110 protein-coding genes and 1 tRNA gene (2 of these 111 only partly in view) are annotated in these 115,343 nt (G+C 50.1%); 77 read left to right on the top strand and 34 right to left on the bottom strand.

Annotation, left to right across the window (positions count from 1 at the left end; genetic code table 11):
- On the bottom strand, nt 1-605 hold the 5' portion of the coding sequence (locus OHJ21_RS17655) for an HTH domain-containing protein (protein WP_394054244.1). It extends 88 nt beyond the left edge of the window; only the first 605 of its 693 coding nucleotides appear in the window; its start codon is at nt 603-605; its stop codon lies beyond the left edge, outside the window.
- Nucleotides 606-699: 94 nt separating this feature from the next.
- Between OHJ21_RS17655 and OHJ21_RS17650 the strand changes: the two genes are divergently transcribed.
- Nucleotides 700-1,191: a GyrI-like domain-containing protein gene (locus OHJ21_RS17650; protein ID WP_394054245.1), complete on the top strand. Its 492-nt coding sequence runs from the start codon at nt 700-702 to the stop codon at nt 1,189-1,191.
- A 116-nt stretch (nt 1,192-1,307) separates the two neighbouring features.
- Here OHJ21_RS17650 and OHJ21_RS17645 read toward each other — a convergent pair whose 3' ends face one another.
- On the bottom strand, nt 1,308-2,162 hold the full coding sequence (locus OHJ21_RS17645) for an AraC family transcriptional regulator (RefSeq protein WP_486020709.1): 855 nt from the start codon (nt 2,160-2,162) through the stop codon (nt 1,308-1,310).
- 130 nt (nt 2,163-2,292) lie between these two features.
- A complete protein-coding gene (locus OHJ21_RS17640) occupies nt 2,293-3,408 on the bottom strand; it encodes a DUF3626 domain-containing protein (RefSeq protein ID WP_486020708.1) in 1,116 nt (371 codons plus the stop codon).
- A gap of 222 nt (nt 3,409-3,630) precedes the next feature.
- On the opposite strand from OHJ21_RS17640, the gene OHJ21_RS17635 reads away from it, so the two are divergent.
- Both OHJ21_RS17635 and OHJ21_RS17630 read left to right on the top strand, forming a co-directional pair.
- Nucleotides 3,631-4,392, top strand: a complete 762-nt coding sequence (locus tag OHJ21_RS17635; protein WP_100538862.1) for an SDR family NAD(P)-dependent oxidoreductase — start codon at nt 3,631-3,633, stop codon at nt 4,390-4,392.
- A gap of 29 nt (nt 4,393-4,421) precedes the next feature.
- The gene (locus OHJ21_RS17630; RefSeq protein WP_411829525.1) at nt 4,422-4,502 is read left to right on the top strand and encodes a YdeI/OmpD-associated family protein; all 81 of its coding nucleotides are present in this window, start codon (nt 4,422-4,424) and stop codon (nt 4,500-4,502) included.
- A 154-nt stretch (nt 4,503-4,656) separates the two neighbouring features.
- Here OHJ21_RS17630 and OHJ21_RS17625 read toward each other — a convergent pair whose 3' ends face one another.
- Nucleotides 4,657-5,388 (bottom strand): MORN repeat-containing protein, encoded by a 732-nt coding sequence (locus tag OHJ21_RS17625; RefSeq protein WP_486020706.1) that lies wholly within the window; start codon nt 5,386-5,388, stop codon nt 4,657-4,659.
- A 169-nt stretch (nt 5,389-5,557) separates the two neighbouring features.
- On the opposite strand from OHJ21_RS17625, the gene OHJ21_RS17620 reads away from it, so the two are divergent.
- Entirely contained in the window at nt 5,558-6,619 is a 1,062-nt protein-coding gene (locus OHJ21_RS17620) for a suppressor of fused domain protein (protein ID WP_326119337.1), read from the top strand.
- 151 nt (nt 6,620-6,770) lie between these two features.
- On the top strand, nt 6,771-7,754 hold the full coding sequence (locus OHJ21_RS17615; protein ID WP_486020704.1) for a diaminopimelate dehydrogenase: 984 nt from the start codon (nt 6,771-6,773) through the stop codon (nt 7,752-7,754).
- Nucleotides 7,755-7,803: 49 nt separating this feature from the next.
- Here OHJ21_RS17615 and gdhA read toward each other — a convergent pair whose 3' ends face one another.
- Both gdhA and OHJ21_RS17605 read right to left on the bottom strand, forming a co-directional pair.
- Nucleotides 7,804-9,183, bottom strand: a complete 1,380-nt coding sequence (gdhA, locus tag OHJ21_RS17610; protein ID WP_486020703.1) for an NADP-specific glutamate dehydrogenase — start codon at nt 9,181-9,183, stop codon at nt 7,804-7,806.
- A gap of 480 nt (nt 9,184-9,663) precedes the next feature.
- Nucleotides 9,664-10,500: a YitT family protein gene (locus OHJ21_RS17605; protein WP_100538857.1), complete on the bottom strand. Its 837-nt coding sequence runs from the start codon at nt 10,498-10,500 to the stop codon at nt 9,664-9,666.
- Nucleotides 10,501-10,746: 246 nt separating this feature from the next.
- Here OHJ21_RS17605 and OHJ21_RS17600 point away from each other — a divergent pair, with 246 nt between their 5' ends.
- Both OHJ21_RS17600 and OHJ21_RS17595 read left to right on the top strand, forming a co-directional pair.
- Nucleotides 10,747-11,511, top strand: coding sequence for an SDR family oxidoreductase (locus OHJ21_RS17600; protein ID WP_100538856.1), 765 nt, complete (start codon nt 10,747-10,749; stop codon nt 11,509-11,511).
- Between the two features lie 217 nt (nt 11,512-11,728).
- Nucleotides 11,729-12,265 (top strand): SMI1/KNR4 family protein, encoded by a 537-nt coding sequence (locus OHJ21_RS17595; protein ID WP_486020702.1) that lies wholly within the window; start codon nt 11,729-11,731, stop codon nt 12,263-12,265.
- A 92-nt stretch (nt 12,266-12,357) separates the two neighbouring features.
- On the opposite strand, the gene OHJ21_RS17590 is transcribed toward OHJ21_RS17595, so the two are convergent.
- Nucleotides 12,358-12,696 carry a VOC family protein gene (locus OHJ21_RS17590; protein ID WP_326119334.1) on the bottom strand — a complete coding sequence of 113 codons (339 nt, stop codon included), beginning with the start codon at nt 12,694-12,696 and terminating at the stop codon, nt 12,358-12,360.
- 581 nt (nt 12,697-13,277) lie between these two features.
- Between OHJ21_RS17590 and OHJ21_RS17585 the strand changes: the two genes are divergently transcribed.
- The 3 genes from OHJ21_RS17585 to OHJ21_RS17575 all read left to right on the top strand — a co-directional run bounded on the left by OHJ21_RS17585 (nt 13,278) and on the right by OHJ21_RS17575 (nt 17,297).
- Nucleotides 13,278-14,465 carry a multidrug effflux MFS transporter gene (locus tag OHJ21_RS17585; RefSeq protein ID WP_486020700.1) on the top strand — a complete coding sequence of 396 codons (1,188 nt, stop codon included), beginning with the start codon at nt 13,278-13,280 and terminating at the stop codon, nt 14,463-14,465.
- Between the two features lie 405 nt (nt 14,466-14,870).
- Nucleotides 14,871-16,865, top strand: coding sequence for a serine hydrolase domain-containing protein (locus OHJ21_RS17580; RefSeq protein ID WP_486020698.1), 1,995 nt, complete (start codon nt 14,871-14,873; stop codon nt 16,863-16,865).
- A 198-nt stretch (nt 16,866-17,063) separates the two neighbouring features.
- Entirely contained in the window at nt 17,064-17,297 is a 234-nt protein-coding gene (locus OHJ21_RS17575) for a hypothetical protein (protein WP_394054256.1), read from the top strand.
- Between the two features lie 66 nt (nt 17,298-17,363).
- Here the strand turns inward: OHJ21_RS17575 and OHJ21_RS17570 are convergent, their stop codons facing one another.
- The 5 genes from OHJ21_RS17570 to OHJ21_RS17550 form a co-directional block, all read right to left on the bottom strand.
- Nucleotides 17,364-18,200, bottom strand: coding sequence for a sulfurtransferase (locus OHJ21_RS17570; protein WP_486020696.1), 837 nt, complete (start codon nt 18,198-18,200; stop codon nt 17,364-17,366).
- Nucleotides 18,201-18,369: 169 nt separating this feature from the next.
- Nucleotides 18,370-20,571, bottom strand: a complete 2,202-nt coding sequence (locus tag OHJ21_RS17565) for an acyltransferase family protein (RefSeq protein WP_486020695.1) — start codon at nt 20,569-20,571, stop codon at nt 18,370-18,372.
- The gene (locus OHJ21_RS17560; RefSeq protein WP_279300459.1) at nt 20,555-20,683 is read right to left on the bottom strand and encodes a hypothetical protein; all 129 of its coding nucleotides are present in this window, start codon (nt 20,681-20,683) and stop codon (nt 20,555-20,557) included. Before OHJ21_RS17560 ends, OHJ21_RS17565 begins: the two co-directional genes overlap by 17 nt.
- A 345-nt stretch (nt 20,684-21,028) precedes the next feature.
- On the bottom strand, nt 21,029-22,189 hold the full coding sequence (yhbH, locus tag OHJ21_RS17555) for a sporulation protein YhbH (protein ID WP_100538845.1): 1,161 nt from the start codon (nt 22,187-22,189) through the stop codon (nt 21,029-21,031).
- A gap of 167 nt (nt 22,190-22,356) precedes the next feature.
- Entirely contained in the window at nt 22,357-22,779 is a 423-nt protein-coding gene (locus tag OHJ21_RS17550) for a hypothetical protein (protein ID WP_127593340.1), read from the bottom strand.
- Nucleotides 22,780-22,990: 211 nt separating this feature from the next.
- On the opposite strand from OHJ21_RS17550, the gene OHJ21_RS17545 reads away from it, so the two are divergent.
- Entirely contained in the window at nt 22,991-23,371 is a 381-nt protein-coding gene (locus OHJ21_RS17545; protein ID WP_326098127.1) for a DUF423 domain-containing protein, read from the top strand.
- Between the two features lie 88 nt (nt 23,372-23,459).
- Here the strand turns inward: OHJ21_RS17545 and OHJ21_RS17540 are convergent, their stop codons facing one another.
- Nucleotides 23,460-24,011, bottom strand: a complete 552-nt coding sequence (locus OHJ21_RS17540; RefSeq protein WP_486020694.1) for a hypothetical protein — start codon at nt 24,009-24,011, stop codon at nt 23,460-23,462.
- Nucleotides 24,012-24,231: 220 nt separating this feature from the next.
- On the opposite strand from OHJ21_RS17540, the gene OHJ21_RS17535 reads away from it, so the two are divergent.
- Complete coding sequence (locus tag OHJ21_RS17535) at nt 24,232-24,534, top strand: YunC family protein (RefSeq protein ID WP_100538841.1); 303 nt, start codon at nt 24,232-24,234, stop codon at nt 24,532-24,534.
- A 173-nt stretch (nt 24,535-24,707) separates the two neighbouring features.
- On the opposite strand, the gene mtnA is transcribed toward OHJ21_RS17535, so the two are convergent.
- Entirely contained in the window at nt 24,708-25,787 is a 1,080-nt protein-coding gene (gene mtnA, locus OHJ21_RS17530; RefSeq protein WP_486020692.1) for an S-methyl-5-thioribose-1-phosphate isomerase, read from the bottom strand.
- On the bottom strand, nt 25,784-27,007 hold the full coding sequence (mtnK, locus tag OHJ21_RS17525) for an S-methyl-5-thioribose kinase (protein WP_486020690.1): 1,224 nt from the start codon (nt 27,005-27,007) through the stop codon (nt 25,784-25,786). The genes mtnA and mtnK overlap by 4 nt, the downstream gene beginning before the upstream one ends.
- A 308-nt stretch (nt 27,008-27,315) precedes the next feature.
- Between mtnK and OHJ21_RS17520 the strand changes: the two genes are divergently transcribed.
- From OHJ21_RS17520 to sufB, 6 genes are all read left to right on the top strand, one after another.
- The gene (locus OHJ21_RS17520; RefSeq protein ID WP_076324372.1) at nt 27,316-27,792 is read left to right on the top strand and encodes a Dps family protein; all 477 of its coding nucleotides are present in this window, start codon (nt 27,316-27,318) and stop codon (nt 27,790-27,792) included.
- 447 nt (nt 27,793-28,239) lie between these two features.
- The gene (gene sufC / locus OHJ21_RS17515; RefSeq protein ID WP_100538838.1) at nt 28,240-29,022 is read left to right on the top strand and encodes a Fe-S cluster assembly ATPase SufC; all 783 of its coding nucleotides are present in this window, start codon (nt 28,240-28,242) and stop codon (nt 29,020-29,022) included.
- 22 nt (nt 29,023-29,044) lie between these two features.
- Complete coding sequence (sufD, locus tag OHJ21_RS17510) at nt 29,045-30,349, top strand: Fe-S cluster assembly protein SufD (protein ID WP_100538837.1); 1,305 nt, start codon at nt 29,045-29,047, stop codon at nt 30,347-30,349.
- Entirely contained in the window at nt 30,346-31,566 is a 1,221-nt protein-coding gene (locus tag OHJ21_RS17505) for a cysteine desulfurase (RefSeq protein WP_100538836.1), read from the top strand. The genes sufD and OHJ21_RS17505 overlap by 4 nt, the downstream gene beginning before the upstream one ends.
- Entirely contained in the window at nt 31,556-31,975 is a 420-nt protein-coding gene (gene sufU, locus OHJ21_RS17500) for a Fe-S cluster assembly sulfur transfer protein SufU (RefSeq protein ID WP_100538835.1), read from the top strand. Before OHJ21_RS17505 ends, sufU begins: the two co-directional genes overlap by 11 nt.
- A gap of 33 nt (nt 31,976-32,008) precedes the next feature.
- Entirely contained in the window at nt 32,009-33,406 is a 1,398-nt protein-coding gene (sufB, locus tag OHJ21_RS17495; RefSeq protein WP_100538834.1) for a Fe-S cluster assembly protein SufB, read from the top strand.
- Between the two features lie 269 nt (nt 33,407-33,675).
- Here sufB and OHJ21_RS17490 read toward each other — a convergent pair whose 3' ends face one another.
- Both OHJ21_RS17490 and moaD read right to left on the bottom strand, forming a co-directional pair.
- Entirely contained in the window at nt 33,676-34,722 is a 1,047-nt protein-coding gene (locus tag OHJ21_RS17490) for an HD-GYP domain-containing protein (protein WP_100538833.1), read from the bottom strand.
- 87 nt (nt 34,723-34,809) lie between these two features.
- The gene (gene moaD / locus OHJ21_RS17485; protein WP_486020687.1) at nt 34,810-35,547 is read right to left on the bottom strand and encodes a molybdopterin converting factor subunit 1; all 738 of its coding nucleotides are present in this window, start codon (nt 35,545-35,547) and stop codon (nt 34,810-34,812) included.
- Nucleotides 35,548-35,660: 113 nt separating this feature from the next.
- Between moaD and OHJ21_RS17480 the strand changes: the two genes are divergently transcribed.
- The 10 genes from OHJ21_RS17480 (at nt 35,661) to OHJ21_RS17435 (ending at nt 46,492) form a co-directional block, all read left to right on the top strand.
- Nucleotides 35,661-37,094, top strand: a complete 1,434-nt coding sequence (locus OHJ21_RS17480; protein ID WP_486020685.1) for a bifunctional metallophosphatase/5'-nucleotidase — start codon at nt 35,661-35,663, stop codon at nt 37,092-37,094.
- A gap of 70 nt (nt 37,095-37,164) precedes the next feature.
- Nucleotides 37,165-37,989, top strand: a complete 825-nt coding sequence (locus OHJ21_RS17475) for an undecaprenyl-diphosphate phosphatase (RefSeq protein ID WP_127593329.1) — start codon at nt 37,165-37,167, stop codon at nt 37,987-37,989.
- A 107-nt stretch (nt 37,990-38,096) separates the two neighbouring features.
- Nucleotides 38,097-39,182, top strand: coding sequence for an HD-GYP domain-containing protein (locus tag OHJ21_RS17470; RefSeq protein WP_486020684.1), 1,086 nt, complete (start codon nt 38,097-38,099; stop codon nt 39,180-39,182).
- 29 nt (nt 39,183-39,211) lie between these two features.
- Nucleotides 39,212-41,473, top strand: coding sequence for an MMPL family transporter (locus OHJ21_RS17465; protein ID WP_486020683.1), 2,262 nt, complete (start codon nt 39,212-39,214; stop codon nt 41,471-41,473).
- Between the two features lie 139 nt (nt 41,474-41,612).
- Nucleotides 41,613-42,752 carry a radical SAM/CxCxxxxC motif protein YfkAB gene (yfkAB, locus tag OHJ21_RS17460; RefSeq protein ID WP_486020681.1) on the top strand — a complete coding sequence of 380 codons (1,140 nt, stop codon included), beginning with the start codon at nt 41,613-41,615 and terminating at the stop codon, nt 42,750-42,752.
- 25 nt (nt 42,753-42,777) lie between these two features.
- Nucleotides 42,778-44,103, top strand: a complete 1,326-nt coding sequence (locus OHJ21_RS17455; RefSeq protein ID WP_326114452.1) for a hemolysin family protein — start codon at nt 42,778-42,780, stop codon at nt 44,101-44,103.
- Nucleotides 44,104-44,137: 34 nt separating this feature from the next.
- A complete protein-coding gene (gene ytvI, locus OHJ21_RS17450) occupies nt 44,138-45,169 on the top strand; it encodes a sporulation integral membrane protein YtvI (RefSeq protein WP_100538825.1) in 1,032 nt (343 codons plus the stop codon).
- Nucleotides 45,170-45,322: 153 nt separating this feature from the next.
- Nucleotides 45,323-45,544 (top strand): spore coat associated protein CotJA, encoded by a 222-nt coding sequence (locus tag OHJ21_RS17445; RefSeq protein ID WP_100538824.1) that lies wholly within the window; start codon nt 45,323-45,325, stop codon nt 45,542-45,544.
- Nucleotides 45,545-45,550: 6 nt separating this feature from the next.
- Complete coding sequence (locus tag OHJ21_RS17440) at nt 45,551-45,826, top strand: spore coat protein CotJB (RefSeq protein WP_100538823.1); 276 nt, start codon at nt 45,551-45,553, stop codon at nt 45,824-45,826.
- A gap of 96 nt (nt 45,827-45,922) precedes the next feature.
- A complete protein-coding gene (locus OHJ21_RS17435; RefSeq protein WP_100539505.1) occupies nt 45,923-46,492 on the top strand; it encodes a manganese catalase family protein in 570 nt (189 codons plus the stop codon).
- A 107-nt stretch (nt 46,493-46,599) separates the two neighbouring features.
- On the opposite strand, the gene OHJ21_RS17430 is transcribed toward OHJ21_RS17435, so the two are convergent.
- Together OHJ21_RS17430 and OHJ21_RS17425 are read right to left on the bottom strand one after the other, a co-directional pair.
- Entirely contained in the window at nt 46,600-47,970 is a 1,371-nt protein-coding gene (locus OHJ21_RS17430) for a sensor histidine kinase (protein ID WP_486020680.1), read from the bottom strand.
- Nucleotides 47,967-48,653, bottom strand: coding sequence for a response regulator (locus OHJ21_RS17425; protein WP_486020678.1), 687 nt, complete (start codon nt 48,651-48,653; stop codon nt 47,967-47,969). Before OHJ21_RS17425 ends, OHJ21_RS17430 begins: the two co-directional genes overlap by 4 nt.
- Before the next feature lie 184 nt (nt 48,654-48,837).
- Between OHJ21_RS17425 and OHJ21_RS17420 the strand changes: the two genes are divergently transcribed.
- Both OHJ21_RS17420 and OHJ21_RS17415 read left to right on the top strand, forming a co-directional pair.
- On the top strand, nt 48,838-49,236 hold the full coding sequence (locus OHJ21_RS17420; protein WP_486020677.1) for a DUF6220 domain-containing protein: 399 nt from the start codon (nt 48,838-48,840) through the stop codon (nt 49,234-49,236).
- A gap of 6 nt (nt 49,237-49,242) precedes the next feature.
- Entirely contained in the window at nt 49,243-49,452 is a 210-nt protein-coding gene (locus tag OHJ21_RS17415; protein WP_100538819.1) for a DUF5957 family protein, read from the top strand.
- Between the two features lie 31 nt (nt 49,453-49,483).
- Here the strand turns inward: OHJ21_RS17415 and OHJ21_RS17410 are convergent, their stop codons facing one another.
- Complete coding sequence (locus tag OHJ21_RS17410) at nt 49,484-49,762, bottom strand: hypothetical protein (RefSeq protein WP_486020675.1); 279 nt, start codon at nt 49,760-49,762, stop codon at nt 49,484-49,486.
- 193 nt (nt 49,763-49,955) lie between these two features.
- Between OHJ21_RS17410 and OHJ21_RS17405 the strand changes: the two genes are divergently transcribed.
- Nucleotides 49,956-50,642 carry an HAD family hydrolase gene (locus OHJ21_RS17405; protein WP_326119315.1) on the top strand — a complete coding sequence of 229 codons (687 nt, stop codon included), beginning with the start codon at nt 49,956-49,958 and terminating at the stop codon, nt 50,640-50,642.
- An 80-nt stretch (nt 50,643-50,722) separates the two neighbouring features.
- On the opposite strand, the gene OHJ21_RS17400 is transcribed toward OHJ21_RS17405, so the two are convergent.
- The 6 genes from OHJ21_RS17400 to OHJ21_RS17375 are packed head-to-tail and all read right to left on the bottom strand — an operon-like array spanning nt 50,723 to nt 57,437.
- Nucleotides 50,723-51,838 carry a YheC/YheD family endospore coat-associated protein gene (locus tag OHJ21_RS17400; protein WP_326114460.1) on the bottom strand — a complete coding sequence of 372 codons (1,116 nt, stop codon included), beginning with the start codon at nt 51,836-51,838 and terminating at the stop codon, nt 50,723-50,725.
- Nucleotides 51,820-52,359 carry a GNAT family N-acetyltransferase gene (locus OHJ21_RS17395; RefSeq protein ID WP_326114461.1) on the bottom strand — a complete coding sequence of 180 codons (540 nt, stop codon included), beginning with the start codon at nt 52,357-52,359 and terminating at the stop codon, nt 51,820-51,822. The genes OHJ21_RS17400 and OHJ21_RS17395 overlap by 19 nt, the downstream gene beginning before the upstream one ends.
- 59 nt (nt 52,360-52,418) lie before the next feature.
- Entirely contained in the window at nt 52,419-53,525 is a 1,107-nt protein-coding gene (locus OHJ21_RS17390) for a YheC/YheD family endospore coat-associated protein (RefSeq protein ID WP_486020672.1), read from the bottom strand.
- Nucleotides 53,522-54,895, bottom strand: a complete 1,374-nt coding sequence (locus tag OHJ21_RS17385; RefSeq protein WP_326114464.1) for a YheC/YheD family endospore coat-associated protein — start codon at nt 54,893-54,895, stop codon at nt 53,522-53,524. The genes OHJ21_RS17390 and OHJ21_RS17385 overlap by 4 nt, the downstream gene beginning before the upstream one ends.
- Entirely contained in the window at nt 54,892-56,028 is a 1,137-nt protein-coding gene (locus OHJ21_RS17380; RefSeq protein WP_100538812.1) for a YheC/YheD family endospore coat-associated protein, read from the bottom strand. Before OHJ21_RS17380 ends, OHJ21_RS17385 begins: the two co-directional genes overlap by 4 nt.
- A 14-nt stretch (nt 56,029-56,042) precedes the next feature.
- Nucleotides 56,043-57,437 (bottom strand): YheC/YheD family endospore coat-associated protein, encoded by a 1,395-nt coding sequence (locus tag OHJ21_RS17375; protein WP_326119313.1) that lies wholly within the window; start codon nt 57,435-57,437, stop codon nt 56,043-56,045.
- Between the two features lie 136 nt (nt 57,438-57,573).
- On the opposite strand from OHJ21_RS17375, the gene OHJ21_RS17370 reads away from it, so the two are divergent.
- The 4 genes from OHJ21_RS17370 to OHJ21_RS17355 all read left to right on the top strand — a co-directional run bounded on the left by OHJ21_RS17370 (nt 57,574) and on the right by OHJ21_RS17355 (nt 61,101).
- Nucleotides 57,574-58,740, top strand: a complete 1,167-nt coding sequence (locus OHJ21_RS17370; RefSeq protein WP_100538810.1) for a DUF445 domain-containing protein — start codon at nt 57,574-57,576, stop codon at nt 58,738-58,740.
- A gap of 73 nt (nt 58,741-58,813) precedes the next feature.
- Nucleotides 58,814-59,161 (top strand): YlbF/YmcA family competence regulator, encoded by a 348-nt coding sequence (locus OHJ21_RS17365; protein WP_071218055.1) that lies wholly within the window; start codon nt 58,814-58,816, stop codon nt 59,159-59,161.
- Between the two features lie 139 nt (nt 59,162-59,300).
- Nucleotides 59,301-59,588, top strand: a complete 288-nt coding sequence (locus OHJ21_RS17360) for a hypothetical protein (RefSeq protein ID WP_100538809.1) — start codon at nt 59,301-59,303, stop codon at nt 59,586-59,588.
- 178 nt (nt 59,589-59,766) lie between these two features.
- On the top strand, nt 59,767-61,101 hold the full coding sequence (locus tag OHJ21_RS17355) for a DRTGG domain-containing protein (RefSeq protein WP_100538808.1): 1,335 nt from the start codon (nt 59,767-59,769) through the stop codon (nt 61,099-61,101).
- A 79-nt stretch (nt 61,102-61,180) separates the two neighbouring features.
- On the opposite strand, the gene OHJ21_RS17350 is transcribed toward OHJ21_RS17355, so the two are convergent.
- The 3 genes from OHJ21_RS17350 to OHJ21_RS17340 all read right to left on the bottom strand — a co-directional run bounded on the left by OHJ21_RS17350 (nt 61,181) and on the right by OHJ21_RS17340 (nt 62,417).
- The gene (locus tag OHJ21_RS17350) at nt 61,181-61,492 is read right to left on the bottom strand and encodes a YtpI family protein (protein WP_326114471.1); all 312 of its coding nucleotides are present in this window, start codon (nt 61,490-61,492) and stop codon (nt 61,181-61,183) included.
- Between the two features lie 91 nt (nt 61,493-61,583).
- Nucleotides 61,584-62,087: a sporulation membrane protein YtrI gene (locus OHJ21_RS17345; RefSeq protein ID WP_100538806.1), complete on the bottom strand. Its 504-nt coding sequence runs from the start codon at nt 62,085-62,087 to the stop codon at nt 61,584-61,586.
- Between the two features lie 3 nt (nt 62,088-62,090).
- Nucleotides 62,091-62,417: a YtrH family sporulation protein gene (locus OHJ21_RS17340; RefSeq protein ID WP_100538805.1), complete on the bottom strand. Its 327-nt coding sequence runs from the start codon at nt 62,415-62,417 to the stop codon at nt 62,091-62,093.
- A 178-nt stretch (nt 62,418-62,595) separates the two neighbouring features.
- On the opposite strand from OHJ21_RS17340, the gene OHJ21_RS17335 reads away from it, so the two are divergent.
- The 8 genes from OHJ21_RS17335 (at nt 62,596) to OHJ21_RS17300 (ending at nt 71,837) form a co-directional block, all read left to right on the top strand.
- Nucleotides 62,596-66,324: a DNA polymerase III subunit alpha gene (locus OHJ21_RS17335; RefSeq protein WP_486020668.1), complete on the top strand. Its 3,729-nt coding sequence runs from the start codon at nt 62,596-62,598 to the stop codon at nt 66,322-66,324.
- A 145-nt stretch (nt 66,325-66,469) separates the two neighbouring features.
- Nucleotides 66,470-66,964, top strand: a complete 495-nt coding sequence (locus OHJ21_RS17330; RefSeq protein WP_076324336.1) for a phosphatidylglycerophosphatase A family protein — start codon at nt 66,470-66,472, stop codon at nt 66,962-66,964.
- 156 nt (nt 66,965-67,120) lie between these two features.
- A complete protein-coding gene (locus tag OHJ21_RS17325; RefSeq protein ID WP_006212044.1) occupies nt 67,121-67,309 on the top strand; it encodes a hypothetical protein in 189 nt (62 codons plus the stop codon).
- Between the two features lie 92 nt (nt 67,310-67,401).
- Complete coding sequence (gene accD, locus OHJ21_RS17320) at nt 67,402-68,295, top strand: acetyl-CoA carboxylase, carboxyltransferase subunit beta (protein WP_071218063.1); 894 nt, start codon at nt 67,402-67,404, stop codon at nt 68,293-68,295.
- The gene (locus OHJ21_RS17315; RefSeq protein WP_100538803.1) at nt 68,295-69,278 is read left to right on the top strand and encodes an acetyl-CoA carboxylase carboxyltransferase subunit alpha; all 984 of its coding nucleotides are present in this window, start codon (nt 68,295-68,297) and stop codon (nt 69,276-69,278) included. The genes accD and OHJ21_RS17315 overlap by 1 nt, the downstream gene beginning before the upstream one ends.
- Before the next feature lie 119 nt (nt 69,279-69,397).
- A complete protein-coding gene (pyk, locus tag OHJ21_RS17310) occupies nt 69,398-70,825 on the top strand; it encodes a pyruvate kinase (protein ID WP_100538802.1) in 1,428 nt (475 codons plus the stop codon).
- A 105-nt stretch (nt 70,826-70,930) separates the two neighbouring features.
- Entirely contained in the window at nt 70,931-71,440 is a 510-nt protein-coding gene (locus tag OHJ21_RS17305; RefSeq protein WP_100538801.1) for an acyl-CoA thioesterase, read from the top strand.
- A 4-nt stretch (nt 71,441-71,444) separates the two neighbouring features.
- Complete coding sequence (locus tag OHJ21_RS17300) at nt 71,445-71,837, top strand: FxsA family protein (RefSeq protein ID WP_098748409.1); 393 nt, start codon at nt 71,445-71,447, stop codon at nt 71,835-71,837.
- A 170-nt stretch (nt 71,838-72,007) separates the two neighbouring features.
- Here OHJ21_RS17300 and ytvI (OHJ21_RS17295) read toward each other — a convergent pair whose 3' ends face one another.
- On the bottom strand, nt 72,008-73,126 hold the full coding sequence (gene ytvI / locus OHJ21_RS17295; RefSeq protein WP_100538800.1) for a sporulation integral membrane protein YtvI: 1,119 nt from the start codon (nt 73,124-73,126) through the stop codon (nt 72,008-72,010).
- A 377-nt stretch (nt 73,127-73,503) separates the two neighbouring features.
- Here ytvI (OHJ21_RS17295) and citZ point away from each other — a divergent pair, with 377 nt between their 5' ends.
- The 5 genes from citZ to OHJ21_RS17270 all read left to right on the top strand — a co-directional run bounded on the left by citZ (nt 73,504) and on the right by OHJ21_RS17270 (nt 78,742).
- Nucleotides 73,504-74,616, top strand: a complete 1,113-nt coding sequence (gene citZ, locus OHJ21_RS17290) for a citrate synthase (protein ID WP_100538799.1) — start codon at nt 73,504-73,506, stop codon at nt 74,614-74,616.
- A gap of 144 nt (nt 74,617-74,760) precedes the next feature.
- Nucleotides 74,761-76,053: an NADP-dependent isocitrate dehydrogenase gene (icd, locus tag OHJ21_RS17285; RefSeq protein WP_100538798.1), complete on the top strand. Its 1,293-nt coding sequence runs from the start codon at nt 74,761-74,763 to the stop codon at nt 76,051-76,053.
- Nucleotides 76,054-76,067: 14 nt separating this feature from the next.
- Complete coding sequence (gene mdh / locus OHJ21_RS17280) at nt 76,068-77,009, top strand: malate dehydrogenase (RefSeq protein ID WP_486020665.1); 942 nt, start codon at nt 76,068-76,070, stop codon at nt 77,007-77,009.
- Nucleotides 77,010-77,161: 152 nt separating this feature from the next.
- Entirely contained in the window at nt 77,162-77,587 is a 426-nt protein-coding gene (locus OHJ21_RS17275; RefSeq protein WP_100538796.1) for a hypothetical protein, read from the top strand.
- A 288-nt stretch (nt 77,588-77,875) separates the two neighbouring features.
- On the top strand, nt 77,876-78,742 hold the full coding sequence (locus OHJ21_RS17270) for an SDR family oxidoreductase (protein ID WP_127593303.1): 867 nt from the start codon (nt 77,876-77,878) through the stop codon (nt 78,740-78,742).
- A gap of 132 nt (nt 78,743-78,874) precedes the next feature.
- On the opposite strand, the gene OHJ21_RS17265 is transcribed toward OHJ21_RS17270, so the two are convergent.
- Complete coding sequence (locus tag OHJ21_RS17265; RefSeq protein WP_394054277.1) at nt 78,875-79,246, bottom strand: hypothetical protein; 372 nt, start codon at nt 79,244-79,246, stop codon at nt 78,875-78,877.
- Nucleotides 79,247-79,464: 218 nt separating this feature from the next.
- Between OHJ21_RS17265 and OHJ21_RS17260 the strand changes: the two genes are divergently transcribed.
- From OHJ21_RS17260 to OHJ21_RS17190, 15 genes are all read left to right on the top strand, one after another.
- Entirely contained in the window at nt 79,465-81,018 is a 1,554-nt protein-coding gene (locus OHJ21_RS17260; RefSeq protein ID WP_486020663.1) for a fumarate hydratase, read from the top strand.
- A 163-nt stretch (nt 81,019-81,181) separates the two neighbouring features.
- Nucleotides 81,182-82,153 carry a bile acid:sodium symporter family protein gene (locus OHJ21_RS17255; protein ID WP_326114482.1) on the top strand — a complete coding sequence of 324 codons (972 nt, stop codon included), beginning with the start codon at nt 81,182-81,184 and terminating at the stop codon, nt 82,151-82,153.
- 25 nt (nt 82,154-82,178) lie between these two features.
- A complete protein-coding gene (pnpS, locus tag OHJ21_RS17250; protein ID WP_394054280.1) occupies nt 82,179-83,993 on the top strand; it encodes a two-component system histidine kinase PnpS in 1,815 nt (604 codons plus the stop codon).
- A gap of 70 nt (nt 83,994-84,063) precedes the next feature.
- A complete protein-coding gene (locus OHJ21_RS17245; RefSeq protein ID WP_100538791.1) occupies nt 84,064-84,795 on the top strand; it encodes a response regulator transcription factor in 732 nt (243 codons plus the stop codon).
- A 175-nt stretch (nt 84,796-84,970) separates the two neighbouring features.
- On the top strand, nt 84,971-86,161 hold the full coding sequence (locus tag OHJ21_RS17240; protein WP_486020661.1) for a methyl-accepting chemotaxis protein: 1,191 nt from the start codon (nt 84,971-84,973) through the stop codon (nt 86,159-86,161).
- Nucleotides 86,162-86,288: 127 nt separating this feature from the next.
- Nucleotides 86,289-87,293 (top strand): PstS family phosphate ABC transporter substrate-binding protein, encoded by a 1,005-nt coding sequence (locus OHJ21_RS17235; protein ID WP_100538789.1) that lies wholly within the window; start codon nt 86,289-86,291, stop codon nt 87,291-87,293.
- A 99-nt stretch (nt 87,294-87,392) separates the two neighbouring features.
- Entirely contained in the window at nt 87,393-88,286 is an 894-nt protein-coding gene (gene pstC / locus OHJ21_RS17230) for a phosphate ABC transporter permease subunit PstC (protein WP_243390879.1), read from the top strand.
- A complete protein-coding gene (gene pstA, locus OHJ21_RS17225; protein ID WP_100538787.1) occupies nt 88,287-89,162 on the top strand; it encodes a phosphate ABC transporter permease PstA in 876 nt (291 codons plus the stop codon). It begins immediately after the preceding gene.
- Nucleotides 89,163-89,210: 48 nt separating this feature from the next.
- On the top strand, nt 89,211-89,966 hold the full coding sequence (gene pstB / locus OHJ21_RS17220; protein WP_113057485.1) for a phosphate ABC transporter ATP-binding protein PstB: 756 nt from the start codon (nt 89,211-89,213) through the stop codon (nt 89,964-89,966).
- A gap of 53 nt (nt 89,967-90,019) precedes the next feature.
- Nucleotides 90,020-90,679 carry a phosphate signaling complex protein PhoU gene (gene phoU / locus OHJ21_RS17215; protein ID WP_100538785.1) on the top strand — a complete coding sequence of 220 codons (660 nt, stop codon included), beginning with the start codon at nt 90,020-90,022 and terminating at the stop codon, nt 90,677-90,679.
- Between the two features lie 269 nt (nt 90,680-90,948).
- Nucleotides 90,949-93,609, top strand: coding sequence for a DNA polymerase I (polA, locus tag OHJ21_RS17210; RefSeq protein ID WP_326119303.1), 2,661 nt, complete (start codon nt 90,949-90,951; stop codon nt 93,607-93,609).
- A 145-nt stretch (nt 93,610-93,754) separates the two neighbouring features.
- On the top strand, nt 93,755-94,588 hold the full coding sequence (gene mutM, locus OHJ21_RS17205; RefSeq protein WP_100538783.1) for a DNA-formamidopyrimidine glycosylase: 834 nt from the start codon (nt 93,755-93,757) through the stop codon (nt 94,586-94,588).
- 122 nt (nt 94,589-94,710) lie between these two features.
- On the top strand, nt 94,711-95,451 hold the full coding sequence (locus tag OHJ21_RS17200) for an MntP/YtaF family protein (RefSeq protein ID WP_100538782.1): 741 nt from the start codon (nt 94,711-94,713) through the stop codon (nt 95,449-95,451).
- Nucleotides 95,452-95,460: 9 nt separating this feature from the next.
- A complete protein-coding gene (gene coaE / locus OHJ21_RS17195) occupies nt 95,461-96,060 on the top strand; it encodes a dephospho-CoA kinase (RefSeq protein ID WP_100538781.1) in 600 nt (199 codons plus the stop codon).
- Complete coding sequence (locus OHJ21_RS17190) at nt 96,057-96,623, top strand: lytic transglycosylase domain-containing protein (protein WP_100539503.1); 567 nt, start codon at nt 96,057-96,059, stop codon at nt 96,621-96,623. The genes coaE and OHJ21_RS17190 overlap by 4 nt, the downstream gene beginning before the upstream one ends.
- Before the next feature lie 68 nt (nt 96,624-96,691).
- Here the strand turns inward: OHJ21_RS17190 and OHJ21_RS17185 are convergent, their stop codons facing one another.
- On the bottom strand, nt 96,692-96,919 hold the full coding sequence (locus tag OHJ21_RS17185; protein WP_053492022.1) for an alpha/beta-type small acid-soluble spore protein: 228 nt from the start codon (nt 96,917-96,919) through the stop codon (nt 96,692-96,694).
- Nucleotides 96,920-97,067: 148 nt separating this feature from the next.
- On the opposite strand from OHJ21_RS17185, the gene nrdR reads away from it, so the two are divergent.
- Nucleotides 97,068-97,541, top strand: coding sequence for a transcriptional regulator NrdR (nrdR, locus tag OHJ21_RS17180; RefSeq protein WP_071218088.1), 474 nt, complete (start codon nt 97,068-97,070; stop codon nt 97,539-97,541).
- A gap of 167 nt (nt 97,542-97,708) precedes the next feature.
- Nucleotides 97,709-97,781, top strand: a tRNA-Ala gene (locus OHJ21_RS17175).
- A 301-nt stretch (nt 97,782-98,082) separates the two neighbouring features.
- Here OHJ21_RS17175 and OHJ21_RS17170 read toward each other — a convergent pair.
- A complete protein-coding gene (locus OHJ21_RS17170) occupies nt 98,083-98,934 on the bottom strand; it encodes an aldo/keto reductase (RefSeq protein WP_486020657.1) in 852 nt (283 codons plus the stop codon).
- Between the two features lie 174 nt (nt 98,935-99,108).
- Here OHJ21_RS17170 and OHJ21_RS17165 point away from each other — a divergent pair, with 174 nt between their 5' ends.
- Nucleotides 99,109-99,558, top strand: coding sequence for a MerR family transcriptional regulator (locus OHJ21_RS17165; protein ID WP_100538779.1), 450 nt, complete (start codon nt 99,109-99,111; stop codon nt 99,556-99,558).
- Nucleotides 99,559-100,096: 538 nt separating this feature from the next.
- Entirely contained in the window at nt 100,097-101,038 is a 942-nt protein-coding gene (locus OHJ21_RS17160; protein ID WP_326114495.1) for an alpha/beta hydrolase, read from the top strand.
- 515 nt (nt 101,039-101,553) lie between these two features.
- Here the strand turns inward: OHJ21_RS17160 and OHJ21_RS17155 are convergent.
- Entirely contained in the window at nt 101,554-101,865 is a 312-nt protein-coding gene (locus tag OHJ21_RS17155; RefSeq protein WP_076323519.1) for a YbjQ family protein, read from the bottom strand.
- 642 nt (nt 101,866-102,507) lie between these two features.
- Between OHJ21_RS17155 and OHJ21_RS17150 the strand changes: the two genes are divergently transcribed.
- The 10 genes from OHJ21_RS17150 to OHJ21_RS17105 form a co-directional block, all read left to right on the top strand.
- A complete protein-coding gene (locus tag OHJ21_RS17150; protein WP_100538777.1) occupies nt 102,508-103,659 on the top strand; it encodes a GntR family transcriptional regulator in 1,152 nt (383 codons plus the stop codon).
- A gap of 40 nt (nt 103,660-103,699) precedes the next feature.
- Nucleotides 103,700-104,518: an MBL fold metallo-hydrolase gene (locus OHJ21_RS17145; protein WP_100538776.1), complete on the top strand. Its 819-nt coding sequence runs from the start codon at nt 103,700-103,702 to the stop codon at nt 104,516-104,518.
- Nucleotides 104,519-104,559: 41 nt separating this feature from the next.
- Entirely contained in the window at nt 104,560-105,666 is a 1,107-nt protein-coding gene (locus OHJ21_RS17140; protein WP_202619000.1) for an extracellular solute-binding protein, read from the top strand.
- 87 nt (nt 105,667-105,753) lie between these two features.
- Nucleotides 105,754-106,782 (top strand): ABC transporter ATP-binding protein, encoded by a 1,029-nt coding sequence (locus tag OHJ21_RS17135; protein ID WP_486020655.1) that lies wholly within the window; start codon nt 105,754-105,756, stop codon nt 106,780-106,782.
- Entirely contained in the window at nt 106,779-108,488 is a 1,710-nt protein-coding gene (locus OHJ21_RS17130) for an ABC transporter permease (RefSeq protein WP_100538773.1), read from the top strand. Before OHJ21_RS17135 ends, OHJ21_RS17130 begins: the two co-directional genes overlap by 4 nt.
- Nucleotides 108,489-108,753: 265 nt before the next feature.
- Nucleotides 108,754-110,517, top strand: a complete 1,764-nt coding sequence (locus tag OHJ21_RS17125) for a sensor histidine kinase (RefSeq protein ID WP_486020653.1) — start codon at nt 108,754-108,756, stop codon at nt 110,515-110,517.
- A gap of 16 nt (nt 110,518-110,533) precedes the next feature.
- Nucleotides 110,534-112,153: a helix-turn-helix domain-containing protein gene (locus tag OHJ21_RS17120; protein WP_486020651.1), complete on the top strand. Its 1,620-nt coding sequence runs from the start codon at nt 110,534-110,536 to the stop codon at nt 112,151-112,153.
- Between the two features lie 108 nt (nt 112,154-112,261).
- Nucleotides 112,262-113,788: an ABC transporter substrate-binding protein gene (locus OHJ21_RS17115; protein WP_486020649.1), complete on the top strand. Its 1,527-nt coding sequence runs from the start codon at nt 112,262-112,264 to the stop codon at nt 113,786-113,788.
- 84 nt (nt 113,789-113,872) lie between these two features.
- Nucleotides 113,873-114,796: an ABC transporter permease gene (locus OHJ21_RS17110; protein WP_009593292.1), complete on the top strand. Its 924-nt coding sequence runs from the start codon at nt 113,873-113,875 to the stop codon at nt 114,794-114,796.
- Between the two features lie 25 nt (nt 114,797-114,821).
- Nucleotides 114,822-115,343: the 5' portion of a carbohydrate ABC transporter permease gene (locus OHJ21_RS17105; protein ID WP_100538770.1), read on the top strand. Its footprint extends 369 nt past the window's final position; 522 of the gene's 891 nt are visible here — the first part of the coding sequence; the start codon lies at nt 114,822-114,824; its stop codon lies beyond the right edge, outside the window.

Raw genomic sequence — 115,343 nt, 5'->3', positions numbered from 1 at the left:
CCCCGTTGCTTCAACTGCTGGATAACATAGGCATGAGACTGGTCGGTATCCTCCCGATCGGAATGTCCTTCATGGGTGTACATGGCATATTCCTGTGTCGGCAAGGTTAAACCCACCATCCGCTCCGGCGTATCACCGATCGTCATCACCTCGATTCCGGCTACATAGTGGTAGATCTGCTGCCGGTTCAAAACAGCTGCAATATATAAGGGATTCGACGTTTTCTTGCGAATATAAGGAATTTCCTCCATGCGATCCTGGAGTTCCTGCCAGAGCTTTGGCTTGAGGGCTTGGGACATATAGTAGGCCGTAAAAGGAAGCTTCATCTCCAGGCCGACGATCAGGGTCTGCGGTTTGATGATCCGCTGAATGGATTCATTCGTCTGCGCGGACCGTTCTCTCTTTTGCCGCGATGTCAGAATGGAGTACCCGCCGTTTTTTCCCTCATTGGCATACAAAGGAACACCTAGACGAGACAGCTCATGAAGATAGCGGAGCATCGTACGGTACGAAACCGAGAATTCTTCGGCTAACTCGCCGACGGTGAAGTTTTGCCGTTCATACACCCGCTGCATGACCTTAAGGATCCGTTCGGTTTTGGGCATGATTTCGCTCCTATGATTTTTTTATACTGTGACAGTTTCTGGCATAGTTCAAGTATATAATGAAACCAAATATATGATAAAGGAGCATTTACTAATGACAACCGATCAACGAAACGAAGCAGCGGTTACGAGTAAGGAAGCTTTTCAGGCGATGGGATTGAAATGGGAAGGCACATTTGCCGAGGCGGGTGCAGGCGGGATACGTGCGGTGCATCGGACCCTGCAAGAGCGGCTGGCGGAGATACCCCATGCCTTACATACCGACACGTTGCTGGGGCTATCTTACCATGCTGTTCCCGGCGGTGACGGATTTATCCATTACGCGGTTGTGGAAGTGGAACGGATCGACGCAGTTCCGGACGGGATGGTTACGATATCCGTTCCTGCTCTAACCTATGCCGCTTGTACTCATCGGAAAGAGCAGAGCATCGATCAGTCCTATAACAATATCTATGCCTGGATTAAAGAACAAGGTTACTCGGAATATAACCCGGATCATTTAACGCATTTCGAAAAATATCCGATGAGTCAGGATCCTTATGCGGATGACCCCGAATTTATCATCATGATTCCCGTTCAGGTTTGAGAACATTTTGAAAGAAAATGGATAGGGGGTGCTCACCGCGCGGTGTCGATATGAAGCTCATGTTCATGGTCTTTGTAGCGGTGAGCGAAAAAAATCATCGTTTCAGCGGAAATGTACTATGCCTTTCTAATCACAGGAATCCACAATTCGTTCTTATACTCGTCCGGAGGAAGATAGCATTCGATGGCAGGAAGCGGCGCGAGATCATAAGCATGGGATGGTATCCACTCCGTATAGAGACGTTTCCACATCTCCGCAATGCCGCTCGGATCTCCTTCCAACTCGAAGACGGCCCAAGTGGCGGCAGGGAAATGTCGCTGCACCATCGGTTCCTGAGGCGTATCCTTGGATACGACGGACATGATGTAGTCAAAATGCTCATTCTTCCCATAGTCACCGTCTGCACAAACACCCAGTATTCCCCGGATCGGATGGTCCTGCACACGATAGTTCCATAGCCTCTCGAAAATGCCCTTCTCCTGGGCCTCCTTCCAGAGGCGGGGAACGTCTTCATAGGCACACTGCGTGCTTACCTGCTCCTTGAAACCGATAACGGAGAACTCCTTCATTTCTTCGATTCTGTAATTCATTTCGGCAGCTCCTCGCATTGAGAATTGAAAGGAGATGCGGGGATAGGCTTTCAGTTTGGTACCCGCCTGGCGTGCGGCCGTCGGCGTGGTGCCATGCATGTTCTGGAATGCACGCGCGAACGCCTCCGGGGAATCATAACCATATTTAAGCGCAAGGTCGATTACTTTGATTTCGCTGTTTTGCAGCTCGTAGGCGGCCAGTGTCAGCCGGCGTCTTCGTATGTATTCGGACAGCGAAACATCCGTAATGAACGGAAACATGCGCTGAAAATGATAGACGGAGCAGCAAGCGATCTGAGCAGCTTCAGCGTAATCGATCTCCTCGGTTATGTGCGCTTCTATATAGCCAATGGCCTCATTCATCCGCTTTACCCAATCCATCCGGTCATCATCCTTTCTAAGATCAATATATAAGAAGCTGCATCCAAAAGGCCTAGCCGTTGCTGCACGGATATCGCTAGCCCGGTTATTTTTAGCCAGACCATCATTCCAATTAGGCAAAAAATACAGCTTAGCGGTTTGGTGTATACGGATAGGAATGTCCATACTTTACGAGCACATGCCACAGCTGTTTGAGATGCTGGAAGGTTTCATCCAATGCTCCCCAGTCGCTCCACTCGATCGGATCATGGTGCAGTTGAGCAGCCGCTTTACCGATAATGGCTGCATCCAGTTTGCCCAGTGAGCCTCCAAACCGTTGATCGATCCGCTTGGCGAGCGGCGGCATGGCAGGTCCCCGAAAATCATCCGGAACATCCTGTACGGCAAGGCAGAAGCCTGGATGCCAGGACAAGGTGAGGTTATACCGTTCACATAACGCATGGAGCAAATGCCCGATCGGGGTGTCCCTATAGGACGGATCGGCCACCAGGGCCTCCACATCGCTGGACAAGTCGATGACACCATGGATCTGCGCTTCAATATAATCATCCAAGGAACGACCGAGAGGCCCGGAGAAACCGGTATGCGAAAAAGGCAGATGAAGAATGCGTTCCAGCATGGATGGAATGTCCACATTCGGGAAGCCCAGGGCCGCGCCAGTGGACTCGACTTGATGCAAGAGTGCAGCGAGGATCGAATCCCATTGACGGATGGTGCCCACAAATTCAGGACCTGCATGACTGTCTCCGAATGTAAAGGTGCAGCGGTTCAATATATTAGGGGAAAGCACCAAAAAACAGGAACCGAATCGGGGCGACGCACCATCGGCATAATGCATGAGATTGAGTGCCCCGTATTTGGGCCGCTCGTCATTTTGTACGCCGGGCTGCTGGTAGGCACCGCCAAACAGGAGCCGTTCCCATTGGTCGCGGTCGCCGCCCGGGTAGGCGGTTTTGCTTCCATTCGTCACGCTCGTGATGAACTGGTTATGATATATGCCTTCTGCCAAGAGGGATTCGATGACAGCGTGCCCGGTGGGCCGTATCCGATCCGGATGGAAATTCAACGTGACGCGGGCAGACTTTCCGATACTGGTTAACAGCGAGCCGACCGCCACGGAATCTTTTCCATGTTTCCGCAAGATTTGCTCCGTCATGTCCAAGGCGGTCATTCGTTGGCACGCCGCTGTGGATTCGACATGAAGAATCGCTTGTTGCTGCGCTTTAGATAACCGTTCGTTCATCATTGGATTTCCTCCATACTCTCCATACTAGACAACGATCGCTATAATCCTCATCATTTCTAGCCCACGAGTAGAATTCCTCTATGGCTGCCGCAAATTAACGTACTTTAGGCCTTAATTGGATGGATTTACTGGGAGGGGAGAACTCGCAATGATTGCCGCTGACCAGCCATCATGCTTTAATGAAACTAACATAAACGTATATGAGGGATGGAGGTATTATATATGCAGCCTAATTTCAGCATTCAGGATAAAATCGCAATCGTGACAGGGGCCAGCAAAGGCATCGGTTATGGACTAGCCCAAGCGCTGGCAGCGGCAGGGGCCAAGGTTGCCGTCATGGCACGAAGCAAAGACTTGCTGGGTCCATTGGTTGAGAAAATCTCACAGGCAGGAGGTCAGGCCAAGGCCTATGAGCTGGACGTCCGGAATGTGGAGCAGATCCGAACCGTGTTCGGTCAGGTAGCCGAGGATTTCGGCCGGCTCGATATCGTGGTCAATAACGCGGGTCTGGGAGAGGGAATGCTCGCGGAAGACATCACGGAGGATTACTGGGATGAGATGATGGACGTGAATTTGAAGGGCGTATTTTTCTGCTGTCAGGCCGCCGGCCGCATCATGCTGGAACAGGGGGGCGGAAAAATCATTAACGTCAGCTCCCAGGTGAGTGTCGTTGGGATTACGGAAGGGGCTGCCTACTGTGCCTCCAAAGGCGGCGTGAATCAGCTGACGAAGGTGCTGGCGCTGGAGTGGTCCAGCCGTGGCGTGAACATCAATGCCGTCGGTCCTACGTTCATCCATACGCCGGGAACAGCCGAGCGATTGGACTCCCCCGATTTCCGCGACGGCGTACTGGCACGGATCCCGGCAGGGCGGATCGGCACCATTGGCGATGTGGCTGGAGCCGTTATTTATCTCGCCTCCCCGGCATCCGATCTCGTGACAGGCACTTTGCTGCTTGTGGATGGCGGCTGGACGGCACAATAAGGCTGTGTTCGTAGAGATACAATCCGTCGATCGAGGCCAAGACGATGGAAACCCGTCAGCGGCGAATCAATAAAACAATCACGATGCTGAACGAGGGACGCTCACAGTAGAGATGGTCTGGATAATGGAAAAAAGAGCAGGGTAACACGGGGCGCTTAAAAAGCGGCCTCTTTTTTTATGTAAAGGATCAATTAGCTGACAAAAAAAGAACCCGGTCTTGCTATAGGCAAGTTACCGGGTTCTTTGACGATGGTATGGGCTGGGTCATTTTAACGGAACTTGCTTGGACAATGCTTCGAATTGCTGCAGATGTGGAGCAACCTTGGCTTGAATGTTCTTGAAATATCGGAGCGCGGCGTCGTTTTGACGCTGTTCAGTCGCCGAATTGGCCGGGAAGATCGAATAATTATGGTTGACGGAACCGTTCTTGTATTGAGCGCTGAACATTGTTCCGTTGGCCCAGTTTTTTTTCATGTTTTGATTGGTGCCCATAACCACGAGCAGTTCCTTGCCTTTCTTGTAGGTAAAGCTGTAGTCGGGATCCGCGACGGCATGAATGACATCGTATCCGCTGTGGAAGACGCCTGCCTGGAATGTCCCTTTCTGGATCTGATTCCACCGGACGGACCCGTCGGGCAATGTTACCTTATGCGTCAGGGTGCCTTCGCCATCCATTTTGTCGTTGTTCCAGCGGCCGGTGTATACCACCTTATGTGCTTCGCCGTCGACTTGGTATTCGTTGATGTATTTACCGTTTCCGGTGCGCTTCCCGTTAACGAAATCGCCGGAATATTGCTTGCCATTTCCCCACTTGATCGTGCCGCGTCCATTGGGCTGGCCGTTAGCCGTTTCACCGTAATAGGACGTCCGCTCGGAGATCTGTATCCATTCCTTGGCGGAGGCCGCATCGACGGAAACCGGCAGCGAGGCAAAAGAAGAGGCCATAAGCGAAGCTGAAAGTGTTAAGGTTACTGATAATGCCGTTATTTTTTTCATGAACATGTAGGCTCCTTTGTTGATATGGTTCTATTATACACTTCGCGGGTTACTTCAACATTCCTCTCTATGTCCTATATAATGAAGCGGAAGAGAATGGTGATTTGGGCACGGCCTACACGGATACGGTTTTATTTTTGAATGCAAATGATAACGGAGGGAACAGGATATGACACATGAAGAAAACGCCACAGGCTGGGACGCGATTGACGAGCAACTGCTGAAGCTGTACGGGGAGCAGGAGCCGAAACATTACGGGGCTCTAATTCCCTATGCTCTGGGAGGACCCGATCCGCTGAATGGAATCAGCGCTTATACGTCGAATGCCCCGAGTCCGCATTGGCATATGGTCACTTATGGTTTTAGCGAGCTGTATGACAAGGAATCGGACAATCTGGAGGAGAGCGGTTACGGATTCGAATTGACGTTCAGGCTGGCTAAGCAGGAGGATGAGGAAGATCCGCCGGCGTGGGCGCTAAATCTGCTTCAGAACATGGGGAGATACGTGTTTAACAGCGGGAATGTTTTTCGCTCGGGGGATTATTTGGATGCCAATGGGCCGATCTGCCTGGGTGCCGATACGCAATTGACCGCACTCTCCTTTACCCTGGATCCCGAGCTGCCGGAGATGGATACACCGAATGGTCGGGTCGAATTCCTGCAGATGGTTGGCATCACACGTGAAGAACTCGAGGCGATGCAGACATGGAATACGCTGGGCGTATTACAAGCTTGTGCGGAGTATATGCCACAATACATAACGGATCTGGATCGGGAATCGCTGCTGAAGGTACCTTCGATTTCGGAAGCCGTTGACCGAGGGACAAAACAAGAGGGCTCGAACACCGGATTTCTCTACGTGAGCCAGCTGGCTTTTGAACCGGGGAAGAAGGGGTGGTTAAGTAAAACCCCGGCTACATTACAAATAGGCGCCAAGCAGGCCGAAATTATCGGGAAGCTGCTGCAGGGCCGAATTCTGAAGGATAAGAAACTGAGCCTTGTCGGTTCGGACGTTCGGGTCGTATTTGAGCCGGGGGAGGAGAGTCGCTGGACTGCGGAGGATGGAGATGTTACCCTGGTTTTGGACGATCGGACCGCGGGTGAATTTTCAAGTCGATTGCTGCCAAAGGTCAGCACCTTCGAGCTTTCGGGCCTGCAAGGAATCCGGATTGAAGTTCTGAAGACGGAAATCAAGGATCAAGAAGGAAATGTTGTTCAAGTTATCGGATAGACAGGTATAAAAATGGAACAAAAACAAATAGAAAGAATTTCCTGTCCATATAAAATAGTTTACAATTTGAGTGATGTCTATATACTTATACTTTAAAGCGGTACATAAACATCATGCCACAGGAAATGGTTCTGACAAAGGGAGGATTACATTGAAAGCATCTATTAAAGTAGGGATCGTAGGTTATGGAAATTTGGGCAAAGGCGTACAGAAAGCAATCGGGCAAAATCCGGATCTGGAGCTGGTAGCCATCTTCACGCGCAGAGACCCGCAGCAAATGCCAGCCAATTCCGGTGCTCGCTTCGAGCATATATCAGCGGCAGAGCAATATATCGGTAAGATTGACGTTATGATTCTGTGCGGCGGTTCGGCTACGGATTTGCCTGAGCAAACGCCACAGCTTGCCAGCATGTTCAATACAGTAGACAGCTTTGACACACACGCGAAAATCCCTGAGTTTTTCGAGGAAGTCAACAAAGCGGCGTTGGGCGGAGGCCATGTCAGTGTCATTTCGACAGGTTGGGATCCGGGCTTGTTCTCCATGAATCGTCTGCTTGCCGAAGCAATTTTGCCTGAAGGAAAGGATTATACCTTCTGGGGCAAAGGCGTGAGCCAGGGCCACTCGGATGCCATCCGTCGTGTTCCCGGGGTGAAGGCAGGCGTTCAATACACGGTTCCAGTAGAAGAGGTTATCAACCAAATCCGTTCTGGTGAAACACCGGAGCTTGCCACACGCGAGAAGCACCGGAGAGATTGCTTCGTTGTAGCGGAAGAAGGCGCGGACCAAGAGCAAATCCGTCAAACGATTGTGTCGATGCCTAACTATTTTTCCGATTACGATACAACCGTAACTTTCATTACGCAAGAAGAGCTTGAGGCTGAACATGCAGGTATGCCTCACGGCGGATTTGTCATTCGCAGCGGCGTAACCGGAAGCGGAAATAAACAAATTGTTGAATTTGGCCTGAAGCTCGACAGCAACCCGGAATTTACGGCTAGTGTGCTGGTATCTTATGCAAGAGCTGCCCATCGTTTGAGCAGAGAGGGACAGCAAGGCGCCAAGACGGTGTTTGATATCCCATTGGGATACTTATCTCCAAAATCGGCTGAAGAGCTCCGCAGCGAGCTTCTATAAGCTGTAAGAAGCCCTGCCGCATATGCGGCAGGGCTTCTTTTTTTCTTATTTATACGATACCTTGTGCGATCATGGCATCAGCTACTTTAATAAAACCTGCGATGTTGGCACCAGCCACAAGATTGCCGGCTACGCCATATTCTTCCGCAGCATCCACGGCACTGCAGTAGATGTTTTTCATAATCTGATGCAGCTTTGCATCCACCTCTTCAAAGGTCCATGACATTCTCATGCTGTTCTGGCTCATCTCCAGCGCGGATACGGCAACCCCGCCCGCATTGGCAGCTTTAGCCGGTCCGAACAGCACGCCGCTGCTGATGAACTGCTCAATCGCTTCCAGCGTGGAAGGCATATTGGCTCCCTCACCGATGGCTTTTACACCATTCAAGATGAGTGTTTTCGCTGCTTCTTCATCCAGCTCATTCTGCGTGGCACAAGGCAGTGCGATATCGCATGGAATATTCCAGATGCCCGTGCAGCCTTCGGTATATTCGGCATGCGGGTGAATCTTAACGTATTCGCTGATCCGCAGGCGATCCCGTTCCTTCAGCAGCTTGACGGTTTCGAGGTTAATTCCGTCCGGATCATACAGATATCCGTTGGAATCACTGCAGGCGATGACGTGTGCACCGAGCTGCTGTGCTTTTTCAATCGCGTAGATGGAGACGTTGCCCGAGCCGGACACAACAACGCGGCTGTCTTTGAAGCTAAGGCCTTGCGAAGCCAGCATCTCCTGTACGAAGTAAACGCAGCCGTAGCCGGTTGCTTCCGTACGTGCCAAGCTTCCGCCATAGATGACGCCTTTGCCTGTCAGCACGCCAGCCTCATGTCCTCCGCGGATCCGCTTGTATTGGCCGAACATATAACCGATCTCGCGAGCGCCAACGCCGATATCGCCGGCAGGCACATCGGAATCAGGTCCGATATGGCGGTACAGCTCGGTCATAAAGCTCTGGGTAAAACGCATGACTTCCTGATCGGATTTGCCTTTCGGATCGAAATCCGAACCGCCCTTGCCGCCGCCGATGGGCTGGCCCGTGAGCGCATTTTTGAAGATTTGTTCAAAGCCGAGGAATTTGACGATGCCGGCATAAACCGAAGGATGGAACCGGATCCCGCCTTTGTATGGACCCAGTGCGCTGTTAAACTGGACGCGGAACCCGCGGTTTACTTGGGTTTTGCCTTGATCATCCACCCATGGTATACGGAAGGTGATCATTCGTTCAGGCTCGACAAGGCGCTCCAGAATACCATGTTCCCGATATTTCGGATGCTGGGCTAAAACAGGGACGAGGGAATCTACAAATTCCCGGACGGCTTGATGAAATTCTTGCTCGTGCGGATCTCGGGCCACCACTTGGTTATAGATGGATTCCACATAATCTTTCGCGGCAGTAAGGGGTGAAGAAACAGAAATATTCGTAGTCACTTTTGCGATGCACTCCTTCAAATCGTTAAAGTAGAATTGCGTGATAAATCGTCGGTTTTGCTGAAAAGAAAGCCTGTCTCGGACAATTTGTACTAAAACATTAAAAGTTTGCACTCAGCATTTTTAAGTTAAAAAGAATTGTATAGAATCTTGCCTCGTATTACCAATAAAATGTTTTTTGCGAACTCATTAAATATTTCTATAAAGTTGTCATTTGGTGTAAGTTAATAAGCTATAACCCTGTGTTTCGTGTAGCGAAAATGCAAAAAATAATCCGAATTTGTCATGGAAAAATACAAATAAAAGGAACTTTGGCTTCAACCTTTTCGGCATATTTAGCGTCTGAGGTCATGGAAAAATTGGAATATTATTACAGGTTCTAAAGGCGTGAAAAAGTTATCGGCAGGGATGCTGAAAAAAGATCGAAACCTGCCCGAAGGCTGTTTCGATCTTTTTTTCATACTAAGGATAAGTCCGGTCTTATTTCGAAATATCAATAAATCCTTCGCCAAACACGTCGCGTACGTCATGGATCGTGACAAACGCATTTTTGTCCTCGGCCCGGACGATTTTCTTGAGCATGGAGACTTCCTGTTTACTGATGACGATGTAAAGAACATCTTTGGTCTGGCCGGTGTAGTATCCATAACCCCGGAGCACGGTCACCCCGCGGTCCATAATCTCCGTAACCCGAATCGCAATGCGGTCATGATGAGTCGAGATGATGGTAACGGCCTTTTTCGGATTCAAGCCTTCAATAATGAACTCCATCGCCTTGGTACCGATATAGAGGATGACCACGGTGAACATCACCTTCTCGATCCCGATCACAAAAACGGACAGTCCCGCCACGATCAGGTCAAAGAACAGCAGGGCATAACTGATATTCCAATCCCAATATTTATTCGCCAGGCGGGCCAATATCACCGTACCTGCCGTTGTCCCGCCCACCCGGACGATGAGTCCAATCCCGACGCCGGCAAACAGTCCGGCAAATATGGCATTAATCACCGGCTCATCCGAAGCGATGCGCCAGTTCTCCGTCAAATGAAGGAACAGAGAGTGAAAGGCAACAACGATAATGGTATAGACCGTCGTTTTTTTATCGAGAAGCTTGTAGCCGACAATTAGCAAAATCCCGTTAATCACGATGCCGACCAACGCCGGGGACCATTTCAGCACATAATACAGAATGATGGATATCCCGGTAACGCCGCCTTCGCCAAAATCGTTGGGAATGACGAATAAATTGACGGCCAGCGCAAAAATAAATGCCCCGATGAGCAGCATGATCATATCAAACGCTCTTTTTTTCATACGATATACCTCCATGACTTTCAACAAGCTCACAAAAAAAGCGACTAAAGGAAAAAATCATCCTTTAATCGCTTTATGCAAACACAGGTTGCGCAGCTCTTTTGATATTCTCATTATAATAATCATTACATGGAATGTAAATGATTTTTAATTCACTGTGAGTAGTCGAATAGGAGCGCAATATTTCGAAATGGGGCCTGTGATAAAACTAAAAGTGAAAGAAGAAGAGGAGGAGATGATGAGACCATGAATACATTGAATGGGAAGGTTGCCTTGGTTACGGGCTCCAGCCGAGGCATTGGACGTGCCATCGCGATACGATTGGCGAAGGAAGGAGCGTTGGTAGCCGTTCACTATGGCAAGAACCATGAGGCCGCGGAAGAGGTCGTCAGCGAGATAACACAGGCCGGAGGAGCAGCTTTCTTGGTAGGGGCGGATCTGGCCTCCTCGGATGGAATAAGTGCCCTGTACGGGTCGCTGGATGAGATGTTGAGAGCACGAACCGGTGACACATATTTGGATATTCTGGTCAACAACGCAGGGATCGGTTTAGTGGAAACCATCGAGGAGACCACGGAGGGAAGCTTTGATGAAGTGATGCGAATGAACGTGAAGTCGCCATTCTTCATGATTCAGCAGGCTCTCCCGCGCCTTCGAGACGATGGGCGCATTATCAATCTATCTTCTGCGGTAACCCGAATCTCCTTGCCCAATATTCCAGCGTATACAATGACGAAGGGGGCCATCAATTCGCTGACCCTCTCCCTGTCGAGCCAACTGGGTTCACGTGGGATCACGATCAATGCGATACAGCCCGGCTTCGTTGCTACCGACATGAATGCCGCCATGCTTCAGGACCCAGCCTCTTTCCAGTTCGGAGCAGGCTATTCGATCTTCGGCAGATGGGGTGAGCCTGGGGATATCGCTGATATTGCAGCATTTCTGGCTTCTCCGGACAGCCGCTGGATCACCGGTCAATGCATCGATGCCAGTGGAGGATCCCATCTGTAATGACTACTTTTATCGAGGCGGTCCGGTTCACGCATGGCTGCTTCGATATCTTCAAAGACGTGCGCTTGTGCACGGTCTTTGTTGTTTAGTACAAGTCATAGATCGAAGGACCTAAGGAATTCCTTACATCGATGGTACGATCCCTTTTTTCCAATTTTTCTTTTATAATGTTGGAGAAGTTCCAAGGCAGGAAGTACCAGGATGGAGGAAGGCCAAGATGTGGAATATCGATTTTGAGCATCAGTATGACAAACGTTCCGGTGCGACCGGTGAACAAATGGCACGTTTTGTTAAGGAGTGGAATACGGAGCTTTCTGCGCAAGAATTGGAGGATATCAAGGGAAGACAAATGAATCCTTTTCACAAATCGTCGACCTTTTACGATCAATATACGCCGCTCGATCCTGCAGGCTGGAAGCTGCCTCAGAGGGATCTCCCTGCAAGCTACGTGGATTTAATGAAGTACTCCAACGGCGGGGAATTTCAACAGGGAGAACGTTATTTCCAGTTCTTTAACACGGAGGATCTGAGGGAGATGAACCTGGCTTATGAGCTGCCGGAGTATATGCCGAATGCGGTATCGTTTGCCATGGATGGAAGAGGAAATCATTATATGTTCGATATGAGGGAAGAGCCGGTAAACGGTGAATATCCGATTCTGTTCGCGCATTCCGGCAGCTTGGGCTATGAGGACTGCGAGCGGGTTGCCGATTCTTTTCTTGCGTTATGTACGGAGACATGGGAGCTTTATTAAGCCTGACATAACAGAAGAGCCCACGCGCCATGCGTGGGCTTTTGCGTTTAGCGGAAGAGGAATGGCGCTGTTCCATGTAACGATAACGATGATTAAGCCAGTACTTCAACAGTAAAACCGCCCGGAGCTTTAACGTAGAAGGTCCATCCGTGGGCTCTCCGGGGCTCTGTGACATCGAAGCCGTCAACGCTTAGGCGCTGATGAATCTCATTTACTTTCGCTTCGCTTTCCTGAATAAAGCCAATATGAAACGTCTTGGGATAGTTAACCTCGGTACCCCGCATTAAGGTCAGCACCATCCCTTGATCGTCAAACAGCGCTGCAAATGACTGACCACGCTCGCCTCCGATTTTGAGTCCGAAATAGGTTTGCAAAAATTCCTTGGCGGCGGTTACATCGGTTACGGTGAGATTAAGATGGTTCATTATCATATCGTAAACACTTCCTTCCTATGGAATGTGATTCTTCATTCAAGCGTAGCACATTGAAGCAAGAGGAGATCTTATGCAGGTTTAGGGCAGGAATGGGCGGCAAAACCCGTCAGGTAAGTCGAATGTTTTAGATAAGGCTTTGTTTTTATATGATCGAAAAAAAGCTTCCGCAACGGATTATCATCACAGATGTGCGGAGCATCTGGTATAATAACATCACATTAATTGATAATGATTATCATAATCAAGTGGGTGGAATGGCTCTCCAAGAAGAATTGATACATAACAAAGGTGCTCTCCTGAGTCTTGTCATACAAGATGAAGGTAGAGCGCCTTGTTTTTTAATGTGATCCTATTCTTGAACCTCCTGGCCCAAAGTATAAAGCCCCCTGTGGGAGACGAATTAAGAACGATTTTGCCAAATAATCTGCTATACTACTCAATAGACTTACCCCCTTATTCAGAAAAAAAGGTGAACTTTCATGCTTTCATTTACTAGACTAACCAAATGCAAACCCCCGATTCCGTAATTTCTTTGCCAGCCAACTTGAGATTTTTGAATGATAAGGGGGATGTTAGCTGTGCAAAGAAAAATCTCAAATCCATCCATCTGGTTATTAATTATCCTTGTGGGTTTCCCGCAAATTAGTGAAACGATATATACACCCTCATTACCGGACATTGCCCATCAATTGGGAGAAAGCAACAATGCCATCCAACTGACGCTCAGCATTTACTTCCTGGGTTTTGCCTTCGGGGTGTTTTGCTGGGGAAGGCTCTCGGATTCCATCGGATGTCGTCCTGCCATGCTGTGGGGCATCCTGGTTTATGGAATAGGCAGCTTGGGCTGTTACCTATCCGGTTCGGCCGAATGGTTATTGGTGAGCCGATTCATTCAGGCTTTCGGTGCCAGCACCGGCTCGGTTGTCACCCAAACCATTTTGCGTGAGAGCATCGATGGAGCCAAGCGTCATGCGGTGTTTGCCCAGATTTCGGCAGCGCTTGCGTTTACGCCCGCTATTGGGCCGCTCATTGGCGGATGGGTGGATCAATCTCTTGGTTTCAGGGCGGTGTTCTTGACGCTGGTTTTGATGAGCGCCGCTATTTTGGCGTGTACCTGGACTTCTCTGCCTGAAACCAGGGTCAAGGCTGTCTCGAAGATGAACACCCTCTCCGTGGCCAAGCGCCTGGTCTTCGACCGCAGAATATGGGGATTCGGTTTTCTCATTGGAGCCACCAACGGCATATTGTTCAGTTACTATGCGGAGGCTCCGTTTATTTTTATTGAATTTTTTCAGATGAGTCCCGGCGGGTTTGGTTTCTTCGGTATCTTTGTTGCGATGTCATCCATCCTGGGTGCGATGCTGTCGAAGAAACTGCTGACCCGGCTCCAGGCTGAGCGCATTATCGTGATCGGCACGATCATTACGATGCTGGGTGCCCTTTGCCTTACCGTTCTTGCTGTAAGCGGAATGAGCACCACTATAATAGACATGGTGTTCATGGTAGCGTGTATTTTTATTCTTCTGCTCGGCATCGGAATGGCGATTCCGAATTGCCTTAGTTTGGCGCTGAACCAATATGGAGATGTGCTCGGAACGGCAGGAGCGATCTTCGGATTGGGTTATTACGTTGTCGTCAGCCTGATTACCAGCGGCATGAGTCTCCTTCACAATGGCTCGTTAATCGTGATGCCCTTGTATTTTCTTGGTCTTGCGGTAGTCATGGTCTGCGTGAGCAAGAAGCTTGCTGGATATGCGCGGAGGTAGTCCGGCATTTTGTTTAAGTTTCATATAGGATTGAAAAGAAGCTGTCCCCTTTCTAGCAGGAGGGGCAGCTTCTTCTTGTTCCACTGGATTAAGTCTCCCTTTCGATTCGGAGGTTCCAAAAATACTGTGTGAAAATTCGAGTCCAATGGTTTATTTTAACACCTGTGAGCTCTCCCCAGTTTTAGGAATGCATCTTTCACTTGAACGACCATTTCATCCAAATTCTTGATACTTGTTGAGCATTCTTTTATGGTCATCAATCCTAGTGCCTCATTGTCATATGACATTTTGAAGTGTCTTGGCATTGTGGGTGACGAAATGACACTTGTTGATATGACAAGCCTTTTGCCATACTCGGTTCAGCCAGTTGTTATGAGGCAAATACATTTTGAGGAGAAACCATGTATGAAAAAAAAGACTCGCACCATCGCGGTTCTGCTATTATCCGCTATGGCAACGACCGCATGTATCCCAGATAGCAGCTCGACAGCTAGCGCAACAATGGCCACACCCATTGCATCTGTAAGTTCTAGCTTGGAGGGGCCCCGCGATGCCAAGGAGGTAGAAACATTTGCAGATAGCGTTATTACGGACGTGATGAAGAAGTATAACACAGTCGGTACTAATTTTACGGTCGTGGCCGATGGGAAAGTGTTACTAAGCAAAGGTTACGGTTATGCCGACAAAGAAAAGAAGATTCCCGTTGATAAAGACACCGTTTTCCAGATCGGCTCTGTTACCAAGACATTCACGGCCTTGGCGGCAATGCAGTTGGTCGATAAGGGAAAAATCGATTTACGAGGCGACATTCAAAAGTACTTAGGAGGAGTGAAGATTCCGAATAAAACGGGGAAAAACCTGACCATGTATGATCTGCTTACCTATTCAACCGGATTTGATTCACCCGATATCGCTTCGTATTATTCACCGGAATATGTTAACAAAAACTTTCCAATAAAGGATTTTGTCAGATCACATATGTCAGCGGTTGTAAGGCCTCCGGGGGAAATATACACTTATGACAATTTTGGGTTTCTGCTAGCGGGGTATGCGGTAGAGAACGTCTCGGGAATGCCCTATTCGAAGTATATGGAGAAAAACATTTTCAAACCGTTAGGCATGACCTCAACGAATGTGCGAATTACGCCTGAGCTATTAGGCAGAATGGCTGCTCACTATGGACCGAAGGGTGAAAAAATCCCTATGGATGGAACTATTCCTACAGAAAAACCTGAAGGTGGTATCGTCTCAACAGCAGATGACATGGCAAAGTATCTCTTAATGCATCTGAACAAAGGAAAGTATGATGGCAAAGAAATTGTGAGTCAAAAAAGCATAGAGCAAATGCAAACATACCAGCTTTTTGCTGATAAAACGATTCCTATTGCAACAATCGGGTTTGAAGGCTACTTCCATGAGAAGATGAATGGTCAACATGTGGTTCTAAAAGGAGGGAATGTTACAGGGCATTCATCCCTGATTGTTATTCTGCCTGAGAAAAATACAGCCTTGTATATGTCCAACAATGACGACAACCCCTATGTGAGCATTGACGTGTATGAAGCATTTATGAATCACTATTATCCAAGAAAGACAGAAGTTCCAAAGCCAACCTATTCGGCAATCAGTGAGCAGCAAGCCAAAGCGTATGTCGGACTATATAAAAACACGCGTATTGATGCCATGAGGACTAAGGTTTCTTATTCGAACGGGAACTTAGTTTTGGAAGCAGGAGCTGCAGGCAAACAGATGCTGAAAATGATCCATCCTTTATTGTTCGAAGATGAATCAGGTACTAAAATTACGTTTAAGAAAAACGCAGCTGGCCATATCGCATATATGTATTCTACGAGGCTACCAGACTTAGTTGCATTTTCAGAAAAAATTAACGTTGATTCACCTTTCTCTGATGTACCTGCGAATAGTAAGTATAAATCATATATTAACAATCTTAACGCTTTGAAAGTCATGATCGGGAAGTCTTCCCATATCTTTGATCCAAAAGGAACGATGACTCAGGGAGAATTCTCAGAAGTGCTGCTTCGCGCCCATGGGATGCATAAACAGCCTTACATGATTGAGCCCAATAAGAAACAGATGAAAGCCGGACTGCCTAATTATCAGCCTAATTCTCCGATCACTAGACAAATGGCGGCGGTAATGATCCAAAACCTGAAACAGGTAGAGCCTAGAACGAAGGTTAAACTGAGTGGAAAAACGGATGCCTGGGCAGTGGAAGCGATCAAGGCGCTTGTTTCCCAAGGTATCATAGACCCAGATACCAAGGTTAAATCTGATGGCTCCGTGAACTTCCGTTCAAAAGAACTTTTGAAACGTCAAGAGGCTAGTGCCTTATTGGATCAAGCATTTAATTACTATATTTTACCGATTAGTCATTAATTTACCCGACTCATGAACCCCCAGTCAAGTATATGCCTCAGGGGGAGAGGCGCTTTATGGACGAACTGCTCGCTCTGCTCCCGCAGGAGCTGAATGAGGAGGCATTCCGACTCTGCAGTCAGCTTCTGTACGAGGCCGGGGTGGAGCCGCTACCGCTGCTCATTCCTTTTTTTTAGGCACCCTAACCTGGAGGTTCTGATGCTAAAAGAGATTCATAAAGGAATCAAGGCGGAAGCCTTGGATGGCTTGGCGGATATGGATTGCTTGCGGCAGGTAGACTTCCGTTTTATCGATTCCGGCAAAGGCCGTATTGCCGCCATGCGCAAGCGAATGGCGGAAGCGGGCAAAGAGCATCTTCTCTACGAGAATATCCCCGAGGAGAAGCGGATACGATCGATGGCTCTTGAGCATCTGTCCGGAATCCTGATGTAAAAGTCAGACGGTACAAAATTATGAAAAGCCCGCTAGGATAGCGGGCTTTTTGCCGATTTCAATCTTTTATTCCTCTCCAGTTGCCACTGGATTCTCCTCATAGCTGATCCAATCGCTCCAGCTGCCGGCGTACAGCTTCACATTGCCGTAACCGGCTTCCTCCAGGGCAAGCACGTTGGGGCAAGCGGTGACGCCGGAGCCGCAGTATACGATGATCTCGGCATCTTGCGGAATGTCGGAGAAATGCTCGCGGATCGTTTCGGTTTCCTTCCAATGCCCGGAGTCGTCCAGAACACCCTTCCAGAAGTAGTTCACCGCCCCCGGAATATGTCCGGCCTTGGTGTCCAAAGGCTCCTCGACTCCAGCATACCTGCGGGGCTCACGGGAATCGATAATCGTTTGGGTACCCTGCACCAACGCCTCGCGCACCTCATCTACGAGGACCAGTTTATCGGGCTTAAGCTTGATTTCATATGGTACCGGAATGACGATCGGTTGTTCATCCGTTACCGGGTACGAGGCATTCTTCCAAGCTGTAAAGCCTTCATCCATCACATAAGCCTGTTCATGCCCGGTGTATTTCAGCAGCCACCATAGTCGGCTGGCCATGGCTCCGCCCTGGTCGTCATAGATGACGACACGGCTGTTCCCCTGAATGCCGGACTGGCCGAGACGCTTTGCAAGCTGATCCAGCTCCGGCAGAGGATGGCGTCCGCCATGTTGGGTGATAGGGGAGGAGAGGTCCTTCTCCAGGTCGAGATAAACGGCACGCGGAATATGCGATTCCTCATAAGCGGCTCGTCCGCTTTCCGGCTTGCCGAGGGCAAAACGGCAGTCGACGATGACCAAATCCGGTTCATAGAGTCTCGCCAGCAGCCATTTCATTGTCACGATATTATTCATATACCAGGACACCGCCTTCTATTAAGAAATAATGAGATTAGGTAACCGAATTATATCATATTGCTGCATTTCATTACGTATATAACTAAAAAGTCGACCTGTCTCATAGAAGGATGAGATCAGGTCGACGATACCAGAATGAATGATGGCAAGAATCAGGAGAAACGCTTTATTTCTTGATCGCTTGAAGCAGCATGGAGGTGTAAGCCTCGGCACCTTCCGGCTCCAGATGGACGCCGTCAGACCGGAAGTATTCCGGATGATCCTTACTGGCTGAATACCAATCCACCAGCGTAACTTTGGGGTTCTGGGCAGCCGCTTTTCCCAGCATGCCGTTGACGTTCTGTTCCCAATCACGTGGAACCCGTGTGTTGATAAGCAGAATTTGCTTAGCTGTATCCAGCGGACGCAGAAGAGAATCCAGATCCTTTTTCGAGAAAGCACCGTTGGTTCCCAGCCCGATGATGATAATGCCCCCATCTATCCGATTTTGGGTCTTCATGGCGGGAATCAGGTCATCGGCCTGACGCATTTGGCGGCCTATCACCGCATCGATGTGAATGCCGGGCAGCGATTTCTCCAGATAAGGGGATACCCCGAGCATGACCGAATCCCCAATGGCCGTGATGGCGGACTTGGATACCGGAGGATTTTGAGGCTTATTCGTTGGCTTCGTAGGATTGCTCTCTTTGCCGGTCGTTTCGGTTGCCGCGTCCTTGGAGGGATCCGGCATATCCGCCTTATCCTCACTAGGCTTACCCGCTTTATCTTCATTCGGTTGATCCGGGATTGTTTTCTCGGAATCCGCGTTATCGGGGATTTTGCTCCCTGCGTTGGTTTGCTCGTCTTCGTTGTCTGTTTCATTACCAGCAGGATGGTCCGGCTCTTTGTTTCTGCCAGCATCGTCATCGCCAGAACCTGTCGCTCCATCCGGAAACGGCATCTGATCCGGTGTATCCTCGGAGTCCGGCTTCTTAACTACACCAGGCTGCTTCGTGTCGGTAGGCGGAGGGGTGATGTTCCCATTCGTGCCTACAGGAGGCGGCGTTTGTCCTTGCGGTGGCTCCATCGTTCCGGGCTCTGTGCCTTGAGTCTGATCCGGTTCTTCCAGGGCAGGATCAAGGTTCAGCATGGCAGCGATATCGCCTACCGTTCTCGCAGAGGATACGCTGCTCATCATCCCCGAGCAAAAGATGCCGATTAGCATTAGCGAGCTTAGCGATACGACCCAGCCTCTTAACGAAATCGAACGGCGCCGAATGGATCGGGCCTTAAACCATAATTTTTTCAGTCCGCCATGCCGTATCGGTTCTTCAACATACTTCCAGGATAGGGCGGCCAGCAGTACGCTTGCCGCAATTTGCAGGGCAACCTGAGGCAAACTCAAATCGCCTGTACCGGATGCAGGTGAGGTCAGGATCATTACCGGGTAATGCCATAAGTAAATCCCGTAGGATCGAACGCCGATCCATAACAGGGGCTTCCAGCTTAACAAGCGGCTGATTGAAGCGCCCGGGTGCGCCAACACCGCAACGAGAACGGCGGCAGCAAGAGAGAAGAGGAACATGCCTCCTTGATAGAGGAACGAATCGTAACGGTCCACCTGCCACATCATGGAGAGTATGATAAGCATTGCCGCGGCGCCGGTCACGTTGAGTCTGCGCCGGGAAGCCCTTGAAACATGGGTGGACAGCTTCCAGCTGGGCCATACGACAGCCAGCCCCGCTCCGATGAGCAGACCAAACGCTCGGGTATCCGTTCCATAGTAGACCCGGCTAGGATCATCTCCCGGCTGATAGATCACTGCCATAGTCAGAGCTGAAATCGCGGCTCCGGCAGCAATGAAAGTGAACAGCTGTCCCCTTCGGGGGAAGAGCTTGAGAACCGCTAACATGATCAGCGGCCACAGCAAGTAGAACTGCTCTTCCACGGCAAGCGACCAGAAATGCCCCAGTGGAGACGGTGGGCCAAATGATTCGAAATAAGATTGCTGCTGAAAAATAAACTGCCAGTTGCTTATGTATGTAACCGCGCCGAGCACCTCACTCCGAAGCGTAGCCAGTCGCGATCGGTCAAACAGCGTAACCCATACCACAAGGAAGAACAGCATGAGCAGCATGGCCGGGAGGAGACGCCGGAACCTTCGTATCCAGAAATCTTTCAGATCGATCCGGTGCTGATGATGCCATTGCGATGCGAGAATATCTGTAATGAGATACCCGGACAGAACGAAGAATAAACTTACTCCGAGAAAACCACCGCCGGCAAAACCAAAATTCCAGTGGTATCCCATTACTCCGATCAAGGCGAGGGCCCTAAGTCCGTCGAGACCGGGCATGTAGCGTGAATGTGGCTTATCTGATACCGGCACGGGAGATCGCTCCTTTCGAAGGATCTGCGCTTATGCCGCCCTGGAACAGCCGCTGCGATAATATGTAGGACATATTCTCAAACGTCTGGGTGCTGAATAGTGAATGTGTCATTTGGAACATGGTAAACCTTCCCTTTCCTTTATAGGAGGATATCTTAAATTAAGGAGACGCATATCGAATCCTGTAATATCCTGCAACAAGATGTCATAGCTAATACTACCATCCTTGGAAAAACAGAAGGTGACAAAAAAATGAACCTACGGCTACATTGTGATGTCAATAATAAGACAGATTTTTCATTTGAAATGACAAGCCTTCATGTTTGGTATATCCATGCTTCGGTAACGTTCTGTTAACTGTATCGCCGCAGGCCATAAGAAAGAGGAGGCCCTGCCTCCTCCAATATCCTGGATGATTCGACATCCATGATTTTCCTTTTGTTCTTATATATATGGATTAGAGCGCGGCTCCTTGCCGTTTGCGAAAAAAGGTTTTGAGTGCCTCGTACACTTCCCCTTTGTCTTTGATGACATGGTACATGAATTGGTCCAGCTTGATATTCTTATAGGCCGACATCAGCGTGCTGCTGCGATTGTATTGGTTGACCTCACCGTAACCGAACATGTTGCTAACCTTCAGCAGTTCGCCAATGAGTTTGACGCAGCGTTCATTATCGGACGTGAGATTATCGCCGTCGGAGAAATGAAAGGGATAAATGTTGTATTTGGTAGGGGGATAACGGTGATGGATAATATCCAGCGCCTTCTGATAAGCGGATGAACATATGGTTCCGCCGCTTTCACCTCGTGTGAAGAACTCTTCTTCGGTCACTTCTTTGGCTTCGGTATGGTGGGCGATAAACACGATTTCCACTTTCTCGTACTGCTTGCGGAGGAAACGGGTCATCCAGAAGAAAAAGCTGCGTGCGCAGTATTTCTCAAAGGAGCCCATGGATCCGGATGTATCCATCATAGCGATAATGACCGCATTGGACTCCGGAATGACGGTATCGTCCCAGGTCTTGTAGCGCAGGTCGTCCGGACTGATGCCGTGGATGCCGGGTTTGCCGTCTCTGGCATTGCGGCGCAAATTCTCCAGGATGGTGCGCTTCTTGTCAATGTTGGACATGATGCCCTTTTTGCGGATGTCGTTGAACACGATGGATTCCGTCTCGATCTGCTCTTTATCCTTGGGCTGCAGCAGCGGGAGCTCCAGTTCCTCAAACAGCATATTCTCCAGTTCTTCCAGGCTGACCTCGGTTTCCACGATGTCCTGCCCTGCCTGATCGCCGGCTGATTCACCTTTACCGGGCTGGGCTGATGAAGGGTCGCGTCCAAGGACGTCTCCAACCTGACTGTCACCGTCGCCCTGACCGACATGCTTTTGCTTTTGGTAGTTATAGATGAAACGGTATTCGTCAAGGCTTCGGATCGGAACTTTAATGATCTGCTTTCCGTCAGACAGAATAATGTTTTCCTCGGTAATAAGATCGGGCAGGTTGCGTTTGATGACTTCACGGATTTTATGCTGATGACGTACCTGATCCTGGTAGCCTTTGCGGTGCAGCGACCAGTCTTCACGGGATACGACAAACGACAGAGCGTCTTCATTTTGCATGGACAGTCACCTCCCAAGTATGGCCTTGACACGGTTGCCGTCTTTTCGGCTGTAGTATTTCATTATATTCGGGAGAAAGAGCGATATGTGAGTATGAATCCGGCTTTGTCGTGAAAAAGACACTTAACCTGGGATGAATCAGGCAAGTGTCTCGAAGGGGGTACTCCTTAAGCATTTAATACGAATAGGAAAAGGGCTCCGATGGTGATGATGACTACGGCGTTTACGATGGTGGCAATGACGGCGACGGCACGCTTGCGCGTTTTGGAGAAGCAGCCTACAATGCCAAGCACCAAGCCGACGATATTGATGACCATGACGATGATGAACACGGCCGCCAGCGTGGTCATCGCTTCCAGCGTTTCCTGAGTCGGCTCAAGGATCGGTCCGTTCTCCGTCATGTAAGGCTCAATCATCGTGGTGCCAAGCGCGCCGAGCAGAATATACCCGAGCAGCGTCACGATCGACAGGATGAATGAGGCGATGCCGAAGCGGGAGTTTTTTCTGTCCTCGGGTGGAATAAATGTGGTTTTGGGTCGTTTGGGTGAATCTTGATCCTCGGATGGGGAGGAAGGTGATCGTTGATCCATGTGCATAATCGCTCCTAACTTAAGAATTCATTCTCTAATAGGTTCATGTAGGTCTTCTATAAAAAGACATCCTTATTAATCTTTCACAAAATGGCCCTGAAATCAAGTCCAAGGCGCTTGCATACCGGTGGAAAAGCTTCTTCGAATCCGTTAAACTTAATTTGATTACATAAGGACACGGATGTCCGCTGACAAAAGGGGTTGAAAAGGCATGAGTCGTAGATTCATCGCATGGGGGTCGATCCTGATGGCATTATCTGTCGCTATCGGAGCATTCGGTGCCCATATGCTGGAGGATAAGATTACGCCGGACGAACTTGCCATTTATGAGACGGGAGTCCATTATCATATGATTCACGGACTTGCGGTCCTGATTACGGGGATTGTGGCGAAGGTTCTGGGCGAATCCCGGAAGCTGTTCTGGGCAGGGACTTTATTCATCGCGGGAACCGTCATATTTTCCGGAAGTCTCTACGTGTTAAGTATATCCGGCATCAAGTGGCTTGGCGCGATTACGCCCATCGGCGGTGTCTCCTTTATCGTGGGCTGGCTGATGCTGATGTCTTCGGCGCTGTCCCGAAAAAATGCTTGATTCCAAAAAAGAACGGCTTCACCGATCCCTTCTTATGGGGCGGCGAAGCCGTTTTTTTTAAAATGGATGCCGTTGACGTGATACCGACTCAGCTGACGCTGAACTCGTCAATTTCGTTGAGTTTGAAGGTATACACCTGTTTCTCATCAACATGATAAACGTTGACCAGGAAATTGCTTTCGTCATAGTTGAGAATCCGGCAGGGCAGACTGGTCTGCTTACCGTGGCGGTTGGTTGTCAGGCGAACAAGGCGATTGTCCTTACTGTATACTTTAATCCATTCAAAGGGATCATTTCCGGTGAGTGGAGTTTGGACAGGAGGTACGCTTGCAGCGATCTTTTTTTCCGGCGAGGATGTCGCAGGCGGCGCAGGTTTCGCTTTCTGAGAAGCGGCAGAAGCCATCTTCCCGGAGGCTCTGCTAATAACGGAATCTTTCTTGGCTTGAACCAAGGTGTTGATAATTTCTCCAAGCTCCATTCCGGACTTAACCCGGAAATCGACGACTTCAGCCTTGTCGTTCAGCATTTCTAGCAAATATTGCAAAGCCAGTGCGTTGGAGGAACTCTTGACCAGAATATCAACGTTGAATAAAAAGCCGTTATCATCGGTGGCAGGAATTGTGTTCATAGCTTTTATCATTCACCAGCTTTCACAGGGTTTCTACTGAATCAAATATACCATAATTTTCGAATATTCATAGTCCTAATGTCATACATATTTCATCTTTATTCTAATGACTTACGAGTCATTCGCACCATAAGTGTGGGCTGGAATGCATAATATCAGAGACATTCGCACCATGTCGGTTCCAAGAGAATAAACATAATTCTAAGCCGACGTGAGGGGAGGTTTGTTGATATTGGTGACTTTACTGCCGATCGATATTGAAGGACATACCGTAATGGGCGTCGAGGTAAAGCTTCCGAAAACAACGCTGCTGGCCGTTTACACTTCCCGCGGCTATATTATGTGCGGTGCACTCGATGTGGGCCTTCTTAATGAAAAGCTTGCGGACCGCAAGATTATCGCAGGAAGAGCCGTAGGGGTTCGCACACTGGAACAGCTGCTGGAGGCACCGCTGGAATCGGTAACCCTGGAGGCGGAGAAGTGGGGCATTCATCCTGGCTTGGCTGGCAAGGAAGCGATCCTGCGCATGTTATGAGTCATGTATGCCTTACGTTACAAGAGTGATTCCTGTGCGGATCGCTCTTTTTTTAGAGAAAAGAAAGGTCTGCACTTCAGATGCACTAACATGCAAACCGTAAAAAAACGGACAATTCGGCTGGAGGGCCGTTTGTCCGTTTTATGATGCCATTAAACATTCGGATATAGCGGCTATTCGAACAAGCTTTTTAAGCTCTCATGATAAGGAGCTTGCACGACGCCTTTTTCCGTAATGATTGCTGTCACATATTCATTCGGCGTAATGTCGAAGGCAGGGTTGTACACTTTCACGCCTTGCGGCGCTGTGCGCTTGCCGAAACCTTCCGTGATCTCTTCCGCAGGACGCTCCTCAATCGGAATATCGGCACCTGTCTTCGTATTCAGATCAATCGTGGACAGCGGGCACGCCACGTAGAAAGGAATGCCGTGAGCTTTAGCCAGAACCGCGACCCCGTACGTACCGATCTTGTTGGCGACATCGCCGTTTGCAGCTACGCGATCCGTACCGACGATAACTGCTTGGATCCACCCTTTGGACATGACCATGGCAGCCATGTTGTCTGCCAGCAGCGTAACGTCAATCCCTGCCTGTTGGAGTTCAAAAGCAGTTAAACGCGCGCCTTGGAGGACAGGTCTTGTCTCATCCGCGAACACCTTGATGTTTAGGCCCTGTTCATGAGCCAGATACATCGGCGCCAGGGCAGTCCCGTATTTGGCAGTCGCCAGTCCGCCCGCGTTACAGTGGGTAAGCACACCCATACCTTCTTTGAAGAACGGCAGCGCGTTTTCGCCGATGCGGCGGCATACATCCTCATCCTCGGCACGAATGGCCTCGGCTTCGGCGAGCAGCGCCGCATTCAGTCCGGCCGTATCGAGATCCGAATCCGCCAGCTTCTCAGCTGCAAGCTTGATGCGGTCCAGCGCCCAGAACAGATTGACGGCCGTTGGTCTGGAAGTGGCGAGATAAGCGCAGGTTTTTGCGACTTGTTGCAGCCAGCCTTCGTTATCGCTGGCTTCAACCTGCATGCCGCCAAGGACAGCGCCGAATGCTGCCGCGATGCCGATAGCCGGCGCGCCGCGGACTTTCATGGAGTGAATCCCTTCCCAGACTTCCTCCGGTGTATAGAGCCTAAGATAGACGATCTCTTCCGGGAGCAAGCGCTGATCCAGAAGGACCAGATGGTCTCCTCCCCAGTAAACCGAGCTTAGCGGTTCATAGGTGCTGGCATTGCCGGTAGTCATACCGCTCATATCGATACCTCATTTCCTTTAATTGCTTGTGTAATCAAAGTTAAAATGTCCTCAAAGGACTTCATGCTGCGGTGATGGCGCACTAGATTTTTGCCGATGGCAAGCGCTTTGCGCTGCGCAGCTTCTCTGGCCTTATCATCGGGTATGGTGTCAATGTCTGCAACATGGGACAATCCGACGATGCGCCGGATCATTTTGCAGCCCGCGAATCCTGCGGTATCCTTCAAAATCTGCGACACATAATGGTCCTGGTAGCCTGGTGTGCGGGACATTTCGTCCAAGAGGTCTTCATTCCACAGCAGGCGGAAGTTGTTCTCGAAGTGGGTCCATACGTCGCTTGCCATCTCGAGGAGTCGGGCTTCCCTGGCAGCAAGCGTATGCTCGTCCTCACTCCAGCCCGGCTGTGCCGCATAGTTGAGCAGCAGGTTGCCGATGACCGCACCGATATCGAATCCCATCGGGCCGAAATAAGCGAATTCCGGGTCGATGACCTTGGTGGATTCCGGCGTGACGAAAATGCTGCCTGTATGCAGATCCCCGTGGAGCAGAGCCTGTGCATGAGTCAGAAACTTCTCCCGAAGCAGCGCGACTTCAAAGTGAAGCGGCAGGTCGGCGCGGAGGGCTTCCGCTTCATCGGCAATGCTCTGCGGATAATTGTTATTGGCGGATTCGCGGTATGGATCTTCGAAGATTAAATCTTCGGTGATTTTGCATAAATCCGGATTGACAAAGCGGCCGGCAAGTTCCTTCTTCTTCTGCTGGTTCATCCCGAGATCCGACGTGTAGAACAACGTTCTGGCCAGGAAGCGGCCGATATGCTCTGCGAACTTCGGATAGGCATTGCCCTCAATCAGGCCTTTGCGCATGATGGTATACTCGCTCAGGTCTTCCATTACGGTGTAGGCGAGCTCATCCGAATAACCGTATACTTCGGGTACGAGGTCGGGGCAGATGGAATACTCCGTCTCCAGCGCCAGACGTTCGATACGGGCCCGGTCGAGAGACAGCGGCCAGGATTCGCCTACAACTTTTGCATAAGGAACAGCTTGCTTGATAATGATACTATCAGTCGTATTTTTGGCGGTGACATGAAACACCAGATTGAGATTGCCATCGCCGATTTCGCGGCATTCGAGCTCGGCATGGTCCGGGAACCGGCCCGGTATACTTTTAGCTAATTGTATAGCTTCTTCCGCGTTCAACGGATGATATGCAGACATGGATGGTCACCCCCAAATAGTATAGAAGAAAAACAAAGCCAACTTTTTTGCTTGGTATTACCTAGTATAACGTTTTTTCGCGAATTTTGTATAATTTTTTGGCAAGACGAAAGGTTTGCGAAACTGATTCGCTTCGTAGTCCTAAGGGTAAACTACAAATAGACGCCCAAGCACAGGATGTACTCATATATTAATGAAGGATTAGCATTAGCAGATGGTACCAGTTACAATGGGTATACACCGCTCTGCCGAATGTTCCTTTGACGCAGTACAGGGTGCATTTCATATAGAAAAGGAAGGGATTAACCATGGCAAAAACTACATCTGGCAAAGCTGCAGGAAAAACGAAGAACGCAAGTCTGGAGCAATTGTTGAATCAGCAGGTTGCGAACTTTAACGTGCTCTATGTCAAACTCCACAATTATCACTGGTATGTAACCGGAGAGCAATTCTACTCCCTTCATGTTAAATTCGAAGAATTGTATGATGAAGTTACGCTTAAAATGGATGAGGTTGCGGAGCGCCTGCTGTCGATTAAAGGCAAACCGGCTGCAACGATGAAAGAATATTTGGAACTTGCAACGGTCCAGGAGGCTTCAGGCAACGAGGATACCCGCGGCATGGTACAAGCCTTGATTGAAGACTTTGCAACCGTATCCGAGGAGCTGGCGGAAGGCATCGAAATGGCCGAGGAAGCCGGAGATGCGCCAACAGCGGACATGTTCACCGGCTTTAAAGCCGATCTTGAGAAGCATATGTGGATGCTGCGTTCGTTCCTTGGATAAAGCGTGATACAACAGAATGATGCCTGTTCTTTCCTTAGTATTTGCAAGAGCTGAGGGTGCCGGTCACCTTGCCGTGTGCCCTTTTAGCTCATGCTGTTGACCTGAGCACCGTCTGTCAACGCGCGATAAACGCCGGTGCCGGATGCCGTAATGACTCTCGGGAGCAACAAGCACATTTGAAGGGGAACAGGGCGAACGAAACAGGCTTGGCCGGTCTATCGGTCATGCCTGTTTTTTAATTGTTACGGTTGTCTGAATGTTGTCTGCAAAACGCTTGTCCGGTTGAAATACGTCATATTTTATTATAAAATGGCTTGAGAATCATTGATAATCAGTTTAGAATGATTATAAATAAATAATTATTTTTTGTTTTATGAAATCAGGGCGTCCAATCCTGTTATCATATAGGACAACAATACACTACCTATTCAACGGAGGGAATCTAATATGTCAACCAAGTTTGTCATTGAAGGATTGAAAGCAACAATCGAAGGCAAGGAGATCCTTAAAGGTATCAACCTTGAGATGAAGGGCGGAGAAGTTCATGCCATCATGGGACCAAACGGTACAGGCAAAAGTACTTTGGCTTCCGCGTTGATGGGGCATCCTAAATATGAAGTTACAGAAGGTAAAGTATTGCTTAACGATGAAGACGTGCTGGAGATGGAAGTTGACGAGCGCGCACTCGCAGGTCTGTTCCTGGCCATGCAATATCCGAGCGAAATCGCCGGCGTTACGAACTCCGACTTCCTGCGCAGTTCCATCAACGCACGCCGCGGTGAAGGCAATGAGATTTCCCTGATCAAGTTCATTCGTCAAATGGAAGGCAAAATGAAGGAGCTTGAGATGAATCCTGAGTTCGCTCACCGTTACCTGAACGAAGGTTTCTCCGGCGGTGAGAAGAAACGTAACGAAATCCTGCAAATGATGATGCTGGATCCGAAAATCGTTGTGCTTGACGAAATCGACTCCGGTCTTGATATCGATGCTTTGAGAATTGTAGCGAACGGTGTAAATGCCATGAAATCCGAAGAACGCGGTTTCTTGATTATTACCCACTATCAGCGTTTGCTTAACTATATCACTCCAGATTACGTTCACGTGATGATGCAAGGACGCATCGTAAAATCCGGCGGTCCTGAACTGGCACAACGCCTGGAGGCAGAAGGTTATGACTGGATTAAGGAAGAGCTGGGCATTACTGATGAAACTGTAGGTCAAGACGCGTAAATAGACGGGAGGAGGAAACGATATGACTACACAAACCATTCTTCCGGTCAACGCTGAGGCTCTGAAGGCATTGTCCGAAAGGAAACAGGAACCGGCCTGGCTGACAGACAGCCGTCTGGCTTCTCTGGAACTGGCTGGCCAGTTGGAACTGCCCAAGCTGGAGAAACAACGCATCGAGCGCTGGAACATTCAAAGTTATGGTGAATATAAAGAGAGCAGCAAACTTGCTTCCCTTGACGAATTGCCTGAGCAGGTAGCCAAACTTGTCGAAGGTTCAAGAGAAGGCGGCCTGGTTATTCAACGCAACTCGGGAACCGTACATGTAAGTCTGGCTCCGGAACTGGCTGCCAAAGGCGTCATTTTCACCGATTTGGAAACAGCGGTTAAAGAACACGCGGATTTGGTTAAACCTTATCTGCATCAAGCGCTTAAGAATGACGAGCATTCGATGGCCGCTCTGCATGCTGCTGTATGGAACGGCGGGGTGTTCCTATATGTTCCTAAGAATGTGGAGGTCGATGTCCCTCTGCAGGCGGTTATGCTGACGGATGATGCCGAAGCCACATTTGCTCCGCATGTGCTGATCGTAGCCGAAGCGAACAGTCAGATCACTTATGTAGACAACTACGTTTCGGATTCCCTGGCTGCGCCGGTGACTCATAACGGAGCGGTGGAAGTCTTCGTTAAAAACGGCGCGAAGGTGCGTTATGCTTCCGTTCACCAATTGGCTGGCGAAGCAACCGATGTTACGTTCCGTCGTGCGGTGCTGGACAATGACGCTTCGATCGAGTGGATTGTTGGCGAGATGAACGATGGCGATACAGCTAGCGATACCATGAGTATTCTGAAGGGCAACGGTTCGACATCCGATGCGAAAGTCATCGCGGTCGGCTCCGGCTCCCAGAAGATCAATTACACTACCCAAGCGAAGCATTTCGGCAAGAGCTCGGCGTCCCAGATGATCACCCGTGCAGTCATGCGCGAAGAGGCACAAGCCATCATCAACGGAGTTACCAAGATCGAGAAGGGTGCAACGAAGGCGGACGGACAACAGACCGAGCGCGTGTTGATGCTCAGCCCGAAAGCTCGCGGCGACGCGAACCCGATTCTGTTGATTGACGAGGATGATGTAACAGCTGGACACGCAGCGTCCGTAGGACAAGTGAATCAGGAGCAAATTTACTACCTGATGTCCCGCGGTATCTCGCGTACCGTGGCAGAATCCTTGATTATTTACGGCTTCTTGGCTCCGGTTGTCAGCGAAATTCCGCTTGAGGGACTTCGTGACCAACTGCAGGGGCTCGTTGAAAGGAAGCTGGGACAATGATCGCCTCTGTCCGTGAGCAATTTCCCATTCTTCATCAGGAGATCAACGGACATCCGCTGGTATATCTCGACAATGCCGCGACATCGCAAAAGCCGCAGGTGGTCATAGATGCTATCAAGCGGTACTACGAGTGGGAAAACTCCAATGTACACCGCGGGGTTCATACACTCGGCAGCCGTGCTACCGATGCTTATGAAGGAGCCAGGGAGAAGGTTGCCCGTTTCATTAATGCCGAGAGTTCGGAGCAAATTATTTTCACCCGCGGTACGACGACGGCCCTGAATCTGGTAGCTTCGTCCTACGCTCGCTCTGTTTGCGGTCCTGGGGATGAAATTGTCCTTACGGAAATGGAGCATCACAGTAATCTCATACCGTGGCAGCAGGCGGCTATCGCCGTTGGCGCTACGCTGAAATATATTCCTCTGCAGCCTGACGGCACGATCCGTGTCGAAGATGTGGAGGCACTCGTTACCGAACGGACCAAGGTTGTAGCCATCGCTTACGTATCCAACGTCATGGGCGTTGTGCATCCCGTAAAACAAATTGCGGAAATCGCGCACCGTCATGGTGCCGTCATTGTGGTTGACGGTGCGCAAAGCACACCGCATATGAAAGTGGACGTCCAGGATCTGGATTGCGATTTCTACGCTTTGTCCGGCCATAAGATGTGTGCTCCAACAGGTATCGGCGCATTATACGGCAAGAAGGCGCTGCTGGAATCAATGGAGCCGATCGAATTCGGCGGAGAAATGATCAATGATGTTGGATTGTACGAATCGAACTGGAAGGAGCTCCCTTGGAAGTTTGAGGGGGGGACGCCTATCATTGCAGGGGCTGTCGGTTTGGGCGCTGCCATCGATTTCCTCCAGGAAATCGGAATGGATGCCATCGAGCAGCATGAGACGCAGCTTGCGGCCTACGCCATGAACCGCATCTCCGAGATCGAAGGCATTTCCATTTACGGCCCCCGTGAGCGAAAAGTGGGCCTCGTTACCTTTAACCTTGGCGACGTGCACCCGCATGACGTGGCCACGGTGCTGGATGCACAGGGGATTGCGATTCGTGCAGGTCATCATTGCTGTCAACCGCTTATGCGTTGGTTAAAAGTATCCTCTACGGCACGCGCGAGCTTTTATCTGTATAATACAGAAGAGGACGTTGATCGATTAGTTAGCGCCTTAATCCAGACAAAGGAGTATTTTGGCGATGCAACTTGACGATTTGTACAGACGTGTCATCATGGATCATTATAAGAACCCCCGCAATCGCGGCAAGTTTGAAGAAGATGCGGTAACCATCGATTTGAACAATCCGACTTGCGGAGATCGCATTTCCTTACAGCTTAAGGTAGAGAACGGCGTGGTAGCCGATGCCAAATATACAGGGGAAGGCTGCTCCATCAGCATGTCTTCCGCTTCGATGATGACGGACGCCGTAAAAGGCAGAACGCTGGATGAAGCGATCAGTCTGGCGGATCGGTTCTCCTCCCTTATGAAAGGCGAGGCAGTAGATTTTGACGAGTACGAGGATATTGAAGCCCTATCCGGTGTTAACAAGTTTCCTGCACGCATTAAATGTGCAACACTTGCGTGGAACGCACTCCGAAAAGGAATAGACGCGAAGTAAGTGAATCAATAGATCGATAGGGAGGTAAGTTAAATGGCTAAAAAAGCACCAGAAATTGGAGAGTATAAATATGGTTTCCGTGACGAGCACAAAGCTATTTTTCAAACCGGCAAAGGTTTGACTCGTGAAGTTGTAACGGAAATTTCCAAAATCAAGAACGAGCCGGAATGGATGCTGGAATTCCGTTTGAAAGCACTGGAGCAGTTCGAGAAAATGCCAATGCCTCGCTGGGGCGGCGATCTCGACGAGCTGGATTTCAACGATATCCAGTACTATGTAAGACCTTCCGACAAGCAAGGCAAGACTTGGGAGGAAGTACCTGCCGAGATCAAGGAAACCTTTGATAAATTGGGTATTCCGGAAGCAGAGCAGAAGTTCCTGGCGGGTGTATCCGCACAGTACGAATCCGAAGTTGTTTACCATAACATGCAAAAGGATCTTGAGGATCAGGGCGTTATCTTCATGGATACCGATACGGCTCTCAGAGAGCATCCGGAAATCTTGAGAGAATACTTTGCAACGGTAGTGCCTCCAACGGATAACAAATTCGCCGCATTGAACAGTGCTGTATGGTCTGGCGGAAGCTTCATCTATGTTCCAAAAGGCGTGAAATGTGAAATTCCGCTGCAAGCGTATTTCCGTATCAATTCCGAGAACATGGGTCAGTTCGAACGTACGCTGATCATTGCGGACGAAGACAGCTTCGTGCACTACGTAGAAGGATGTACGGCTCCGATCTACAGCACGAACTCGCTTCATAGTGCGGTAGTAGAGATCATCTGTAAAAAGAATGCACGCGTTCGCTATACAACCATTCAGAACTGGGCGCCGAACATCTACAACCTCGTGACCAAGCGTGCTGTTGCTGAAGAGAATGCAACTATGGAATGGGTTGACGGCAACATCGGTTCCAAGCTGACCATGAAATATCCTGCCGTTATTCTGAAGGGTCGCGGTGCAAAAGGGATGGTATTGTCCATCGCTGTAGCAGGCAAAGGCCAGCATCAGGATGCAGGAGCCAAAATGATTCACTTGGCACCGGACACGACTTCTACCATCGTATCCAAGTCCATCAGTAAGCATGGCGGTAAAGTAACTTACCGTGGACTGGCTTCCTTCGGCCGCAATGCAGAAGGAGCGAAAGCCAACATCCAGTGTGATACACTGATCCTCGATAATGAATCGACGTCGGATACGATTCCTTACAACGAGATCAAGAATGACAACATTACGCTGGAGCATGAAGCGACCGTATCCAAGGTGTCCGAGGAACAATTGTTCTACCTCATGAGCCGTGGCCTTAGCCAGTCTGAAGCTACGCAAATGATCGTTATGGGCTTCATCGAGCCATTCACCAAAGAACTTCCGATGGAGTATGCCGTTGAGATGAATCGACTCATCAAGTTCGAAATGGAAGGCAGCATCGGCTAAATAGTTCTTATATACACAGGGGGCAAATCACTCGGGCACGAGTGGTTTGCTCCTTTTTTTATGCTTGGGTGTTTACGCGATGTTGGCTTATTGTGACTTTTATGGTTGCGTGGCGTGAGCCGTCTCGACAGGACACGCGTTTTATTTTGCCAGAAATCAAGAATGAGGGGAAATGGAAATGTCACAAAAGCACGCAAAAAAACCGCCAGCATACAAGCCGGACGGTTTATACGGGCTATTTAAGGGAAGAGGCTAGGCGAAAACGCCGGTTACAGAAGTATCTCTTGGATCTCGGTATTGTACTCTTTGGAGAGGTCGATGAATCGATCCTCGGTCTTCACAAGCGGACGGAAGTAATCCGAAGGATTGTTCATAACGATAATGCCGGATTCGCCAGTCGTCAGCAGAACCTTTTTGCCGATAAAGTTTGGCAGCATCTGCTGGATGAAGGCATGCGTCGGCCTGCCGTTCAGCTTACCAAAACTAAGACGATACAGCTCCCGAAGTACGGTTAACAGCTGCTGCTTGGATTGATAGACCCGAGTCGTTGTCATCGCACTGTATACGTCGGCTACAGCGCAAATATGAGAGTATGGATGAATCTGATCGGCATGGAGCGCTCGTGGATACCCGGAAGCGTCATCCCGTTCATGGTGCTGGAGCGCGACTATAGCGGTAACTTTATCATCCATGGATTCAGAGATCATCTCATAACCATAGATGGTATGCAGCTTCACTTCCTCATATTCTTCAGAAGTCAGCTTGCCTGGCTTGTCCAGTATATCCCTAGAAATCTTGCTTTTGCCGATATCATGGAGATAACCGGCTTTGCCAATTTCATATGCTTCCTTGTCGGAATAACCCATCCAATCCGCGATGTAATACGATAACATTCCAACTTGAATCGAGTGCCTGTAGGTATAATCGTCTGTGCCATTAAAAAGCAAAAGCAGGGAGACGACATCCGTATGCTCATTCAGAGAGCCGACTAAGGGTCTGAAAACATCGTCCACGACGGACTCATTGAATTTACCGGTTTGTGACGCTTCCGCAAATAAGGTGGAGCACCCGTCAAACGCAAGATTGAAATGGGGTTTAACCTTGTTGTATGAATCTGAAATTTCAGCTGATGAATCGAGGGATACAGACAGTGCCCGTGGCTTTATTTCTATGTAATCGATACCGTGCTGCAGTAGCTTGGATATATCCTCAAAACGAAGGGTTGCTCCTTTTTGTAGAACATGAACGCCGTTTGTGTTGTAAGCATCATGCTGCATTTGATCACCGGGTATCAGGTCCGTGACATGTACTCTCAAATCATTGCACCTCTTGCCCTTATATAAGTAAAAAGATCAAAACTATCTTAGCAAGAAAATTATGGTTTTACAATGAGAAATCATGACTTATTGCCTAACGGTTGGGTCCCAGGGTCCGGTCTGCGGTCCTTTCCACTCCGAACCATCGTCCCAGATCTCTTTCTTCCAGATTGGAACGGATTGCTTCAATTGTTCAATGGCATAACGGCTGGCCTCATAACATGCATCTCGATGCGGAGAGGATACAGCGATAACCACACTGGTTTCTCCAATACCGACCGTACCGATACGGTGGGAAATCGCACATTCCGTGCCGGGCCATTGTCGAAAGATGTCTGCGCATATTTGCTGCATCTCTTTTAGCGCCATCGGGATGTATGCTTCATACTCCAACGTAACCGTTCGCATCTGGCCGGTCATCTCTCGCGTTGTACCTACAAAGGAAAGCGTTGCTCCATGATTATCATGATGAACCTTGGCAATGGTTGCTTCTACGGACAGCGGGTCGTAGGATATAGAGCACTTCCCATCTGCCGAGGACCTGGATCCGGAGTCTTGCGGGGCGGAGCCGTCACCACCGGACACAGGCGGAATCAGAGCTACCTCGTCGCCGCTCTGAATAAGCTGTTCCGAAGGCGCATATTCTTGGTTGACCGCGACAAAAGCCGTGGCAATCTGGGATTTGGCATCAGGATAAGCATCACTAAGCAGCAGCTTTAATTCCCTGGCTGTAAGGGGAAAGCCCGGTACGTTGAACGTAAGCGAAGCTGTGCCGATCCGATCAGCTAATCCTGCAAATAGTAATATCGAAATGGTTGTTGACATTCTTCATCACCTCGTAATTCTTATGGGCTACAATATACCATATTCTTCGCTAAAATGTTATGCTTGTAAGACCGGAAATTATCGAATAACGAACTTGGGGAGGGGGCCGCCAGATGGGGTTAGGAAGCAACAAACAGAAGCTGACGATATTGTATACCAACGATATACACAGCCATTTTGAAATGATGAGTAATGTGGCGGCACTTATTTCCCGGGAAAAGACGGCTGCCGGTGATGGGGCAATCGTACTGGATATCGGTGATCATATGGACCGGGCATCCGTGGAAACGGAAGGCACCATGGGCCAAGCAAATGTGGATGTCATTAATTTGACAGGATACGACGCCATTACGATTGGCAATAACGAAGGGCTCACCATTTCGTATGATGTTCTGGAGAGTGTATACGCCGGACTGCAGTGTCCCGTTGTATGCTGCAACATAAGTGAGACAAAGAGCGGTGATCCTCCTCCATGGATGAAGCCGCATGTGATCCTGGAACGAGAAGGCATTCGGATCGGGCTCACCGGCGCAACGGCTGCTTTTGCAGGATTTTATCAATTGTTAGGCTGGGAAGCCGGAGATCCGGTACAGGCTATTGCTGAGCAAGTGCGGGCGCTTCAGGGCCAGTGTGATATCATGATCGTTTTATCCCATTTAGGACTAACGATTGATAAAAGATTAGCAGAAAATGTTGAGGGGATTGATGTTATTCTTGGTGGTCACACCCATCATATCCTCGAGGAGCCTCTGATGATCGGGAAGACCGCTGTCTGCGGTGCAGGCAAATTCGGACAATATGTAGGTCGTCTCGTCATGCAGCGCAGTCATGCAGAAGATCGCTTTACCTGTATAGAGGGAAGTCTGCTGCCCGTGGATAAAAACTTGATGGAACCCATCGTAGAGCAGGCGATCATGAGACACCATGAGCTGGCAAGAGAGAAATTAACGGAGGCCGTAGCCGTTATTGACCGTAGTCTGCCCATTCACTATGAGAAGGAGTCGCCGTTTGCGAACCTGCTGGCTCAGGCCGTGCTGCAGCACACGGATGCCGATTTTGCCATCGTTAACTCAGGGCAGCTGCTCGGACCGCTGCCGGAGGGCGAGATCAGCACCGGTATGCTGCATGGCCTGTGCCCGTCCCCGATTAATCCCTGCGTAGTGAAGCTGCGCGGAGAACATATCTATCAAGCACTTGAGGAAAGCCTGCTCCAGGAGTTCAGCGGGAAGAAGATACTGGGCTTTGGCTTCCGCGGTTATATATTAGGCGGCCTGGCAGTTGATGGATTGAAGATTCACTATGACAAGAACGGAGAGCCTTATCGCAAGATCACACATATCTCTATGAAGGGACAACGGCTAGAGCCGCAACGAGAATACAAGGTGGGAACACTCGACATGTTCACTTTCAAAATCGGATATGAGTCGTTGTCACTTGGTAAGGATACGGTATATATGCTGCCGGAGTTTATTAGAGACTTGCTGCGAAGTGAGCTTTCGAGGCCCGGTTCGCTTGAAGAGTCCATGATCCAACGCTGGATATCCTGACAATCCCCGACTAACTTCCTTTGGCCGAGCATACATATGAGGAGGACAAAGGTAAGGGAGGGGAAGGACCATGGATTTTATCACATCCATTATATTGGGGATTGTGGAAGGAATAACCGAATTCATTCCGGTGTCTTCCACAGGCCACATGATTTTGACGGCTAAGGTACTCGGTTACGACGATCAAACTCCGATCATGAAGACGTTTGAGGTTGTCATTCAGCTTGGCGCCATTATGGCGATCGCGATGGTTCACTGGAATCGGATTTTGAACCTGCTCGGCTGGAGCCGAAGTGAGCCGTTGACCAGGAACACGCCTCGAAGACGATTGAATTTGATCCACATCTTTTTGGGGATTGCACCGGCTCTGCTGGTTGCTTTTTTTGCGAGGGATTTCATCAAAAGTCTGTTCCATGCTCAGACGGTGTTGTTTGCACTCGTTGCCGGCGGTATTTTTATGATTTTTGCAGAATGGTACAATAAGCATAAAGTTCAAGTAACATCGCATGATTTGGATGATATGACATACAAGCAGGCCCTTCAGATTGGCGTCTACCAGATCATATCCGTATTATGGCCGGGATTTTCCCGTTCGGGCTCCACCATCTCCGGTGGCATGCTCAGCGGGGTAAGCTATAAGGCATCGGTCGATTTCTCGTTCATTATCGCGATTCCCATTATGTTTGCCGCAGCAGGATATGAATTACTGGATTCTTACCGATATTTTACAGTAGACACGATCGGCGTATTTCTTGCCGGATTCATCGTTTCGTTTGTTGTCGCTTATTTTGTCGTCTTAGCCTTCATGAAACTCATACAGAAGATAAGGCTTACTCATTTTGCGATCTACCGTTTTGTTCTCGCTGCCGTTTTTTGGCTGTTTATCATGCATTAAGCAGGAGGAGACATAAGGAGGAGATCCGGCTTCTTCGTATCTGATCCACTGAAGACTAGACGCTATATCCCACACAAGTTTGATCATAGCAGAGGAAGTGACGGATTTTGCGTCTTATACCTATCAACGCGTTGAAGCCGGGGATGGTTCTTGGTAAAAGAATATATAATAGCGATGGTTTAATCCTGCTTGCCGAAGGCGTGGAGCTGACAACAGGGCTGATCCGCCGTCTGGGCACGTTGGAACTCGGGTATGTCTATATCGAGGATCCGATGACAGAGGATATCATGGTCCCGGAGTTGTTGACCGAGGAAACCCGGCTGCAGGCGATCCAGTCGATTCGGACGAGCTTCAAAACCCTGGAGAGCCAGGCTGCTCTGAAGGGAAGCTTCCTTCATTTAGGCAAAACGTTCTCCGGGATGATGGAGTCGATTATGGATGAAATATCGGATCATGAAGAGTGCATGGTGCTGCTGACCGATATGAATACGAACGATTACAACTTGTATCGTCATTCTCTTAACGTATGTCTGTATTCAACGGTTCTTGGCGTGTCTTACGGGTATAATCGGGAGGAGCTAAAGGTGCTCGGCTTGGGCGCATTGCTTCACGATATCGGCAAGACGAGGATATCCCAGAAGCTGCTGAATCATCCAGGACGGCTGAGCGAGGAAGAATTTCGTGAGGTTCAGAAGCATACCGAGATCGGGTTCAAAATATTGAAAGACGAACCGAACATTCCGCTGCTATCGGCGCATTGCGCCCTGTCGCATCATGAGCGCCTGGATGGCAGTGGTTATCCCAGAGCCTTGAAGGGACCTGAGATCCATGAATACGCCAAATGGATTGCGATTACGGATTCTTACGATGCGATGACAACGCAGCGGGTGTACAAGCCTGCCTTGTTGCCGCATCAAGCGGTTGAGGTGATGTATGCTGGCTCGGGAACGCTGTATGAACAGTCATTTCTGGCGATGTTTCGGGATCGGGTAGCGATATATCCTCCAGGCATCACCGTGAAACTGCATACGGGTGAAAGTGGAGTGGTATCCAAAATTCACGCACATGTGCCGCATCGACCCGTCGTCCGCGTATTAACGGATGCCGAAGGCACCCCGCTATCTGCACCTTACGAATTGGATTTGTCTGAAACACTGGCCATTATGATCGCTGGTATCGGGCGTGCACCATAGATCAAACTTGACCTTAAGGAGGTTGACTCGTGAGACGTAACGGTCATACAACATTGCTGCATACATGGGGGCGACAGATATACCGCTACCGTAAAGCCATTGTTGTGACCTGGCTTCTTTTGTTTTGCGGTCTGCTTCCGTTTGCGTTCAAGCTGCCATCCATTCTGCAGCACAACGGGTTTACGCCGAAGGATAGTCCGGCCCAGATCGGGATTGAGAAGCTGGAAGAGGGATTAGGATTGTCGGCTGCCTCGCTGGATATTGTCGTAGTCAGTCAGCACGATGAGAATCTGACGGCTGGCACGGCGCAGAGGCGAATATTGACGGAGCTTGCGCCTTTGCGAGCCCGTCCTTATGTCAGGGATATTGATATGAATATGGCAGCTCATAAGGCAGGCCAGGATCATATCGTATCCGTGACGGTGCTGCTGGATCTGGATGCCACGGAAGCCTTGAAGCAGTTTGAAGAGATTAGAGACTCGGTTCCCGACATCACGGGAGCGGATACTTACATAACAGGGAATACCGCCATCTTCGCCGATATGAACCAAGCCGTCAAAAGCGATATCATCCATGCCGAGATGATAGGCATTCCCGCAGCTCTGCTCATCCTGGCGGTTGTATTCGGAACATTAACTGCGGCGCTCCTTCCATTGTTAGCCGGTGTTGCCAGTGTGGTGGTCACGATGGGAATCTTGTATTTCGTCGCTTTGGCCGACGGTTCGATCAGCAATTTCCTTCCGAATGTTGTAACGATGCTGGGCCTGGCAGTCGGTATCGATTATGCGCTGCTGGTCGTAAGCCGCTTCAAAGAAGAGATGCGGATACGGAGCGGAGATGTGGGAACTGCCCTGGCTGTCACTTGCGCAACCGCCGGCAAAGCAGTGATGTTCTCCGGGGCGGCGGTGTTGATCGGTTTTGTGGCGATGAGTTTCATAGACCTGCCGATCTTCCGTTCCTTCAGCATAGGCGGCATTACCGTCGTGCTGTTATCGGTGCTGGCCGGTAACACACTTCTTCCTGCATTATTGGCAATATTGGGCCCGCGCATCGATGCGCTCCCTCTATTCCCTGCCGCATACCGGACGCTCCGGGCACGGCAGACCTCCGGTATGTGGAGAAGGCTCTCCAGATTTGTTATGGCGCATCCTGTGACCATCTCTATCGCCGCGATCGGTTTACTGCTGGTGGCGATTTATCCGGTTCGGCACATGAATATCGCCATCCCCGCGGCCGAAGTGCTTCCCCCCGCCTATGAATCCCGTTATGGTCACGACCTGCTCATACAGGCTTATGACGAACGTGAATTGAATTCGATCGTTGTGGCGGTAGAGCTTCCGGCCTCTTATGAGGACTCGCGCAGCATCGAGCGAATGAAGGCATATACGGATGAGATACGGATGATGCCGGGCGTGAAGCAGGTAGAGAGTTACCTGAGCATTGGCAGAGGATCGGTGGAAGAAGCATCGAAGTATTTGTCCCGCGAAGATATCCGCCAGCAACTGGAGCAGCATCGTTTTGTTAGGGGGAATGTAGCAGCCGTTGCCGTGATCCCGGAATATGGGGAATCCCATGCACTTACGATGCAGCTTGTCCGAGAGTTACGGACGATGGACACGAATGAGCTGACGACCTATGTTACCGGAAGCCCCGCATACAAACTGGATATCATGGAAGCCATCCAACAGAATATCTCCTTCGTTCTGGTCTTTGTGTTTGTAGTTACCTATGTCATTCTGCTCCTGGCGTTTCGGTCGGTCTTGCTCCCTTTAAAAGCAAGCGTAATGAACATGCTCAGCCTCGGCGCCGGACTGGGTATCGTGGTGTGGGTATTTCAGGAGGGAATAGGCGCGCAGTGGCTGGGTGTTTCCTCCACGGGATCCATCTTTGCGCTTTTGCCGATCCTGATATTCTGCGTGGTGTTCGGCATATCGATGGACTATGAAGTCATGATGCTCTCGCGAATGATGGAGAATTATGAACGGACGGGGGACAACGAATTCAGTACGGCTGAAGGTCTGGAGAGCACAGGCGGGCTGATTACAAGCGCTGCCCTGATTCTGGCCGTCGTCGTGGGTGCGTTTGTGTTTACGGATAATGAAGTGATGAAAGCGATCGGTTTAGGCCTGACAGCAGCCGTTCTGCTGGATGCCACCGTGATTCGGGTGCTGCTTGTGCCTGCGTTTATGAAGATGATGGGCAGAGCGAATTGGTGGAGTCCAAGTTGGATGTTTCCGGCACATAAGCTTACATCCAAGGAACGTTCGGACAAACATGGGGAAACCGGATGATTTCCCAGCCGAATCAAGCAGAAGCCTTCTGATTGGGTATGTTATAATCATATAATGGACATTATCAAAACCGTAGAGTACATAAAGCGTAAGTTGTACTGAATGAATCGGTAATTCAAAGAAATAAGGTGAGTGAACCATGAGTAATACAGCACAGCCATTTCCATCAGCCGTAAGGCCCATTTCGCCGAGTTATGATCCTTGGGATCCGATAACCTCACTGCGCGAGCATGGTCGTCATGTGCTGACCAGTGTGGAAATGACAGTGACGCATCTTTGTAATATGCGCTGTGAGCACTGCGCTGTCGGTGATATGCTTGTGATGAAGGAAGCTCCGATGCTGCCCCTCGATACGATGCTGAAGCGATTGGACGAGGTAGAGCATCTGCAGACAATCAGTCTGACGGGCGGTGAACCGGCATTTCTGGGGAAAACGGTGGAAAACGTGATTGTTCCCTTGCTCAAGTATGCCAAGGAAAGGGGCATCCGGACCCAGATTAACTCCAATCTGACGCTCGATATGAGTCGGTATGAGAAAATGCTGCCTTATCTGGACGTTATGCATATCTCATTCAATTATTTGAACGGGGACGATTTCTATGAGGTCGGATTTGCGAATAGCGCACGTCCTGTCTCGAAGGAAACGGCATACAAAATGTACGATACGATGCTGGTCAATTCGGAGAAGCTGAGTGCAGCGGGCATGTACATATCCGCTGAATCGATGATTAACTACCGGACGCATACGAAACTCAGCGGCATCCACAAGCTGATCAAGGATATGGGCTGCAAACGGCATGAGGTTCACCCGATGTATGCCTCAAACTTTGCTTCCGCTCTGCCCGTATTGTCCTTGAACGATACGAAAGCCGCCATTCACCATTTGCTGGATGTCCGGGATCGGGACATGTGGATGCTGTTCGGAACGCTGCCGTTTTATGCCTGCAGCTCCGATGATCATGATCAAGAGATCATTCGCCGCCTGCGGCAAGAACCGAACGTAACGGTCCGGAATGATCCCGATGGCCGTAATCGGGTGAATGTGAATTTATTCTCGGGCGACGTGTATGTAACGGATTTTGCTGATATCCCGGCTTTTGGTAATATTAAGGAACAGAAGCTTGACGATATTTTTAACGAATGGACAACAGGACACCCGTTGAACCAAACGGTTAACTGTCACTGCGATGCCGTGAGCTGCTGTGGGCCGAACCTGTTGGTGGCCGACATGTACTACCGGGGTGTGGATTTCAAGTCAAGACAAGCAAAGACAAACTAGAACCCTAGAAAGAAGGCGTGTCATCATGGCGGAGGAATTTGAGGTCGGGAAACTGATTTTGAATTTGCTCTTGGTTTTCCTTCTCGTTTTGTTGAACGGCGTGTTTGTAGCCGCTGAATTTTCACTGGTGAAAATGCGTCAATCCCGGTTGACCCAGCTCGTTAGCGAAGGGAACCGGCTGGCAGGCATTGCCCTGAAAGTAAACCAGAAGCTGGATGCCTATTTATCCGCAACCCAGCTTGGGATCACATTAACTTCCCTGGGTCTTGGCTGGATTGGGGAGCCTGCTATTTCTGAATTGCTGGTGGCCCCCATTATGCATAGCATTGGATTTACGGATGAGCGATTGATCGGCACAATATCAGTGGCGGTGGGCTTCTGTATTATCACCTTCCTGCATATTGTGTTAGGGGAGCTTGCACCGAAATCTTTGGCTATTCAGCGGACCGAGGGCACGGCTCTGATTCTATCGGCGCCGCTGCTCTGGTTTTATCGTATTTTTCTGCCGGTGATCTGGGTCCTGAATGCTTCCGCCAATCGGATTTTGAAGCTGGTGGGCATCGAGCCGGCAAGCGAGGCCGAAGCCGCCCACTCCGAGGAAGAGATCCGGATTCTGATGAACGAGAGCGCAAAGAGCGGTGTTATTGACGAGAACGAGATGAAATTAATGGACAACCTGTTCGATTTTTCTGACTTGAGAGCCAGAGAAATTATGCTGCCAAGGACGGACATGGACGTTCTTTTCACCAATTTTACCTTGGAAGAGAATCTTCAGATCGTCAACGAGACAAAGCATTCCCGTTACCCGGTTGCAACGGACAACAAAGACCGCATTATCGGGTTTGTCCACATTACCGATCTCTTGCTGGCGGAGCCTGAGAAGCAGCGTGATCTGGCTTCCTTGATGAGACCGATTATGGACGTATCGGAATCGGCGGAGATCAGTGAGGTGCTGCGGAAGATGCAGGCAAGACATGAGCAGCTTGCGCTCGTGGTGGACGAATACGGGGGGACGGCCGGTATTCTCACAGCCGAGAAGATTCTGGAAGAGATTGTCGGGGACCTGTACGATGAATTTGAAGATGAGCGGCCAGAAATTGAAGTGTATGATGAGTACTTTTCAGTGGACGGGCGGATGCTCATTGAAGAAGTGAATGATTTGACCGGCTTGATGATTGAAGAGCATAACGTGGATTCCATTGGCGGTTGGTTGTTCAAGGAGCTTGAAGGGAACCCGGCGGTCGGGAAGAAAACCGCCTTTAACGGGGTGGTCTTTGAAGTAGAGGAGTCTACACGGTTGCGTGTAACTCGCGTCATGATTCATCAGAAGCTCGAGAGCAGCTTCATTTAGAACTAGCAAGACTCTATTTGTTAGGAAGTGGATTATGTCGATTAAGCAGCTGATATTTATCGGTCTCGGTCTCCTGTTGCTGTACGGAATGTTTACGGTTGGAGCTCCGTTCTTGTTGGCCATCGTGATTGCTATTGCATTGGAGCCGTTAAATCGGCTCTTAATGAAAAGACTTCGGTTGAACCGCATCGCGGCCGCAACGGTGACAAGCACGCTATTCCTTCTTTTGATGCTGCTGCTGGCTTATTTGATCGGTCTTCAGGTGTTTAACCAGCTGGTCGAATATTGGAGCCGGGCTCCGCAATATTTTGAAGGGGCCAACGAATTCCTTCAGCATACGATTATTCAGGCGCAAGACATGCTGAACGGCATTTCGCCGGGTCTTGCCGACAGTCTTACCGAATTTATGTCGAATATTTCTTCCTATGTGCAGTCGCTTGTCAATACGGTATCATCGACATTTTTGTCCTTTGCCAAAACGCTGCCGAACCTGTTTGTCACGTTCATTGTATTCTGCGTAGCGGTGTACCTGTTCGCTTTCAGCCTCGATACGATGCGTGAGAAAGTGTTGTCGCTGTTTGATGAGACATCGCAGTCGCAGGTGAACGAAGTGCTGATCAGCCTGAAAAAATCAATTTTCGGATTTTTGCGGGCACAGCTGATCCTCAGCCTGTTTACGTACGTGATCACGCTGCTCGGCTTACTGGTATTAGGTGTTAACTATCCACTTGCTATCGCCCTGCTTGTCACCATTGTCGATATTCTGCCGATTTTGGGCGTAGGTTCCGTCTTGATCCCATGGTCCATCTACCTGCTCGCGGTAGGTGATATTTTTACAGGGCTTGGCTTGATCTTCATGTTCATTCTGATTACGGTGATCCGCCGCGTACTGGAACCGAAGGTTATAGGGGATGCCGTTGGAATCGGCGCATTGCCTGCCCTGGTCAGCATGTATGTCGGATTTAAGCTGGTTGGTGTGATCGGATTTTTTATCGGCCCCCTGGTCGTTATTATCTATTCCGCTATGCGTAAAGCGGGCTTGTTCCAAATTAAAATCAAATTTTAAGGACAACTCCATGAAGACCCTTTTCCCGGAAATATTCCAGGGAGAGGGTTTTTTTGTCATTTTGGAGTTCATTTTCTGGGCGGAAGACATATGTTAAATACGAAGAGTCCTTGATAACGACGGATCGATCGTAACGATAAGGAGGAAATCCCTTTGAAGGAAAATCCAGAGGTGCGCGTATACCCGGTATTTCATTCGCCATTTGATCCATGCCCGCCCAAGCTTTACAGATCGTATGTGGTACCTGTTAACCAGTTTGTCGTGTTTCAACCGCCGGGTCTGCCCCAGTTTAGCCCTGCCGAGGCGCTAAGGCACGGAACGTTATGGCCATCCTTGTATAGCCCGTATACTTCGCGAAAATTTAAAGGAGAGTGATATGCGGTGAATGAAGCCAGACCCCAGGTTGGAGATCTGAAGTATTACGAAATGCTGGAGCAGCTTCAGGCATTGGATTTTGTCCTGGTGGAGCTGAACCTGTTCCTGGACACCCATCCGGATGATCTCAAGAGCATCGAGCAGTTCAATAAACTGACACAGGAGAGAACGGTGCTAGCGAAGCAATTTCAAGAGCTGTATGGGCCGCTGCAAAATTTTGGCCGTGCTTATTCCAGGTATCCGTTTGAATGGGCCCAGGGTCCTTGGCCTTGGCAGGTTTAACAATGACGGTATGGCAAGGGGGCTGCGGCTTTTTTTTACCTTATGCAAGCAGCCCTTATGAAGAGGAAAAGCGAGAACAAGGAGGCGGAAGAGCCTATGTGGGTATATGAAAAAAAGCTTCAGTATCCGGTACGCGTAAGTAAATGTGATCCAAGAATGGCGAAGTTCTTGATTGAGCAGTACGGGGGGGCCGATGGGGAGCTCGCGGCAGCGCTCCGCTACTTGAATCAGCGTTATACCATTCCCGATAAGGTGATCGGGTTGCTGAACGATATCGGAACCGAGGAATTTGCACATCTTGAAATGATTGCCGCTATGGTGTTTAAATTGACGAAAGATGCAACGGTTTCGGAGATGGAGGCTGCCGGACTAGGTGCGCACTACGCCAATCATGATCATGCGCTGTATTATGAGAATGCGGCCGGGGTCCCTTGGACGGCAACCTATATTCAAGCTAAAGGCGATCCGATTGCGGATTTGTATGAGGACATTGCGGCAGAAGAGAAAGCACGCGCTACATATCAATGGCTCATCGACATGACGGATGATGTGGATTTGCAGGACAGTCTCAAATTTTTGCGGGAACGTGAAATTATCCATTCCATCCGCTTCAGGGAAGCTGTAGAGATCATCAAGGAAGATCGGGCAACGAAAAAAATATTCTAGGGGAGCGGATATCGTTTCGACATCCGAATGAATAAAACAATGACAGGCCCGGTTGATATCTTTCCGGGCCTGTCATTGTTTAGGTTTAATAGGAGTTATGGGGGCCATTATATCCCGTGCGGCTGCTGATCCGAGTCATGATAGGGCAGCCGGACCGTAAATGTAGTTCCTTGCCCCTGCTGGCTCTCTGCCTGAATCGTGCCACCATGAGATACGATAAATTCCTTGGCAATCGCCAGACCCAGTCCCATGCCGCCTTGATGCCGCGCACGTGCTTCATCCGTGCGGTAGAAGCGGTCAAAGAGATAGGGAAGATGCTCCTCCTCAATCCCTGGACCTGTATCCCGAATATCAATTCGAAGCATGCCGGAAGCGGGCTCCTCTTGTAACGTGGTGTGGACAAGCCCGCCTTGGGGTGTATACCGAACCGCGTTGATGAATAGATTCAGAAACGCCTGTGTGGTTCGGCTTGGATCCACAGGAACGGAAGTACGCTCCGTAGCGCTCGTCAAACGCAGGGTCAAGTTCTTGGCATCGGCATCTGGCTCGATGCGCTCCTGTATCTGACCCAGAAGATCCAGCATGTCCGTGGGTTTCCGAACCAGCGGCAGCTGCTTCGCTTCGGCCAGAGATAGTTGATGGAGATCGCCCACGAGACGGGTTAAGCGAATCAACTCATCCTGGATGGGGAGCAAGTGTTCCGGCTGGATTGGTTGCCTGCTCTGTTGAAGCAGATCCAGCTTGCCTCTTACGATCGTCAGTGGTGTTCGAAGCTCGTGCGCGACATCAGCCACCAGATTGCGGCGGACCGTCTCGGACTGCTCGAGCCTGGAAGACATTCCGTTGAAAGCAACCGCGACCCTTCCGTATTCATCCTCCGAGGTGAAGGGAGCCTGAACACCGTACTCGCCTTGACCGAGTCGTTCGATGGCCGGTACGAGTTTGCGCAACGGCGCGGTCAGTCTCCGCGATACCCAGTAGGCGGCTCCGAGGGAGAGCAGGACGAAGAGGACAGTACCTCCCCCCAACAGAATGATGATGGAGGTGGGTGTGCCGATCCGAAGCTTGGTCAGGTTTGCTACATCCGTATCATAATAATACATGTCCGCGATCGGTTCGCCTTCAAAAAATAACGTTCGTTTAACCCCCAAGCGTTTGATCTGTTTCTCCACCGCATCCCCCTCATGCAACAGAATCGTTTGTTCCCTGGAAACCAGCAGCATACTTTCCTGACGGTCGGCTGCATGCGGACTTTCGGCTAACCATGCCTTATCCTGTATGGCATTGAAGGTCTGCCCGTTCTTTACATAGTAGCTGAGCAGCTTGTCCTGAAGCTGATTCAGTTCTTCTTTGCGCGAGGTTTGCAGTATGACATCCATGGAGTCGCGGATCACGATATACGTAAGAAGGACGAATACGGTGCTGAATCCGATAATAAACGACGACATCACGATGAATATTTTGCGTCCAACACTCATGGCTGCTGTTCAAACCGGTAACCGAATCCATACACCGTTTTTATAAAAACCGGCTCGGCAGGGTCATCTTCGATTTTTTTGCGGATCCGGCTGATATGGGCGTCTGCGGTCCGTTCATCATTATGGATATCGTCCTCCATGGCCGCTTGAAGCAGCTGCAAACGGCTGTATACCACGCCCGGTCTGGAAGCAAGGGTAAGGAGGAGCTTGAATTCGGTAGGAGTCAGCTGGATCTCCTGGCCGCGTTTCCATACCCGGCATTGGGTTTCCGAGATCGTTAATTCGCCGCGCTCAAGCAAATCTTCGGATACCGAACCGCCTTCCATTCTGCGCAGAACTGAACGAATCCGGGCAGCCAGCTCGCGGAGTGAGAAAGGCTTGGTCATATAATCATCCGCCCCTACCTCAAGCCCGATTAGTTTATCCGTCTCCTCAATCCTTGCAGTAACCATAATGATGCCGACACGGCTTGATTTTCTGAGCTCGCGGCATACCTCAATGCCGCTTAATTCAGGCAGCATCCAATCGAGTATGACCAGGGAAGGCTTGAAATCCCTCGCTTTGGCCAAAGCCTCCGTACCTGTGGCTGCGGTAATAATCTGAAATCCCTCTTGCCGGAGGAATGGCTCCATAAATTCTATGACTTTCCGTTCATCGTCCACAAGAAGCAAGGTATGTGCCATGCTGAATCCTGCCTTTCTTTTGATTCGTTAGGTTTAACCCTAAATCCACCCCATTATATACGGTTTCCAGCCGCAATTGGAAAATTTCACGGAATACGCAAGCCATCATCACAAGATCACAACATTCCGGTGATAGGATGGTACCCGTAAAGATTATGAAATCAGAGAGGGGAGGGATACCGATATGAGTCAACAAGCTTCATCTGTAAGAAAAACACCGCTCGCCGTTTGGGTTTCAATAGGGCTGGCATGGATTTTTGTTGTTTGCATTGCCATTCAGACGCTATTTGCCGGGATGGCGCTGTTTCACGATGGTTCGATGTGGAGAAGCCATACCCTGTTTGTCCATTTTTTTGAAGTTGTGCCGCTGCTTATGCTGCTTTCGGGTTTTGCAGGCAAGCTGCCCGCCAAGTATAAATGGAGATCATTGGTCCTGTTGTTATTGGTTTTCAGCCAATATTTCACGGCCAATTTCCCTGGTGCGGGTGCATGGCATCCGGTTATTGCCATCGGATTGTTCTGGCTCGCGGTGGATACGGCGCGCTCCGTACCGCCGTCCTATCGTAAGGGACAGGAGGGGTAGATTGAAATGAAAGGCCTTGCGGTGTTGGTAATGGCTTTAATCGGAGGTTTTGCGGGCGGGGTCATTCTGAATGAAGTAATTGCCGTGATATCGCACGTGTTATATGGAGGAGACGAATATGGGTTGAAGGGTATCAAGTATCTGCCGGTAATTACCTCTGTATGGTGCGCTGCCATATTAATGATTTGGCGGCCGCGTCCGGCCTTCAAACGGTAACGCCAATCAGGTGGCACCTACCGTCACCCTATTACCCTTCAACCGCCAGCGATACCCAAACGAACAGGATATAGAATAGAATGGGAATCATCACTCCCATGGACAGCAGCAGCCATACAAGCGGCGTCCGGATCATCTCTTTAACAATAACGATCGGGCTGCGGACATACCGTCCTTTCTTAAGGCGGTTCACCATCCGCCTGAGAATGGCAGCTTGTTCATGAGGCTCATAGCGGCTTAGCTCTGCCAGCAGCTCGTCTTCCAGCTGCCCAATTGACGGCGCAGTATCAGACTCCCTTGTTCCAGGCATGTCAATCACCCTCTCATTCGTACTCGTTATATGTATAACAACTATAAAGCTCCCCTAGTTACGCATATTTTATAGGCGATAGATCAAAAGTAATGAGGAAATGAGGTTTGCAGATGTGATATGGTTCCTATATGATGAGGAAAGATTAGACTAGAATCAGATTATATGGAGCAAAGGGAAGGGAAGGACCAAATTGGAAAATACAGCAACGTTGATCAAGCCGGAAGCGATGATATTTGACATGGATGGAACGCTGTTTCAGACGGAGACCCTGCTGCTGCCCGCCTATCACAAATTGTTCGACATTTTGCGTGAAGAGGGGCATTATGAGGGAGAAACGCCGGATGAGGAGCTCATGCTTGGATGTCTGGGAATGCTGCTCGAAGACATTTGGAAGATTGTCATACCGAATGGAACGCAGGCGGCCCATCGCCGTGCCGACGAGCTGCTGCTGCGGCTGGAGCTCGAAGGCTTAAACAATGAAGCAGCCGTATTGTATCCTGAGGTGAAGGAGACGCTGGAGGAGCTTCAACGGCGCGGTGTCCGATTGTTTGTTGCCAGCAACGGCCTGGAGCATTACGTGAAAGGCATAGCCGAAGCGAGAGGGATCATGTCGCTTTTTGAAGGCGTCTACAGTGCCGGAGAGCATGGAACGGCTTCCAAGGTGGATTTGGTAAGACTGCTGCTGGATGAACATGATATCCGGGACGCCTGGATGGTAGGGGACCGGTCATCGGATGTGGAGGCAGGCAAAGAGAACGGACAAACCGTCATTGGCTGCCGCTATGCAGGCTTTGGCGGGGAGCAGGAGCTGAAGGGATCCGACGTCGTTATTCATTCTTTTTCACACCTGCTGAAGCTTCATGATCAAGCCGAGTAGATAGGATAGATAGGAGTCACAAAGGCTGTTCCCAAGAGTAGCAAGTACCCTCTTGGAAGCAGCCTTTGTGCGTTTCTGGCTTACGCATTTTTCGCGGATTTTTTTTGACTGTACACCCACAGCGCATACTCCAAAGGCTTCACCATGGATTCACGGTAGGCGGCCATATCGCCGATTTGGGAGAAGACTTCCCTTGATGGCTTCGGATTCACCTCGAGGAGAAGAATTCTTCCGGTTTTGTCCACGGCCAGATCCAGGGCAAGCTCGCACAAGCCTCCATACTGTCCGTCAAGAAATTGGGCTACATCCACACCGAGGGAATCGGCTTCCTCGCGAATGTTGGCGCGCTTTACCGGATCCGTGATCCATTTACTTAACAATTCTTCCATCATGGTCGCGCGTCCGCCGCCATGCAGGTTGGAGGTAACGCTCTTCGGCGCCCCGACGCGCCCCACGCAACCGGTCACTTGCCATTGGCCTGCTCCGTTTTTCTGTACGAGCATCCGGTAATCATGCACTCTTCCATCCGGGAGTTCGAGCTGTATCCCTTCTTGAACCAGATATCGATCTTTATTGCCCCAGCCCGACAAATATTGCGCCAAATGGCCTGAAGGCATTCGTTTCGGTCTAATGATGCTCCGGTTGGAATTGCGTCCCCGGATTTCATACGTGCCCGTAACACCGGGGACCTTCGTAATCCGCAGAATTCCGCGTCCGCCCGTTCCGTTGATCGGTTTAAAATAGACGGTAGGATGAACATTTAGCATCCGGTGGATATCACCTGCGCTTGTTACGATCCGGGTATCCGGCAGATGGGGGCGGAAGCGTTTCTTGGTGGACAGTACTTGATGAATCGTCCATTTGTTGCGTAATGGTCGGTTCAGAAACAGCAAATACCGATAGCGGGAACGAAAGCGCAGCAGCTGTTGGAAGCGGGGGCTCTTTTGAATGCGGCAGCGATCAAAAATCATATTGGGAAACGAGCGCCATTTCCGGCTCCATCTCCGGTGATCGGGATCGTATTCCATGGCGTTGATCAGGCCTTGGGCACTGTTAACGTCGGCGGGAGTGAAGACGTAAACGTCAAGCCCCATCGCTTTTCCTTCCCTGATCATATGCTCGTAGATATGCCGCTCCTCCAGCGTTTTCCGTTCATCCAAGTATAACGTCATAATACCTAATACGGGTTTTGACACAGAAGTTCACCTTCTTGAACAGAGTCAGCACGAGATGCTGAAGAACTGTGGAATGGATGCAGGGGAAGGGTTCCGCTCATAACGAGCGTAGGTTTACCCGTCGGACCTTGCTCAAGCGCTATGGCCTGGAGCCCTGCATGAAAGCACATTTGCAAGCTTGCGGAATGATCGGCGGCCACTTTGCATCGCAGCCGCCCGAATTTGGATAATTGTGAGCGGATCAGGGAAGAGCCGATATGCCGGTTGCGGTATAGAGGGTGTACAGCAATCATACAGGCATCTTCTCCATAATCCGCCGCTAAGCAAATCCCCACAGGTATGCGTCCGATATCGCTTCGAACCGTAGCTGCCATGATCGAGGTGCCGGGCTGCAGCAGATCGTCATAGGATAGCGAGGCCAGGCGCTGGTAACCTTCACGGGTTAAACGTTTGTTGCCGTAACGCCGGAAGAAATCGCTGCACTGTTGTCTGGCAGGCGGCCATTCTTCCGGGCTTGAGAGAGTGAGACATGAGATTTCCACATGATCCCCTCCTTTCATGTCTTCCTTAACCGATGCTTTAGATTTAGATGATGCAGGGACTATCTTTGATTGATCAGGTATTCGGAATATTGAAAAATCCGCTCCAGTGATTTTTTCCGGATCGCGGGTTCGTCAAATTTCATGGGTCTTGAATTGGCTTCGAAGAACCAAAGGACGCCTTCGCTATCAATTCCGAGGTCCATGGACATTTCGCCATGGATCTGACCGGAGCTCTTCTCAATCTGCCGTGCCATATGCACGGCTGCTTTCTTAACTTCACCTAGGATGGCATCGGACCGTTCCTGACCGAATACAATCGGAAGCAGCTTCTCCGGATCCTCAATCGTTCCTCCGCGAGGAACATGTGTGGTTATGCTCTTGGCGCCGGCCATTCGAGCTCCAATTCCTGTAACTGCCCAGGAACCGTATTCGTTCTTTTGCACAAGTATGCGGAGGTCAAAGGCGCGTCCGTGGACCTGGGCCAGCTCGATTCCCTGCTGAATCAGGTATGAGCTTCCTTTAGTCTCCTGATAAACCCGGTTCCAAAGCCGCTCTAAGGAGGCTGCTTTGTATGTGGTGCTGTTTTTGTTGTTCTGTATCTGTATGCGGTAGGGGAGCGATTTGTTTTTCTGGTAACTTACCCTCATGATTCCCTGCCCGGCTTTGCCGTCCTCGGGTTTAAGATACAGGTAAGGCTTCCGCTTTATCATTTCATATAAAGTGGGGTAACCCTTCAAACGCTTGGTCAGAGGTGCCCACTTTTTGGTTAACCGTGATTTGTTCAACCATGCAAACAGTCGCCACTTATTGAAGAAGTGTGGATTGTAGATATCGATATGGGGATGTTTTTGGCATTCCTTGATTTTGCGGCGAACCCAAGGGAGCGCTTCATCCTCTCGGTAGGGGATCCGGTTATATATAACCTGGGGCAGAGGGCATAGCCTCTGCTCCCAGGAATGGTCGTTGTTCAGCATGTAGCCCTTGACGGCACCCGTATCAAGCTTCAAATCGCGTACAGTCACTACATAGACCAGAAAGCCCATATCTTTTCCCGTCTTGATGATTTCCTGAAAATTTTGCCGGTTGCCCCTGAACATCGTATGCGAATCGTGCATGGTCAGGATGGCTACAACCGGTCTTCCATCACTCTCCACTCGGTTGATCACGAGTCATTCCCCCTGTGGAAGCCGCTGAGATACATACTGTGTTCAAAAATATGCTCGACCGATGCTTTTCCTTCCCCTCGCAGGGAAGGGTGGTTGAATATCGATCGGCCCGGCTTCGAATTTGCTTCAAACATCCATATTCTCTCGTTATCATCTATTCCGATATCGAATCCGATTTCTCCTAACAGATGCGGATGATGATTCTCGATGGCTTCCGACATCGCGATGGCGGCGTCCTTGGCACGCTCCAGCACATCTCGTGCTTTGGAGCCGAAGGCCCGGCTGAGCGCCTGCTCCGGCGTCATCAAGGAGCCCCCGTTCTTGATATGCGTCGTGACGCTTCCCCGTCCGGCTTTTTTGGCGCCGATACCAACCACGGACCAGCGGTTTTTGCTGTTCTTATGCATATGGAATCTGAAGTCGATGGGGCAGCCATCGATTTCAATAAGGCGGATTCCTTGCTGAATAACATAGTTTCGCAGCTTGGAGCCGTGTTTAGCCTGAAGCATACGCATCAAACTATTAAAGTTCGGGAACTTGAGGAGGGTGTTGCCCCCGTTTCCGTGATATCGCGCAAAGTATCCTTTTTTGGGAAGATAGGTCAACCGGTAAATCCCGAGTCCTAAACTTCCGGCTGAGGGTTTATAATAAACAAAGTTATGGCGTTCCATCATATCCTTAATCCGCTCGGGACTAGGATTGTTATACGTTTCCGGCAAATATTTGCCTGCCTGCACGTCGCCGTCCAGCTGTGAGTACACATCGGATTTATTGAAGAAGGCCCAGTTGAAGAACTTGATGTTGCGCTTCAGAAACCGATCTCTCAGTTGATTGGTAAAAGGGGAGAAGTCGGTTTTCCGGCTAGGCAGACGATTGTAGACGACATCAGGGAGTGGAACGGTTTTGCGGACAAAGCCGCCGCCGGAACCGAGCATATAGGCATGAACGGTTTCGCGCTGCCAGTTGATATCCCGGGGGGCAAAGGCATATACGAACATTTTTTTGTTGCCCTCACGAAGAAGCTGACGAATATACGAGGTTCGGGCTCCAAAAGGACTGGATGGATTATGCGGTCCGTCGGACAGAACCCCAACCACGGGCCCCAGCTCGATTTCTCCCTCACGGGGGGAATGAATATAGACAGGGCCCTGTCTGGGAACGTGGATTCCGTTTCGGACACCATTGCTTAAATAGATGTGTTTCCCCGATCGCTCTATCGGTTTCACAGCAGCGGACACCGTGTTGGTACCGATGCGAAGCTTAATCGATTTCCTGCTTGATAGCCCCAGGCTCTTTAGAAGCGAACCGGATAAAAAGACGACTTTTTCGGGCTGCTGCGAGAAATGAATATTTCCGAAATTCAAACTCATGTATTTACCCTCCTAAGTTGTCGAAGCAATAAATAACGGGCGTATTGAATCGGATGTTCGACGGACAGCCGGGCTGCGTGACCATCTCCCGTTAGTGTAAATGCGCGGCGGCCCGGTTTGGAGTTGACCTCCAGGATCCAGACCCGTCCCTTTGTATCCACGCCAAAATCGATTCCCAGCTCGCCAAGTCGGCCGAATCCTTCTTCGAGCAGAGACGGAAGCTGAGCGGACAGATCCCGGATGTTCTGAATGATCTTCATAGCCTTTTCTTCTCCGAAATCAGTCGTTAGATAGGGAAGGGCTGGAAATGCCGTGCCTCCTCCGTGAAGGTTTGAGGTCAGCCCTTGGCTTACGCCTTGCCGTGCGGCGATTCCTGTGATGGACCATCTGCCGCGGTCATTCTTTTGAACCAATGACCGAATATCAAACGGATCCCCGTTACGGTTGCGAAGCTCCAGGTAGGGTTGAATGATAAACCGGCGTCGGCCGGTAAATCGCCTCACCCATTCGTTCATCTCTTGTGCGGGAATGGTCTGCTGAAATATGCGATTGCTCCGATCCCTTCCTTGCAGTCTGACACGCTGCTGATCTGTCAAAGCGAGGTACAAAGTATGACGGCCCTGAGAGCCTCCGCTAGGCTTCATGAAAAGTCTGCTGCCAAAAGCCAGCAAAGCCCTGCTCAGTGATTCGGCCCCCGCATAACTTAAGGTTGCCGGCAGATAAGGCCTTAAGGCGGAAGAGCGCTTTAATAATTGATGCACTTTCTGTTTGCCGGGCAGACCGCGTGACCACAGCCTTACGCCCTGCTGCAGCATTCGGTTCAGACACTCACCGGCGGCAGCCGTTTCCTCACCGTTTCGATGCAAACATCGGTCATAGATGACGTCAGGAGGAGGAAAGGTGCGGAAACTCCAGCCTTCTCCCGGATTGAAATGATATCCTTGGATCCTGTCTATGGAGCTTTCAACACCAGAAGCAGGGGAGGCATCATCCGGACAAAAAACAAATACCTGCATGCCGAGTTCCTTGGCCTTCGAGCTGAGTTCTCGGAGAAATTCCTTCTCGCCAAAGGGAGGGAAGCCCGGTTTGCGGCATACCATGACACCCAGGGTGCCTATCTTGTTTGAGGACATAGGGTTCTCCTTTTTTAGAAACCCGTCAAGTATTGACAGTACTGAACGAGTCGTACGGCTGACGGTCTTACTTTGGAGTCGGCATTCAGCGGTGCGTTTTCGCCTTTGGACGGCTTGGAGTTGACCTCTAGGAGCCAAATGCGTCCAGTTGTATCAATCGCCAAGTCAATGCCCAGCTCTCCGAAATGATAGGGAATGGCAGCCTCCAGTCCATGAGCAATATCGAGTGCCGCCTGATTCATTCGGGCGGGGGCCGTTTGCTTGGAGGTTAACGGGATACTGCTCATGGCAAGTGCGTCCTTGACGGAAGATAACGTACCGCCTCTGGCAAGATTGGAAACAAAGTGGTTTCCGCCGGCAATACGGGCCACGACCGAAGTCACTGCCCATTTGCCATTTTTGTTTTTATGAACAAGCGCGCGAAAATCAACGTTTCGCCGGTTGATGCGAATCAAATCCAATCCTTGCTGAATTTGATAACGCGTTTTTTTTATTTTCCCGGATAAGCTGCTGAACAGCTTTGGAAGTGAGGAGTAGGTATTCTTCTTGCTTCCTTCAAGAGAGGTGGTCATCGTTTGATATTTGCCGTTCTCTTGGCGGGATATCCGGATGATGCCTTTTCCCAGACTTCCCCGCACCGGTTTCAGGAAGACCGTCCGATAAGTGGCGCACATTTTTTTTAGCGTCGGATAACCGCTGAGCAAATAGGATTCGGGCAAATATTTCTGGAGTTTCGCATCAGGTCCGAGTGCCTCGAAGACATCGGATTTATCGAGAAATTTCTCGTTAAAGATATGGGTGCCGAATCGCGATTTTACTTCTCTCATAAAATGCTGTACGCTAGGACTATTCTCCAGTTTGCGGGTAGACAGCCGGTTATTAATGACGTCCGGAGCTGGAACGCTGAGCTTTTTCCATCCCGTGTCATAGATAATAGCTTCAAGTGTTGACGGGTTCGAACCGATCATGTCAGGGGTGAAAAAATATACATATGCGCCTTGTTTCTTGGCCGCGTTGACCATTTCCAGGCAGAAAGCTGAGATCGATCCGAAAGGTTTATCAGGTTCATCCGGTTGGTAGCGGCTGACCATGATCCCGATAAGCGGACCGAGCTTCAGTGTTCTTTCCGTTGGATAATATTTGACATTCATGACGGTACGCGGAAGAAGTCCCGAATGGCTGAATACGGAAGGGCTAAGGGCCAGCGAGTTCGATTTTCCTCCCGAGGTAACACGGATTTCCTGCTTGAAGGAGCCAAAGGCAAGCTGTATCGGTGAATCTGTCGGGATACGGAGCTGTCTTATGAGCCGGTCACCAAGCTTGATATCGTTATCCGAAAGCTGGGCTGAGCGGATTAATTGAACCGATACCTTGGATTTGGTGTTGGATTTGATCTTGGATTTGCGCATGATGGATCTCCTTCCGACAACAACTGGATACTTAAGTGAACAGACAAAGACTTCATCTGATCATTGCATGTAATGCATCATATGAGGACATATATCCCTTGGTGATTGTACTGCTCGGGAAAAAGGAGTGCTTAAAATGCAGAACTGGCTGTTTATTTTGGTGAACGTGTGCGTTGCTGCTTTTGTTGGCGGCATAACGAACCACTTTGCGATAAAAATGCTGTTTCATCCCCGTGAAGAAAAAATCATCCTGGGCCGCCGCGTACCCTTCACGCCAGGGCTCATTCCAAAGCGTAAAGACGAAATAGCCGAGTCGTTGGGACGCGTGGTCTCGGATTACCTGGTGACAAGCGAGGGCTTGCAGGAGCTTATTCGTAAGCCAGTGTTTCGGGGTAAGATAGAGGACAGCCTCTATCGGAAGCTGGAGGAATGGAGCCGGTCGGAGCTGAGCTTCGGAGACTTGGCGCTAAAGGTATGGAGCTCCGAACAGTGGGAGCAATTGAAGGTCAGGGCCGAACAATCGGCCCGCCAGCTTACGGCCCGGGGCGCCGCAGCAGTATGGCACGGATACGGGTTGGAGGCAAAGCCGCTGAAGGAGCTTGTTCCCGGCTGGTCGGAGGAAACGATTCAGGGCTGGAGCGGAGCTGCCGCCGATGTTGTGCTGAAGGAGCTGAAGAACACTCTGCTGTCCGCTAAGGGGCAGCTAATGCTATCGGATGTGGCTTCTTCGCTTATCGATAAGGCTGGCGGGTTTCTGGGGACGATGGCTTCGATCTTTGTGGATGAGGATAAGCTGGTCCAGAAGCTGACGCCCATGCTGATTCAGCAGCTGGAGGGAGAGAAGATCCGCAAGACCATCACGGATATCATCTCAGGAAAGCTGTCATATTACGGTGAGATGCCGCTCGGAAATATCATCGAACATGCTGCGGGTGAGCCTGGTCTAGCTTGGATCACACGCACATTGGATGACAAGCTTCCTTGGTCCAAGTGGATTGAGCGAATCGAGTTTCTTCGCGTAGACGAGGTAATTGGACCACGAATGCCTGCCATTAAAGCAGCTTTGCCTGGACTGCTCGATAAGGGACTTGGCTTTCTTGAGCGAAGCATCCCTGCGGCCATGAAGGCTGTTAACTTACCGCAGCTCGTTCAGGAGCAGGTGGAGAAGTTTCCAATTGAGCGGCTGGAAGAGATCATCCTGAGTGTGTCCGGCCGTGAATTCAGGGCTATCACCTGGCTTGGGGTTCTGCTGGGCGGAGTGATCGGATTGTTCCAATCCATGCTGACGATGCTGTGGAGATAAGATTTTTGATGGAGTAAGGCGAAAGGCGAATTAAAAAACGGCGTTTCGGCCGAATATATTGGAGGAATTACGAATGAACATTTATGACAAAGCACATGATTTGGCAAAAGCGATGAAGGAAAGCAAGGAAGTTGAGGAAATTACCTCAGCTATGAAACTCGTGGATGCAGATCCGGAGAGCAGACGCATGCTGGATGACTTCCGTCAGCGCCAGATGGAGCTTCAACAGCGCATGATGTCCGGCGATATGCCGGCACAGGACGAAATGGAGAAGATGGAGAAGCAGTTTGAGGTGCTGAGCCTGAACCTGAACATCCGCCGTTTGTTTGACGCTGAGCGGCGTCTGAGTGTCATTATCGAAGACGTGAACAAGATTATATCGGACAGCCTCCAGCATCTGTACGGACCAGCCCAACCATAAACGATCTCTCTTCATCAGGTTGCGTGCCGATAACTTCAAGACAAATTCGGTATATTTTTAAAAACTTGTCTCATAAATTGCGCAAGCTCCTCATAGAGTAGAAATATAGATTTCAGAGAGTAGAGGAGCTGCGTTTACAATGAAAAAAAAGAAGAACAAGTTTAAACACACCGCGTATCTATTGGTTGCACTCGGCATGTTGATATACGCCCTTCCCAGCATTTCTTTCTCTGGCGGGTTCTCATGGGTTTCGCTGTTCGGTGCAGTCTGGGCAGGATTTGCCCTACTCGTGATCGGTTCGCATCTCTATTACCTCATCGGTGTAGATGAAGCGAAACAAAAAGCGCTCGATGAGATCCGCAAGGAGAAATTGCATCAATGGGAATTGAAATGGCCTGAGGAGCAGAAAAGCCAGGAAGCCAATTAAGAGTCAAATCACAGCGGAAGCTGTGATGAACAAAAACCTCCCTTTAAGGGATACGGTTTGGATCGCCCATCCGTTATCCTTCAGGGGAGGTTTTTTGTATCTGACGGGTATGGGAGCGTCATTGGACGTGATATAATAGATACAGTATGGTACAGATAGTGTTCTGGGGGTGTAACAGTTGGACGTTCGAGATGATACGATTACCAAACACGAGCAGTTGGTTCAGCATATTGAAAGTTTGAAGGTTGGAAGCAAAATATCGGTACGACGGTTAGCCAAAGAGATGGGCGTCAGCGAGGGTACCGCTTATCGGGCGGTGAAGGAAGCGGAAAGCCTGGGCATCGTGGTCACGAAGGAACGGATTGGCACGGTTCGCGTGGAACGGAAGCCGCGGAACATATCCGAGCAGCTTACGTTTGCCGATGTCGTTGAAATTGTAGAAGGGCATGTGCTTGGCGGTGCGGAAGGGCTTAATAAAAGCCTGCATAAGTATGTGATTGGCGCCATGAAGGTGGAGGCAATGATCCGATATATCGATGCCGGAAGCCTCATGATTGTCGGTAACCGTGAAGATGCCCATTTCCTTGCACTTGAGCAGGGGGCGGGGGTATTGATCACCGGCGGTTTCGGCACCAGCCGGGAAGTGAAACAGCTGGCAGACCAGCTGCATCTGCCCATTATATCGTCTAGGCATGACACGTTTACCGTCGCCTCCATGATTAACCGCGCCATTTTTGACCGTTTAATCAAGAAGAAAATTATGCTGGTGGAGGATATCGCTCATGATAAGCCGAAGAATCATCAGTTGAAAAACTCCGTCACGGTCCAGGAATTCAAACGGATTTCACAGGCGACCGGGGAAATCCGGTATCCGGTAACGGACGAATGGAACCGGGTCATCGGCATCGTCGGGGTTCGGGATGTGGAAGGGCTCGCCGAAACCCAGTCGATCGAGAAAGCGATGACCCGAAACCCCGTGACGGCAAGCATGAAAACTTCGCTCGCCTCAGCGGCGCAGATTATGATGTGGGAAGGGATCGATTTTCTGCCGATTGTGGATCGCAACCGAAAGCTGCTTGCTACGGTCACCCGTAAAGAAGTGCTTGGGGCACTGCGGGATGCGCGAAACCAGCCTCAGCTCGGCGAGACGTTTGATCAGCTGATCTGGAACGGAATCGCAGAGGATCGGGATGAGGAGGGGCGTTTGTTCTTTCACGGTTTTATCACGCCCCAAATGGCTTCAGAACTTGGAACGATTTCGCAAGGGGTGCTCACGACCGTGATGAGCCAAGCGGCGGTTAAAGCGGCCAAGGATATCAGCGGCTGGGATCATGTGCTGGACCATCTGTCGACGTATTTCATCCGGCCCGTGCAGATTGAGGATCCGATCGTCATTATGCCGAAACTGCTGGAGATCAGCCGTCGTACCTGCAAGATGGAGATTGAGATCCAGCATCAGACAAACCTGATTGCCAAAGCGGTCATGACGATGCAGGCGATCGATCACGGCTAACTCAAACGCCGGATAACATAAAGGGGCATCCCCAGGTCGCAATGGACCTTCCGGGATGCCCCTGTTCGTTCAATTTCACTTAGCTGGCTGTCCGCGAATTTTTCAGTCTGCTGTAATAGGTGCGGCTTCTTATGCCGGAAAATATATTAAATGCTCCAAGCACCAAGAACACGGCCTCTACTATGACAGCCGGCGTGGAGCCGCTGAACAGAAACATGCAGACTAGCGAAAGGGAAACCAGCATAATGCCCATAAAGAGGTTCATCATGGACATATAGATGCCGCGGTCAGCGGGATCCGCTACTCGCCGTGCGCGAATGCTATACAGGGCGGCAGCTACCACGGACACAACGAGGATCATGTATAGGATATAGTGGATGACTGTGATCATGGGAGGCTCCTTTGGGTCCATAACAGCTTAACGATTGACGATGTCGACGCCAAGCGTGTTAGATTCGATCATGTACAATACCGGTATTGTATCATGATCCGGTTGACTTTGCATCCACATGATCAAAGCTAACCCAGATTTGCAGTACGCCTTCCATGACCAGCATGGTCCTGATCTGGACCTTGTAATCTTTCTCGCGAACCGTATAGATTTTGTCGCTTAGGAGCGAGCGCGTCAGCTTGCTGTCGGCGTCGATATCAAACACGTTGCGGCCGCGAAGGGCAGCCAGATCGTCGCTCATAAGCCTGACGAGCTCTTTGATGATGACGGGATCCAGCGGCACCCTGTCGTTTTGCTCGCTGCGGATCTTGATTTCCTTGATGACCGTGGATTGTTTATTGTATTTTTTTAACGAATCGATGTCTTTTTTATACTGTGCGATTTGGATCTGCTGGCCTTGATTCGTTTCCCATAGTTTATTGTAGGCTGCATGATAGACCGAGTTGTAGACGATGCTGCCGACAACCATCCCCAGCACGAAGATGGAAGCAACCTGATAGAAGGGGCGGAAGCGGTGGGCTGGAGGTACCCGCATGGATTAACTCCGGCTGGAGCACACCCATTTGACCAGCTCACTGCCCATGTGTGCTCCGAGAAATGCAAAGCCGAGATATAGAATTTGTTTGATCGCAGGGGATAAATTGCCGACGGCCACGTTGCTTTCAATGACCCGCATCGGATCAATGGTGCCTCCGATGGCAGCCGCAAGCGCCCATATCTTAATCCGGTCCGCAACTTCTAGCATGGTCTGGGTGGGGGGCTGCAGGGACAACACGGCGCCCACGCCTCCCACCATGGCTCCCCCCAGCACGATGCCGAAGGCTATAAAAAAGTCCAGGATTGCTCTTGATAAAAAAACACTCATGCCCTCATGTCTCCTCTCTTGTCTTGGTGGATGTCACGGCAACCGCCTGTCCACGTACTCCCTAGTTTCATTCTATGGGCGGGCCTAGCGGGATTATGATAAAATGGTATAAAGACTTTTTAAGATACTCTTGGATTGATTTTAAATATACATGTACCGGCGAAAGGAAGGCGTTACGATGAGCTCTTTCGTGCATTTGCACGTGCATAGTGAATACAGTTTGCTCGATGGAGCGGCACGTATCGGTGACCTGGTGCGGGAAGCGGCGGCGCTTGGAATGAAATCGCTGGCGCTGACGGATCATGGCGTGATGTATGGTGCCATTCCATTCTATAAAGCCTGCCTGGCGCAGGGCATCAAACCGATTATCGGCTGCGAGGCCTATATCACGGCAGGCTCCCGCAAGGAGCGGGGAAGCCGCAAGGATCAGCCGATCTATCATTTGATTCTGCTTGCCAAGAATGAGACCGGCTATCGTAATTTGATGAAGCTGTGTTCGATCGGGCATTTGGAGGGGTATCATTACAGACCCCGAATCGATATGGAGGCGCTGGCCGCCCATCATGAAGGCATTATATGTCTCAGCGCCTGCTTGGGTGGCGAGGTTCCCCAGCATCTGCTTCATGGACGGGAGGCGGAAGCAAAAGCCGCTGCGCTTCGTTACCAGGCGATTTTTGGAGAAGATTACTACCTGGAGCTGCAGGATCACGGAATTCCGGAGCAGAAGCGCGTGAATCCCCAGCTGATTCAGCTGAGCCGCGAGACCGGCATTCCGCTGGTAGCGACCAACGATGTGCATTACCTGGCCGAGAGCGATGCTGAAGTTCAGGACGTCCTGATCTGCATCGGCACGGGAAAGACGGTGGAAGATGAGGACAGGCTGCAAATCCAGACGAATCAGCTCTATTTGAAGAGCGGCAGCGACATGGAGCGATTGTACCCCCATGTGCCTGAAGCTATATTGAATACGGCTAAGATTGCGGACCAATGCAACCTGGAGCTGGAATTCGGCAAGTCGATTTTGCCGGAATACAGCTCTCTTCCGGAAAGGAAGAATGCAGCCGAATACTTGCGGGAGCTCTGCTTGAACGGTCTGCAAGAACGTTACGGGAATACGGAGCGGTGGCAGGATGAAGCGCAACGCAGCGAGCTGGAGCAGCGACTGAACTATGAGCTCGGCGTCATCGAGAACATGGGCTTCAGCGATTATTTCCTGATCGTATGGGACTTCATCGCCTACGCCCACCGGCAAGGCATCGCGGTTGGACCGGGAAGGGGTTCATCGGCAGGCAGCCTGGTAGCCTACACCCTTCAGATTACGAATGTGGACCCGATGAAATATAAATTGTTGTTTGAACGCTTCCTGAATCCGGAGCGGATCACGATGCCGGATATTGATATCGACTTCAGTGACGAGCGCCGGGAAGAGGTCATTGATTACGTGGTGGATAAATACGGGAAAGAGCATGTCGCCCAGATCATTACGTTCGGTACGATGGCGGCAAGGGCAGCCGTCCGTGATGTGGGACGTGCGCTGAATGTGCCGTTCGGGGATGTGGACAAGGCGGCAAAGCTGATCCCTAACCATCTGGGCATCAGCATCGCAGGTGCGATGGAGCAAAGCCCGCAGCTGAAGGAGCAGTACGAGAAGAAGCCGAAGGTGCGCGAGCTGATTGATATGGCAATGAAGGTCGAGGGCATGCCGCGTCATGCTTCGACGCATGCGGCGGGCATTGTCATTTCCCGCGATCCGCTGACGGATGCGGTGCCGCTGCAGGAAGGCAGCGAGAAGACGGCGCTGACGCAGTATTCCATGGAGAATCTGGAGAGTGTGGGGCTGCTCAAGATGGACTTTTTAGGTCTGCGAACGTTGTCCATTATTGAGCGTACGCTGAGATGGATTCAAGAATTGACCGGCAGAACACTCGATTTCGAACAAGTGCCGGATGACGATCATCTAACGTATGAGATGCTGGGGCGCGGCGATACCACGGGCGTATTTCAGCTCGAATCCGCGGGCATCCGGCGGGTCTTGAAGGATCTGAAACCTTCGGTGTTTGAGGATATCGTATCCGTCAATGCCTTGTATCGCCCGGGTCCCATGGAGTTTATTCCGAAGTTCATTCAAGCCAAGCATGGCCGGATTGAGCCGGAGTATCCCCACTCGGACCTGATCCCGATATTAGGCGATACGTACGGCATTATCGTCTATCAGGAGCAGATCATGCAGATCGCTTCGACGATGGCCGGCTTCTCGCTCGGGGAAGCGGATTTGCTGCGAAGAGCCGTTTCGAAGAAGAAGCGCGAAGTGCTGGACCGGGAGCGGAGCCATTTCGTTTCGGGCAGTCTCAAGCTCGGTTATAGCGAGGATGAGGCCAACCGCGTGTACGATATGATCGTCCGCTTCGCGAACTACGGATTTCCCCGTGCGCATGCCGCCGCTTACGGCGTGCTGGCTTTCCAGACGGCTTATCTTAAGGCACACTATCCGGTTCCGTTCATGGCTTCCATGCTGACTGCCGTTATGGGCAGCCACCGGAAGGTAGCCGAATACGTGCTGGAGGCACGGCGCCTCGACATCGAGGTCATGCCGCCGGACGTGAACGAAAGCGGAACGTATTTCACGCCTGTCATGAGCGGCCCTGCTGCCGAGGGCGGCGATGATGAAGCCAATCGTCCGGCCGGAGGCGGAATCCGATTCGGGCTTGCCGCGATCAAGAACGTCGGCACGCAAGCGGTGGAGAATATCGTCGAGATCCGGCGTGAAAAGCCGTTTGAAAGCCTGCTCGATTTTTGCCGCCGGGTGGACCTCCGCGTATGCAACAAGCGCGTGATCGAGTCGCTTATTCAGGCGGGGGCTTTCGATTCCTTGCAGGGGCATCGTTCCCAGCTGGTTGCCATGCTGGACGAAACGGTCGAAGCGGCCGTGAAGTGGAGAAAGGAACGGGATGATCTCCAGATTCAGCTCTTCGACTTCGTGGAAACGACGAATTGGGACATTGAATATCCGGACATCCCGCCTTATACCGCAAGTCAACAGCTCGAATTCGAACGTGAGCTGCTGGGTATGTATTTGTCCGGCCATCCGCTGGACGGCTTCGAAGATACGCTGACGGAGTCCGGAGCTGATCGGTTAATGGATCTGCATGAAGCGGAAGATGAGTCGATGGCTACGGTAGCCGGGATGGTGGTTACACTGAAGACCATTACGACGAAACAGGGGAAAGCGATGGCTTTCATGGAGTGCGAGGATCAAATCGAGCGCTGTGAGGTCGTTCTCTTCCCAGAAGTGTGGAAGCGAAGCGCGCATTTGATTGAAAAAGGCGCGCTGCTCGCGATACGGGCGAAGGTCCAGCTGCAGGACGAAGGCTTCAAGCTGCTGGCCGAAGAAATCGCTCCGCTCGAGGCGCAAACCTTGAGCCAACTGGTTCAACGAAGCAAGGTGCGGGGAACAGCGAGCGGCAGAGGAAGATCCGGCGGAGAGAATAACGGCAGAGGCGGAAAATCGGGGGCTGCCGGCATGCAGCCGGTTTCGGCCGGTAATTCATCGGCAGTCCCGCCCCCGGAGCCGCTTGCCGCCCGCCGTGGTCATGATTCGACCCCAATCGGAAACGAAGCATCGGGCAGCAGCCTATCGCCCGAGAAGGAATCTCGTACCGTCGTATCGAATCATAAGGCTGGGCAGCGTGTGTTTGTGAAAATAACGGCCGATGCGGAACAATCGGAGCTGCTGGTGAAGCTGAAAGAGCTCCTGCAGCAGCATCCGGGGCATGTGCCGACGGTGCTGTTTTATGAGCGAAGCCAGAAGGTGCTTGCGCTTAGCGATGCCTATCGGATCAAGCCCACGACAGAGCTTTTTGCCGAAATGGAGAGCATGCTGGGCAAGGACACCGTTAAAGTGAAGTGACATGAAAATTTAAGAACGTTTCCCATCCCTCCCGCATACAATTAGGACACTACAGGTAATGTTGGCCGAGTATTCGCATGAAGAAGGCTCTTCATGATAGAACCGGAATGAAAGAGCACGGCCAAAGACGCGGGGGGGATTTGTGATGTCAATGGACTTGGCAGAAAGCATGCTCAGCCGCAGAGGAGTCAGCGTAAGCTCCATCGCGGATATTGTGTTGAAGCTTCAGCAGCGTTATCATCCGAAGTTAACCATCGAGCAGTGTGAAGAAAGCGTCCGGGCCGTTCTCGGCAAGCGCGAAGTGCAGTATACGCTGTATACGGGCATTGCGCTGGATGAGTTGGCGGAGAAGAAACTGCTGCCGGAGCCGCTGCAATCGATTATGGAGCAAGACGAACCGCTCTACGGAGTGGATGAGACCATGGCGCTTGGTGTCACGAGCATATATGGCATGATCGGACTGACCAGTTTCGGTTATCTGGACAAAGAAAAAATTGGTGTAATTGAGATATTAAATGAAAAGTCCGACGGGATTCATGTGTTTCTGGATGATCTCGTTGCAGGCATCGCCGCTGCCGCTTCCTCGCGCATCGCGCATAACAATCCCGATGCGGCCCATTACACCGCGGGCTCTGACTGATTTGCGCGAGCGGTGTCGAATCGCTGCATAAGGGTACAGATTTGGCTTTCAGCCCCCTGCTCTCTTTGTTGAGGTAAAAACTGAAGTATGTTATCATTATCCATTATATCGGCTCAGGATATGCCTGTGGGACGAGATTAGGGGGATCTGAAAGGCATGTGGACGGTAATCTATATTGCGCCAACTGCAAAGGTGGCGGAAATGATCAAGACCAGGCTAACGGAAGAAGGTTTTTTGGTTCAAAGCCGTCCTGTGAATCTTTCCAAACAGCAGTTTGAGATTTTGGTACCCTCCGGAGAGCTTGAGGAAGTACAGGAAGTGTTGAATTCGATATTGCACCCCTAGTTTCATCTGGGTTACATAGCGAAGCTTAGCGTACGGATCGGCGATGTGCTATTGCAGCGGCCATTCAAATTTACGGCTGGAGAGGTGTAGTTGTGTTTAAAGACTTGTTTCAGAAAAAAAGGAAATACGCAACGATCCCATCGGAACGACTTGGGACGGCAGGGCAGCCTCAGGAAGGCGAACGCCCGAAACGGGAAATTCCGGAAGGTCTGATGAATAAGTGTGCTAAGTGCGGCACCATTCAATACAGCAAAGAGCTTGAGAAGAATCTGAAGGTGTGTCAGGAATGCGGACATCATATGCGCCTGAACGCGGTAGAACGGATTGCGATGACGCTGGATGAGACAGGCTTTGAAGAGTTTGACGCGGATATGATCTCGGTGGATCCGCTCAAATTTCCGGGATATGCGGCCAAGCTCGAGCAGCAGAAGATGAAGTCCGGTCTTCATGATGCGGTTATTACCGGTCAAGGCTCGATTCTCGGCCAGCCTGTTGTGGTAGCCGTGATGAGTTTTGATTTCTTCACGGGAAGCATGGGCTCCGTCGTCGGGGAAAAAATCACCCGAGCGATCGAGTTTGCGACGGACAAGCGTTTGCCGCTCATTATTTTCTCGACCTCCGGCGGTGCCCGGATGCAGGAGAGTATTCTCAGTTTGATGCAGATGGCCAAAACAAGCGCTGCCCTGTCCAGGTTTAACGAGCTCGGCGGGCTCTATATTTCAGTGATAACGGATCCGACGACCGGCGGTGTATCCGCCAGCTTTGCGACGCTTGGCGACATCAATATTGCCGAGCCGGGAGCCGTATTCGGCTTTGCGGGCCGTATCGTTATTGAACAGACCATTCGCCAGAAGCTGCCCGATGATTTCCAGACAGCGGAGTTCAACTTGGCGCATGGTCAGCTTGACATGGTTATTCATCGGAAAGATATGCGCTCCATGCTTGGTAAGCTGCTGGAGATGCATACCGTGAAAGGGGGATTCTGATGTCAGGCGAATTGCCTTTTGAAATGCCACTTGCCGAAATGCGCAAGAAGATTGATGAACTGAAACAATTCGGACAGGAAAAAGGGATCGATTTCACGGATGAAATCGCCCGCCTGGAAGAACGATATAGTCGTTTGGAGGAAGAAATCTATTCTTCGATTTCGCCTTCCCAGAAAATGCATCTGGCCCGTCATCAGCAGCGACCGACGTCGCTTGATTTGATCCAGTTGATCTTTACGGATTTTATCGAGCTGCATGGAGATCGTCTCTACGGGGACGATCTTGCCATTGTCGGCGGCCTGGCCAAACTTGACGGCGTTCCCGTCACAGTGGTCGGTCAGCAGCGCGGTAAGGATACGAAGGACAATATCGCGCGTTTCTTCGGAAGTCCACATCCGGAAGGCTTCCGTAAAGCCCTGCGACTTATGCAGCAGGCGAACAAGTTCAAGCGTCCCATTATCACGTTTATTGATACAAAAGGCGCATATCCGGGTAATACAGCAGAAGAAAGAGGTCAGTCCGAGGCGATTGCCCGTAATCTACGGGAAATGTCGTCCCTTGGGGTGCCTATTGTTTGTGTGGTCATCGGCGAAGGTGGAAGCGGCGGTGCTCTTGCGATGGCTGTAGGCAATCGTGTGCTGATGCTCGAGCATGCCATCTATTCCGCCATTTCACCGAACGGCGCCGCATCCATTCTGTGGAAGGATGCATCCAAAGCGGATCAGGCTGCGGAAGCCATGAAGATCACCGCTAAGGACCTGCTTGAAATGGAAGTCATTGAGGAAATTATACCGGAGCCTAAGGGCGGTGCGCACCGCAACTATGAAGAGACGGCCGCCGCCATTCAAAGCGCACTGATCAGCCAGCTGAAAGAGCTATCCGTCATGGATGCCTGCGAGCTGAAGGAAGACCGGTACCGCAAATTCCGCAAGATCGGCGAATTCGATTTTGCAAAGGCGGAACAGGAAGACGTGATTCTGTAAAAGTCTGATGAGTATGTGACGATATGACAAAGTTCCTATACAAATGAGACTTTTTGTAGTAGATTTAGTTGTTGGAAAAAGAGATATAGAGAACCCTTTAATAAACGGAGGAAACCCAAATGCGCAAAACAAAAATTGTATGTACCATCGGTCCTTCCAGTGAATCGTTGGAAAACACCAAGAAGCTCATTATGGCCGGCATGAACGTGGCTCGTCTGAACTTCTCCCACGGCGACTTCGAGGAGCATGGCAACCGGATCAAGAACATCCGCCAAGCTTGTGAAGAGTTGAACAAAACGGTAGCGATCCTGCTTGACACCAAAGGACCGGAAATCCGTACAGGCAAACTTGAAGTGGAACCGATTGAGCTTGTACAAGATGAATATATCACCCTTACTACCGAGGAAATCCTAGGTGATAAGAATCGTTTGTCCATTACTTACAAAGAGTTGCCGCAAGATGTTCAAGTCGGATCCACGATCCTGATCGATGACGGTCTGATCGGTCTGACCGTGGTGGAGATTCAAGGCACCGAAATCAGATGCCGCATCGTCAATGGCGGAACCATTAAGAGCAAAAAAGGTGTAAACGTACCGGGAGTCGCGATTTCTCTCCCAGGAATTACGGAAAAAGACGCCAACGATATCGTTTTCGGGATCGAACAGGGCATCGATTTTATTGCCGCTTCCTTCGTTCGTAAAGCAAGTGACGTGCTTGAAATTCGCGAATTGCTGAAGAAGCATAATGGCGAGCACATCCAAATCATCTCCAAAATCGAGAACCAGCAGGGCGTTGACAACCTGGATGAAATCCTCGAAGTATCCGACGGCTTGATGGTAGCTCGTGGCGACCTCGGCGTAGAGATTCCGGCTGAGGAAGTTCCATTGGTTCAAAAACGTATGATCGAAAAATGTAACCTGGCTGGCAAACCGGTCATTACGGCTACGCAAATGCTGGATTCCATGCAGCGCAACCCGCGTCCTACCCGTGCGGAAGCAAGTGACGTTGCCAATGCGATTTTCGACGGCACCGATGCCATCATGCTGTCCGGCGAAACGGCTGCAGGTAAATACCCTGTAGAATCCGTACTGACCATGTCCCGTATCGCAGAGAAAGCGGAATCCGCACTGAACTACCGTGAAATGTTCCTGAAGCAGCGTATTGCTCAAGATACCAGCGTTACCGAAGCAATCAGCCAATCCGTTGCGATCTCGGCACTTGACCTGAATGCTAAAGCCATCATTTCGTCCACGGAATCCGGTCAAACGGCTCGCATGGTATCCAAATACCGTCCAGAGGCTCCTATCGTCGCTGTCACGACTCAAGACAGAACGTTGAGACGTTTGGCACTGACTTGGGGCGTAACGCCGGTTAAAGGCGAACAGGCTTCTTCTACGGATGAGATGTTTGATTATGCGCTGCAAGGCGGCGTGAAGTCCGGACTCGTGAAAGAAGGCGATCTTGTTGTGATTACAGCAGGCGTGCCGCTGGGCCGTTCCGGCTCAACCAACCTTCTGAAAGTGGATCAAATTCCACAGGAGAAGTAATACAACAGTCAAGATTCCGCTGGATTCTGAATATAGCTGCATATAAGCAATGGACGATAATTTTAATCGACCATTGCTTTTTGCATAGATAAGGGGGTGATGTTGATGCCTAAACCATCCGTACCGGCACCAAGTCGCTGGTTCTGGACTTCCTTTCGGGTGCGTTACCAGGAAAGCGATCAAATGGGTGTCGTCTATCATGCTAACTATTTAAACTGGTTCGAGATCGGGCGTACCCAAATGATCCGTGAAATGGGATTTACGTATCGCGGAATGGAAGAAGAAGGCGTCCTGCTCCCGGTGGTTGATCTAGATATCAAGTACCGCCAGCCTGCGCGGTATGATGATCTTGTAACGGTGTTTACCAGAATGACTGCTTTCTCCCCGCTTCGAATACACTATGAATATGAGGTCCGTTTGCTGAGCGAGCAGGAGCAGGCAGATTTGGGGACGATGGATCTGTCTCCCGAATCCGGGCTTCCCGGTGCCTTGTTAACGGCAGGCGCGACCCGTCATGTATGGCTGAATAGAGAGTGGAAGCCGGCCCGACTGGATAAATGCGCGCCAAAGCTGTATGATGCATTGAGGGACACCCTTTGGGGGAGGAAGGAGTAGCTTCATGTTCAAATGGTTGCTGGCAGCGATTATCTTCGTGCCTGCTATTGAAATATTCGGCTTCCAGTTCGTTGCGGATCGCGTGGGCGGCATGAATACCTTGCTATTGACGCTGCTGACCTCTGCGGTTGGCGTGGCCATGATGAGGTTCGAAGGCCGCAAAGCGATGGAAGATGCCAAGCAGAGAATGAATTCGGGCATGGTTCCGGGTGCTTCCATGGCCGATGGTCTATGTATATTTGCGGGTGGAGTACTACTTATTCTGCCGGGCTTTGTAACTGACATTATCGGATTTACGCTGATATTTCCGCTGACTCGCCCGCTGTATCGGATTTTGCTGTTGAAATGGATGAAGAAAAACATGAAAAACGGCAAGATTACGATATTTCGCAGATAATACTAACAGGCATCACCCATAAGACCGGCCCCTCAGGGGCCGGTCTATTTATGCATGGAGCACAAGAGAGTATCAGGAAATATCAGGGAAGATCAGAAAGTACCTCTATCAATCCTATGATAATCTGATCACTATAGCCCTATGATGAGTCAAACATGTCCGTCCGACTGCTACCTGAACCTGCCCCCGATAATATAATTCCTAAGGTCCTTGAATACATGGGCCCGGTGAAAAGCATCCAGGATGACAAGCGACACGGGACCTACAATCAGCCCCAGAATGCCGAACAGCTTGAGCCCGACGAACATGCCCAGCAGGGCGGCGAGCGGGTCCAGTCCCACACTGCTGGCGAGCACCTTGGGCTCCATGATCTGCCTGACGATCAGGATGATGCTGTACAGGACGGTGAGTCCGATGCCGAGCGTCAGGTCGCCCGTCATAAAGGCATACAGCGACCAAGGGATCAGGACGATGCCGACGCCCAGGTATGGGAGAAGATCCACCAAGCCGATCAGAAGACCGATGGAGAAGGCGGAATCGACCCCGAGCGCATAAAGGGTGATCATGACGATAAGTGCCGTGATGGAGATGAGAATCAACTGGGCCCTCGCGAATCCGAACAACGCTTTTTTCAGATCTGAGAAGATATAGATCATGGGTTTGCGAATGACGCCCGGTAGGATGCGGAGAAGCGCGCGATTATGGCGCTCCCAGCTGTTGCTGAGAAAGAACGTGGACAGCAAAACGACGATGAGAATCGTGCCTAAGTTCGGCAGGTAATAAATAATTTGCAAAATTCCGTTAAAAATACCAGTAACTAAATCGGTCACGGCCGTGCCAATCGTTTGCGTTGTGCGGGTAATATTCTGATTGATGGTATCGTGATAATTCGGGTTGTTCTGATAGAACCGGCTAATCTCATTGATGATATTCTGGAAGCTATCATTCTGCGTCCAGGCGGTCAGCCATTCCATCCAGGCATCAATATGGAGATTGAAGGACTGGGACAGGATAATCAGCTCCTTGACCAGTCTGGTGACAGCCGCAGTGAGGATCAGCAGAGCCGCTCCGAAATACAGCAGCAGGGACAACGTGACAGCGAGCCACCGCGGCAGCTTCAAACTCCGCTGAAGCAGGTGGACGCAAGGATTCATGGCATAGGCGATGATCCAGGCCAGAAGGAAGGGATAAAGCAGCGGCAGCAGTACATATATCAAATAGGCGATCACGAAGATGGAAGACAGCACCCACACTCCCCGGCCAAAACGCTTGAGCATCAATCGTTCCAAACCATCACACTCCTTTGCAGCACTTCAGGGACGAGCAGAATCGCTCATTCCTATACGTATGCAAGGAGTTTCAATATAAGGATAAAGAGTTGGAAAACGCTTGTCTTCATGATTCGACAATGAGAATTATCACAGGTATAATGGAATTGTAAGTGATTTCAAAAAAATGTTTATGGTGTCGATAAAACAATTTGATGCGGCGAATGTCGCTGCTCATGTTCACATATCAGACAAAATCCAGTATGATATGAGAAGGTTTGTGACTAGGACCATAGCAATTTTTTTGCGCGTTTTTCTTTTTTATCCGACTTCATGAAAATGTTTTCATGATTGTCAAAATAGTTCAGTTTATCCCGATCATAAAGGAGAGATGTTGCATGACAGCTACCAAGGGTTTGGAAGGCATTGTAGCTACCACCTCCGCGATTAGTTCGATCGTCGATGGCGTTCTGACTTACCGTGGATATGATATTGACGATCTCGCAGAACATGCAAGTTTTGAAGAGGTAGCCTATCTGCTCTGGTTCGGAAAACTTCCGAATGCCGAAGAGCTTAAAGCCCTTCAACAAGATTTGAGCGACTATGCTGCCATTCCGGATGAGCTTATCCAGCAGATCAAATTGTATCCGAAGGATACCAATACGATGGCTGCGCTTCGCTCAGCTGTATCCGCGCTTGCTCTGTATGACGCCGAAGGCGACGATATGAGCCGTGAATCGAACGAGAAGAAAGCGGTTAAACTTCAAGCGCAGCTTCCGACGATCATTGCTGCCATCGCCCGTGTTCGTCAGGGCAAAGAGCCGGTGGCTCCGAAAGCCGGCGTCTCCATCTCGGAGAATTTCCTGTATATGCTCAGAGGCGAAGACCCTGATCAGACTTCGATCAAGGCTCTGGACCAGGCACTGGTATTGCATGCGGATCACGAGCTTAACGCATCCACGTTTGCTGCCCGTGTAACCGTAGCCACGCTGTCCGACATATATTCCGGCGTTACTTCCGCCATTGGCGCGCTGAAAGGACCTCTGCACGGCGGCGCGAATGAAGCCGTCATGAAGATGCTGAACGAAGTCGGTTCGATTGATCGGGCTCAGGCTTACATTCAGGAGAAGCTGGACAACCGTGAAAAAATTATGGGCTTTGGACACCGCGTATACAAAAACGGCGATCCGCGAGCGAAGCATCTGCAAAAAATGTCCCGCGAGCTTGGTGAAATGAAAGGCGACACCACGCTGTACGACATGTCGGTATTGATCGACGAAACGGTTACCAACCAAAAAGGGCTGAAGCCGAACGTTGATTTCTATTCCGCATCGGTCTATACGCAGCTCGGCATCGAGCAGGAATTGTTCACGCCGATTTTTGCCATCAGCCGTGTATCCGGATGGACTGCGCACATTCTTGAGCAGTATGAAGGCAACCGTATCATCCGCCCGCGCGCAGAGTATACAGGGATGACCGACCAAAAATATGTGCCGATAGAACTTCGCTAAGTGGCTGGCAATCATGTACAATAGGCTAGAGAACCGCTCAAACGTGACTGAATCGCGGGTGGCGGGTTTCTCTGTGCCTATTCACGCGAGTATTTTGGGAATGGCTAGAGACAAGAACCATATTCTAAGGAGGAACTCATACTCATGAAATTGGAAAAATTCGCATTACCAACCGAAGGCGAGAAAATCACGATTGATAACGGAACCCTGCAGGTGCCTAACAACCCTGTCATTCCTTTTATTGAAGGTGACGGTACAGGCCGTGACATTTGGAAAGCTTCCAAGCGCGTCCTTGATGCAGCCGTAGAAAAAGCATACAACGGTTCCAAGAAAATTGCCTGGTATGAAGTATTTGCCGGTGAGAAGGCATACAATACATACGGTGAATGGCTCCCGAACGATACGCTTGAAGCGATTCGCGAGTACATCGTTGCTATTAAAGGACCACTTACAACGCCAATCGGCGGCGGTATCCGTTCCCTGAACGTTGCCCTTCGCCAAGAGCTGGACCTGTACACTTGCTTGCGCCCTGTTCGTTACTTCAACGGCGTACCATCTCCGGTAAAACGCCCTGAGCTGGTTGACATGGTTATTTTCCGTGAGAACACGGAAGACATCTACGCAGGTATTGAGTATAAAGAAGGCTCCGAAGAAGTGAAGAAAATGATCAAGTTCCTTCAAGACGAAATGGGAGCAAACAAAATCCGCTTCCCGGAAACGTCCGGTATCGGGATCAAGCCTGTATCCTCCGAAGGTTCCAAGCGTCTTGTGCGTGCAGCAGTTGAGTATGCGATCAAGCATGGCCGCAAATCCGTGACACTGGTTCACAAAGGCAACATCATGAAATTTACAGAAGGTGCCTTCAAAAACTGGGGGTACGAAGTGGCTGAAGCTGAATTCGGCGATAAAGTGTTCACTTGGGCTCAATACGATATCATCAAGGACAAAGACGGCGTAGATGCGGCTAACGCTGCTCAAAAAGCAGCTGAAGAGGCCGGCAAAATCATCGTTAAAGATGCGATTGCCGACATCGCGCTGCAGCAAGTTCTGACTCGTCCAACCGACTTTGATGTCATTGCGACATTGAACCTGAACGGGGACTATCTGTCTGACGCGCTGGCTGCACAAGTTGGCGGTATCGGTATCGCTCCAGGGGCTAACATCAACTATGTAACAGGACATGCGATTTTCGAAGCGACTCATGGTACAGCTCCGAAATATGCAGACAAAGACGTAGTCAACCCTGGTTCCGTTATCCTCTCCGGCGTCATGCTGCTTGAGCACCTCGGATGGCAGGAAGCGGCTGACCTGATCTACAAAGGTATGGAAACATCCATCAACAACAAAACTGTGACTTATGACTTCGCCCGCCTGATGGAAGGCGCTACCGAAGTGAAATGCTCCGAGTTCGCAGACGAAATCATTAAAAACCTGTAAGGAGGAGATTCATCGTGGCAATTACTCGTAAAAAGATTACGGTAGTAGGTGCTGGCTTTACAGGTGCGACTACCGCCCTGATGCTTGCTCAAAAAGAACTGGGTGATGTGGTGCTGCTGGATATCCCGCAGCTCGAGAACCCAACGAAAGGTAAAGCGCTGGATATGCTCGAAGCAAGTCCCGTTCAAGGATTTGACAGCAACATAGTCGGTACGTCCAACTATGAAGATGCAGCTAATTCCGATATCGTAATCATTACAGCAGGTGTAGCCCGCAAGCCGGGTATGAGCCGCGATGATCTCGTTAATACCAATGCAGGGATCGTAAAATCCGTATGTGAGAACGTGAAGAGTCACGCACCGAACTCCACGGTTATCATCCTGAGTAACCCGGTGGATGCCATGACCTATGTGGCATACAACACACTCGGCTTTCCTAAGAACCGCGTAATCGGTCAATCGGGCGTACTGGATACGGCACGCTATTGCACCTTCATCGCGCAAGAGCTGAACGTATCCGTTGAGGATGTCCGCGGTTTCGTTCTGGGCGGCCATGGCGATGACATGGTTCCGCTCGTTCGTTACTCTAGCGTGGGCGGCATTCCGATCGACACGCTGATTCCGGCTGAGCGCATTGAAGCGATTGTGCAGCGCACCCGGGTCGGCGGCGGCGAAATCGTCAACCTGCTGGGGAACGGCAGCGCATACTATGCGCCGGCTGCTTCCCTGGTCCAAATGACGGAAGCGATTCTGAAGGACAAGAAACGGATCATTCCGGTTATTGCACTTCTGGAAGGCGAGTACGGTTATGACAACCTGTTCATGGGTGTTCCGGCAATTCTCGGCGGAGACGGCATCGAGCGAATTTTCGAGCTTGAGCTGACTGGCGATGAGAAAGCTGCACTTGATAAGTCAGCGGAATCCGTGCGTAACGTAACTTCGGTTGTGAACCTGTAGTTGAATCAGGATTCACAAAATCGTCTAATAATGCAATCCCGTCCCGTGATTCGGGACGGGATTGCTTTTCTTTGGATGATCTCTCCAGTATAATAAGAGACGATGAACTTGATGTAATAAAAATCACACTTATGACTTTGGAGGAATTGTTTATGTGGAATGTGACATTTTTTCTGCATATGGTCGGCACGGCGGCGCTAGGGTTTTACTTGATCCTGCCGTTTGTTGTTGGCGGTATTCAGAAGCTGTCTCTCGGCGCTCAAGAAGGAGCCGTTAATACAATTCGAGTAGCGAACCGTTTTGCTCAGTACGGTTTGGTTATTCAGTTGTTGACTGGCGGATATATGATGTCCCAGGGCGAGTATTCGGTTCCTTGGATGATCATTGTAACGGTTCTGCTGCTGGCGATGTTTGCGATTGGAGGCATTATGGGCAAACCCCTGAAGAATGCGCTTGCAGGAATCCGCGAGAAGCGTGAAGTGAAGGAAGAAACGGGTAAGCTTAGTACATTCAGCGCGTTGTTGTCCCTCCTGCTGCTCGTCATGATTTTCTTCATGGTATTTAATGACATCATCTAAGAACAGCTACATATGAAAGAGAAGCCGTCCGTTTATTCGGGCGGTTTTTTGATGTTACAGCAATTATATATTCCGGGGGGTCCCGGCAAAATCTTGACTGGACTTTAGGCGCAAGGCCCGGTTTTTGAGGAGGGATTTTGTTACGGGAAAAGAACCGCGTTTACGTTTGATCCCGTTCAATATGGGTAAAAACAATAGCGAAGGGCTTTTTATGAGAATAAGAAGCCGCGTCGAACGCATCCTATGAGAGGTAGTTTGAGATACTGACCTGAAAGGAGAAATGTTCATATGCCACAAGATCAACAGAAACAAACATTGCCGCCCCAGCATCAGGATCACAGACCCGGAACCGAATCGGAGATGCACCCAAAACCGGAGTTTGAAAGCAACGAGTACAAAGCAGCCGGTAAGTTACAAGGAAAGGTTGCGCTAATTACCGGAGGCGACAGCGGAATCGGCCGTGCGGTTGCGGTCCACTATGCCAAGGAAGGCGCGGACGTATCCATTGTGTATTTGAGCGAGCACAAGGATGCGGAAGAGACCAAGCGTCAAGTGGAGCAGGAAGGCCGTAAATGCCTGCTTATCGCCGGCGATGTTGGCGACGATGCGTTTTGCCGCGATGCGGTCACCGAAACCGTGGAGAAACTTGGGAAGCTCGATATTCTTGTCAACAACGCAGCCGAACAGCATCCACAGAAGAAGATTGAGGATATTACCAAAGAACAATTGGAGCGGACATTCCGTACGAATATATTCGGCATGTTCTATCTGACGCAGGCGGCGATGCCGCATCTGTCCAAGGGAAGCTCGATTATTAATACAACCTCCATTACGGCATATCGGGGAAGTCCGCAGCTGCTAGATTATGCATCAACCAAGGGGGCTATCGTAGCCTTTACGCGTTCGTTGTCGATGAACGTGGTCGGGCAAGGAATCCGGGTGAATGCCGTTGCACCGGGACCGATCTGGACGCCGCTGATTCCTTCGACGTTCCCGCCGGATCAGGTAGCCGAGTTTGGGGCGACCCAGCCGATGAAACGTCCGGGCCAACCGGAAGAGCTGGCTCCTGCCTATGTATATCTGGCTTCAACCGACTCTTCCTATGTGAGCGGTCAAGTGATCCACGTGAATGGCGGCGAAGTCATTAACGGCTAAGACGTTTCGCTCGCTAACAACCGTTGGTTACAACATAACATGGAAAACAGAGCGGACATCCGGGGCTTCGGCCCGGATGTCCGCTATTTTATCATGGGTGAGTTTAGGAGAGGTTACGGGGCTTACGGAGAATCAGATGCTTCTAAAACCGGAAGGAAGCACGCCGGTTTCCCGGATCGCTCTGATCTGTGCCAGCGTCAAACGACGGTTGGAGCTGATAATGGATTCTGGCTCTTCGCCGCGAATAATATCATCCAGATCGGCGATGTTGGTGTTGCCGCGGAATACCCTGAATCTGCCCCTGAAATTCGTCTCCGAGAACAGGACCAGGGTTGCATTGGAACTGGTCGAGAAGAATCTCAAGCTTTCAATGTCCCCGAAAGTTCTCTCGAGATTACGGATCCCGACGTTACCACGAACTACAAATCGGCGTCCTCTGTAAAACTCGTTTCTAAACAAGGCAAGCCTTGGAAAGACCACCTGGGAGATTGAGGCTTTCATCATAGCAATCACCTCCTTTCCTTAACCAATATATGTGAGATTCATAGATTGGTATGGTCGATGCGACGGGGAAAATCAACACATTTTCTCTACTCTTTCATTTTTTGAAGTAAACCCTTTCATGTGCGAAATGATATGATATGATAACAATATTGGCCGTTTATAATGATTCTTTTTTGCTATCATGTCAGGGTTATGAAAGAGAGGAGTTTACCAACGTTATGAAATTATTTGAAGAGAGCATGTATCGACTGATTGTAGAAACCTCCACGAATTTGCCCGGGGATGTGCGAAGAGCAGTCAACCGCGGGCGAGCGTCTGAGGATGCGGCAACGCGAGCGGGGCTGGCACTGGCAACGATCGCTCAAAATATTGAGATGGCCGAGCAGGAAGTATCGCCGATCTGCCAGGATACCGGCATGCCAACATTCATCGTGCATACCCCGGTGGGTGCGAACCAAATCGAGATGAAGAAGGCGATTTACTCCGCAGTGATTCGTGCCACGAAGGATGGCAAGCTGCGTCCAAACTCGGTGGATTCGTTGACTGGCGCTAACAGCGGGGATAATCTCGGTCCTGGTACGCCCGTCATCCATTTCGAGCAATGGGAGCAGGATAAGGTGGATGTCCGTCTCATCCTGAAAGGGGGCGGCTGCGAGAACAAAAACATCCAGTACAGTCTTCCTGCAGAGCTTGAAGGGTTGGGGAAAGCGGGCCGCGATCTGGACGGAATCCGCAAATGCATCATGCATGCGGTGTATCAAGCTCAAGGACAGGGCTGCAGCGCCGGATTTATCGGCGTAGGCATTGGAGGCGACCGGACGACCGGTTACGAGCTTGCGAAGCATCAGCTGTTCCGTCATGTGGAAGATGTGAATCCGAATGAAGATTTGGCGAAGCTCGAAGATTACATATTGGAAAATGCAAATAAGCTGGGGATCGGCACGATGGGCTTTGGCGGAGAAGTTACGCTGCTCGGCTGCAAGATCGGTGCGATGAACCGTTTGCCGGCAAGCTTTTTTGTATCGGTTGCTTATAACTGCTGGGCATTCCGCCGTCAAGGCGTATTGGTTGAACCGGAAACCGGGGAGATCACAGACTGGCTGTATGAAGCGGGCAGCGAGGTGCAGATGAACGCAAATTCCGAAACGGCTGTTTCTCAAGCCGAGGACTCCGGACCCAGTGATTCCAAGAGCCGCGAGGTGGTCCTGCAGACGCCAATCAGCGAGGAGCAAATTCGTTCCCTGCGCGTTGGGGATGTGGTGGTTATCCGAGGCGAGATGCATACCGGACGGGATGCGCTTCATAAATACCTGATGGATCACGATGCTCCTATCGATTTGAACGGATCCGTGATTTATCACTGCGGCCCGGTTATGATGCAGGATGAAGAGGGATGGCATGTCAAGGCGGCAGGCCCGACAACCAGCATTCGTGAGGAACCGTACCAGGGCGATATTTTGAAAAAATTCGGCATTCGCGCGGTCATCGGAAAAGGCGGCATGGGTCCCAAGACGCTTGAAGCGCTGCAGGAGCATGGCGGCGTGTATCTGAATGCGATCGGCGGGGCCGCCCAGTATTATGCGAGATGCATCAAAAAAGTAAACGGCGTGGATTTCATGGAGTTTGGCATTCCGGAAGCGATGTGGCATTTGGAGGTCGATGGCTTTGCCGCCATCGTCACGATGGATTCGCACGGAAACAGCCTGCATGCCGATGTGAGCAAGGATTCGGCACAGAAGCTGGCCATGTTTAAAGATCCGGTGTTCTCCTAATCCATAGCATATGAAGAAGCATTGATTGGCCACAATGAGCCGGTCGATGCTTTTTTGTTGAGCTTGGGATTGGGACTCTTATTTCGAATTTTCGTTGCGGTTTTCGCACGCTCCGGTTTATGATGAAAGTCAAATACGTCAATTCAGTCATAGGAGGAAACAGGTGAGAAGTTTTGGACTGGCCTTTGCATCTTGGTTTGAAAAGTACACCTTTCTCTTGATTCCCGGCTCGCTGGTGCTAGGCTGGCTGCTTTCGGATGTTTTGCTGGACTTTGTTCACTGGATTCCTTATCTATTCGGTTATATCACGCTGGTTATGGCGCTTGGCTGTGGGATCCGTCATCTGCAAGGGGTTCTAAAACGCCCCCTTGCCGTTATGTTAACGCTCTTTCTTGCCCATGCGGCAGCTCCGTTGCTTGCCTATGGACTGGGCTCGGCCGTGTTTGGTGCGCATTCGGATTATACGATCGGCTTGCTGTTATTTGCGATCATTCCGCTGGGAATATCCTCGGTGATGTGGGTCGGTAGCTCCGGCGGCAGCGTTCCGTTCATCTTAGCGGTGGTCGTGCTGGATACCATACTCAGTCCGCTAGTCGTCCCGGCTTTGATGGATATGTTTATCGGGGATGCGCTGGTTACCTGGAATGCGTCTGAGCTGATTCTCGATTTGCTGACGATGGTGGTATTGCCCACTCTGATCGGGGTGATGCTGTATGAAGGTTCCAAAGGACGGATTAAAGACTGGTCGGCTCCCGTAGCCCAGCCGATATCGAAGCTGTTTTTTATGCTTGTGGTTATGCTGAATGCAGCAGCCATCGCTCCCCATGCAGCAGGCATGAAAGAGGAGATGCTGGTGGTCGTCCCGGTTGTCTTCACGCTGATTGTGATCTGTTATTTGCTTGGTTATTTTGGCTCATATGCGATGCTGGGACCGACACGAGAAATGCAAATTACATTTACATACGCGTCCGGAATGCGTAATATATCACTCGGGATGGTGCTGGCTACAACTTATTTCTCACCCCAGGCTTCGATCCCGGTAGTGCTGGGCATTATGTTCCAGCAGCCGGCGGCAACCATCATTCATGCGTTATTTCACCGAAGACGCACACGGACGGTAAGTTATCCAAAATGACCACGCGGCAGAAAGAGGAGAGACCATGAGGCAGTATCGCAATCGTTTGACTCTAATTATGCTTACTTTAATTGGGTTATCTATGCTCGCGGCAGGACTGGCTATGGTGACGGTATTCAAGCAGTCCCATATTCAGCTGCTGGAGGACAATATGGTCCGGGAGATACGGCTTCTGCAGACCATGATGGAGTTTCCGGATACGGACAGCGCGGATGCTCTTTCGTATTATACCAACAGATCCGTGCAGCTTGAGGAACTGTCCGATGCGAGAGTGACGTTTATACTGAAGGATGGTAAGGTGATCGGGGACTCGGAGAGTGATCCGTTAACCATGGATAACCACGCTAATCGTGAGGAGATGCTTGAAGCCGTAAAAGAAGGCCGCGGGAGTACCATTCGTCGGAGCGATACGCTTGAGCAGGACATGCTGTACGTCGCTCTTCCGGTCAAGGCCGGAGAGAATTTCGACGGATTCGTCAGATTGTCCGTCAGTCTCAAGGAAGTGGACCAGGGAGTCAAACAAGGCTGGACTGTGATGGGGATCGGCCTGCTGGTGCTGTTCTTGATTGCTGCCTTGGTGAGTTATCGCGTTGCCAAGGGCTTGACATCGCCGCTGGAGAAGATCACGCGCGTAGCCAGACGGATATCGCGCCTAGAATATGATGCGAGGGTGAAGATTCACCGTAAAGACGAGATCGGTCAATTGGCGCAAGCCATTAACGGAATGGCCGACAGCCTACAGACCCAGCTGCGGACGATACGGGATAATGAAGATTTGCTGCAAAGCGTTCTAAACAATATGACAGGCGGTATTGTCATGGTGAGCGGGGCAGGCCAGATCATTCTTGTGAACCGTGCTGCCGAGAAAATGCTCGGGATTAATGCCGAAGTGATAACAGGCAAATCGTACCGTGAGCTCAAGCAGCATTATGAATTGACCAAACTGATGGAGGAAGGCCTGGAGAGCAAGGAAGGCTTCCATGAGGAGCGCAACATTTATTATCCGGTGGAATCGATCATCCGCCTGGATGGGGTTGCGATGATGCAAGAGGAAGAGCAGGAGTCTTATCGAGGCATGCTGTTCCTGCTGCAGGATGTAAGTGATATCCGCAGACTTGAACGCATGCGGAGCGAATTCGTAGCCAACGTATCTCACGAGCTGAAGACTCCGCTTGCCGCGGTTAAAGGGTTTGCCGAAACGCTGCTTGGCGGCGGGGTTACTGATGAGAAGACATCGCGCTCCTTCCTCCAGATTATCTATGACGAGTCCGAACGGCTGAACCGGCTGATCGGTGACATTCTGGAGCTGTCCAAGATCGAATCCAAGCGGATTCAGATGGATTACTCGCCGATTCATCTGTCGGCGTTCTTTGATACGATATCCGAAATGATGCGCACGGTCGCGGAGAAGAAGCGGATCAGCCTGGAGCTCGACATTCCGGAAGAGCTGTTTATGGAGGGGGACGAGGACAAGCTCCGCCAGATTTTTATGAATCTGCTCTCGAATGCGATCAGTTACACGCAAGAAGGCGGACGAGTAAAATTAACGGCTCGTGAAAAGCATAGTAATGGGAATGCCGAGGATATTGTGGAATTCATTGTTAAGGATTCCGGGATTGGCATTCCGAAGAAAGACCTTCCCCGTATATTTGAACGATTCTATCGGGTGGATAAAGCGCGTTCGCGCGGATCAGGCGGAACGGGGCTTGGACTATCGATCGTGAAGCATCTGGTGGATCTTCATCACGGAACCATCAAGGTGGAGAGCGAGCTGGGAATCGGCAGCTCCTTCATCATTGAGCTCCCGGTATTGCAGGAAACGGCCGATACAGGAAGTTAACACTCCGTTAACATTCTGTTGATATACTTGCATGAGCAGTCCAATTATCAAGATAAGGGCGGGGGTAACATTGACGCAACGCATGCTTGTTATTGAAGATGAGCCGACACTTTCGCGGCTGTTGTCCTACAATCTGACACAGGAAGGCTTTCAAGTCGAGGTAGAGGAACACGGTACCGCAGGTTACGAGAAAGCGTCGCATCATGAATATGATCTGATTCTGCTGGATGTCATGCTGCCTGGCATGAACGGCTTTCAGATTTTGGAGAAGCTTCGCAGCAACGGAATTACCACGCCGATCATCATTCTGACCGCGAAGAACGCCGAGGAGGAAGTTGTTCAAGGCCTGAAGATGGGGGCGGATGACTATATTACCAAGCCATTTGGCGTATCTGAGCTGCTGGCCCGTGTATCGGCCGTCATGCGCCGGGTGTCCGGTCACGCCGATGAGGTAAAGACGACAGACCATCAAGGAAATGTCATTTCACTTGGACAGCTGGAAATCTATCCTGAGAAATACGAGGTCCGGCTTGGCGGTCAGAGCATTAATCTCCGGCCGAAAGAATTTGAGGTGCTGCTCTACCTGGCCAAAAAACCGGGCGTAGTGTTAACGAGGGATGATCTGATGAACGTGGTCTGGGGCTTCGATTATATCGGCGGTCAGCGAACCGTGGACGTTCATGTGAGTTCCCTGCGCAAGAAGCTTGAGCTCGATCCTGAATCTGTACACATTGACTCCATTCGCGGGGTTGGTTATAAACTCGTAGTGAATCCGAAAAAAGGCTCCCATCATTCCGTTTGAAATGATGAGGGGTCTTTTTTTTGGGTCTTTGGTCAGATTCTGACCTGTCTAATGTCTCATATCCCGGCCATGATCCTTCCGTAGTTTACACTCCCTTAATCATTCGAGTATATTCCCATAATACTTGTCCGGTAAGATGCGTCTAAAGGACCAGATGAAGAAGGGGTGAAGGCGCATGACACTGCTTCAAACCAAACCGAATCAGACAGAGAGAATGAAGATGGAGGTAGAGCCGGAACTTGATGAACAAGTAACAAGCGAGCCTGAAGCAGGCGCATTATATCGGCATTACATAAGAAGGGTCCCTGTTATAAGAAAATCTGAATCCTGCCTCGATGTGCTGAATGTGTTTGCGAAGGACCACCGTATTCCGTGCGTTATTTATTGCGATGAGGCAGATACACCGGCAGGACTGATCATGCGGGATGTCTTTTACCAGCGAATGATGGGCAGGTTTGCCGTTGACCTGTATTACTCCAAGCCCGCCTTTCAGTTTGCGGACCATCAACCGATGCGTGTCGATATTTTCGAGAAGGTCGGAACGCTGCTGGAATGGTCCCTGCAGCGCCCGGATTCAAAATTTTACGATTGTGTCCTGATCACGGAGGCTGACCGGCTGCTGGGCGTGCTTACCGTCCGGGATCTGATGAGTCTGTCCAGCGGGCTTCAAGCGGAAGCGGAAGAGAAGCGGGAACTGATCCTGCAGGAAAGCTACCGGCATACTCGGAACATTCAATCCTCGTTAACTGAAGTCCGAACGGCAGCAGCGAGAACAAACTCGGAATGTATACGCATGAGGGAGTGGTCACAAACCGGGAAGGAGAAATTGGATCTTGTCCGAACCTCGTACCTTGGCCTTGTGGAGGATATGACGAAGCGTGAAGGCCAGGCCTCCGAGCTCGCTGCCGATGCCAGCCGAATATTTTCCATCACCGGCATGATTACCGAGCTTGCAAACCAAAGCAGTCTGCTGGCCATGAATGCCTCGATTGAAGCCGCACATGCCGGCGAGCATGGGCGGGGATTTCAAGTGGTTGCGGCAGAGGTACAATCGCTGGCAAAACAAACGCGCAAGCTGTCAGGGGACATATCGCAGCTGCTCGAGCACATCCAGCGCCTGGTAGCAGATACAGCCAAGGGGGCAGTTTCATCGCTTAGGGAAATCCAATCCTGCGAGGGGTATGTAACGGAAGGTGCCCAGATGTTTAATGAGATGGACAATGCCGTTCAAGAGGTTCAGAAGTCCGGTAATCACGTTTATCAACTGGCCGAGGAAACCGTGAAGCGTGTGGAGCGGGTCAAGGATGAGCTTGCCGGAATGAACACCGGTGAAAATTCGATCATGGAAGAAAGTTCGAATCTATAACTCTACTTTTATTAAATATTTTACACTGCGTTTACATTTCTCAGAAACTGCTATTACATTCCGGGATTAATATCAATATTGTAAGTAGGAAGTAGAGACAACAACCATTTTGAAGGAGTGGATTCGTTTGTTTAAAAGAAGGGGTCGTAAACCAGCAGGTATTCTCGTATTGGTGTTAATGCTGAGCACGCTTTTGGCGGCATGCGGAGGAGGAACAACTTCCGGCGGTGCTTCCGGAGAAACTACAGACAACGGTTCAGCACAGCAAAACGAAGGAAGTACTGCAACAGCTTTGTCAGGAACGATTGAAATTGACGGTTCCAGCACACTGCACCCGTTAACCGAAGCGATTGCTGAAGAGTTCGGCGCAGCTAACCCGGATGTCCGCATTCCGATTGGAACAGGCGGAACAGGTGGCGGATTCAAACGCTTCAATAATGGAGAGATTCCAATTTCCAATGCATCCCGTCCAATTAAAGACAGTGAAGCTGAAGAAGCAAAATCCAAAGGCATTACCTATCATGAGGTCCTGGTAGCTTATGACGGATTGTCCGTTGTTGTTAACCCAGACAATGATTTCGTAGATAAATTGAGCGTAGATGAGCTTAAGAAAATTTATGAGCCGAACAGCACTGTAAAAACATGGGCTGACGTTCGTGAAGGATGGCCGGCAGAGGAAATCAAAATTTACTCGCCAGGTACAGACCACGGAACATTCGATTACTTCACAGAAGCGATCAACGGTGAAGCGCAAGCAAGCAGAAACGATAGCCAAATTACGTTCAGTGCCGATACAAACGCAGTTGTACAAGGGGTTGCCGGCGACAAGAACTCCATCGGATACTTCGGATTCTCGTTCTATGAAGAGAACCAAGACAAATTGAAGCTGGTTCCGATCGATAACGGTACGGCTACCGTAGCTCCAAGCATGGAAACGATCAAGGATAACAGTTATGCTCCATTGTCCCGTCCGCTGCTGCTCTATGTTAACGATAAAGAGCTTGAGCGTCCAGAAGTGAATGCGTTCATGAACTTCTACCTTGATAATGCCGCTAGTCTTGCTGGCGAAGTTGGTTTCGTACCGCTTCAAGATGAACAGTACAAAGAAGAAAAAGACAAGTTGGCAAAATAATTTAAAGACTACATGCCCGAAGGGAATCCTTCGGGCAACCGATAGAAAGGGAAGAGGAGAATGAACAAAACTTCACCCGTGGCGGTAAACACAAAAAGCATGACATTCCGTCGAAGCAAAACGCGCACCTCAGACAAAATCATTCCAATCCTGCTCGGCTTGTGTGCCATGCTTTCGGTGTTTACTACCATCGGTATTGTATATACGCTTCTACAGGAATCCGTGATCTTCTTCAAGGAAGTACCGGTATGGTCCTTTCTGACAGGAACGACATGGAGTCCGATTCTCCCTCCAAAAGAATTCGGCGTGCTGCCCCTGCTGGGCGGCACATTGCTGATTACAGGCATTGCGATCTTATTCGCAGTGCCTATCGGCTTGGCATGCGCTATTTATCTTAATGAATACGCTCCTGCCCGGGTTCGGGGGGTTGTAAAGCCAGTGCTCGAGGTATTGGCTGGTGTACCAACGATTGTTTATGGATATTTTGCGCTTGAAACGGTAACGCCATTCCTTCAAAAGATTTTTCCCGATATGGGTATATTTAATGCGCTAAGTGCGGGTATTGTGGTAGGGATCATGGTCCTGCCTATGATTTCGTCTCTAAGTGAAGATGCGATGCGCGCGGTACCTAAAAGCCTTCGTCACGGAGCATACGCGCTGGGTGCTACCCGATTTGAGGTTGCGCTGAAAATTGTGCTGCCTGCCGCTCTGTCGGGGGTCGTATCATCCTTCGTATTGGCATTCTCGCGCGCGATTGGCGAAACGATGATCGTAACGGTTGCGGCCGGCGCTACGCCGCAGCTGACGCTGAATCCGCTGGATAGCATTCAGACGATGACTTCTTATATCGTTCAGGTAAGTATGGGTGATGTTCCGCGCGGAACGATTGAATACGGCACGATTTTTGCGGTAGGTCTGACCTTGTTTGTCATCACCTTCTTGCTTAATATATTGGCGCAGTGGGTCGCTCGCCGCTTCAGGGAGGAATACTAGATGGAACAATTGAATCTGGGAGATAGCAAAGGAATCAACCGGAGACGCCGTAGTGACCAGACGCTGCACATGATATTCCTGGCTTGTACCAGTATCGGTATTCTTGCCTTGATGGCTTTGATTGTCACGATCGTGATGGATGGTGTTCACAGACTCTCACCTGATCTGTTCACCAACTTTCCGTCACGTATTGCGGATAAAGCAGGACTGAAATCGCCGATTGTCGGCACGGTTTATCTGCTTCTGCTCATGGCTCCGCTGTCCTTCGTATTAGGCGTGGGCGCAGCGATCTTTCTCGAAGAGTATGCAGGACGCAGCCGCTGGGTTCGGCTGATTCAGCTGAATATCAGTACGCTTGCAGGGGTTCCTTCTATTATATACGGTATCCTGGGACTGGCGATTTTTGTACGCGGCATGAATCTTGGCCGCAGCCTGCTCTCCGGGGTATTAACGATGACGCTGCTGGTGCTGCCGATTATTATCGTTGCCGCTCAGGAGGCGCTTCGCGCCGTGCCTAAGAACCGGCGCGATGCTTCTTATGCGCTGGGCGCAACGAAATGGCAAACGGTATCCAGCGCCGTGCTCCCGTCAGCGATTCCAGGAATTATGACCGGGGTTATCCTGGCTTTGTCTCGTGCGATCGGCGAAACCGCACCGCTGATCATGATTGGTGCCTTAACGTACGTGGCCTTCTTGCCGGAAAATCTGCTCGATTCGTTTACTGTCATGCCGATCCAGATCTTTAACTGGGTATCAAGACCAAGTGAGGCTTTCCACGAACTGGCGGCTTCGGGTATTATTCTGTTGCTCATCATGCTGTTCATCATGAACATTGCAGCCGTATGGATCCGGAACAAGTATTCGAAGAACATCTAAGATACGCATAAGCAGATCTAATCGTGAAAAAGGAGACATGAATAAGATATGGAATCCATCATACAGATTAAGAAATTAAACCTTTACTACGACACGTACCATGCGCTTAAGAACGTGGATCTGGACATTCCGGAGAAAACGGTGACGGCGTTCATCGGACCGTCGGGCTGTGGTAAGTCAACGCTGCTGCGTACGCTGAATCGGATGAACGACATGATTCCTTCCACACGGATTGAAGGCAGCGTGCAAATCGGCGGGACCGAAATCTACAGCGAGGAAGTCCACGTTGAAGCCCTGCGCAAGCAGGTAGGGATGGTATTCCAGCAGCCGAACCCGTTTCCTAAATCGATCTATGACAACATCGCCTACGGGCCTCGTCTCCACGGGATCCGCAGTAAAGCGGAGCTTGATCAAATCGTGGAACAAAGCTTGAAACAAGCCGTGCTGTGGGATGAAGTCAAAGATTATCTCAAGCGGTCCGCGCTGAGCTTGTCCGGCGGCCAACAGCAGCGTCTGTGCATTGCCCGGGCACTTGCCGTACAGCCGGATATCCTGCTGATGGACGAAGCCACGTCCGCGCTGGACCCGATCTCGACACTGAAGATCGAAGAGCTGGTGCAAGAGCTGAAGAGCAAATATACCATCGTCATGGTTACGCACAATATGCATCAGGCTGCACGCGTATCCGGGCAGACGGTATTTTTCCTGAATGGCGAAGTGGTTGAATCCGCAAACACCGATACGCTGTTCTCGACACCGTCGGATGCACGTACCGAGGATTATATCTCGGGCCGTTTCGGTTAAGCCATTATCACGACTATGATCTTTCTTAAAAGTAGATAGGAGGAGCATCACATATGATCCGGAGAATTGAGTTTGATCAGCAGCTTGATGAGCTGAAAACCTTGCTGCAGGATATGGGCAAGCATATGGAGGAGGCACTGGCAAGCAGCGTAGAGTCTCTCCAGACCTTGGATGCGGAGAAAGCGCAGGCGGTTATCAAGAATGATGTGCAGTTAAACACAATGGAAGAGCAGATCATGGACATCGGCTCCCGCTTGATCGTGACCCAGCAGCCTGTGGCGAAGGATTTGCGCCGGATTTTGGTTGCTTTCCGAATCGCCAGCGATTTGGAGCGTATGGGAGACTTGGCTCGGGATGTCGCTAAAGTTACGATCCGTCTGCAAGGCCAGAAACTGATCAAGCCTTTGGTGGATCTTCCGCGGATGTCGGATTTGGTGCGTGCGATGGTTTCGGAATCCATCGAGTCCTATCTGACGGAAAATACGGATCTGGCTTATAAAATGGCCCAGGATGACGATCAGGTCGATCATTTGTACAGCGTCATTCTGCAGGATCTGTATGCGCATCTAACCTCCGATCCGGATTCGGCCAATCAGGCGATGCTGCTGATCATGGTGGGCCGCTACATTGAACGGATCGCCGACCATGCGACGAACATTGGCGAGAGCACCGTGTACCTTGTAACGGGTCACCGTCCCGACCTCAATCAATAGCATAATGAATTAGTCAAACGCTGGCGAAAGCTGGCGTTTTTTTGCGAGAATTTAGAAAATTCCAGCGAAGCGGAAGCAATTCTTTAATCGCATTTATATATTGGGGGCTTCCGCAAAGTATTTGGAATAAGCATCGAAGCACAGGCTCCACTTTGTGGGGTTATTTTGCGTATGATTAGGAAATCATCGTGAATCGAACGGATTGTTCGGAATTGACGGTAACCTATGTTATCATGTGGAAAGGAAGTTATATTGGTGCGAGGTGTTCTATGGACAAGCTGATTTTAATTGATGGAAATAATATCATTTACCGGGCATTCTTCGCGATGCCGCCGCTGACTAATGCCAGCGGACAGCAGACGAATGCGGTTTACGGCTTTACAACCATGCTGCTTCGCTTGATTGAGGAGCATAAGCCGACCCATATGATGGTCGCATTCGACGCAGGCAAGGAAACGTTCCGGCATGCGGATTTTCAGGATTACAAGGGTGGTCGCCAGAAGACACCTCCCGAGCTCTCCGGACAATTCCCTTTGCTGAAGGAGCTGCTGAAAGGCCTAGGCGTATCCCAGTTTGAAATCGGCGGTTATGAGGCCGATGACATTATCGGCACCATTACCCGTCAGGCTGACGAAGCCGGCCGGAAGGTGATGGTCGTATCCGGGGATAAGGATATGCTGCAGCTGGCTTCGGAGCATACTACGATCGCGATGGTCCGCAAGGGCGTTACCGATATCGAGTATTACGGACCAGAACAGATTAAGGAGCGATATAACCTGACGCCTGATCAGATTATCGACCTTAAGGGACTAATGGGCGATGCTTCCGATAACATTCCCGGTGTTCCTGGAGTGGGTGAGAAGACTGCCCTGAAGCTGCTTCATGAATTTGGGTCCGTTGAAGCCGTGGTGTCACGCACAGATGAACTGAAGGGCAAGATGAAGGAGAAAATCGAAGAGCATGCCGATTCCGCCATACTCAGCAAGAAGCTGGCTACGATCTTCCGCGAAGTACCGCTGGAGCAGTCGCTGGATGAAATGGCATTTACAGGCCTGAATGAAGAGACGGCAGGACCTGCACTGGCGAAGCTGGAGTTTAAATCGCTAATTGAACGGTTAAACCTGAGCACAAGCGGAATGGGCGGAGATGCGGCTGAATCGAAGCCCGAAGCGAAGATTGACGTGACCCTTGTGGACACGAAGGGGCTTAAGGAGGTTGCCGATAATCTGACCCAGGTGACCGTACTCCATGTAGAGACGCATGGGGACAACCCTCATCATGCCGAGGTGATCGGACTCGCGCTCGCTACAGAGGAACGACAGTACTTCATACCGTTTGAGGTTCTGAAGTCGGAAGAGGCAGAGCCTGTCCGTACTTGGCTTGCCGACAGCGAGATCCCTAAACGCGGTTATGATCTGCACCGCATTGATCTGGCCCTCCATTGGCAGGGCATCGCTTTTGCCGGCGCGGCATTCGACGTTCATCTGGCTGCATACCTGCTGGACCCGACCGAATCCAATCAAAGCCTTAGCGGCCTGGCCTCCAAATACGGGCTTGCGTATCTTCAAGCCGATGAGGACGTGTTCGGTAAAGGAGCAAAGTACAAGGTTCCCGATATGGAGAAGCTCAGCGAGCACATGGCCAGAAAATGTTTGGCCGTATCCGAATTGGTACCTGTTCAGGAGAAGGAGCTGGCTGCCAACGAAATGCTGCCGCTGTTCCATGAGCTGGAGATGCCGCTGTCCCGCATTCTGGCCGATATGGAGAAGCAGGGCATTGCCGTTAATGCGGAGGCTTTGAAGGAGCTGGGTCGCGAGTTTGAAGAACAGATCGAGAAGCTCGTTCATGAGATTTATGAGATTGCCGGGACGGAATTCAATCTCAATTCGCCTAAACAGCTGGGCGAAATTCTGTTTGTGAAACTGGAGCTTCCGGTCATCAAGAAGACCAAAACCGGTTATTCTACCGATGCCGAGGTGCTGGAGAAGCTTGCGCCTTATCACGATATTGTCCGCTTGATTCTGAAGTATCGTACCTTGGCCAAGCTGCAATCCACCTATGTGGAAGGTCTTCTGAAGGAGATTTCATCACAGACTGGTAAAGTGCACACGTACTATCGCCAGACGATTGCCGCAACGGGGCGTCTGAGCAGCCAATACCCGAATTTGCAGAACATTCCGATCCGTCTGGAGGAGGGCCGCAAGCTGCGCAAGGTCTTCGTTCCGTCCGAGCCGGGCTGGAGCATTTTGGCGGCGGACTACTCCCAGATTGAGCTGCGCGTGCTTGCGCATATCTCGGATGATGAGCGGCTGAAGGAAGCCTTCGTCCACGATATGGACATCCACACCAAGACGGCGATGGACGTGTTTGGAGTCGGCGTGGATGAGGTGGACTCCAATATGCGCCGATCCGCGAAGGCGGTTAACTTCGGCATTGTGTATGGAATCAGCGACTATGGCTTGTCCCAGAACCTGAATATTACCCGGAAGGAAGCCGCGGCGTTCATCGACCAGTATTTCGAGGTATTCCAGGGTGTGCGGCGTTATATGGACGTGATCGTCAAGCAGGCGAAGCAAGACGGCTATGTGAAAACATTGCTTGAACGCAGACGCTATCTGCCAGAGATTAACGCCAGCAACTTTAACCTGCGGTCTTTTGCCGAGCGGACGGCGATGAATACGCCGATTCAGGGAACCGCTGCGGACATTATCAAGCTGGCCATGGTCCATATGGACAAGGCGCTGCATGATCGTCAATTGAAGAGCCGCATGCTGCTTCAGGTGCATGATGAATTGGTGTTCGAGGTGCCGGAGGATGAGCTGGAGATCATGAAGGAATTGGTGCCGGACGTGATGAGTCAGGCACTGAAGCTGTCGGTACCGCTGAAATCGGAAGTCAGCTATGGCGAGAACTGGTACGAAGCGAAGTAAAGCTGCACACGGTGCCAGCCGATAGAGGATTGTTTATAGGGATCATGGCGTGAAGAGGGGGGCCATATGCACCATACCTTTCCACAAAACCATGGTCCCGCTCTGTCCCAACTTCCGGTATAATGGGAGATGAGGTGAAGTCATTATGCCGGAATTGCCGGAAGTAGAAACCGTGAAACGAACACTTAACCAATTGATTAAAGGTAAGCATATAGATCATGTATCCGTACATCTGCCGCGGATTATTCAGCGTCCTGACGATATTGAGGCCTTTGCGTTTATGTTGAAGGATCATACCGTGGAAGGCGTAGAGCGCCGCGGGAAATTTTTGCGGATATTGCTGGACGGACTGGTGATCGTGTCGCATCTTCGGATGGAAGGGCGTTACGGGCTGTACCCTGCCGAGGAGCCGGTGGAGAAGCACACCCATGTCATATTCCATTTCTCGGACGGCACGGAGCTGCGCTATAAGGACGTACGCCAATTCGGAACGATGCATCTCTTTGCAACAGGGGAAGAGTTCCAGCATGCTCCGCTTGCCAAGCTGGGGTATGAGCCGCTGGATGATACGTTTACATTCGGAACCTTCAAGGAAGTCATCGGCAGCAAGAAAACGAAGATTAAGGCGGTGCTGCTGAATCAGGCATATGTGGTCGGCATCGGCAATATATATGTCGATGAGGCATTGTTTCGAGCCAAGATTCATCCGGAGCGTAATGCTAACAGCCTGAAGGATGCCGAGCTCAAGCGACTGTATCATGCGATTGTGGATACACTGTCCGAAGCCGTAGACGCGGGTGGATCTTCCATAAAGTCCTATGTCAATGGACAGGGTGAAATGGGGATGTTCCAGCATAGTCATCAGATTTACGGACGGAAGGACAAGCCGTGTCATACATGCGGCGGACCGATTCATAAGATCGTGGTTGGCGGACGGGGGACCCATTTCTGCCCGAAGTGTCAGCCGGTAAAGAAGTAATCCAATAGGCGTGCACCCATTCCTTTCCCTACACATATAATGTGGAACATATGTGGAGCGCATGGAGCTGCTCTTCTTCATGAATGAGCCGCTTGATGTGGAGCTTACGAGGAGGGAAAAGGGTGCTCAGTCATATTTTCTCGTCTGCGCTGCTGGCCATGGCGTTAAGCCTGGACGGATTTGGCGCGGGGGTTACATACGGTCTGCGCAAAACAAGGATACCGCTGCTGTCTGTATTGATCATCTCGCTATGTTCCGGCTTGGTGCTCGGCGCCTCCATGCAGGCAGGCGCGCTGTTGCAGCGGTTCTTATCCCCATCTGTGGCGTCCGTGATCGGAGCCGCCATTTTGATTCTGCTGGGCTTATGGTCTCTATATCAGCAAGTTCGCAGAAAAAATGAGTCTGATGTGCAGCCGGTTTCTAATAGGGATATTTCCCAGTCCCTTATGGAAACGAAGGCGGCTGACTATCAAGTGAAATCACGACGTGAGGTTAACACGGCAGGTCAAGAGCATGTTCAGCGGGCGGTATTCTCTCTTGAGATTCCAAAGATCGGCATTGTTATTCAAATTCTCCGCAGTCCATCAAAAGCGGATCTGGACGACTCCGGCAGCATCTCCCCGTGGGAGGCGATGTGGCTCGGGATCGCGTTATCGCTCGATGCGTTCGGAGCAGGACTTGGCGCTGCCATGCTGGGCTTCTCACCGCTAGGTACGGCAGCTATCGTTTCCTTGTTTAGCGGGATATTCCTGGTGCTGGGCATGAGGGTTGGTTTACGCTTTGCATCCAAGGGCGGCATGCGTTTTATCTCTTATTTGCCTGCTTTTTTGTTAATCGTCATGGGTATAATGAAGCTGTTATGAGGTGAAGTCATGAATATCGGTTTAACCGGAGGAATTGCAACAGGCAAGAGCACCGTGTCCTCTATGTTGACCAAGAAGGGAGCACTTCTCGTCGATGCGGATCTCATCGCCCGGGAAGTCATGCTCCCGGGTCATCCGGTGCTGGGTAAAGTGACCGAACATTTTGGACAAGCGATCCTGTTTGAGGACGGTACGTTGAATCGAAAAAAACTCGGGGAAATGATCTTCCATCATCCCGAGCAGAGAACGGTGTTGAATGAGATCACGCACCCGGCGATCCGGCAGGAAATCCGGGAACGGACGGAAGCATATGAGCGGCAGTATCCCGACCGGCTCGTGGTAGCGGATATTCCGCTGCTGCTTGAGGCAAGGGAGCAGTATTCTTATCTTGACCAGATTGCTGTCGTTTATGTGCCGCGAGAGCTGCAGCTTGAGCGCCTGATGGTGCGCGATGATCTTAACCGGGAAGCGGCAGAAGCGCGTTTAAACAGCCAGATGGATATCGAGGAGAAGAAGCGTCTGGCGGATATCCTCATCGATAACAGCGGAACATTGGCCGAAACACAGCAGCAGGTGGACAACCTGTGGGGCAGGTTGGTTCGGTTATGAAGTGGCTCCGTAAAAAAAGAGTGCTGCTCCTGCTGTTTGTTTCTTTTGTAGCGCTGCTGTTTCTGAGCTCGAACTGGATGACCTTGCTGTATCCGATTCATTATAAGGATGAAATTCGGAAGCATGCCGCTTATTATGAGGTTGATCCATTCCTGGTGGCTTCCATCATACGAGTAGAAACGAACTTCAAGCCGGGCAAGGAGTCCAAGAAAGGCGCGCTGGGCATTATGCAGCTGATGCCGGATACGGCGAACTGGGCGATGGAAATGGCCAAGCTGCCGTCGGTGAACCTGCTGAGCGTGAAGAATGAAGTGGATGCGAATATCCAGCTCGGCACCTGGTATATTCAGAACCTGCACAAGGAAATGGACGGCAATCCGATTGCCGCTATCGCTGCCTATAATGCAGGCCCCGGGAACGTCAAGAATTGGATCAACAAGGGCATGTGGGATGGAACCTACGAGAATGTGAAGAGTATTCCCATCGGGGAAACCCGTCACTATGTACAGCGCGTGATTTATTATTATAATCAATATACGGATGTGTATAAGGACGGCTTTTAATGAAAAAAGAGCGCTGGACAGGCTCTTACATCGAGCCGTCCAACACTCCTTTTTTAAGGAAGAATCAATTATTGACCGGAGAATTGACCAGCCAATTGTTGCTCGGCCAGGGTTACAAGACGCTTTGTGATGTATCCCCCGATCGAACCGTTCTCGTAGGAAGTCATGTTACCTTGGTATCCGTCTTGTGGAATGGAGATACCAAGTTCTTGAGCTACCTCGTACTTCAATTGCTCAAGAGCAGCGTTTGCGCGAGGAACAACCAGGTTGTTGGAGTTGTTGTTGCTTTGTGCCATGTTAAGTTCACCTCCTTGGGTTGGTAAAAGTATTATGTCTCGGGTTTCGCATTTTCATAACATAAAAGAAAAAAGTTTTGCTGGTAAATTTTTCTTTAGCGCCATTAAGGCCAAAAAACGCTGAAACGAAGGAAGTGAAGTTGACTTTATGAAGTGTCCATATTGCAGTTATGCCGGGACGAAAGTGCTTGATTCCAGGCCTGCCAACGAGAATAAATCCATCCGCCGCCGCAGGGAATGCGAGCAGTGCAGCAAGAGATTCACAACCTTTGAGATGGTGGAGGAAACGCCGCTGATCGTCGTGAAGAAGGACGGAAGCCGCGAAGAATTCAGCCGGGAGAAGGTACTCCGCGGTTTGATACGTGCATGCGAGAAGCGTCCGGTATCGGTGGACCAGCTGGATATGATCGTATCGGATGTTGAGAAGGCACTGCGAAATACCGCAGCAGCAGAGGTGGAGAGCCGCCAGATCGGGGAGCTTCTGATGGAACGGTTATATCCGGTCGACGAAGTGGCTTACGTCCGGTTTGCATCCGTGTACCGGCAGTTCAAGGATATCAATATGTTTATGAAGGAACTGAAAAGCCTGCTGTCCAAGGATACGGACGGTCAGGAGCTGTAAGAGCGCCGGGGTTCCGCGTGATCCAGGTGCTCTTCCGGTGCTCCCATCCTCATCATCGATAAGTGACATGATATAGAGAAGTAAAAGGGATACAGCACGTCATCAAAAAATGTGAAAAACATGTTGACATGCCTGCTGATTTTTTATATGATATAGAAGTCGCTTACGGGGCCTTAGCTCAGCTGGGAGAGCGCATCGCTGGCAGCGATGAGGTCAGGGGTTCGATCCCCCTAGGCTCCATATGAAGAAAACCCTTGATGGTACATCAAGGGTTTTTTTGTTTTTTAATGACTTGTTAATTCTTTTCAGAAAAGGTCTTGGGGGCGAATTGGGGACGAAATTGAAAACAATGATGGGTAATCAATTTAAATCATGAAAACAAGCAGCATGGGGGTTCCCGGCGCTGCTTGTTTTATTTTCGCGACCCGATCCTATCCAAGGACAAACAATTTGCAATTCAAGTAAAGAAAGGACAGGGGCGCTCTGTCCTTTCTTTATAGATGAGGATAAACGCGTGATGAGTTTACGGTTCGATCAAGGTTTACAGATCGACTTTCCAGTTGCCCATCATCTTGGCGACTTCCGGATCGCGGTACGATAAGAAAAGACTTTTCCCCGTATCGAGGGTGGAAATTTGTTCGATATCGTCCGCGTTCAACGCAAAGTCGAAAATGTTGAAGTTTTCGACGATCCGCTCTTTTCTCACTGATTTTGGAATGACAACGACTTCACGTTGAACAAGCCAGCGCAGCACGACCTGAGCGACGGACTTGTTGTATTTTTCCGCGATCGAGGTCAGCACTTCGTTGCCAAACATGTTGTTGCGTCCTTCAGCGAGCGGCCCCCACGATTGGTGCTGCACTCCCTGCTCTTTCATAAAAGCGGTGTTCTCGATTTGCTGGTAGAACGGGTGCGTTTCGACCTGGTTGACGGCGGGCACGATTTTGTTATGCACGATGAGGTCCATAAGTCGATCGGGCAGGAAGTTGCTGACACCGATCGCTTTGATTTTGCCTTCGCGGTACAGGTCTTCCATCGCACGCCAAGCGCCGTAGTAATCGCCAAACGGCTGGTGAATAAGGTACAGATCGAGATAGTCGAGCTGCAGCTTCCTCAAGGATTTGGCAAACGCCAGCTTGGCACTCTCGTAGCCGGCATCCTGAACCCAGAGCTTGGTCGTGATGAACAGCTCTTCACGCGGTACGCCGCTGCGCTTGATCGCGCGTCCGACCGCTTCCTCATTCAGATAACCCGCGGCGGTGTCGATTAGGCGGTAACCGGCCATCAGCGCTTCATATACCGCATTCTCGCATTCTTCAGCATCGGGAATTTGGTAGACACCGAAGCCGATGATCGGCATTTTCATTCCGTTGTTCAATGTTACAGTTTGCATTGTAATTCCTCCTATGGTTCAAATGTAAAACGGCAAACGGCCGCGAATCCCGTGAATCGGGCACCTCAGCGGGGCTTCCGCTTTCGGTCGATTTGCATTACAATAAGCCTACTACCTTCGTGTTACACGAAGTCAAGCCGTCTTCAAAAATTTATTTTCCAAGGAGGATTACACATGCATACGGTCAAAGAAGCCGCCCTGATTACGGGACTTACCGAGCACGCCGTGCGCTTTTATACGGATAAAGGCCTGGTGCCAAGCGTACAGCGCAATCAAAACAACATTCGGATGTTCGACGAAGAATCGATCAACTGGCTGCATGGCGTCAAATGCCTCAAGCAATCCGGGATGCCGATTGAAGTCATTAAAACGTACGTCGACCTCTGCCTCGAAGGGGATTCGACCATTCCGCAACGCTACACACTCATAATGGAGCATAAAGAAGCGGCGCTCGTTAAGCTCGAAGAAGCCAAACAGCACATTGCCCATTTGGAACAAAAAACCGTCCTATATCAGGCCATTCTGGAGCACCGCGCTCCAGACACGACCAATCCCGGCAACTGGGACAAAATTCAGCATATGCATGGTGACGTATTTTACTCGCCTTCGGTTCGGAAGGCGTGAGAGATATTCGTCCGCACATCAACCGCATCGAAGAAAATCTTCGGTTTTAAACTCCTGATTGGCTTGGCAATGAACAAGATCCGCGTCACGCTAGATTGAACTATCGGGTACGACAGTATTATGGTTGATGATACGCATCCCCGTGCTGTCTGTAACGGCAAGTATTAGGACCTCCTTTTGCGGAGGGCCCCTTTTTCCTCAATTTGTTCAATTCACATCTGCCAATACTACCCAAATCATTGATTAAGTTACAAATATGTGCGTAATTACATTTCCGGGTTCTTTGCAAATACAATGGGAATATTAGATTTCTAAATTAATTTGAAGGAAGTGTGTTACATGAATCTTTTTTAGCTATCAAAATCTAAATGTGATTTTAAAATTGAAACGCCTATTCACCTTCCGTGAATACCTGGTAATATGGATGTTGACACTTATTTTATGGTAAAGTAAGACAAATCTCGGGAACAAATGTTATATTCACAAATATTTCAAAATTTAATTTAACAAATCCAAAGAAGAGACAGGAGTTTTTAAAATGACAAATAAAGTCGTACTCGAAACAGCTGCTAAACAATTTGCGGAGGCGACAGCCAACCCTCCCTATTTGTTTGATCATGGCCCGGTGAAAGGCCGCGAAGTCGTCGATCAAGTCCAATCCGGCTCTGTGAATAAATTGCCGGTTGAAATAGAAGAATTGACCATTAACGGCGGCCCTAAGGGTAGTGTGTCTCTTACCATTGTCCGCCCGCAAAATGCACCGAGCGTGCTTCCGGTTATTCTGTACACACACGGAGCCGGCTGGGTATTCGGTAACGCACATACGCATGATCGACTGATCCGCGAATTGGCCGTTGGCTCCCAATCTGCAGTTGTGTTCACAAATTACAGTTTATCTCCCGAGAATCGCTATCCGGTAGCGATCGAAGAAGTGTACGCGGCACTCGACTGGGTGGCAGAGAACGGGAGCAAATACGGATTTGATACCAACCGTATTGTAGTAGCTGGTGATAGCGTCGGAGGCAACATGAGCGCAGCCATTACGCTGATGGCCAAAGATCGAAAAGGGCCGAAGATTCACAAACAATTGTTGTTCTACCCGGTAACGGACGCTTCATTCGACAACGATTCCTACATACAATTCGCCGAAGGTTACTTTTTGCGTCGCGACGCGATGCAATGGTTCTGGGATCAATACACAACGGATCCGGAGCAAAGAAAAGAAATTTACGCATCTCCTCTGCAAGCGACAACTGAGCAATTGGCTGGGCTTCCTGAAGCTCTGGTAATTACAGGCGAAGCCGATGTATTGCGGGACGAGGGTGAAGCGTATGCCAATAAACTGCGGGAAGCCGGAGTTCGAGTAACGGCTGTTCGCTTCCAAGGCATCATCCATGACTTCGTGATGTTAAACGATTTGGCCGATACCGCGGCTGCTCGGGGAGCACTTCTACTGGCTAACGCTTGGATTCAGGTATAATCAACCCGGTTCAAGCACCTTTAGTAGATCCGAAGGTATCATCATTTTCGGATTTCAACTTATCTATATATTCCTTTCCTACTAAGAGTGAAAGACTTAAAGTTTCTCTTGCCCCAAAGTGGAAGACGGCACCTTTGGAGACATGCACGGAACTCCAGGTACCGTCTTCTTTTTTTCAGATTCGACCGTAAAATTCGAAAGGAAGGGGCGGACGATGTAAGTACTGATACTGTAATGAGGGTGACTGGGAAGGCGCCTGTCTCCTTCCAACAATTTGCACAGAGACACGCAGAAATCTGGATGCGGTAATTGGAATGGAATCAACAAAAATGAATATCAACAATACGTTGATAAATACGTTTCAAAATTAAAGGTCTAAAAAAATCCCATCAATTATGAATGATGGGATTTTTTTATTTATAAGAGATTTGAGATACCAAAGACGGCAAAGTATATAAGTTCTTGTCATAACTTAACGACAAGAACTTATATACGGAAAATTGACACTGTACCGGCTATACCACCACTGCGGTTCCGCTGACGGCCACCATCAGCATTCCCTCACGAATAACTTCATAGTCGATGTCCACTGCTATAATGGCGTTTGCCCCCAGGCGTACGGCTCGATCTTCCATCTCGACAAACGCTGCATCCCTTGCTTCCTGCAGCTTGTTTTCGTAAGCCCCTGAGCGCCCGCCGACAATATCCGTAATGGAGGCCAGAAAGTCCCTCACTACATTAGCACCCATAATGACTTCGCCGGTCACAATACCGATATACCTTTGAACAGGGTAACCTTCAATGGTGGATGTCGTTGTAATAATCATGCGATCTTCCTTCTTTCAAATAGATTTTTATAGCGAATACATGTAAAAATAACTTCCGAAAAAATGGCCCTTGCCAATCGTGAAACCAGGTTGGTACACCGCCCCCAGGATGTTGATCGCCTTGGTGGAGAAGGTTGCCTGATGACAATGACTGCATGACTAGAAGAATACGACCCATTTTTCCAGCGTGTGTGTCTTCCTTTTATTACGCCAACAGAGGAGGATTGGTTGCACGAGTGGACGTAATAAGCGGGTACGGATGGTTGTCAGGCGCCAGTCGGGCAGCTGACGGAGACGCTCACAGGCGTTCACGATCCATATTGTTTTGACCGACTCAACCGATTCCACCTATAAATATATCGGAAACTTTGACCGGGCAGAATTTACCCGGCAATAAAAAGCCAAGCGTCCCACAAGCCTTTACTTCAAGGCTTGCGGGGCGCTTTTTTGAAGCAAACATATGAAGCGAATGAATGAATCACTGATATATAATTTATGATTCAGGACCGCTGCATTGAGATTTAACATAGAATTTACAAGGCTTTTACAAATATATCATTGAATATGTCAGTGACATTCATTAAGTTTAAATCAGATCCCTTGCGGATTACGAGTCGACTCAACGATTAGAGGGATAATTTGATGAAAGATGTACGTTTGATTAAACAGAATCAATTATATCACCGGGTGGCGGATCAGGTAATCGAGATTATTCAAAGTCGTAGGCTGCGGCCGCATGATCCTGTTCCATCCGAAGGAGAGCTTGCCAAGCTGTTCGGCGTGAGTCGAATGACAAGCAAGCTGGCGCTTCAAAAGCTGGCAGAGCAGGGACTGGTATACCGCCTGCCCCGAAGAGGGACCTTCCTTGCCCAGCCGATAGAAGGTTTGATGGCCGATGGAGGAACTTCTCCCCAAGTCACCGAGGCGGCGCCGAACGTGGACAGGCTGGTTGGACAGATCGCACTCATTATGCCCCATCTATCCGATTACACTTCCAGAATCATCGCAGCAGCCGAGGCTGAAGTGCGAAAGCACGGGTGCGACCTCATTTTAAAAATGACGAAGGACTGCGACGATGAGGATCTTTGTCTGGAAAGGCTGGCCGAAGGAGGGATCACCGGTATCATTCTGTTTCCTCAGGGGCGGAAGACCTGCAGCGATCAGGTGCTGCGACTAAAGCTGCGCAAACTGCCGCTGGTGATCATCGATCGTATTTTCCATGAAGTGGAGATTGATTGCGTGTATCACGACCACTATACGGGCTCTTATCAAATGACGAAGTATTTGATCGAGAAGGGGCACCGGGAAGTCGGATACACTTCGAATCCGATCGACAATATCACAAGCCGGAAGGAACGGTATCAAGGCTATATCCAAGCGCTGCTCGACCATAAAATTCCGGTGAAGATCCAGAACATTCATTTTCGAAGCGTCGCTTGCGATACCAGCCGCATTAATGAGTGCGATCCGGAACAGGAGCAGTTTATTCTCGACAACCCCCGGATGACGGCCATCATGTGCGGGGATGACCATGTCGCCATCTCGACCATTCACACCGCACTGCAAATGGGGATTCCGGTTCCTGAAAAGCTGTCCATCGTCGGGTTCTCCGATATTCAGTTAGCGGCATATATTCCGACACCGCTTACGACGGTTCGACAAGATACCGAGAAGCTTGCCCGATCGGCCGTTGATTTGCTGATGAAGCGCGTGGGCAACTCCAACGAAAATCCCATCACCATTAAAATTCAAACATCGATTGTAGAACGACAATCCGTTCAATCCAGGACGTAAAAATGGATCACTACAGTTTGCATGGCAAGGAGACATGACTTTGAAAATTCACTTTCTAGGAACTGCAGCCGCAGAAGGCTTTCCCAATGCCTTTTGCCGCTGCGAGCATTGCAACAAAGCGCGGGAGCTTGGGGGAAAAAATATCCGTACGCGAACTTCCGCCATCCTGGACGATGTCATCAAGTTTGACTATTCCCCGGATTCCTATATGCAGGCGCTGCGGGACAATATCGATCTGGGAGCAATCGAGCACCTGTTGGTGACGCATTCGCATATGGACCATTACAATGCTGCTGATCTGGAATCCCGCAGGGAAGGAATTGCGCACGGCCTTCAGCATCCGATGCACATTTACGGGAATGGTACGGTGATGCATCACACGCGTGCCGCCATCGGCCGATTTGAAGGACAAAGGTATCAATTCCATCTGTTGCGCCCGTTTGAGACCTTCGCTATGGGCGATGCAACGGTAACGCCATTGTTGGCGGATCATGACCGCATGGAAACCTGTCTGTTATACGTGATCGAAAGGGAAGGAAAAAAACTGCTGTACGGGCACGATTCGGGCTGGTTCCCGGATGCGACATGGGCATGGTTAAAGGGCAAAAATCTGGATTGCGCCATCCTCGACTGCACGCATGGATATACGGGGAACTCCCGCGACCGCAATCATATGTGCGTCGAGACGGTGCTGGAAGTCCAGCGCGAGTTCCAAAAAGAAAATATCCTGAAGCCTGAAGGCCAAATCGTCGTCACACATTTTAGCCATAATTCCAAGCTGCTTCATGAGGATTTTGTCCGCATCTTCAGCCCCTTCGGAATTTTGCCGGCATATGACGGATTGATCATCAACATTTAAACCAAATAAAATGACACGATCAAAGGAGAGTTAAGGGAATCATGAGAAAACTTTCAATGGCGCTACTTCTCATTATGTGTGTGATTGTATCGGCTTGCGGAGGCGGCAACAATGCCGGCAATGCAAACTCGGGCACTTCGGAGTCCGGGGCTCCGGCCGGGTCGGAATCGTCGTCTACGGAACCGGTCCAGAATGAAAAGTTGATCGTGTATACGAATGCGAACTCTGACGGCCGCGGCGAATGGCTGATTGAGAAAGCGAAAGGTGCGGGCTTTGACATCGAAATTGTCGGAGCGGGCGGCGCCGACTTAACGAACCGGTTGATTGCCGAGAAGAACAACCCGATCGCGGACGTCGTATACGGCTTGAACAATATGCTTTATGAGAATTTGAAAAAGGAAGACGTTCTGGCTAAGTTTGTTCCAAGCTGGGCCGGAGATGTGGAGCAGGGCTTGAACGATCCGGAAGGCTACTATCATGGCCTTGTGAAGCAAGCGATTCTGCTTGGGTATAACCCGAACGAATTCACGGCCGATACCGCGCCAAAGGACTGGACCGACCTTTATAAGAACGATGCGTACAAAGGGAAGTACGAAGCTCCTACGCTGCTTGGACAAAATACGCCTCGTCTTATTGTAGCGGGCATTCTGACCCGTTTCCAAGATCCGAATGGTGATCTTGGTATATCCGAGGAAGGCTGGAATGAAATTCAGCAGTTGTATGACAACGGCGTCAGCGCAGTCGAGGGCGAAGACTTCTATGCCAATTTGGCCAGCGGCAAAACGCCGCTAGGGGCGCTCGTTTCCGGAACCCTGCAGCAGAAGGAAGAGCAATATAAAGTGAAGGCAGGCATTGTCAGTCCCGAAGTCGGCGTACCGATGGTCGTGGAACATGCAGCGCTCGTGAACGGAACGAAGAAACAGGCAACGGCGGAGCGGTTCGTAGAATGGCTCGGATCCAGCGAAATTCAAGGAGAATTTGCGGCTGAGTTCAATGCCATGCCGGCAAATACGAAAGCGGTCGAGCAAGCCAATGATTCCGTCAAGGAGCTGTTTACTTCGTTAAAACCACAAGATTTCGATTGGGCCTTTATTGCCGAAAACATGGATCTGTGGGCGGAGAAAATCGAGTTGGAGATTATGCACTAAATAACGGAATGGAGTCAAGCCGGCTGCATATTGGGAACGCCAATATGCAGCCGTTCATTCAAGTCCAACAAAAAGGAAGATAATAATATGATTACATTCCAGAACGTTGACATTAAATTCGGAGAATTTCATGCGGTCAAAAACCTTAATTTGCATATTCGGGAAGGGGAATTCTTCACGTTCCTCGGTCCCTCGGGTTGCGGGAAGACGACGACCCTCCGCAGTCTGGTCGGGTTTATTATGCCTACGAGCGGACAGATCCTGCTGAAAGACACCGACATTACCCGTTTGCCGATCGAAAAAAGAGAGATCGGGATGGTATTTCAAAGCTATGCGCTGTTTCCGACGATGAATGTGTACGAGAATATCGCTTTTGGCTTGCGTGTCAAGAAGTCTTCGAAGGCGGAAGTGGACCAGAAGGTAAAGGACATTGCCCGGAAGGTTGATCTGAAAGATGATCAGCTGTTCAAGAAAGTATCGGAACTATCCGGCGGCCAGCAGCAGCGCGTTGCGATTGCCAGGGCGCTGGTTTTGAAGCCGAGCATCTTGGTACTGGACGAGCCTTTATCCAACTTGGACGCCAAGCTGCGGGTACAGCTGCGCAATGAGCTGAAACAATTGCAGAAGAAATTCGGGATCACAACGATTTATGTCACGCACGACCAGGAAGAAGCGTTAACGCTGTCCGACCGGATTGGCGTATTCAATCATGGGGTCCTGGAGCAAGTGGGCACGCCCATGGAAGTTTACAATCAATCTCAAACCGAGTTTGTATGCAATTTCATAGGAGATATTAATCGGATCGATCCACGGATGGTAGAGAACAGCCGGTTAAAGGATATTGTTCAGCCAGGGAATATCGCCTATATCCGCAATGAGAAGGTAAGCCTGCAACCCCTGCAGGGGATCGATACGGTCCAACTGAAAGGCAAGATTGCGGACCGGGAATTTTACGGTTTATACAGCAAGTACGTATTGGAGATTGCCGGCGGCGGACGGTTAAAAATCATCGAAATAGAAAGCCCGCTCGTCCATCATGAGGTCGGTGACGATGTGGACATCTACCTCCCGGCCCGCGATATTTTGCAATATCCGATGAAGGAGGGGGAAGCATGAAAGCCCGGAACCTGAGCACCCGGCTGGCTTCCATAAACCCTTTCTCGATCCTTTTATACGGGTTGATTGTCTGGTTTGTCATTGCCTTCCTGATTTATCCGAACTTGAATATTTACGGCGAAATATTCTTTAAGGACGGCAAATTTACGCTGGAAGCGGCAGAGAAGCTGCTGTCGTCCGAACGCGCGATGAGAAGTTTATACAACAGCTTTATTCTCGCTTTTTCGCTTGTCATTACGGTAAATGTGGTGGGCATTACGCTGGTTTTGATTTCGGAATATTTCGATATCAAAGGCGCGAAGATTTTGCGGTTGGGTTACTTTACGACCCTGATTTACAGCGGAGTCGTGCTGGTGTCCGGCTATAAATTCGTCTATGGCGAAGAGGGGTTTATGACCAAGCTCTTAGTTCAATTGTTCCCTTCCTTTGATACGACATGGTTTCATGGCTATTGGGCGGTTCTATTCGTCATGACGTTCGCCTGCACGTCCAATCACTTTCTGTTCCTGAGCAATGCGATTCGCAAAATCGACTTCCAAACGGTGGAAGCCGCGAGAAATATGGGGGCGTCTACGGGGTATATCCTATGGCGGGTCGTACTTCCGGTCCTGAAGCCTACGATCTACGCGCTGACGATCCTGACTTTTCTCACCGGCCTGGCTGCGACGTCCGCGCCGCTTATCCTGGGGGGCAAGGAATTCCAGACGATTACGCCGATGATTCTGACATTCTCGAGAAGCATGACGTCAAGAGACTTGGCTGCGCTGCTGGCTCTTATTCTCGGAGTGGCCACACTGGTGTTGTTGACCGTGATGATCCGGTTCGAACGTAAGGGCAACTTCATGTCGGTCTCCAAAGTCAAATCGGAGCTGGTCAAACAAAAAATCCGCAGCAAATCCGGTAACATAGCTGCTCATATTCTGGCTTACGGCCTGTTTGTTCTTTACATCGTTCCGGTTGTGCTGATCATCATCTTTTCGTTCACCGATGCGGCCAGTATCTCGACCGCCACGTTGAATTTGAACAGCTTCACGTTGGATAATTACATTCAAGTGTTTTCATCCATGTCGGCATTCAAACCTTATCTCGTAAGTATTCTATATGCCGCGGGAGCCTCGGTCATTGTCGTCGCATTGGCGCTGGCCGCGTCAAGGATCTTACATAAATATAAGAACAAGTGGGCGCTTGCCCTGGAATACGCATTGCTGATTCCGTGGATTCTGCCGTCAACGCTGATTGCAATCGGACTGATCGTAACCTTTAACACGCCAAAGCTGATGATCGGGAATACGGTGCTGGTTGGCACGGTCTGGATGCTTCTGATTGCTTATGTCATCGTCCATATTCCTTTCACCCTGCGAATGGTCAAGGCCTCCTTCTTCAGCTTGGACAGCAATCTGGAAGACGCTGCAAGGAATTTGGGTGCCAAACCGTTCTATACGTTCAGAAAAGTATTGCTGCCGATCATTCTACCGTCGACGCTTGCTGTTCTTGCCTTGAATTTCAACGGAATTTTGGCCGATTATGACGTTACCGTGTTCCTCTATCATCCTTTGTACCAGCCGTTAGGAATCGTCATCAAGAACAGTACGGATGCGCAGGCGCTAGCAGATACCAAAGCGTTGACATTGGTGTATTCGGTGATACTGATGATCATGTCCTCCGTTACTTTATATTTCGTTTATGGAAGAAACAGCAGATCTTGAGGGCAATGACTTTCTTTCACATAGAATCGCGGTCATCGGGACTGAGCGATCCGTCGTGAATCACTTTTAGGATGATTCCTGTAGTAAACAGGAGTCATCTTTTTTATTTCCATGGGTACCGGTACCGCGTTAAGTCAGCGAACGCCTGCATCACCTATAAAGACGAATCCAAGTTTACCCTTTATACTATAATCATTCCTGAGCTATGATAACGGAAATATTCTACTTTTGCGAAACCGCTTACTTCTATAGGGGAGGCCTGACGATGAATATCAAGCCAAGGTACCGAGGCCTTAGACAATTAACGTGGCAATCGATCCGGGTCAGGATGATTGGAGGATTACTGCTGGTCGTCATGCCATTGATCGGATTTCTGTTGTATTCCAACATATACGCCATTGATGTAGTCCGTAATCAGGTAGCAAGTTCCAACAAGGATTTGCTGGTACTCTACAGGGATCAAATTGATGCAAAACTGAAAGAGGCTGACGATTATCTCATTGAATTGATGATAGGAACGGATTTGAATGAATTGGATTATGCTTTGAATCCGGAAGAACGATTTTTCGCTTCCCAGCGCGTTGCTGCCAATCTCTCCAGCTCGATTTCACGATATAGCGTCCTAGACGGTCTGTACGTATACGAGCCTTCCAGCGACAATTATTATTATTCGTTCCAGACCCGCTCGACGTACGAGGACCGGCAGTATATTAGGTCGCATGTATACGAGACTTTGAAGGCTGGCGCATCCCCTTTGGAATTAAATCGAAAGAAATGGTACGTCCAGAATCATAACGGCCAAACCTACCTTATCCGTCTATGGAAGATGAAAAACGGTACGACAGTAGGCGCTTGGTTGAATGCTCGTTCCTTTCAAACCCCGCTTGAGCTGCTAAGCGTTGGGAATAAAGGAGCCGCCCTCCTGATCGATGACCGAGGAAAAGCGATGGTCAATCAAACCTTCATCCGCGATAGCGGCGTCGAGGTGCAGCTCAATCCGCAGTCCTATTATTTAACGGGAACCTCCAGCCGTTATTTGACGGTCGGGGAACACTCGCGGTTGGGCGAGTTCAGCTTGTATGCTTTTATTCCGGAAGAGACGATATTGCAGCACCTGCCCACCTTAAAAACCATTTCTACCCTATTGCCTTTCGGGTCCGTGGTTATTCTGATCATCGGATTGATTTTGCTTCGAAAGTGGCTGCTGGTTCCCATAAACCGACTGCTCAGAGCGATGAATCGGATCCAACAAGGCCATGTCGACACGCAAATCCGGGAGTATCCAACCTCCATCGAGTTTCGAGTCATGAACGATACGTTCAATAGCATGGTCGGACAAATCAAAAGCCTCCGGATCAACATTTATGAAGAGCAATTGAACAAGCAAAAAGCGGAGCTTCAGCATTTGCAATTGCAGATCAAACCGCATTTTTACATCAATGCTCTGAATATGATACATACGTTGGCCCGCAGAAACGATGTGAGGCGGATTGAGGACATGTCGCTTTATATGGTCCGTTATTTTCGCTACATGTTTCAAAGCAATTTGACGTTCGTTTCGTTAAAGGATGAAATCCAGCATATTCGCAATTATCTGAACATTCAGGAGCTGAGGTTTCCGAGCCAAATTGTCCATGAAATTGAGGTGCCGGACTTTCTCCTGCGGACTCCTGTTCCCCCGCTTGTCATTCAGACGCTCGTGGAGAATGCGATGAAGCACGCCATATCACTCGATGAGCCGGTTCGGGTTCAAGTCCGGGTGGAAATGGATGAGTCTCCGGAACGAGGACTCATCATTCAGATTCAAGATACAGGTCCCGGTTTTAAAGAGGGAATGATTGATAAAATCGCTGCCGATGAACGGATCATCGACGAGGAGGGAGAGCACATCGGCTTCTGGAACTTGAAGCAAAGGCTGCGCCTTCTCTACGGAAATCGGGCAAAGGTGGAGCTGCGAAACGTTCAACCGCACGGAGCCATGGTTGAACTGAGGCTTCCCTTCTCGTCGGATGGGGGCACGACAGTATAGAAAGGGGCATTCCAAGATGCTAAACATGATGATCGTTGACGATGAGAAGCTGTTAACCGACTCGCTAAAGTCGGATGTGGATTGGCAAAGCTTAGGAATCGAAGCCGTTTTTACCGCTTATAATGTCCGCCAAGCCAAGGAAGTGTTTGAACAGGAACGGGTTGATCTTATTTTGTGCGATATCGAGATGCCTCAAGAAAGCGGGCTGGAGCTGCTTGCATGGGTCAGGAATAACTACCCGCAAACGGAGACCGTGTTTATGACATGCCATGCCGAGTTCAAACTGGCGCAGCGAGCGCTCCAGCTGGGCAGCTTCGATTATTTGCTCAAACCGATTCCGGGCGATGAGCTCCAGCAAGTGATCGGCAAAGTCGTGGAAAAAATCATGAAAGATCAAGAGGTGCAGCAATATAGCCGGATCGGCCAGTTCTGGGCGCGTCATCAACCGCTGCTAGCGGAACGGTTATGGCTCGACGTGATCAACCATACGATCCCTTCACATCCCGAACACATTCAAAGGGCGGCGGAAGAGCGAAATATTCCCTTCGACCGGCGTATGAGACTCCTTCCCATCCTGATCTCCGTGCAGCGCTATCACAAAACGTTTTCTCCCCGCGACGAGAAGATCATCGAATACGCGTTGATGAACAGCGGCGAAGAAATACTGCATGTTCACGGAAACGGGCTGCTGTTCGGATTAACTGAAGGTAATCTTCTCGCGCTAATTCCTTTTGAACGGGAAGCGGAATCGCTTAAAGAGACGCTGCGGAATCGCAGCGAGGAATTCATAGCATCGTGCACGGTATGGTTTTATTGCGACGTATCGATCTATATTGGGAATGCGGTGTTCGGCCATGAAGTGAGAGAAATGGTCGGCCAGTTGGTGCGATGGGACAAAGGCAATGTGACGTTTACGAATAAGGTCTTCGTTTGGGGGAGCAAGCAGCCTATCCATGACGCCATTAAGATCCCGGACATGAATGCATGGTCGATCATGCTGAAAGAGGGACAAGGTGATCAGGTTGTGATCGAGGCCGAGGTTGTTTTGAAAAGCTGGATCGGGACCGAAGGGCCCGGGGCAGAGACGCTTCAACGCTTTCATCACAACTTTCTCCAGATGGTATTTTACGTATTGAAGCTTAAAGGAATCGAGGCCCATCTCCTCTTCGAAGACGAAGCGTCCGAACGATTATACCAACGGGCCGTCCGTTCGGTATCGGACATGATCCTCTGGGTGAGGCATACCGTCAACACAGCGATGGAATCGATGGGGACTCTGCAGCGAACGGACTCCATCATCGATAAAGTGGAACAGTTTATTCAGGAACGGATCGAATCGGAAGAGCTGTCCCGAGAAACGGTGGCGAACCATGTCTTTCTCAATCCTGATTATCTGGACCGTTTGTTCAAGAAAGAGGCCGGGGCATCCGTCACCGAATACATCATGAGGAGGCGTCTGGATCTGGCAAAAGATTTGCTCCTGAAAACCAATTTGCCGATCGGCGCTATCGCTTCGCAAACCGGCTATTCGAATTTCGCCCACTTCTCTCGGAGATTCAAAAAGCAGTTCGGCATGAGCCCTGCCGATTACCGCAAGCAAGCTGCCAACGGCTCGATCAAGGAAAAGTCGATTTGATGCAAATTCCATGTCGAAATCGGAGTAGTTGTTGGACATGGTGGCCCGTACAATGAAAGCAGGCTCGGAATGATCCGAATCCATAAAAAAACAGTACGGGGGATGGATATGAAGAAAAAGTGGGGATGGTTTAGTCTGTTGCTGGCTTTGATGGTCATGATATCGGCCTGCGGGGGGAACGATTCGAAAGGAAATTCCGCAGCAGGCTCAAAAGATGACGGCGAGACTTCCTCGGGTGCATCCGATGCTCCTTATGAAGTGATCTATGCATACCCGACATTTGACAGCGTACCGGCCGACATCCAGCTCGTTCAGGATGAAATCAACAAGATTGCCAAAGAAAAAATCAATGTGACGGTAAAGCTGCTGCCCATCAGTAACAGCGCATTCGCCAATCAAGTGAATCTGATGATGTCCAGCGGCGAGAAGCTGGATATGATTGCGATGCTCGGAAACTACAGTACTCAAGTGGCCAAGGGCGTACTTTATCCGATCGGAAATATCATGGAGAAAAACGCCCAGGGAATTATCGACGTCCTCGGCACCGACTATTACAATGCAACCAAAGTGGGAGGCGTAAGTTACGGGGTACCAAGCATAAGGGACTTAGCACAGGATTATGGCTTTGTCATGCGAAAGGATTTGGTGGATAAACATAACATCGATCTGGATCAAGTTCAGACCTTCGATGACTTCGAGAACATTTTCAAGATCATTAAAGAGAACGAACCGGGCATGGCCGGAGCGGCCAACTTGTCGAATGGTTCGATTATGAGCACCTATGCTATACATGACCCGCTCGGCAATAGTCTAGGGGTCTTGCTGAACAACGGTCTTGACGATTTGAAAGTCGTTAACTTGTTCGCTTCCGCAGAATATGAGCACATTCTGCGGAAGCTTCGGGAGTGGTATCTCGCCGGATATTTAATGAAAGATGCCGCGACCAGCCCTGAGTCTACAAACGTGTTGGTGAGTAATGGAAAGGCAGCGGGTTGGATGTCCGCGATGAAACCCGGATTCGAAGTCCAGGAAAGCCGGAACGTCGGCATGGAAATGACCGCCGTTCGTACCTTGCAGCCTGTCGCCAAGACGGATACGGTCACGAACGTTGCCGTCGGTGTCACCTCCAATTCGGAAAACCCTGAGAAAGCACTGCAGTTCATGAACCTGCTATATACTGATAAAGAGATTGCGAATTTGATGGTTTGGGGCATCGAGGGCAAGCACTATGTCAAAGTCGAAGGCCATGACAATATGATCCGATATCCTGACGGCGTCACAAGCGATAACGTTGGATACAAAAACTATGGCTGGATGCACGGGAATCAGTTTCTAACCTATGTGTTCGAGGGAGACGACCTTGGTATTTATGAGCAGATGGACGAATTTAATAAATCGGCGGCAAAATCGAAAGCACTCGGATTTTCATTCGATTCTGAACCCGTAAAGAATGAAGTAGCCGCATGCAATAGTGTGCTTGAGCAATACCGGAGAGCATTGGAAAGCGGAATCCTAGATGTTGATAAGACGCTGCCTGAATTCCTCAATAAGCTTGAAAATGCTGGCATCAATAAAATTATCGAGGAAAAACAAAAACAGCTTGACGAGTGGGCTAGCGAAAACGGAGTACAATAAGCGACGGGGCGATCCGATCGGCAGTCGATGCCGATTGGATCATCACTTTCGTGCGGTAATTTATTAAAGAAGGGTTGTGCACCTATGACCAGACGGAGCGGGCTGAAACGGTTCAGGAAATACACGCCTCTATATCTCCTTATGCTCCCGGGAATCGCTTATCTCATTATCAACAATTATGCTCCTATGTTCGGCATGTTTATTGCTTTTAAAAATATTAATTTCTCGGCCGGAATTTTTGAAAGCGACTGGATCGGCTTTAAAAACTTTGAATATTTGTTCAAAACGACAGACGCCTTTATCATCACGCGGAATACGATTTTATATAATGCCGCCTTCATCGTGATTGGCACCGTGCTTTCCATTGCCGTCGCCATCTTGCTGAACGAGATAAGAGTCAAGGTGCTGTCGCGTTTCTACCAGAGCGTCATTGTGCTGCCGCATCTTATTTCTTTTGTTGTGGTCGGTTACTTGGTATATGCGGCTCTTAGTTTAGAGACGGGTTTCATGAACAAGACCATACTTCCCCTATTCGGAATCGAGAGCATCTCGTGGTATACCGAACCGAAATATTGGCCGGTGATCTTGACGGTGGTCCAACTTTGGAAGAGTGTCGGTTTCTCCTGTATTATCTTCCTGGCTTCCATTATCAGCATCGATCCCGAGTATTATGAGGCGGCAAGATTGGACGGGGCCTCGAAATGGAGGCAAATTCAGTCAATTACGATTCCGTTGATTACGCCGGTGATCGTCATGCTTACGCTTCTGAGCATCGGCCGCATGTTCTATTCCGATTTTGGATTATTTTATCAGGTGCCGATGAATTCAGGCATGCTCAACGATACAACGAACGTTATCGACACGTACGTGTACCGAAGTTTGATGATCATGGGGGATATCGGCATGGCTTCGGCAGCGGGCGTCTACCAATCCATTGTCGGGTTCGTACTTGTTCTGAGTGCCAACTATATCGTGCGTAAATTCAATAGGGAGAACGCGTTGTTCTAGACCGAGAATAGAGGTGCAATACAATATGGCTTATGAAAGCAAATTGCTGCAGTGGTCCGCCCATGTGATCCTAGGATTGTTTGCGGCGGCATGTTTGATTCCATTTGCTTTGCTGATCGTATCTTCGCTGAGCAGCGAAGCAAGCATTATCCAGAACGGATACTCCTTTTTTCCAACGGAGTTAAGTTTGGACGCCTACCATTATTTGTGGACGCATGTCGGGGAGCTTGGAAGGGCCTATGGAATCACGGTTCTCATCACGGTCATCGGTACGGCAGTCAGTTTGGCGATCAGTTCCATGCTGGCTTATCCGTTGTCCCGCCACGACATGCCTTTAAAGAACTTTTGGACGTTCTTCGTATTCTTTACGATGTTGTTCAACGGCGGGCTGGTTCCAACTTATATGGTCTATACGCAGCTCTTCGACATCAAGAACACGCTGTTCGGGCTGCTCATACCGGGACTGCTCATGAACGGTTTTAACGTTCTTCTGGTGCGGACCTTCTTCATAACTTCCATTCCTTCAGCCTTGCTCGAAGCGGCCAGC

This window comes from Virgibacillus sp. LDC1, from assembly GCF_025792345.1.
Classification (GTDB): domain Bacteria; phylum Bacillota; class Bacilli; order Paenibacillales; family Paenibacillaceae; genus Paenibacillus_AQ; species Paenibacillus_AQ lautus.
The sequence above is the reverse complement of the archived record's forward strand: the minus strand, read 5'-3'. Positions and strand labels throughout refer to the sequence as shown.

Bases quoted from the DNA above. Each gene is read 5' to 3' on its own strand.
- OHJ21_RS17370 (WP_100538810.1), top strand. From the start codon at position 57,574: ATGCAGAACTGGCTGTTTATTTTGGTGAACGTGTGCGTTGCTGCTTTT.
- sufU (WP_100538835.1), top strand. From the start codon at position 31,556: ATGCAACTTGACGATTTGTACAGACGTGTCATCATGGATCATTATAAG.
- OHJ21_RS17300 (WP_098748409.1), top strand. From the start codon at position 71,445: ATGTTCAAATGGTTGCTGGCAGCGATTATCTTCGTGCCTGCTATTGAA.
- yhbH (WP_100538845.1), bottom strand. From the start codon at position 22,189: ATGCAAAATGAAGACGCTCTGTCGTTTGTCGTATCCCGTGAAGACTGG.
- OHJ21_RS17570 (WP_486020696.1), bottom strand. From the start codon at position 18,200: ATGAATAATATCGTGACAATGAAATGGCTGCTGGCGAGACTCTATGAA.
- citZ (WP_100538799.1), top strand. From the start codon at position 73,504: ATGACAGCTACCAAGGGTTTGGAAGGCATTGTAGCTACCACCTCCGCG.
- pstA (WP_100538787.1), top strand. From the start codon at position 88,287: ATGGAACAATTGAATCTGGGAGATAGCAAAGGAATCAACCGGAGACGC.
- pstC (WP_243390879.1), top strand. From the start codon at position 87,393: ATGACATTCCGTCGAAGCAAAACGCGCACCTCAGACAAAATCATTCCA.
- OHJ21_RS17190 (WP_100539503.1), top strand. From the start codon at position 96,057: ATGAAGTGGCTCCGTAAAAAAAGAGTGCTGCTCCTGCTGTTTGTTTCT.
- nrdR (WP_071218088.1), top strand. From the start codon at position 97,068: ATGAAGTGTCCATATTGCAGTTATGCCGGGACGAAAGTGCTTGATTCC.
- OHJ21_RS17330 (WP_076324336.1), top strand. From the start codon at position 66,470: ATGTCAATGGACTTGGCAGAAAGCATGCTCAGCCGCAGAGGAGTCAGC.
- sufD (WP_100538837.1), top strand. From the start codon at position 29,045: ATGACTACACAAACCATTCTTCCGGTCAACGCTGAGGCTCTGAAGGCA.
- pnpS (WP_394054280.1), top strand. From the start codon at position 82,179: ATGAGGCAGTATCGCAATCGTTTGACTCTAATTATGCTTACTTTAATT.
- polA (WP_326119303.1), top strand. From the start codon at position 90,949: ATGGACAAGCTGATTTTAATTGATGGAAATAATATCATTTACCGGGCA.
- phoU (WP_100538785.1), top strand. From the start codon at position 90,020: ATGATCCGGAGAATTGAGTTTGATCAGCAGCTTGATGAGCTGAAAACC.
- OHJ21_RS17110 (WP_009593292.1), top strand. From the start codon at position 113,873: ATGACCAGACGGAGCGGGCTGAAACGGTTCAGGAAATACACGCCTCTA.
- OHJ21_RS17170 (WP_486020657.1), bottom strand. From the start codon at position 98,934: ATGCAAACTGTAACATTGAACAACGGAATGAAAATGCCGATCATCGGC.
- OHJ21_RS17475 (WP_127593329.1), top strand. From the start codon at position 37,165: ATGGATTTTATCACATCCATTATATTGGGGATTGTGGAAGGAATAACC.
- OHJ21_RS17540 (WP_486020694.1), bottom strand. From the start codon at position 24,011: ATGATAAAAGCTATGAACACAATTCCTGCCACCGATGATAACGGCTTT.
- OHJ21_RS17135 (WP_486020655.1), top strand. From the start codon at position 105,754: ATGATTACATTCCAGAACGTTGACATTAAATTCGGAGAATTTCATGCG.
- OHJ21_RS17620 (WP_326119337.1), top strand. From the start codon at position 5,558: ATGACACATGAAGAAAACGCCACAGGCTGGGACGCGATTGACGAGCAA.
- mtnK (WP_486020690.1), bottom strand. From the start codon at position 27,007: ATGTCTGCATATCATCCGTTGAACGCGGAAGAAGCTATACAATTAGCT.
- OHJ21_RS17595 (WP_486020702.1), top strand. From the start codon at position 11,729: ATGTGGAATATCGATTTTGAGCATCAGTATGACAAACGTTCCGGTGCG.
- OHJ21_RS17505 (WP_100538836.1), top strand. From the start codon at position 30,346: ATGATCGCCTCTGTCCGTGAGCAATTTCCCATTCTTCATCAGGAGATC.
- OHJ21_RS17150 (WP_100538777.1), top strand. From the start codon at position 102,508: ATGAAAGATGTACGTTTGATTAAACAGAATCAATTATATCACCGGGTG.
- OHJ21_RS17375 (WP_326119313.1), bottom strand. From the start codon at position 57,437: ATGCGCAAATCCAAGATCAAATCCAACACCAAATCCAAGGTATCGGTT.
- pyk (WP_100538802.1), top strand. From the start codon at position 69,398: ATGCGCAAAACAAAAATTGTATGTACCATCGGTCCTTCCAGTGAATCG.
- coaE (WP_100538781.1), top strand. From the start codon at position 95,461: ATGAATATCGGTTTAACCGGAGGAATTGCAACAGGCAAGAGCACCGTG.
- OHJ21_RS17575 (WP_394054256.1), top strand. From the start codon at position 17,064: ATGCTAAAAGAGATTCATAAAGGAATCAAGGCGGAAGCCTTGGATGGC.
- pstB (WP_113057485.1), top strand. From the start codon at position 89,211: ATGGAATCCATCATACAGATTAAGAAATTAAACCTTTACTACGACACG.
- OHJ21_RS17305 (WP_100538801.1), top strand. From the start codon at position 70,931: ATGCCTAAACCATCCGTACCGGCACCAAGTCGCTGGTTCTGGACTTCC.
- OHJ21_RS17635 (WP_100538862.1), top strand. From the start codon at position 3,631: ATGCAGCCTAATTTCAGCATTCAGGATAAAATCGCAATCGTGACAGGG.
- OHJ21_RS17455 (WP_326114452.1), top strand. From the start codon at position 42,778: ATGGCGGAGGAATTTGAGGTCGGGAAACTGATTTTGAATTTGCTCTTG.
- mtnA (WP_486020692.1), bottom strand. From the start codon at position 25,787: ATGAGCGGTATGACTACCGGCAATGCCAGCACCTATGAACCGCTAAGC.
- OHJ21_RS17325 (WP_006212044.1), top strand. From the start codon at position 67,121: ATGTGGACGGTAATCTATATTGCGCCAACTGCAAAGGTGGCGGAAATG.
- OHJ21_RS17315 (WP_100538803.1), top strand. From the start codon at position 68,295: ATGTCAGGCGAATTGCCTTTTGAAATGCCACTTGCCGAAATGCGCAAG.
- OHJ21_RS17360 (WP_100538809.1), top strand. From the start codon at position 59,301: ATGAAAAAAAAGAAGAACAAGTTTAAACACACCGCGTATCTATTGGTT.
- sufC (WP_100538838.1), top strand. From the start codon at position 28,240: ATGTCAACCAAGTTTGTCATTGAAGGATTGAAAGCAACAATCGAAGGC.
- OHJ21_RS17605 (WP_100538857.1), bottom strand. From the start codon at position 10,500: ATGAAAAAAAGAGCGTTTGATATGATCATGCTGCTCATCGGGGCATTT.
- sufB (WP_100538834.1), top strand. From the start codon at position 32,009: ATGGCTAAAAAAGCACCAGAAATTGGAGAGTATAAATATGGTTTCCGT.
- OHJ21_RS17425 (WP_486020678.1), bottom strand. From the start codon at position 48,653: ATGGCACATACCTTGCTTCTTGTGGACGATGAACGGAAAGTCATAGAA.
- OHJ21_RS17480 (WP_486020685.1), top strand. From the start codon at position 35,661: ATGGGGTTAGGAAGCAACAAACAGAAGCTGACGATATTGTATACCAAC.
- icd (WP_100538798.1), top strand. From the start codon at position 74,761: ATGAAATTGGAAAAATTCGCATTACCAACCGAAGGCGAGAAAATCACG.
- OHJ21_RS17350 (WP_326114471.1), bottom strand. From the start codon at position 61,492: ATGATCACAGTCATCCACTATATCCTATACATGATCCTCGTTGTGTCC.
- moaD (WP_486020687.1), bottom strand. From the start codon at position 35,547: ATGTCAACAACCATTTCGATATTACTATTTGCAGGATTAGCTGATCGG.
- OHJ21_RS17335 (WP_486020668.1), top strand. From the start codon at position 62,596: ATGAGCTCTTTCGTGCATTTGCACGTGCATAGTGAATACAGTTTGCTC.
- OHJ21_RS17130 (WP_100538773.1), top strand. From the start codon at position 106,779: ATGAAAGCCCGGAACCTGAGCACCCGGCTGGCTTCCATAAACCCTTTC.
- OHJ21_RS17345 (WP_100538806.1), bottom strand. From the start codon at position 62,087: ATGCGGGTACCTCCAGCCCACCGCTTCCGCCCCTTCTATCAGGTTGCT.
- OHJ21_RS17270 (WP_127593303.1), top strand. From the start codon at position 77,876: ATGCCACAAGATCAACAGAAACAAACATTGCCGCCCCAGCATCAGGAT.
- OHJ21_RS17560 (WP_279300459.1), bottom strand. From the start codon at position 20,683: ATGACACATTCACTATTCAGCACCCAGACGTTTGAGAATATGTCCTAC.
- OHJ21_RS17165 (WP_100538779.1), top strand. From the start codon at position 99,109: ATGCATACGGTCAAAGAAGCCGCCCTGATTACGGGACTTACCGAGCAC.
- OHJ21_RS17645 (WP_486020709.1), bottom strand. From the start codon at position 2,162: ATGGATTGGGTAAAGCGGATGAATGAGGCCATTGGCTATATAGAAGCG.
- OHJ21_RS17185 (WP_053492022.1), bottom strand. From the start codon at position 96,919: ATGGCACAAAGCAACAACAACTCCAACAACCTGGTTGTTCCTCGCGCA.
- OHJ21_RS17625 (WP_486020706.1), bottom strand. From the start codon at position 5,388: ATGAAAAAAATAACGGCATTATCAGTAACCTTAACACTTTCAGCTTCG.
- OHJ21_RS17640 (WP_486020708.1), bottom strand. From the start codon at position 3,408: ATGATGAACGAACGGTTATCTAAAGCGCAGCAACAAGCGATTCTTCAT.
- OHJ21_RS17520 (WP_076324372.1), top strand. From the start codon at position 27,316: ATGGCAAAAACTACATCTGGCAAAGCTGCAGGAAAAACGAAGAACGCA.
- OHJ21_RS17410 (WP_486020675.1), bottom strand. From the start codon at position 49,762: ATGCCTGGAACAAGGGAGTCTGATACTGCGCCGTCAATTGGGCAGCTG.
- OHJ21_RS17380 (WP_100538812.1), bottom strand. From the start codon at position 56,028: ATGTCCTCAAACAAGATAGGCACCCTGGGTGTCATGGTATGCCGCAAA.
- OHJ21_RS17155 (WP_076323519.1), bottom strand. From the start codon at position 101,865: ATGATTATTACAACGACATCCACCATTGAAGGTTACCCTGTTCAAAGG.
- OHJ21_RS17650 (WP_394054245.1), top strand. From the start codon at position 700: ATGACAACCGATCAACGAAACGAAGCAGCGGTTACGAGTAAGGAAGCT.
- OHJ21_RS17420 (WP_486020677.1), top strand. From the start codon at position 48,838: ATGAGTCAACAAGCTTCATCTGTAAGAAAAACACCGCTCGCCGTTTGG.
- OHJ21_RS17385 (WP_326114464.1), bottom strand. From the start codon at position 54,895: ATGAGTTTGAATTTCGGAAATATTCATTTCTCGCAGCAGCCCGAAAAA.
- yfkAB (WP_486020681.1), top strand. From the start codon at position 41,613: ATGAGTAATACAGCACAGCCATTTCCATCAGCCGTAAGGCCCATTTCG.
- OHJ21_RS17265 (WP_394054277.1), bottom strand. From the start codon at position 79,246: ATGATGAAAGCCTCAATCTCCCAGGTGGTCTTTCCAAGGCTTGCCTTG.
- OHJ21_RS17160 (WP_326114495.1), top strand. From the start codon at position 100,097: ATGACAAATAAAGTCGTACTCGAAACAGCTGCTAAACAATTTGCGGAG.
- OHJ21_RS17120 (WP_486020651.1), top strand. From the start codon at position 110,534: ATGCTAAACATGATGATCGTTGACGATGAGAAGCTGTTAACCGACTCG.
- OHJ21_RS17415 (WP_100538819.1), top strand. From the start codon at position 49,243: ATGAAAGGCCTTGCGGTGTTGGTAATGGCTTTAATCGGAGGTTTTGCG.
- OHJ21_RS17240 (WP_486020661.1), top strand. From the start codon at position 84,971: ATGACACTGCTTCAAACCAAACCGAATCAGACAGAGAGAATGAAGATG.
- OHJ21_RS17545 (WP_326098127.1), top strand. From the start codon at position 22,991: ATGAGTCGTAGATTCATCGCATGGGGGTCGATCCTGATGGCATTATCT.
- OHJ21_RS17365 (WP_071218055.1), top strand. From the start codon at position 58,814: ATGAACATTTATGACAAAGCACATGATTTGGCAAAAGCGATGAAGGAA.
- ytvI (WP_100538825.1), top strand. From the start codon at position 44,138: ATGTCGATTAAGCAGCTGATATTTATCGGTCTCGGTCTCCTGTTGCTG.
- OHJ21_RS17600 (WP_100538856.1), top strand. From the start codon at position 10,747: ATGAATACATTGAATGGGAAGGTTGCCTTGGTTACGGGCTCCAGCCGA.
- OHJ21_RS17435 (WP_100539505.1), top strand. From the start codon at position 45,923: ATGTGGGTATATGAAAAAAAGCTTCAGTATCCGGTACGCGTAAGTAAA.
- OHJ21_RS17115 (WP_486020649.1), top strand. From the start codon at position 112,262: ATGAAGAAAAAGTGGGGATGGTTTAGTCTGTTGCTGGCTTTGATGGTC.
- OHJ21_RS17275 (WP_100538796.1), top strand. From the start codon at position 77,162: ATGTGGAATGTGACATTTTTTCTGCATATGGTCGGCACGGCGGCGCTA.
- OHJ21_RS17340 (WP_100538805.1), bottom strand. From the start codon at position 62,417: ATGAGTGTTTTTTTATCAAGAGCAATCCTGGACTTTTTTATAGCCTTC.
- OHJ21_RS17140 (WP_202619000.1), top strand. From the start codon at position 104,560: ATGAGAAAACTTTCAATGGCGCTACTTCTCATTATGTGTGTGATTGTA.
- mutM (WP_100538783.1), top strand. From the start codon at position 93,755: ATGCCGGAATTGCCGGAAGTAGAAACCGTGAAACGAACACTTAACCAA.
- OHJ21_RS17550 (WP_127593340.1), bottom strand. From the start codon at position 22,779: ATGGATCAACGATCACCTTCCTCCCCATCCGAGGATCAAGATTCACCC.
- OHJ21_RS17430 (WP_486020680.1), bottom strand. From the start codon at position 47,970: ATGAGTGTTGGACGCAAAATATTCATCGTGATGTCGTCGTTTATTATC.
- OHJ21_RS17590 (WP_326119334.1), bottom strand. From the start codon at position 12,696: ATGATAATGAACCATCTTAATCTCACCGTAACCGATGTAACCGCCGCC.
- OHJ21_RS17580 (WP_486020698.1), top strand. From the start codon at position 14,871: ATGAAAAAAAAGACTCGCACCATCGCGGTTCTGCTATTATCCGCTATG.
- OHJ21_RS17125 (WP_486020653.1), top strand. From the start codon at position 108,754: ATGAATATCAAGCCAAGGTACCGAGGCCTTAGACAATTAACGTGGCAA.
- OHJ21_RS17260 (WP_486020663.1), top strand. From the start codon at position 79,465: ATGAAATTATTTGAAGAGAGCATGTATCGACTGATTGTAGAAACCTCC.